Origin of the sequence: Tardiphaga sp. vice154 (assembly GCF_007018645.1) — a bacterium.
Classification (GTDB): Bacteria; Pseudomonadota; Alphaproteobacteria; order Rhizobiales; family Xanthobacteraceae; genus Tardiphaga.
In genome coordinates this window covers 1784373-1899715 of sequence record NZ_CP041399.1, presented here as the reverse complement: position 1 = coordinate 1899715, position 115343 = coordinate 1784373, and the positions used below count along the sequence as shown (strand labels likewise).

101 protein-coding genes and 2 tRNA genes (2 of these 103 cut by a window edge) are annotated in these 115343 nt (G+C 63.4%); 52 read left to right on the top strand and 51 right to left on the bottom strand.

Annotated features, from left to right (window positions below; all coding sequences use genetic code 11):
* The 3 genes in view from FIU28_RS08850 to FIU28_RS08840 are tightly spaced (each overlapping or abutting the next) and all read left to right on the top strand, a layout consistent with a single transcriptional unit that may run on beyond the window.
* Positions 1-333, top strand: partial view of a class I adenylate-forming enzyme family protein gene (locus FIU28_RS08850; protein ID WP_143572579.1) — the end only. The gene continues 1206 nt to the left of window position 1, outside the view; only the last 333 of its 1539 coding nucleotides appear in the window; the start codon falls outside the window, past its left edge; its stop codon occupies positions 331-333.
* Entirely contained in the window at positions 330-1424 is a 1095-nt protein-coding gene (locus FIU28_RS08845; RefSeq protein WP_143572578.1) for an NAD/NADP-dependent octopine/nopaline dehydrogenase family protein, read from the top strand. The genes FIU28_RS08850 and FIU28_RS08845 overlap by 4 nt, the downstream gene beginning before the upstream one ends.
* Positions 1421-2404: a 3-hydroxybutyryl-CoA dehydrogenase gene (locus FIU28_RS08840; protein ID WP_143572577.1), complete on the top strand. Its 984-nt coding sequence runs from the start codon at positions 1421-1423 to the stop codon at positions 2402-2404. The genes FIU28_RS08845 and FIU28_RS08840 overlap by 4 nt, the downstream gene beginning before the upstream one ends.
* 103 nt (positions 2405-2507) lie before the next feature.
* Here FIU28_RS08840 and FIU28_RS08835 read toward each other — a convergent pair whose 3' ends face one another.
* A complete protein-coding gene (locus FIU28_RS08835) occupies positions 2508-3554 on the bottom strand; it encodes a peptidase M29 (protein ID WP_143572576.1) in 1047 nt (348 codons plus the stop codon).
* A gap of 131 nt (positions 3555-3685) precedes the next feature.
* Here FIU28_RS08835 and FIU28_RS08830 point away from each other — a divergent pair, with 131 nt between their 5' ends.
* Complete coding sequence (locus tag FIU28_RS08830) at positions 3686-4657, top strand: flavin reductase (protein WP_143572575.1); 972 nt, start codon at positions 3686-3688, stop codon at positions 4655-4657.
* A gap of 212 nt (positions 4658-4869) precedes the next feature.
* Here FIU28_RS08830 and FIU28_RS08825 read toward each other — a convergent pair whose 3' ends face one another.
* Positions 4870-5859 (bottom strand): ABC transporter substrate-binding protein, encoded by a 990-nt coding sequence (locus FIU28_RS08825; protein ID WP_143572574.1) that lies wholly within the window; start codon positions 5857-5859, stop codon positions 4870-4872.
* 166 nt (positions 5860-6025) lie between these two features.
* On the opposite strand from FIU28_RS08825, the gene FIU28_RS08820 reads away from it, so the two are divergent.
* Together FIU28_RS08820 and FIU28_RS08815 are read left to right on the top strand one after the other, a co-directional pair.
* On the top strand, positions 6026-7381 hold the full coding sequence (locus tag FIU28_RS08820; RefSeq protein WP_143572573.1) for a malonyl-CoA decarboxylase: 1356 nt from the start codon (positions 6026-6028) through the stop codon (positions 7379-7381).
* A gap of 107 nt (positions 7382-7488) precedes the next feature.
* Positions 7489-8457: an amidohydrolase family protein gene (locus tag FIU28_RS08815; RefSeq protein WP_143572572.1), complete on the top strand. Its 969-nt coding sequence runs from the start codon at positions 7489-7491 to the stop codon at positions 8455-8457.
* A gap of 173 nt (positions 8458-8630) precedes the next feature.
* On the opposite strand, the gene FIU28_RS08810 is transcribed toward FIU28_RS08815, so the two are convergent.
* From FIU28_RS08810 to FIU28_RS08770, 9 genes are all read right to left on the bottom strand, one after another.
* Positions 8631-9392, bottom strand: a complete 762-nt coding sequence (locus tag FIU28_RS08810) for an ABC transporter permease (protein WP_143572571.1) — start codon at positions 9390-9392, stop codon at positions 8631-8633.
* Positions 9389-10174 carry an ABC transporter permease gene (locus FIU28_RS08805; RefSeq protein WP_143572570.1) on the bottom strand — a complete coding sequence of 262 codons (786 nt, stop codon included), beginning with the start codon at positions 10172-10174 and terminating at the stop codon, positions 9389-9391. Before FIU28_RS08805 ends, FIU28_RS08810 begins: the two co-directional genes overlap by 4 nt.
* Positions 10171-11022 (bottom strand): ABC transporter ATP-binding protein, encoded by an 852-nt coding sequence (locus tag FIU28_RS08800; RefSeq protein ID WP_143572569.1) that lies wholly within the window; start codon positions 11020-11022, stop codon positions 10171-10173. The genes FIU28_RS08805 and FIU28_RS08800 overlap by 4 nt, the downstream gene beginning before the upstream one ends.
* A gap of 278 nt (positions 11023-11300) precedes the next feature.
* Positions 11301-11561, bottom strand: a complete 261-nt coding sequence (locus FIU28_RS08795; RefSeq protein WP_143572568.1) for a DUF3297 family protein — start codon at positions 11559-11561, stop codon at positions 11301-11303.
* On the bottom strand, positions 11558-12034 hold the full coding sequence (locus tag FIU28_RS08790; protein ID WP_143572567.1) for a glutathione peroxidase: 477 nt from the start codon (positions 12032-12034) through the stop codon (positions 11558-11560). Before FIU28_RS08790 ends, FIU28_RS08795 begins: the two co-directional genes overlap by 4 nt.
* A gap of 11 nt (positions 12035-12045) precedes the next feature.
* Positions 12046-13449 carry an amidase family protein gene (locus tag FIU28_RS08785; RefSeq protein WP_143572566.1) on the bottom strand — a complete coding sequence of 468 codons (1404 nt, stop codon included), beginning with the start codon at positions 13447-13449 and terminating at the stop codon, positions 12046-12048.
* Positions 13450-13744: 295 nt separating this feature from the next.
* Positions 13745-14389, bottom strand: coding sequence for a c-type cytochrome (locus tag FIU28_RS08780; protein WP_246660923.1), 645 nt, complete (start codon positions 14387-14389; stop codon positions 13745-13747).
* A 132-nt stretch (positions 14390-14521) separates the two neighbouring features.
* On the bottom strand, positions 14522-15847 hold the full coding sequence (locus FIU28_RS08775) for a PQQ-dependent sugar dehydrogenase (RefSeq protein ID WP_143572565.1): 1326 nt from the start codon (positions 15845-15847) through the stop codon (positions 14522-14524).
* Positions 15848-15964: 117 nt separating this feature from the next.
* On the bottom strand, positions 15965-16222 hold the full coding sequence (locus FIU28_RS08770; RefSeq protein WP_143576111.1) for a DUF6894 family protein: 258 nt from the start codon (positions 16220-16222) through the stop codon (positions 15965-15967).
* 203 nt (positions 16223-16425) lie between these two features.
* On the opposite strand from FIU28_RS08770, the gene pqqA reads away from it, so the two are divergent.
* The 13 genes from pqqA to FIU28_RS08705 all read left to right on the top strand — a co-directional run bounded on the left by pqqA (position 16426) and on the right by FIU28_RS08705 (position 29176).
* The gene (pqqA, locus tag FIU28_RS08765) at positions 16426-16506 is read left to right on the top strand and encodes a pyrroloquinoline quinone precursor peptide PqqA (protein ID WP_012029362.1); all 81 of its coding nucleotides are present in this window, start codon (positions 16426-16428) and stop codon (positions 16504-16506) included.
* A 68-nt stretch (positions 16507-16574) separates the two neighbouring features.
* The gene (pqqB, locus tag FIU28_RS08760; protein WP_143572564.1) at positions 16575-17501 is read left to right on the top strand and encodes a pyrroloquinoline quinone biosynthesis protein PqqB; all 927 of its coding nucleotides are present in this window, start codon (positions 16575-16577) and stop codon (positions 17499-17501) included.
* A complete protein-coding gene (gene pqqC, locus FIU28_RS08755) occupies positions 17498-18262 on the top strand; it encodes a pyrroloquinoline-quinone synthase PqqC (protein ID WP_143572563.1) in 765 nt (254 codons plus the stop codon). The genes pqqB and pqqC overlap by 4 nt, the downstream gene beginning before the upstream one ends.
* A 7-nt stretch (positions 18263-18269) precedes the next feature.
* Positions 18270-18587: a pyrroloquinoline quinone biosynthesis peptide chaperone PqqD gene (pqqD, locus tag FIU28_RS08750; RefSeq protein WP_143572562.1), complete on the top strand. Its 318-nt coding sequence runs from the start codon at positions 18270-18272 to the stop codon at positions 18585-18587.
* Entirely contained in the window at positions 18584-19789 is a 1206-nt protein-coding gene (gene pqqE, locus FIU28_RS08745) for a pyrroloquinoline quinone biosynthesis protein PqqE (protein WP_143572561.1), read from the top strand. The genes pqqD and pqqE overlap by 4 nt, the downstream gene beginning before the upstream one ends.
* Positions 19782-20768 carry a prolyl aminopeptidase gene (gene pip, locus FIU28_RS08740; protein ID WP_143572560.1) on the top strand — a complete coding sequence of 329 codons (987 nt, stop codon included), beginning with the start codon at positions 19782-19784 and terminating at the stop codon, positions 20766-20768. The genes pqqE and pip overlap by 8 nt, the downstream gene beginning before the upstream one ends.
* Before the next feature lie 3 nt (positions 20769-20771).
* Positions 20772-21440 carry a DUF4286 family protein gene (locus FIU28_RS08735; protein WP_143572559.1) on the top strand — a complete coding sequence of 223 codons (669 nt, stop codon included), beginning with the start codon at positions 20772-20774 and terminating at the stop codon, positions 21438-21440.
* A gap of 260 nt (positions 21441-21700) precedes the next feature.
* Entirely contained in the window at positions 21701-24553 is a 2853-nt protein-coding gene (locus tag FIU28_RS08730; RefSeq protein WP_143572558.1) for a bifunctional transaldolase/phosoglucose isomerase, read from the top strand.
* Positions 24554-24567: 14 nt separating this feature from the next.
* The gene (gnd, locus tag FIU28_RS08725; RefSeq protein ID WP_143572557.1) at positions 24568-25599 is read left to right on the top strand and encodes a phosphogluconate dehydrogenase (NAD(+)-dependent, decarboxylating); all 1032 of its coding nucleotides are present in this window, start codon (positions 24568-24570) and stop codon (positions 25597-25599) included.
* Positions 25599-27107 carry a glucose-6-phosphate dehydrogenase gene (gene zwf, locus FIU28_RS08720; RefSeq protein WP_143572556.1) on the top strand — a complete coding sequence of 503 codons (1509 nt, stop codon included), beginning with the start codon at positions 25599-25601 and terminating at the stop codon, positions 27105-27107. Before gnd ends, zwf begins: the two co-directional genes overlap by 1 nt.
* A complete protein-coding gene (pgl, locus tag FIU28_RS08715) occupies positions 27107-27850 on the top strand; it encodes a 6-phosphogluconolactonase (protein WP_246660922.1) in 744 nt (247 codons plus the stop codon). Before zwf ends, pgl begins: the two co-directional genes overlap by 1 nt.
* Positions 27843-28367 (top strand): gluconokinase, encoded by a 525-nt coding sequence (locus FIU28_RS08710; protein WP_246660921.1) that lies wholly within the window; start codon positions 27843-27845, stop codon positions 28365-28367. The genes pgl and FIU28_RS08710 overlap by 8 nt, the downstream gene beginning before the upstream one ends.
* The gene (locus tag FIU28_RS08705) at positions 28364-29176 is read left to right on the top strand and encodes a Cof-type HAD-IIB family hydrolase (protein WP_143572555.1); all 813 of its coding nucleotides are present in this window, start codon (positions 28364-28366) and stop codon (positions 29174-29176) included. Before FIU28_RS08710 ends, FIU28_RS08705 begins: the two co-directional genes overlap by 4 nt.
* Before the next feature lie 178 nt (positions 29177-29354).
* On the opposite strand, the gene FIU28_RS08700 is transcribed toward FIU28_RS08705, so the two are convergent.
* Together FIU28_RS08700 and malQ are read right to left on the bottom strand one after the other, a co-directional pair.
* Positions 29355-31157 (bottom strand): glycoside hydrolase family 15 protein, encoded by a 1803-nt coding sequence (locus FIU28_RS08700; protein WP_143572554.1) that lies wholly within the window; start codon positions 31155-31157, stop codon positions 29355-29357.
* 2 nt (positions 31158-31159) lie between these two features.
* A complete protein-coding gene (gene malQ / locus FIU28_RS08695; RefSeq protein ID WP_143572553.1) occupies positions 31160-33109 on the bottom strand; it encodes a 4-alpha-glucanotransferase in 1950 nt (649 codons plus the stop codon).
* Between the two features lie 202 nt (positions 33110-33311).
* Here malQ and FIU28_RS08690 point away from each other — a divergent pair, with 202 nt between their 5' ends.
* The 6 genes from FIU28_RS08690 to treY are packed head-to-tail and all read left to right on the top strand — an operon-like array spanning position 33312 to position 47346.
* A complete protein-coding gene (locus FIU28_RS08690; RefSeq protein WP_143572552.1) occupies positions 33312-35261 on the top strand; it encodes an alpha-1,4-glucan--maltose-1-phosphate maltosyltransferase in 1950 nt (649 codons plus the stop codon).
* Positions 35262-35272: 11 nt separating this feature from the next.
* Entirely contained in the window at positions 35273-38569 is a 3297-nt protein-coding gene (gene treS / locus FIU28_RS08685; RefSeq protein ID WP_143572551.1) for a maltose alpha-D-glucosyltransferase, read from the top strand.
* Positions 38566-40713, top strand: coding sequence for a 1,4-alpha-glucan branching protein GlgB (gene glgB, locus FIU28_RS08680; RefSeq protein ID WP_143572550.1), 2148 nt, complete (start codon positions 38566-38568; stop codon positions 40711-40713). The genes treS and glgB overlap by 4 nt, the downstream gene beginning before the upstream one ends.
* Positions 40714-40715: 2 nt before the next feature.
* Positions 40716-42794, top strand: coding sequence for a glycogen debranching protein GlgX (gene glgX, locus FIU28_RS08675; protein ID WP_143572549.1), 2079 nt, complete (start codon positions 40716-40718; stop codon positions 42792-42794).
* Positions 42791-44551 (top strand): malto-oligosyltrehalose trehalohydrolase, encoded by a 1761-nt coding sequence (gene treZ, locus FIU28_RS08670; RefSeq protein WP_143572548.1) that lies wholly within the window; start codon positions 42791-42793, stop codon positions 44549-44551. Before glgX ends, treZ begins: the two co-directional genes overlap by 4 nt.
* A 2-nt stretch (positions 44552-44553) precedes the next feature.
* Positions 44554-47346, top strand: a complete 2793-nt coding sequence (gene treY, locus FIU28_RS08665; RefSeq protein ID WP_143572547.1) for a malto-oligosyltrehalose synthase — start codon at positions 44554-44556, stop codon at positions 47344-47346.
* Between the two features lie 180 nt (positions 47347-47526).
* Here the strand turns inward: treY and FIU28_RS08660 are convergent, their stop codons facing one another.
* A complete protein-coding gene (locus FIU28_RS08660) occupies positions 47527-47838 on the bottom strand; it encodes a polyhydroxyalkanoic acid system family protein (protein ID WP_143572546.1) in 312 nt (103 codons plus the stop codon).
* Positions 47839-48008: 170 nt separating this feature from the next.
* On the opposite strand from FIU28_RS08660, the gene FIU28_RS08655 reads away from it, so the two are divergent.
* Complete coding sequence (locus tag FIU28_RS08655) at positions 48009-48173, top strand: DUF3309 family protein (RefSeq protein ID WP_143572545.1); 165 nt, start codon at positions 48009-48011, stop codon at positions 48171-48173.
* Between the two features lie 127 nt (positions 48174-48300).
* On the opposite strand, the gene ligD is transcribed toward FIU28_RS08655, so the two are convergent.
* On the bottom strand, positions 48301-50991 hold the full coding sequence (ligD, locus tag FIU28_RS08650; protein WP_246660920.1) for a DNA ligase D: 2691 nt from the start codon (positions 50989-50991) through the stop codon (positions 48301-48303).
* A 140-nt stretch (positions 50992-51131) separates the two neighbouring features.
* Between ligD and ku the strand changes: the two genes are divergently transcribed.
* From ku to dapA, 5 genes are all read left to right on the top strand, one after another.
* On the top strand, positions 51132-52061 hold the full coding sequence (gene ku / locus FIU28_RS08645; protein ID WP_143572543.1) for a non-homologous end joining protein Ku: 930 nt from the start codon (positions 51132-51134) through the stop codon (positions 52059-52061).
* A complete protein-coding gene (locus tag FIU28_RS08640; protein ID WP_143572542.1) occupies positions 52061-52312 on the top strand; it encodes a hypothetical protein in 252 nt (83 codons plus the stop codon). Before ku ends, FIU28_RS08640 begins: the two co-directional genes overlap by 1 nt.
* Positions 52313-52607: 295 nt before the next feature.
* Positions 52608-53069 carry a hypothetical protein gene (locus tag FIU28_RS08635; protein WP_143572541.1) on the top strand — a complete coding sequence of 154 codons (462 nt, stop codon included), beginning with the start codon at positions 52608-52610 and terminating at the stop codon, positions 53067-53069.
* A gap of 47 nt (positions 53070-53116) precedes the next feature.
* Positions 53117-53392 (top strand): hypothetical protein, encoded by a 276-nt coding sequence (locus tag FIU28_RS08630; RefSeq protein WP_143572540.1) that lies wholly within the window; start codon positions 53117-53119, stop codon positions 53390-53392.
* 10 nt (positions 53393-53402) lie between these two features.
* Complete coding sequence (dapA, locus tag FIU28_RS08625; protein WP_143572539.1) at positions 53403-54296, top strand: 4-hydroxy-tetrahydrodipicolinate synthase; 894 nt, start codon at positions 53403-53405, stop codon at positions 54294-54296.
* Positions 54297-54390: 94 nt separating this feature from the next.
* Here dapA and FIU28_RS08620 read toward each other — a convergent pair whose 3' ends face one another.
* From FIU28_RS08620 to FIU28_RS08605, 4 genes are all read right to left on the bottom strand, one after another.
* Complete coding sequence (locus FIU28_RS08620; protein WP_143572538.1) at positions 54391-54579, bottom strand: hypothetical protein; 189 nt, start codon at positions 54577-54579, stop codon at positions 54391-54393.
* Positions 54576-54860, bottom strand: coding sequence for a hypothetical protein (locus FIU28_RS08615; protein ID WP_143572537.1), 285 nt, complete (start codon positions 54858-54860; stop codon positions 54576-54578). Before FIU28_RS08615 ends, FIU28_RS08620 begins: the two co-directional genes overlap by 4 nt.
* 169 nt (positions 54861-55029) lie before the next feature.
* Positions 55030-56682 (bottom strand): OFA family MFS transporter, encoded by a 1653-nt coding sequence (locus FIU28_RS08610; RefSeq protein WP_143572536.1) that lies wholly within the window; start codon positions 56680-56682, stop codon positions 55030-55032.
* 207 nt (positions 56683-56889) lie between these two features.
* Positions 56890-57138: a sulfurtransferase TusA family protein gene (locus FIU28_RS08605; protein ID WP_143572535.1), complete on the bottom strand. Its 249-nt coding sequence runs from the start codon at positions 57136-57138 to the stop codon at positions 56890-56892.
* Positions 57139-57208: 70 nt separating this feature from the next.
* Here FIU28_RS08605 and mobA point away from each other — a divergent pair, with 70 nt between their 5' ends.
* Positions 57209-57838, top strand: a complete 630-nt coding sequence (mobA, locus tag FIU28_RS08600) for a molybdenum cofactor guanylyltransferase MobA (RefSeq protein WP_143572534.1) — start codon at positions 57209-57211, stop codon at positions 57836-57838.
* 26 nt (positions 57839-57864) lie between these two features.
* Here the strand turns inward: mobA and FIU28_RS08595 are convergent, their stop codons facing one another.
* Entirely contained in the window at positions 57865-58191 is a 327-nt protein-coding gene (locus FIU28_RS08595) for a hypothetical protein (RefSeq protein WP_143572533.1), read from the bottom strand.
* A 730-nt stretch (positions 58192-58921) separates the two neighbouring features.
* On the opposite strand from FIU28_RS08595, the gene FIU28_RS08590 reads away from it, so the two are divergent.
* A complete protein-coding gene (locus FIU28_RS08590) occupies positions 58922-60130 on the top strand; it encodes an ABC transporter substrate-binding protein (RefSeq protein ID WP_143572532.1) in 1209 nt (402 codons plus the stop codon).
* A gap of 193 nt (positions 60131-60323) precedes the next feature.
* Here FIU28_RS08590 and FIU28_RS08585 read toward each other — a convergent pair whose 3' ends face one another.
* Positions 60324-61283 (bottom strand): TAXI family TRAP transporter solute-binding subunit, encoded by a 960-nt coding sequence (locus FIU28_RS08585; RefSeq protein ID WP_143572531.1) that lies wholly within the window; start codon positions 61281-61283, stop codon positions 60324-60326.
* Positions 61284-61416: 133 nt separating this feature from the next.
* Between FIU28_RS08585 and FIU28_RS08580 the strand changes: the two genes are divergently transcribed.
* Positions 61417-62379: a Bug family tripartite tricarboxylate transporter substrate binding protein gene (locus FIU28_RS08580; RefSeq protein ID WP_168202895.1), complete on the top strand. Its 963-nt coding sequence runs from the start codon at positions 61417-61419 to the stop codon at positions 62377-62379.
* 45 nt (positions 62380-62424) lie between these two features.
* Here FIU28_RS08580 and FIU28_RS26920 read toward each other — a convergent pair whose 3' ends face one another.
* Complete coding sequence (locus FIU28_RS26920; RefSeq protein WP_143572529.1) at positions 62425-62634, bottom strand: DUF1328 domain-containing protein; 210 nt, start codon at positions 62632-62634, stop codon at positions 62425-62427.
* 126 nt (positions 62635-62760) lie between these two features.
* Here FIU28_RS26920 and FIU28_RS08570 point away from each other — a divergent pair.
* Together FIU28_RS08570 and FIU28_RS08565 are read left to right on the top strand one after the other, a co-directional pair.
* Positions 62761-62836 (top strand) — tRNA-Ile (locus FIU28_RS08570).
* 412 nt (positions 62837-63248) lie between these two features.
* Positions 63249-64444, top strand: a protein-coding gene (locus FIU28_RS08565) for an IS3 family transposase (RefSeq protein ID WP_441351652.1) whose coding sequence is annotated in 2 segments (ribosomal slippage) — positions 63249-63510 and positions 63510-64444 — 1197 coding nt in all. Because the reading frame shifts where the segments join, the coding sequence is not laid out codon by codon here.
* A gap of 448 nt (positions 64445-64892) precedes the next feature.
* Here the strand turns inward: FIU28_RS08565 and FIU28_RS08560 are convergent.
* The 17 genes from FIU28_RS08560 to FIU28_RS08480 all read right to left on the bottom strand — a co-directional run bounded on the left by FIU28_RS08560 (position 64893) and on the right by FIU28_RS08480 (position 84089).
* On the bottom strand, positions 64893-65273 hold the full coding sequence (locus FIU28_RS08560) for a hypothetical protein (protein WP_143572527.1): 381 nt from the start codon (positions 65271-65273) through the stop codon (positions 64893-64895).
* Between the two features lie 126 nt (positions 65274-65399).
* Positions 65400-66935: a hypothetical protein gene (locus FIU28_RS08555; protein WP_143572526.1), complete on the bottom strand. Its 1536-nt coding sequence runs from the start codon at positions 66933-66935 to the stop codon at positions 65400-65402.
* Positions 66936-67270: 335 nt separating this feature from the next.
* The gene (locus FIU28_RS08550) at positions 67271-67786 is read right to left on the bottom strand and encodes a hypothetical protein (protein ID WP_143572525.1); all 516 of its coding nucleotides are present in this window, start codon (positions 67784-67786) and stop codon (positions 67271-67273) included.
* Positions 67779-69338, bottom strand: coding sequence for a Fic family protein (locus FIU28_RS08545; RefSeq protein ID WP_143572524.1), 1560 nt, complete (start codon positions 69336-69338; stop codon positions 67779-67781). The genes FIU28_RS08550 and FIU28_RS08545 overlap by 8 nt, the downstream gene beginning before the upstream one ends.
* Before the next feature lie 578 nt (positions 69339-69916).
* Positions 69917-72262 carry an amidase family protein gene (locus FIU28_RS08540; RefSeq protein WP_143572523.1) on the bottom strand — a complete coding sequence of 782 codons (2346 nt, stop codon included), beginning with the start codon at positions 72260-72262 and terminating at the stop codon, positions 69917-69919.
* Between the two features lie 186 nt (positions 72263-72448).
* Entirely contained in the window at positions 72449-73150 is a 702-nt protein-coding gene (locus FIU28_RS08535; protein WP_143572522.1) for an ABC transporter ATP-binding protein, read from the bottom strand.
* A gap of 3 nt (positions 73151-73153) precedes the next feature.
* Positions 73154-73915 carry an ABC transporter ATP-binding protein gene (locus FIU28_RS08530; RefSeq protein WP_143572521.1) on the bottom strand — a complete coding sequence of 254 codons (762 nt, stop codon included), beginning with the start codon at positions 73913-73915 and terminating at the stop codon, positions 73154-73156.
* Positions 73912-74898, bottom strand: a complete 987-nt coding sequence (locus tag FIU28_RS08525) for a branched-chain amino acid ABC transporter permease (protein WP_143572520.1) — start codon at positions 74896-74898, stop codon at positions 73912-73914. Before FIU28_RS08525 ends, FIU28_RS08530 begins: the two co-directional genes overlap by 4 nt.
* Before the next feature lie 13 nt (positions 74899-74911).
* Positions 74912-75796, bottom strand: coding sequence for a branched-chain amino acid ABC transporter permease (locus FIU28_RS08520; protein ID WP_143572519.1), 885 nt, complete (start codon positions 75794-75796; stop codon positions 74912-74914).
* Positions 75797-75854: 58 nt separating this feature from the next.
* Positions 75855-77102 carry an ABC transporter substrate-binding protein gene (locus tag FIU28_RS08515; protein ID WP_143572518.1) on the bottom strand — a complete coding sequence of 416 codons (1248 nt, stop codon included), beginning with the start codon at positions 77100-77102 and terminating at the stop codon, positions 75855-75857.
* Positions 77103-77173: 71 nt separating this feature from the next.
* Positions 77174-79567, bottom strand: a complete 2394-nt coding sequence (locus FIU28_RS08510; protein WP_143572517.1) for a xanthine dehydrogenase family protein molybdopterin-binding subunit — start codon at positions 79565-79567, stop codon at positions 77174-77176.
* Positions 79564-80049 carry a (2Fe-2S)-binding protein gene (locus FIU28_RS08505; RefSeq protein ID WP_143572516.1) on the bottom strand — a complete coding sequence of 162 codons (486 nt, stop codon included), beginning with the start codon at positions 80047-80049 and terminating at the stop codon, positions 79564-79566. The genes FIU28_RS08510 and FIU28_RS08505 overlap by 4 nt, the downstream gene beginning before the upstream one ends.
* Positions 80046-80927, bottom strand: a complete 882-nt coding sequence (locus FIU28_RS08500) for an FAD binding domain-containing protein (protein WP_143572515.1) — start codon at positions 80925-80927, stop codon at positions 80046-80048. The genes FIU28_RS08505 and FIU28_RS08500 overlap by 4 nt, the downstream gene beginning before the upstream one ends.
* 177 nt (positions 80928-81104) lie before the next feature.
* On the bottom strand, positions 81105-81776 hold the full coding sequence (locus tag FIU28_RS08495) for a TetR/AcrR family transcriptional regulator (RefSeq protein WP_143572514.1): 672 nt from the start codon (positions 81774-81776) through the stop codon (positions 81105-81107).
* Positions 81777-81790: 14 nt separating this feature from the next.
* Positions 81791-82327 carry a flavin reductase family protein gene (locus FIU28_RS08490; RefSeq protein ID WP_143572513.1) on the bottom strand — a complete coding sequence of 179 codons (537 nt, stop codon included), beginning with the start codon at positions 82325-82327 and terminating at the stop codon, positions 81791-81793.
* A gap of 10 nt (positions 82328-82337) precedes the next feature.
* Complete coding sequence (locus FIU28_RS08485) at positions 82338-83564, bottom strand: acyl-CoA dehydrogenase family protein (protein ID WP_143572512.1); 1227 nt, start codon at positions 83562-83564, stop codon at positions 82338-82340.
* Between the two features lie 18 nt (positions 83565-83582).
* Positions 83583-84089, bottom strand: coding sequence for a VOC family protein (locus tag FIU28_RS08480; RefSeq protein ID WP_143572511.1), 507 nt, complete (start codon positions 84087-84089; stop codon positions 83583-83585).
* A gap of 247 nt (positions 84090-84336) precedes the next feature.
* Here FIU28_RS08480 and FIU28_RS08475 point away from each other — a divergent pair, with 247 nt between their 5' ends.
* Complete coding sequence (locus FIU28_RS08475) at positions 84337-85167, top strand: alpha/beta hydrolase (RefSeq protein WP_168202893.1); 831 nt, start codon at positions 84337-84339, stop codon at positions 85165-85167.
* A gap of 6 nt (positions 85168-85173) precedes the next feature.
* Here the strand turns inward: FIU28_RS08475 and FIU28_RS08470 are convergent, their stop codons facing one another.
* The 3 genes from FIU28_RS08470 to FIU28_RS08460 form a co-directional block, all read right to left on the bottom strand.
* On the bottom strand, positions 85174-85947 hold the full coding sequence (locus tag FIU28_RS08470; RefSeq protein WP_143572509.1) for an SDR family NAD(P)-dependent oxidoreductase: 774 nt from the start codon (positions 85945-85947) through the stop codon (positions 85174-85176).
* Positions 85944-87251, bottom strand: coding sequence for a histidinol dehydrogenase (gene hisD / locus FIU28_RS08465; RefSeq protein ID WP_143572508.1), 1308 nt, complete (start codon positions 87249-87251; stop codon positions 85944-85946). Before hisD ends, FIU28_RS08470 begins: the two co-directional genes overlap by 4 nt.
* A gap of 109 nt (positions 87252-87360) precedes the next feature.
* Positions 87361-87780 (bottom strand): GlcG/HbpS family heme-binding protein, encoded by a 420-nt coding sequence (locus tag FIU28_RS08460; protein WP_143572507.1) that lies wholly within the window; start codon positions 87778-87780, stop codon positions 87361-87363.
* Between the two features lie 153 nt (positions 87781-87933).
* Here FIU28_RS08460 and FIU28_RS08455 point away from each other — a divergent pair, with 153 nt between their 5' ends.
* Complete coding sequence (locus FIU28_RS08455) at positions 87934-88809, top strand: NAD(P)-dependent oxidoreductase (RefSeq protein ID WP_143572506.1); 876 nt, start codon at positions 87934-87936, stop codon at positions 88807-88809.
* A gap of 3 nt (positions 88810-88812) precedes the next feature.
* Here FIU28_RS08455 and FIU28_RS08450 read toward each other — a convergent pair whose 3' ends face one another.
* On the bottom strand, positions 88813-89742 hold the full coding sequence (locus FIU28_RS08450) for a LysR family transcriptional regulator (RefSeq protein ID WP_143572505.1): 930 nt from the start codon (positions 89740-89742) through the stop codon (positions 88813-88815).
* 96 nt (positions 89743-89838) lie between these two features.
* On the opposite strand from FIU28_RS08450, the gene FIU28_RS08445 reads away from it, so the two are divergent.
* From FIU28_RS08445 to FIU28_RS08395, 11 genes are all read left to right on the top strand, one after another.
* Positions 89839-90945 carry an LLM class flavin-dependent oxidoreductase gene (locus tag FIU28_RS08445; protein ID WP_143572504.1) on the top strand — a complete coding sequence of 369 codons (1107 nt, stop codon included), beginning with the start codon at positions 89839-89841 and terminating at the stop codon, positions 90943-90945.
* A gap of 3 nt (positions 90946-90948) precedes the next feature.
* A complete protein-coding gene (locus tag FIU28_RS08440; RefSeq protein WP_143572503.1) occupies positions 90949-91824 on the top strand; it encodes a polysaccharide deacetylase family protein in 876 nt (291 codons plus the stop codon).
* 344 nt (positions 91825-92168) lie between these two features.
* Complete coding sequence (locus tag FIU28_RS08435) at positions 92169-93035, top strand: branched-chain amino acid ABC transporter permease (protein ID WP_143572502.1); 867 nt, start codon at positions 92169-92171, stop codon at positions 93033-93035.
* Positions 93032-93967, top strand: a complete 936-nt coding sequence (locus FIU28_RS08430) for a branched-chain amino acid ABC transporter permease (RefSeq protein WP_143572501.1) — start codon at positions 93032-93034, stop codon at positions 93965-93967. Before FIU28_RS08435 ends, FIU28_RS08430 begins: the two co-directional genes overlap by 4 nt.
* Entirely contained in the window at positions 93964-94710 is a 747-nt protein-coding gene (locus tag FIU28_RS08425) for an ABC transporter ATP-binding protein (RefSeq protein ID WP_143572500.1), read from the top strand. The genes FIU28_RS08430 and FIU28_RS08425 overlap by 4 nt, the downstream gene beginning before the upstream one ends.
* Positions 94700-95425: an ABC transporter ATP-binding protein gene (locus tag FIU28_RS08420; RefSeq protein ID WP_143572499.1), complete on the top strand. Its 726-nt coding sequence runs from the start codon at positions 94700-94702 to the stop codon at positions 95423-95425. Before FIU28_RS08425 ends, FIU28_RS08420 begins: the two co-directional genes overlap by 11 nt.
* A gap of 20 nt (positions 95426-95445) precedes the next feature.
* A complete protein-coding gene (locus FIU28_RS08415) occupies positions 95446-95940 on the top strand; it encodes a (2Fe-2S)-binding protein (RefSeq protein WP_246660919.1) in 495 nt (164 codons plus the stop codon).
* Positions 95937-98036, top strand: coding sequence for a xanthine dehydrogenase family protein molybdopterin-binding subunit (locus tag FIU28_RS08410; RefSeq protein WP_143572497.1), 2100 nt, complete (start codon positions 95937-95939; stop codon positions 98034-98036). Before FIU28_RS08415 ends, FIU28_RS08410 begins: the two co-directional genes overlap by 4 nt.
* 13 nt (positions 98037-98049) lie before the next feature.
* Complete coding sequence (locus FIU28_RS08405) at positions 98050-98934, top strand: NAD(P)-dependent oxidoreductase (protein ID WP_143572496.1); 885 nt, start codon at positions 98050-98052, stop codon at positions 98932-98934.
* Between the two features lie 24 nt (positions 98935-98958).
* The gene (locus FIU28_RS08400; protein WP_143572495.1) at positions 98959-99951 is read left to right on the top strand and encodes a Gfo/Idh/MocA family protein; all 993 of its coding nucleotides are present in this window, start codon (positions 98959-98961) and stop codon (positions 99949-99951) included.
* 30 nt (positions 99952-99981) lie between these two features.
* The gene (locus FIU28_RS08395; RefSeq protein WP_143572494.1) at positions 99982-101049 is read left to right on the top strand and encodes an amidohydrolase family protein; all 1068 of its coding nucleotides are present in this window, start codon (positions 99982-99984) and stop codon (positions 101047-101049) included.
* Positions 101050-101077: 28 nt separating this feature from the next.
* Here the strand turns inward: FIU28_RS08395 and FIU28_RS08390 are convergent, their stop codons facing one another.
* Positions 101078-101806, bottom strand: coding sequence for a TetR/AcrR family transcriptional regulator (locus tag FIU28_RS08390; RefSeq protein ID WP_143572493.1), 729 nt, complete (start codon positions 101804-101806; stop codon positions 101078-101080).
* A 366-nt stretch (positions 101807-102172) separates the two neighbouring features.
* Positions 102173-103129, bottom strand: coding sequence for a cyclase family protein (locus FIU28_RS08385; RefSeq protein WP_246660918.1), 957 nt, complete (start codon positions 103127-103129; stop codon positions 102173-102175).
* Positions 103130-103327: 198 nt separating this feature from the next.
* On the opposite strand from FIU28_RS08385, the gene FIU28_RS26375 reads away from it, so the two are divergent.
* Positions 103328-103486: a hypothetical protein gene (locus tag FIU28_RS26375; RefSeq protein ID WP_168202892.1), complete on the top strand. Its 159-nt coding sequence runs from the start codon at positions 103328-103330 to the stop codon at positions 103484-103486.
* Positions 103487-103540: 54 nt separating this feature from the next.
* Here FIU28_RS26375 and FIU28_RS08380 read toward each other — a convergent pair whose 3' ends face one another.
* Together FIU28_RS08380 and FIU28_RS08375 are read right to left on the bottom strand one after the other, a co-directional pair.
* Complete coding sequence (locus FIU28_RS08380; RefSeq protein ID WP_143572492.1) at positions 103541-104785, bottom strand: ABC transporter substrate-binding protein; 1245 nt, start codon at positions 104783-104785, stop codon at positions 103541-103543.
* 44 nt (positions 104786-104829) lie between these two features.
* Positions 104830-106569 (bottom strand): CocE/NonD family hydrolase, encoded by a 1740-nt coding sequence (locus FIU28_RS08375; RefSeq protein ID WP_210245491.1) that lies wholly within the window; start codon positions 106567-106569, stop codon positions 104830-104832.
* A gap of 135 nt (positions 106570-106704) precedes the next feature.
* On the opposite strand from FIU28_RS08375, the gene FIU28_RS08370 reads away from it, so the two are divergent.
* Positions 106705-106780, top strand: a tRNA-Ile gene (locus tag FIU28_RS08370).
* A 458-nt stretch (positions 106781-107238) separates the two neighbouring features.
* Here the strand turns inward: FIU28_RS08370 and FIU28_RS08365 are convergent.
* A complete protein-coding gene (locus tag FIU28_RS08365; protein ID WP_143572491.1) occupies positions 107239-109389 on the bottom strand; it encodes a methyl-accepting chemotaxis protein in 2151 nt (716 codons plus the stop codon).
* A 387-nt stretch (positions 109390-109776) separates the two neighbouring features.
* Between FIU28_RS08365 and FIU28_RS08360 the strand changes: the two genes are divergently transcribed.
* Positions 109777-110724 carry an AraC family transcriptional regulator gene (locus FIU28_RS08360; protein ID WP_143572490.1) on the top strand — a complete coding sequence of 316 codons (948 nt, stop codon included), beginning with the start codon at positions 109777-109779 and terminating at the stop codon, positions 110722-110724.
* Between the two features lie 698 nt (positions 110725-111422).
* On the opposite strand, the gene FIU28_RS26370 is transcribed toward FIU28_RS08360, so the two are convergent.
* The 3 genes from FIU28_RS26370 to FIU28_RS08350 all read right to left on the bottom strand — a co-directional run.
* A complete protein-coding gene (locus FIU28_RS26370) occupies positions 111423-111560 on the bottom strand; it encodes a hypothetical protein (RefSeq protein ID WP_168202891.1) in 138 nt (45 codons plus the stop codon).
* Positions 111561-111907: 347 nt separating this feature from the next.
* Entirely contained in the window at positions 111908-114133 is a 2226-nt protein-coding gene (locus tag FIU28_RS08355) for a CHASE2 domain-containing protein (protein ID WP_143572489.1), read from the bottom strand.
* 17 nt (positions 114134-114150) lie between these two features.
* Positions 114151-115343 carry the 3' portion of an HlyD family type I secretion periplasmic adaptor subunit gene (locus FIU28_RS08350; protein ID WP_143572488.1) on the bottom strand. Its footprint extends 112 nt past the window's final position, so the window shows 1193 of its 1305 coding nt (coding positions 113-1305); the start codon falls outside the window, past its right edge; it ends in the stop codon at positions 114151-114153.

Genomic DNA, 115343 nt, shown 5'->3' with positions numbered 1-115343 from the left:
AAGAACATGATCATCTCCGGCGGCGAGAACATCTATCCGGCGGAAGTCGAGCGCGTGCTGCTGGAGCATCCCGACGTTGCCGAGGTCGGCGTCGTCGGCCTGCCCGATCCGAAATGGACGGAGGTGCCGGTCGCCTATGTGATTCGGCGGCCGGATGGCAGCGTTACCGCCGAAGCGCTGCGCGCACATGTTCTGACGCAGCTCGCCCGCTTCAAGGTGCCGCGCGATATCGTCTTCGTCACCGAGCTGCCGCGCACTGCGCTCGGCAAGGTGCAGCATTTCAAGTTGAAGCAAGACCAGGCGGCGACGCCGATCGACGGAGAATCCCATTGAAAATCGCAGTTCTGGGCGGCGGCAACGGATCGTTTGCGGCGGCCGGTGATTTTACCCTGCAGGGCCACGAGGTCCGCCTCTGGCGCCGCGACGCCGACGCCGTCGCCGCGCATCGCGCCGCCGGCTCGCGGATTGTCGTGAAGAACGCGCAGGGCACCCACGACACCCGGCTCGCACTGGTCACCACCGACATCGCCGAAGCGATTCGCGACGCCGAGCTGATCCTGTGCCCGACACCGGCCTTCGCGCAGCCCGACATCGCCGCGCAGCTCTCGCCGCATTTGGCGGATGGCCAGGTGGTGTATCTTCCGCCGGCGACCTTCGGCTCGATGATCTTCGCCAAAGCTGCCCATGACGCCGGCAACCACGCCCGCGTCGCCTTTGCCGAGACCGGCACGCTGCCCTGGCTGGCGCGCAAGCACGGGCCCTTCGAGGTCTCGATCACCATCCGCGCCAAGCGGCTGCCGACCGGCGTGTTTCCGCTGTCGCTGTCGGACTACGCCTGCAAGGTGATTGACAAGGCCTTCCAGGGCGTGATCGAGCCGTGCGGCGATGCTTTGTCCGGCGCGCTGATGAATGCCGGCCCTATCATCCATCCGCCGCTGATCGTGATGAATGCCGGGCCATTGGAGCATTTCGAAACCTGGGACATTCACAAGGAAGGCACGCAACCCGCGATCCGCCGCGTCACCGACGCGCTCGATGCCGAGCGCATCGCCATTCGCGAAGCCTTCGGCTATGGCGGTTCGCATTTCCCCCTCGTGCAGCACTACGCCAAGGATGGCGAGGAGTGGATGTACGGCCGCGGCTCGCATGACCGTCTCACCGACTCCGGCGACTGGCGCGAACATATCGTGCTGACCGAGCACCGCTACATGCGCGAGGATCTGCGCACCGGCCTGTCGTTCTTCCTGTCCTGCGCGACGCTTTCCGGCACCGATACGCCCTTGATGAAAGCATTCCTGGCGATCGGCGGCGCCATCTGCGGCGAGAACTTCTTGCAGGGCGGCCGCACGCTGGCCTCATTGGGTTTCGGCGATCTCGACCGCGATGGTCTTCTGAAACTGCTGCGTGAAGGGTTCGCGTCATGACCGCGCGCGACGCCATCGCCTGCCTCGGTGCCGGCCGCATGGGCCGCGGCATTGCGGTGGCCTTCGCCTATGCCGGCCACGACGTCGCGATCGTCGATTTCAAAGCGCGCGATGCCAACAAGTTCGCAGTGCTGGAAGCCGAGGCGCTCGGCGAGATCCGCAAGACCTTTGCGTCGCTGTCGCGCTTCGGTCTGTTGAGCGCGGCCGATGTCGAGACATTGATGTCCCGAGTCAGCGTGGTACCGGAGGCCGGCGCTGCGGCAGCGCTATCCTCGGCCGCGATCATTTTCGAAGGCGTGCCGGAAGTACTCGACCTCAAGCGCGACGCGCTGGCGAAGGCGTCACGGCTTGCCGGCCCCGACGCGATCATCGCTTCCACCACCTCGACAATCCTGGTCGACGACATTTCGAGCGCGGTCGAGCATCCCGCGCGCTTCCTCAACGCGCACTGGCTCAATCCGGCCTATCTGGTGCCGCTGGTCGAACTGTCGCCGGGCAACGCGACCGATCCCGCGATCACCGCGCGCGTCCTTACGCTGCTGGAGGGCATCGGCAAGAAGCCCGTCGTTTGCGCGGCGACGCCCGGCTACATCGTGCCGCGGATTCAGGCGCTCGCCATGAACGAGGCCGCGCGCATGGTCGAGGAAGGCGTTGCGTCCGCTGCCGATATCGACAAGGCGATCAAATACGGTTTCGGTTTCCGCTTCGCGGTGCTCGGCCTGCTGGAATTCATCGACTGGGGCGGCGGCGATATCCTACACTATGCCAGCCAGTATCTCACCGGCGCGCTCGGCAATCAGCGCTATGCAGCACCCGATATCATCGGCCGCAACATGACCGAAGGAAAAGTCGGCCTGCGAACCGGCGAGGGGTTCCTCGACTATGCCGGCATGGACGTCGATGCCTACCGCGAGCAGCGGCTGGCGGCCTTTGTCGATTTGCTCAGGCATTTCGAACTGGCCAAACCGCCAGTGCTGTAGATGTAGCCCGGATGAAGCGCAGCGAAATCCGGGGCCGGCGCATCAGTTAGGCGCGGTTTCCCCGGATTGCGCGGCGCTCCATCCGGGCTACGAGCGCCGCAAACTATCCGAACACATCCTGCAGCACGCCGGCCTTGATCACTTCTACGCCGTCCAACGTGATCGTCGTGTTGAACACCGGCAGATCGAAATGCCCGGCAGTGTAGCGCCCGGCGAATTCATTGGCGCCGGTGGAGAACAGGAAGTTGCCGGCGACGGCGCGGATCTCGGTGCCGTTGGTGTCGCGCTGGTCGTACATCGCAAGCGATTCGTAGCGCGCGTTCGGGTTCATGCCCCAGCCGACATGCGACACCGCATAGGCTTCCTTGTCGCCCCAGGCCGCGAGGTAGCGCTTCATCATCTCGGCATCGGCGCCCTCGCCGGTGAGCTCCACCACATAGTCGTCTTTCAGCACCATACGCACCGGCGAGGTGAGATAGCGTTTGAAGGTCAGGTTGATGTCGCCGGCGTCCATCACCAGCGTGCCGTTGATGGTCTTGCTTTTCGGGAAGCTCACCACGATGCCACCCGGCCAGTGCGCCAGCGTGCCGGGCTTGTCGGTCCAGCCCCAGACGCCGACCGTCGCCGCGCCCTGCATATCGACATCGAGATCGGTGCCCGCCGCCGACGTCACCTTCATGTTCTTGGTTCCGCGCAGCATCTTCGCCGCCGCGCGGACGCGCTTCTCCAGCGCGCTGTCCGGCACCATGCGCTCGAGCGCTTCGGGGTGTTCGTTGGAGATCACCAGAATGCGCGCGCCGGCCTTCAGGATCTCCGGCGTCTCCTTGGCGTGCATCAGGCCTTCGATGGTGCAATCCACCACGAAGCCGGCCTGCTGCAGGGCCGACACCACCGGGCCCAACTGCCCGATCGCTTCCGACGCGCCGGTCGAGCGGATCGGCACCACCTGCCGGTTGCGCGGCGTCGGCAGGATCACATGGAACGGCCTGGCTCCCATCCGCAGCAGCGCCAGTTCTGCGAGGTGCACGTTGAGCGCACGCGATTGCGTCTCGGAAAGAATCGCTGCGGTATCACCGGGCTTGACCGCGCAGCGCTCAAAAATCTCGCAAAACGCGTCGATCCATTTCGCCTCGATGCGATCTGCCAGCATGCGTGTTCTCCAGTGTTTACGGCGATTATCGTTGGATGATAGGGGCGAGCGTGTTATATGAAAAGGCATATTTTTAACGTTAAAGCACAGCGCGTAATCGCGCGCTGTCCCCGCACACCAGGCGCAGTTCGATGACCGATGACAGCAACGCAAAGGCCACACAGGCGGTAAGCCCGGTGCCGTTTCGCCAGGCGCTCGGTCAGTTTCCGACCGGTGTGACGGTGGTCACCGCGATGGCGGGCGACCATCCCGTCGGCATGACCGCGAATTCGTTTTCCTCCGTATCGCTCGATCCGCCCTTGGTGTTGTGGAGCGTCGCCAAATCGTCGCCTAGCCACGATCCGTTCGTCGCGGCCGAGGCGTTCGCGATTCATTTTCTCGGGGCCAATCATGGCGAGCTGGCGATGCGGTTCGGCCGCCGTGGCTCCGACAAGTTCGCCGACATCGTGCACGCGCCCGGCGTCACCGGCGCGCCGCTGATCGAGGGTCTCGCGCCGATCTTCGAATGCAAGACTTGGGCGCGCTATCCCGGCGGCGACCACACCATCCTGGTCGGCGAGGTCGTGCGCTTCGTCGAGCGAAATCACGATCCGCTGGTGTTTCATTCCGGCGAGTTGCGTCGCATCGACAACGCGCTGCGCCGCGCGCCGAAACTCGCCAGCGGCAGCTTTGCGCGCAACTATCTGTCATATTTGCTGGCGCGCGCGAGCTTCAACGTGTCCCGCGAATTCCATGCGCGGCTGAAGGAATGGGATCTCACCGTGCCTGAATGGCGCGTGCTGGCCTGCCTGATGGATGTCGAGGGCCTGTCGGTCGGTGAACTGGCCGCGATGGCGCTGATGAAGCAGCCCGGCCTGACCAAGGTGCTCGACCGCATGGAGCGCGACGGGTTCCTGAAACGGCAGAACGCGTCGGAAGACCGCCGCCGCGTCACGCTGCATTTGACGGCAAAGGGCCGCGCCCGTGTCAAGCCGGTGCAGGCAGCGGCGCTAGCGCATGAAGCTGAGTTGCTGAAGCAGTTCAGCGACAGCGAGCGCGCGACGATCAAGCACGCGCTGGACTTGCTGATCGACAGCGGCATGGCGGAAAAGGACGGCGAGTAGGGGGACTGCGGCATCTCCGAAGTCGTCATCCTGAGGCGCTCACGCGAAGGGGGAGCCTCGAAGGATGCGGCGACGGGAGACGGCGCTCGCGGCGCATCCTTCGAGGCCGCCGCTTTCGCGACGGCACCTCAGGATGACGACGAAGTTTGAGGCCGCAAAACAAAACGGCGCCGCATCGATTCGATGCAGCGCCGTTTTTCCCGAACGTTCGCTTACTTCAGCGGCGCGACGATGGTCGGATGCTTCCAGCCGGCGACGTCGATCTTCTTCGACAGCATGCCGGTCTCGACATAGACGTCGAGCATCTGCTGGATCGCCGTGAAGTTCGGCGCCGCACCCGGGTCACGCGCGAAGTCGTTGTCCTTAAGCAGATAGGTTTCCAGCACCGGGATCGGCGCCTTCATGACTTCGTTGACGACCTTCAAGGTTTCGTCGCGGTTGGCCAGCGCCTTCTGCATGCCGAGCGTGAGATCCTGCACATAGAGCTTGGCAAGGTCCGGGCTCTTCTCGATGAAGTCGACGCGGCAGGCTTCCAGGATGTGCACGATATTGGGCTGCTGCTGCGACAGCGAGAACAGTTTTCGCGTGCCGCCCTTGGCTTCCATGCGCGCGGCGAACGGCTGGTTCATCACCGCGGAATCGACCCGGCCTGAACGCAGCGCCTCTTCGGACAGCGCGAAGCCGACCTCGACCAGTTTGACGTCCTTGGCGGCGTCAAGACCAGCCTGTTTCAGCAGGATCGCCATCGGCCCATAAATGCCGGAGCCGAGCGTGTTGATCGACATCGTCTTGCCCTTGAGATCGGCAATCGTCTTGATCGGCGAATCATCCTTGACCGCCCAATACACCGAATAGCTGCCCGGCTTTTCCGAGACGTGCTGCGCGACGATATAGGCCTTCAGCCCGCCATTGACAGCGCCCTGCGCCAGCGCCAGCGGTGACTGCGTCGCGCAATCCAGCGCGCCGGCGGCAAGCGCCTGGGTCATCGGCGCAGTGCCCTGAAACTGCACCCATTCGATGTTGTAGGCCTTGCCGATATTCGGAAATTCCTGCGGCCGCTTCATCATCCAGTATTTGGATTCCTCGGCCGGAATGGTCCAGCCGACCTTGATGGTCTGCTGGGCAAAGGCCGAACCGGCGCTGAGCGTGGCGCCCGCCACCAGTGCCGCAACAACGTGACGTGTAAGTGCAGTCCGCTTCATCTTGAAGTCCCCTGTGTCCGGATCGTCAGACCATCGCCATGCAATTGTCTTGCCGACATGCCGCCCGCTCACAATTGTTTCATGCTTCAAATGACCGCGCAATATCGACCGCAATGCGATATACGGGGTCGTCTGATTGGGCTGAGCAGCCGGGAATTGATGGACCATGAGTAACGACTTCTTCTCCGACCTTCTGGCCTCGATCTCGGAGCGCGGCCGCACCCTGCTGCGGCTGGGGCCGGCGTCCGTTGATGCACGACAGAACGCTTCCGACCTGGTCGAGCTCTGTACCGAACTGCTGTCGGGTCGCGGCGAGGCTTCGGGGACCGCGATCGCCCGCGGCGTATTCGACCGCTACCATCAGCTCGACGAAGCCGGCCGGCTGACCTTCTTCGAGACGATGGCGAGCCAGTTCGGCCCGGACGCGGACCGGCTGGAGCGCGCCATCGCCGCCTGGCATAACGATCCGAGCGGAGACACGGCCGGTAAATTGCATTTCGCCTCGGAGCCGAGGCGGCAGGAGCTGTTGCGCCGGCTCAACCGCGCGCCGGGCGCCACCGGCGAACTGGTCAACATGCGCGCCGACCTGCTCGACCTCAAGGGCGCACACAAGGAACTCGCCGTCGTCGATCGCGACTGCGTGCATCTTCTGGCATCGTGGTTCAACAGGGGGTTTCTCGTGCTGCGCCGGATCGACTGGTCGACACCCGCCATCATTCTGGAAAAGGTCATCAAATACGAGGCCGTCCACGAGATCCACGACTGGAACGATCTGCGCCGCCGCATCGATCCGGTCGATCGGCGCTGCTACGCATTTTTCCATCCCGCCTTGGTTGACGAGCCGTTGATCTTCGTCGAAGTGGCGCTGACCGAGACCATTCCGGGCGCCATCGCGCCGCTGCTGGCAGAAGACCGCCAACCGGTGGCGATCGAGCGCGCGCGCACCGCGGTGTTCTATTCGATCTCGAACTGCCAGCGCGGGCTGGGCGGCATTTCGTTCGGCAATTTCCTGATCAAGCAGGTAGTCGAGGAATTGCGCCGCGAACTGCCGAAGCTCGAAAGTTTCGTCACGCTGTCGCCGGTGCCGGGCTTCATGAAGTGGCTGCAGCGCGCGCCCGACGTGCCGATCACCGACGAGGAGCGCACGCTGCTGGCGCATCTCGACGATGCCGGATGGATCAACGACGCGCCGCTGGCCGCCCAGATCCGCACCGTGCTCGAACCGCTCGCAGCGCATTATTTCCTCAAGGCGAAATCGGCGCGCGGCGGCCCGGTGGATTCCGTCGCCCGCTTCCACCTCGGCAACGGCGCGCGCCTTGAGCGCATCGACTGGCTCGGCGACGTCTCAATGAAAGGACTGCGCGAATCTGCCGGGCTGATGGTGAACTATCTCTATCGCCTCGACGATATCGAGAAGAACCACGAAGCCTACGCCGACCACTACGAGATCGCGGCCTCCAGCGCCGTGAAGAAGCAGTTGAAGACCGAAGGCAGAAGGCTGCTGGACATGCGGCTGGGATAGTCGTCTCCCTGCACTGCAGCACGTCGCGCGCTTGCGGGCCGCGACGGAACGGCGCACCCTGAGGCAAACAATCACCGGACAACCGGTGATGCCACAGGGAGGACCACATGCTGACACGCCGTCATGTCTTGCGGGGTTCGGCTGCCGCCGCGCTCATACTCAGTGCCCGATCCGCTTTCGCGAAACCGTCGCAACCCGGCACGGCTGTCAATTTCGAAATGCCGGCCGGCGCCGTGGATTGCCATACGCACATCCACGGCGATCCCGAAAAATTCCCGATGTTCGCCGGCCGCGTCTATACGCCGGAGCCGGCCTCGCCCGAGGAGATGGCAGCGCTGCACAAGGCGCTCGGCATCCAGCGCGTCGTCATCGTCACGCCGAGCGTGTACGGCACCGACAATTCGGCGACCCTGTTCGGCATCAAGGTGCGCGGCGCCGACGCCCGCGGCGTCGCGGTGATCGACGACAAGACGACCGAAGCGCAACTCGACGAGATGCACGCGGCCGGCATCCGCGGCATTCGCGTCAATCTGGCGACCACCGGCACCAACGATCCGGCCATCGCCCGGCAGCGTGTGCAGACCGGCATCGATCGCATCAAGGCGCGCGGCTGGCATTTGCAGATCTATACCAACCTGCCCGTCATTCCGGGCATCAAGGACATCGCGTTGGCGTCGCCAGTGCCGCTGGTATTCGATCACTTCGGCGGCGCGCAGGCAGCACTCGGGCCGGAGCAGCCGGGGTTCTCGGATCTGCTCGAGCTCGTCAAAGCGGGCCGCGCCTATGTCAAGATTTCCGGCGCCTATCGCGCTTCCATGCAAGGCCCGGATTTCAACGACGTCGTGCCACTGGCCAAGGCGCTGATCTCGGCCAATCCCGACCGCATCGTCTGGGGCACCGACTGGCCGCATCCGGATTCGGTGACGCCCGCCGGCAAGAAACCGACCGATGTCACGCCGCTGCTGCAGATCGATGACGGGAGGCTGTTGAATCAGCTCGCGGTCTGGGCACCGGATGCAGCGTCGCGGAAGAAGATTTTGGTCGATAATGCGGTGAAGCTTTACGGGTTCGGGTAACCGATGCGGTCCTTCTTCCTTCTCCCCTTGTGGGAGAAGGTGGCGCCGACGAAGTCGGCGACGGATGAGGGGTTACTTGGCGACGGCACATGCGGCACCCCTCACCCTTCTCGAACCGCTTCGCGGTTCGATCCACCCTCTCCCACAAGGGGAGAGGGAAAGAAGATAGAGCACTACACTTCCGGAAACCCTCTCAGCAAATATGTCCGCAGCCCATGCAGCAGGCTGTTCAGGATCAGCCCGAGCAGCGAGATCGTGATCAGCGGCACGAACATGTCTACGGTCTGGAAGGTGCGCGCGGCCTGTACCAGCATGTGGCCGAGGCCATCGGTCGAGGTGATCATCTCGGCCAGGAACACCACGATGCAGGAGATCACCAGGCCGATGCGGCAACCGGTGAGGATCGAGGGCATCGCCGCCGGCAGCACCACCTTGAACAGGATCTGCCAACGCGGCGTGCCCGCCGCCATCGCCGACCAGATCAGCTTCTGCTCGACCATTGTGGCGCCGTAATAGGTCGACAGGAGAATCGGAAACAGCGCATCGGCTGCGACCAGCGTGATCTTCGAGGCGTGGTCGAAGCCGAGAATGAGGAGCAGCGCCGGATAGAGCGCGACCTTCGGCACCGGCGCCAGCACGCGGACCAGCGGCTTGACCACCGAATTGATCACCGGGCTGACCGCGGCGGCGAGGCCGATGGTTACGCCGAGCACGACGGCGATGGCAAAGCCCGCGAACAGGCGAATGAGGGTCGCAGCGATTTCGTCCAGGAAATCGCTGGTCAGCAATTGCTGTGCGAGGCGCAGGAATACGGCGCCCGGCGGCGGCAGCAAGGTGACCGGCGCGTAGCCGAACGAAACCAGGACTTGCCAGCCGGCAATCAGCAGCGCGATCGGGGTGATGCCGAGCAGGACCTTGGTGATGACCGGGTTCATGAGAAGCTCAATGGCATGTCGTGCAGCGGCTTCGACCAGCGTACCAGCGAACCGCGCAGCTTCTCGAACGCCGCGTCGAGCGCAATGCCCATCGCGCCGATGATCATAATCATCGCGAAAGTGGTGTCGTACTGCGCCATGTCGAGCGCGTTGAACAGGATGTTGCCCGCCCCCGATTGCCGCGCTATCATCTCCGAGGTCACCATCGTGATCAGCGCCAGCACCAGCCCGGTGCGGCAGCCCGTGAGAATTTCCGGTAGCGCCGACGGCAGCACGATGCGCCACATCCTGGATGGCGCCGACATGCCCATCGCCGCGGCCGACCACAGCATCTTCTCTTCGACGGCACGGCCGCCCTGGAACGAATGATAGATCACCGGCAGGCTGACGCCGAGGAAGATCACCAGCGTCTTGGACAGATCACCGACGCCGAGCCACAGCATGATGATCGGCATCAACGCGGCTTTCGGCACCGGATAGATCACCATCAGCAGCGGATTGAAGAACGACGCCACCGGCTTGACGCGGCCCATCATCAGCCCGAGCGGAATGGCGAACAGCAATGCGAGCGCGAAGCCGATTGCCATGCGGCGCAGCGAGGCGCCGATATTGACCAGCGATTCATTGTCGGTGAGAATTGCCGGCACCGCGCGCAGCGACTCCCAAGCGGTCGGAAAGCTCTCGGTGTTGAGCAGCAGCGAGGTCGCCTGCCACGCGCACAACAGCCCGATACAGGCCAACAGCGGCGCCGATTTCGAAAGCATCGCGGTCGGCGTGATCATACGTGGATCTCGTCTTCGCCGGTATCGTCGATCAGTTTTTCGATATCGACGACGTATTTCTGGTAGCGCGGATCGAGCAGTAGTTCGGCGCGCTTGCGCGGCCGCGGCAGGTCGATATCGACGACGACCTTGATGCTGCCCGGCGAGCGCGTCATCACCACGACTTTGTCGGACAAGAACACTGCCTCTTCCACCGAATGCGTGACGAACAGCACCGTCTTGCGGTCGCGTTCCCAGATGGTGAGCAGGTCGTTCTGCAGCCGCGTGCGGGTATGCGCATCGAGCGCGCCGAAAGGCTCGTCCATCAAGAGCACGGCGGGATTGTAGGCCAGCGTGCGGGCGATCGCGACGCGCTGCTTCATGCCGCCGGACAATTCTTTCGGATAGAAATGCCCGTAATCCTTGAGACCGACCATCTCCAGCAGCTTGCGGCTCTTTGCCTCCGCTTCGGCCTTGCCAACGCCCTGCTGGCGCAGACCGTACATCACGTTGCCGAGCACGTTCTTCCAGGGAAACAGCGCGAATTCCTGAAATACCGGGCCGCGGTCCGGGCCCGGCCGGGTGATCGTCTTGCCCTTGATACGCGCCACGCCCTCGGTTGGCGCGACGAAGCCGCCCACGATATAGAGCAGCGTGGATTTGCCGCAGCCGGAAGGTCCGAGGATCGAGACGAAGGCGCCGTCGTCGATCGTCAGGTTGATATCCGAGAGCGCCAGATGGCTTTGCCGCCCGGCGGTCTGGAAACGCTGCGAGACGTGATCGATATGGATCATCGCCGATGCAGGTGCCACGCCCGGCAACGGTTGGGAAACGGCTTGAACGTCCGAACGCAGTGTCGCCACTTTCATTCCCGGTCCTCGTTGGCCATGAACGCCTCGCGATCGCGACGGGCCTGATGAGTCCATCGTGACGGCTGCAGAAGCATAGCGCAAAACCGCAAATGCTTTAAGCTTCAAATTTATGCGGCGCGCGCCTTTTTGCTAGCCAGCCTTCCAGCCGTCATTCCGGGGCGCGAGCGCATCAGCGCGAGCGAACCCGGAATCTCGACATGGGACGATGAACAGCTCGGGATTCCGGGTTCGCGTTCGGCTCGCGCCGCCCGCGCCCCGGAATGACAGTTTGTTGCTTACGCCTGGTCGCGGAAATACGGCTCGACCGGGCCGGTCAGCTTGATGGTCAGCGGATTGCCGTAGCGATCCTTGGCGGCGCCGGCCGGCACCTTCACCCAGTTCTCGCTGACGCAATATTCCTCGACATTGGTCTTTTCGACGCCCTTGAAGCGAATGCCGACATCGCGCTGCAACACCTCGGCATTGTAGAACGGGCTGCGCGGATCGGTGGACAGACGATCGGGCAATTCCAGCGGGGCATCGTTGGTGTCGGTCATAGCAGCGCCTCGATTTTTTCTTTGAGCGATTCAGGAGTGGTCGTGGGCGCGAAGCGGCCGACGACCTGGCCGGCACGATCGACCAGGAATTTGGTGAAATTCCATTTGATCGCCGCGCCGAGCAGCCCTGACTTTTCAGATTTCAGGAAATTATACAATGGATGGGCGCGGGTTCCGTTGACGTCGACCTTGTCGAACATCAGGAAGCTGACACCGTAATCCTTCTCGCAGAACGCCGCGATCTGGCTGGCATCGCCCGGCTCCTGACCGCCGAACTGGTTGCAGGGAAAGCCCAGCACTGCAAAGCCGCGCGGTGCGTATTGCTCGTGAATCTTCTGCAGGCCCTTGTATTGCGGCGTGAATCCGCAGGCGCTGGCGGTATTGACGATCAGCAACACCTCGCCCTCGAACTGTTTCATCGAGACATCGTGGCCGGCCAATGTCCTGGCCGAAAAATCATACAGGCTTGCCATCGTTTTATCCTTCAGGCCGTGACGGGATCGATCGGAGATACCGGCGTGCCCCCCGCCTCGATCGCCTCGCCGGCGGCCAGACAAAGATCCTCGCGGTAACGGGAGGCGACGATCTGCACGCCGGTCGGCACCCGGCCGACCAGGCCGGTCGCCACCGACAGCGCCGGCAGGCCCATGAAGGGAATCCCGATCTGCGGCATCTGCGCCGCCCAGACCCGCGCGAAGGAGGCCTCGTCCTTGAGGTCGAGCTGGTCCGGGAATGGCAGTTCGCCGGACACCGGCATCAGCACCACCGCGTAGTGCTGCAGGAACATCTGCCAGTCCCGCACGAAGCTCGAGCGGCGCACCATTGCCCGCGACAGCCCGCCCTGCTCGAACCCTTCGAGCTTCGGCCTGATGCCGCGCAGGCAGGCCAGCGCGCCGGGATCGCCCTCGCGCTCGGCGGCGTCGAGCATGCCCTGATAGCCGTCGCCGAACCAGATTGTGGTCTGCAACTCGGCAGCCTCGCGCAGCGCCGGGGTGTTGTCGACTTCCTCGACCACCCAGCCGGCCGCTTGCACCCGCCGGCCGGCATCGCGCACCGCGGCTTCGACGTCGGCGGTGATTTCGAGGCCGTCGGGACGCAGCACCATCGCGGCGCGCTTCGGCATCACGGGGCCGTCCAGCGGCGCCGGCACCCACCAGGGGTCGCGCATATCGGGCTGCGACATCACTTCGAGGCCGAGCCGGACGTCAGCAATCGTGCGGGCCAGCGGGCCGGACATCGCGGTGATCTGGCCGGAAATGATGCGCTCCGGTAGCGCCGCGTTATAGGCCGCGATGCGGCCGAGCGTCGGGCGCAGACCGTGCACGCCGCAGGCATAGGCGGGATAGCGGATCGAGCCGGCGATGTCGGTGCCATGCGCGATGTGGCCGATTCCGGCGGCGACCGATGCTGCCGCGCCGCCCGACGAGCCGCCCGGCGTAATCGAAGGATCGCGTGGGTTCTTGGTGTCGCCATAAAGAAGATTGCTGGTGAACCAGCGATATGAAAACGCCGGGCAGTTCGTGCGACCAAGGATTACGGCGCCCGCCTTGCGCAGATTGTCGATCACCGGGCTGTTGCTGACGGGCAGCACGTTGCTCTGGATGCCGACGCCGTTGGTGGTGGCATAGCCGGCATAATCGATATTGACCTTGACGGTGACCGGCACGCCGGCCAGCGGCCCGACCGCGTCGCCGCGCGCGATGGCCGCGTCGATGGCCTCGGCCTGCGCCAGCACGTCCTCGGGGCGATGCTCGACCACCGCATTGATCGCCGGATTGACCGCGTCGAGCCGCGCCAGCCCGGCGAGGGCGGCCTGCTTCGCCGAAACCTTGCGGTCGCGGATCAGGGCTGCAAGGTCGGTAGCCGACAGACGCCAGAGATCGTTCATGCATCGCTCCATGTTTGCAGCTTGTTATCGCAGCAGGAAGCAGAAGGCCAATGGGGGCCGTCCGACATGCAACTGTACGAGCGGAGCGCGGATCTTCCCCTCCCCCTTGCGGGGAGGGGGGCCGGGCGAAGCCCGGTCGGGTGGGGGTAGCCACAAACGCCATCGCCTGTGGCACCCCCACCCCGGCCTCCACTCTCGATGATGCAATCGCATCATCGCTCGTTCGGCCGACCCTCCCCGCAAGGGGAGGGAGACCATCAGCGCCTTCGCATCACATCCAATGCAAAGAAGACGTTCACTTCACCCTTGCGAGGAAATACGCGAGCTCAACGATCTGCGCGTCGCTGACCGATTGCATCACGTCGGCCATGGTGGCGTCGTAGCCGTGGCGGGTATTGGTCTTGTAGTCGTGCAGGGTCTGGGCGAGGTAATCCTCACGCTGGCCGGCGATGCGCGGGATGTTGTCGCGGCCGGAATAGTCGGCGTTGTGGCAGGAATCGCAGCGAAATTTCGACGTTAGCAACTTGGCCTGTGCCATCCGCGCGGGATCGCCGGGATCGATCGCGGGCGCGGGTTTCGGCAGCGCGGCGATATAGTCCGAGAAACTGCGCAGGTCGTCGTCGGTCAGGTTCTTCGCCATGTCGTTCATCGGCGCGAACAGCCGCAGCCTTTCGCGGAACATATAGAGCTGGATCAGCACATAGGCCGGCTGCTGCGCGCCGAGCGAGGGCGTGTGCTCGGTTTTCGAGGTGCCATTGTCGCCGTGGCAGACAAGGCACGGTGCGGTGCGATCGGCGATGGTTTCGGCGTGAGATATGGTCGGCCCCACTGCAACGAGCGAAAGTAAAACGACGAACGTCGCACGGGGTCGTCCCCGCAAAAGCGGGGATCCATAGCCGCCGACGCCTGCGAAGGCGCGGCGGAGAAGTCGGAAGATCATCTTAAAAGCCGGAGGTTATGGGTCCCCGCTTTCGCGGAGACGACCGTGGAGAGTGCGCGCCCTGCCCCTGCTCTTCCCGCTTGCGGATCGAGGTGAACAGGACGCTCTGCAATGGATGATGAACGGCCTGCCTTACTGCGCCGCGACTTTCGGCTTGCCGTAGGTGATGCGATAGATCGCGCCGTTCCAGTCATCGGAGACCAGCAGCGAGCCATCCTTCAACGGCAGCACATCGACCGGGCGGCCGATATAATTATTGTTGTCGATGAAGCCGGTGAGGAACGGTTCGGTGGACTTCACCGTGCCGTCCTTGTTGAGCTTCACGACCACCACATCGCCGCCGAGCTTCTGCGACTTGTTCCAGGAGCCGTGCCGCGCCACGAAGATCGCGTTCTTGTACGCCGCCGGGAACGCCTTGCCGGTGTAGAACCGCATGCCGAGTGCTGCGGTATGCGCACCAAGCAGGCCGACCGGCGCGGTGTAGTCGGCGCACGACTTGCCCCAGCCGAATTCGGGATCGAGGATGTTGCCCTGCAGGCAATACGGCGCGCCGAAATTCTCGCCGACCTTGCTGACGCGGTTGAGCTCGTCCTCCGGGACGCTTTCCGAGACCCAGTCGCGGCCATTGTCGGTGAAGTACATCTCCTTGGTTTCGGGGTTCCAGTCGAAGCCGACCGTATTGCGCATGCCGCGCACCACCACTTCAGCGCCGCTGCCATCGAGGTTGATGCGGCGGATCTGGCCGTGCGCGTCGTCATGCAGCACACTGTTGCCGGGCTGGCCGACGGGAACGTAGAGCTTGTTGTCGGGGCCGATTCCGATGAACTTCCAGCCGTGCGCCTCGTCCTTCGGCAGGTTGTCGTAGATCATCGTCGGCTTCGGCGGGTTGTCGAGGTTGTCCTCGACCTTGTCGATCTTGGAGATTTTCGACAGTTCGGCGATGTACAAGGTACCGTCCTTGAAGGCGAGGCCGTTCGGGCGGTACAGGCCGGAGGCGAGCACCTTGACCGAGCGTTTGCCGTCCTTGTTGATGACCGCATAGACCTTGTCGACGAGGCGGGAGCCGACGAACACCGTGCCCTTGTCGCCTTCGCGCAGCGTGCGCGCATTGGCCATGCCGGCGGCATAGACCTCGATATTGAAGCCGGGCGGCAGCTTCAACCGCGCCGTCGGCAGCTTGTCGACCGAGGAGGCGATCGGCGGCGGCGCGACCGGCGCGAGCCTGGCGGCGGCCGGACTATCGGCCGGCCGGCCAATCAGCGGCGAACCGGGCGGCAAGGCCGGCGCGGCAGCGGCCGGCGCCGGCGCCGGCGCAGCCGGCATAGGAGAGGGAGCGGGCGTGGCTGCCGGGGTACTTTCGGTCGGCGCCGCGGGTTGCTGAGCGACAGCTTGGGACAGGAAGGCACTGATGAAAACGCCGGCGAGCAACGCCGAGCGAGCGGAGGCATAAACGGCCATGAAATTCTCCCTTTGCGGAAGCCTTCTATCGACGGCCGTGAATGCCGCCCCGAGACTTACCGCTACGCAGTTTCAATATTTCTCGCGACCGTGCAATCCCCACTGCGACATTGCGCGTCAATGCCGGGTAGTGCCCGCCTCCGGCGTCTCGATCAGGGCTTCGCTGAACGGAAATTCCAGCACGATCTCTCCTTCTGCGTCGGTCACTTCCAGAACGGCCGACAGCAGCCCGGATCGGGTGTCTTCGGTCTGCAGCAATTGCCGAATCATCGCGCGGGCGACCTCCCAGGCATGGTCCGGGTCACGCAACTGCTCGCCATTGGGGTCGGCGACGAGATCCGGACCCAGGCGGGTGTGGAAAAAATAAAGCGGCATGGGCGAAATCCGTTGACGTGAGCGCATGATGCGATTGATGGCCATATGTGGAACATTTGCGCAGGTGCAATGTTGCACCTGCGCAAATTGGTGCACCGCACTCTGAACCCATTATTGTGTTGACGAGACTGTTGGCGAACCTTTCGGCAGGTACTACATTCAACGAGTGCAGCGCTGTTGCTGCGCCAAGCGGGAGACCGAAGATGGCATGGAAAGCACCGAAGATCGTCGAAGTGCCGGTTGGCATGGAAATCAACATGTACGCCTGCGCCGCGCGCAAGTAAGACCTGACCTCCGGGGCGCCTTCATCCTATGAAGGCGCCCCTTCCGGTTGCGGCCCAGGGGCGATGTCATGTTGCGTGTTATCGTTCTCGGCGCCGCAGCGGGCGGCGGTATTCCGCAATGGAATTGCGGCTGCGAAATCTGTCGCGCTGCGCGCGAAATGCCGGCGCTGCAGGGCAGTCAGGCCTCGATCGCCATAACCGTCGATAATGAACACTGGTTCCTGATCAACGCCTCGCCCGATCTGCGGCAGCAACTGATTGCCAATCCGCCGCTGCATCCGAAAGCAGGCCAGCTTCGCCACTCGCCGATCGCCGGCGTCATCCTGACCAATGGTGAAGTCGATGCGGTCGCCGGGCTCTTGTCGATGCGCGAGGGCTCGCCATTTACCCTCTACGCGCACCCAAGAGTGCTGGCGATCCTGCAAGCCAACAGCATCTTCAATGTGCTCGCCGAGAAGAACGTGCACCGCCAATCGCTCGCCATCGATCAGGGTTTTGAACCGACGCTACCGAATGGCGCGCCTTCGGGGCTGGCCGTGTTGCCGTTTGCGGTGCCCGGCAAGGGGGCTTGGTATCTGGAGGGCCATGCCCACCCCGGCGGCACGGATGATGACGGCGACACGCTCGGGCTGCGGATCGAGGATCGGGCGACCGGACAGTATTTTTTCTTCGTCGCCGCCTGCGCCCGCGTCACGCCGGAACTGCAACAGCGCCTGCATGGCGCGCCGCTGGTGCTGTTCGACGGCACGGTATGGCACGACAATGAATTGATCGACGCCGGCCTCGGCGTGAAAACCGGGCAGCGCATGGGGCATCTCGCCATGTCAGGCCCCGACGGCGCCATCGCGATGCTGGCCGATTCCGACATCGCGCAGAAAGTCTTTCTGCACATCAACAATTCGAACCCGGCCTTGCTGCCGCATTCCCCGCAGCGGGCGAAGGTTCAACAGGCCGGCTGGCAGATCGGCCATGACGGCATGGAGATCACGCCATGAACGATCTCACCGCTTTCTCTCTGATGGCCAATACGCCGCTCGACAGCGCCGAACAGCTCGAAGCGACGCTGCGACACATCGGCGCAACCCGCTATCACAGCCTGCATCCGTTCCATCATTTGCTGCACGGCGGCAAACTCACCAAGGGTCAGGTGCAGGCCTGGGCGCTCAACCGCTACTACTATCAGAGCACGATCCCGATCAAGGACGCCGTTGTGATCTCTCGCTTCCGAGACCGCGCCACCCGCATCGAATGGCGACATCGCATCGAGGACCATGACGGCGACGCCGGCGCCGAGGGCGGCATCGAGCGCTGGCTGAAGCTGACCGAAGGCCTTGGCCTCGACAGTGCCTACGTCGAATCCGGTGAAGGGATTCTGCCGGCGACGCGCTTCGCAGTAGATGCCTATGTGCATTTCGTGCGCGACAAGAGCCCGCTGGAGGCGATCGCCTCGTCGCTGACCGAATTGTTCGCGCCGAACCTGCACGAGGAGCGCATCTCCGGAATGCTGAAGCATTACGAATTCGTCAATCCGGACATCATGAGCTATTTCAGCCGCCGCCTGACGCAGGCGCCGCGCGACGCCAATTTTGCGCTCGACTATGTGCGCCGCCACGCGACCACGCCGGCCTTGCGCGAACTGGTCTGCAATGCGCTGATCTTCAAGACCAATGTTTTGTGGGTGCAGCTCGACGCGCTGTACCACGCCTATGTCAACGGCTTTGTCCCGCCGGGCGCCTTCGTGCCCGACGCGAGCTAGAGAGACCATGACCGAACCGCGCAGCCGACGCCTGCAAGTCGACGAGGCCAGCCGGCCGGTGCTGCCGCGCCATGCCAGACTGAAATTCGACGAAAGCCGGCAGGTCTGGGTGATCCTGGCGCCGGAGCGCGTGCTGGCACCGGACGAGATCGCCGTGGAAGTGCTGCAGCTCTGCGACGGCGCGCGCAGCGTTGCCGACATGATCGACCTGCTGGCGGCGAAATATGCCGCGCCGCGCGAGGACATCGGTCGCGACGTGATCGCAATGCTACAGGATCTCGCCAACAAGGGCTTCCTGACCCAGGCAAAGGAGAAGGCGACATGAGCCCGACTCTGACCGATGCGGCCCCGGTGTTCGCCGCGGACCCCGCCGACGGTCTGGCGATCATGGAGAAGACCCGCTCGACGGCGGAGACGTTTGGCATTCCGCTCGCCGTGCTGGCGGAGCTGACGCACCGCTGCCCGCTGCAGTGTCCGTATTGCTCCAACCCGGTCGAGCTGGAGCGATCGAGCAACGAGCTAACCACCGCGGAGTGGAAGAAGATTCTAACCGAGCTCGCCGAGATCGGCGTGCTGCAAATTCATTTCTCGGGCGGTGAGCCCGCGGCACGCAAGGATATCGTCGAGCTGGTGCAGCACGCCACTGACGTCGGCCTCTACTCCAATCTCATCACATCCGCGGTGCTGCTGACACGCGACAAGCTCGCAGCGCTGGCCGATGCAGGCCTCTGCCACGTGCAGATCAGCTTCCAGGGCAACGAACCGGTGGTCGCCGACCGCGTCGGCGGCTACCGCAATGGCCACGCTAAAAAACTCGAAGTGGCGCGCTGGACGCGCGAGCTCGACATGCCGCTGACGGTGAACGCGGTGATGCACCGGCAGAATTTGCACCAGCTCGCCGACATCATCCAGATGGCCATCGATCTCGACGCCGACCGGCTCGAAGTCGCCAATGTGCAATATTACGGCTGGGCGCTGAAGAACCGCGCCGCCCTGATGCCGACGCTGGAGCAGATCGAGGATACGACGCGCATCGTCGAGGACGCGCGCACGCGCCTGAAGGGCATTCTCGACATCGATTACGTGGTGCCGGACTATTACGCGCTGCGGCCGAAGAAATGCATGGGCGGCTGGGGCCGGCAATTCTTCAACATCTCGCCGTCCGGCAAGATCCTGCCGTGCCATGCCGCCGAGACCATCACCGGGATGGAGTTCGAGTCGGTGCGCTCGAACCATTCGATCGCTTGGATCTGGCAGAATTCGGAAGCCTTCAACCGCTATCGCGGCACCGGCTGGATGCCCGAACCCTGCGCGAGCTGCGCCTTCAAGGAGATCGATTTCGGCGGCTGCCGCTGCCAGGCCTTTGCGCTGACCGGCGACGCGGGTAATACCGATCCCGCCTGCACGCTGTCGCCGCGGCACGAGGAAATCTTCAAGATGGCCGAAACCGAATCGACGGAAGGCGCCACGCGCTTTCTGTATCGCAACTTCGCCGGCGGCACGCTGGAAACCGATCCCCATGGCTGATGCCGATGCCGGCCGTGCCGCCGGCGCCGCCGATCCCTTCGCGCCGCTGACGTCCGAACATCTCGATGTCGGCGACGGCCATGCAATCTATGTCGAAAGCGTCGGCTGCGCCGCGGGCATTCCGGCGGTGTATCTGCACGGCGGCCCCGGCTCCGGTTGCCAGCCCGACCACCGCCGATTGTTCGATCCGCAGCGCTTTCACACCGTGCTGTTCGACCAGCGCGGCGCCGGCCGCAGCAAACCGAAGGGACTTCGCAAGGCCAACACCACCGCGCATCTGATCGCCGACATGGAGGCGATCCGCGAAAAATTCGGCTTTGCCCAATGGCTGGTGGTAGGCGGCTCGTGGGGCGCGACACTGGCGTTGGCCTATGCGCAGGCCCATCCCGACCGGGTCAGCGGCATCGTGCTGCGCGCGACCTTCCTCGGCACGCGGGAAGAACTCGACGGAGCCTTCCTCGACGTTCTGCCGCGGCATTATCCCGGGCTTTACGAAGACCTCCTCGCCGCCCTGCCCGCTGAAGAGCGCGCCGACCCACTGCCAAATTACTATCGCCGTATCCTCGATTCTGACGCCTCGATCCATACGCCCGCTGCGCGGGCCTGGGGCGGCACCGAGAGCATTCTGTCCGAGCACGCACCGAAGCGGACGCGGCTCGACATGGCGGAGCTTGGCAACTTGTCGAAGCCGCTCCCGGCGACGCCGTTCATGGAAGCGCATTATTTCCGGCACGACTGCTTCATGCGGCCCGGCCAGTTGATGGCGGAAGCCGGAACGCTGCGCGACATCCCCGGCATCATTGTGCAGGGTCGATTCGATTTCCTGTGCCCGCCATCGACCTCGCATGCGCTGGCGGCGACGTGGGGCAACGCCGAGATTCGCATCGTCGAAGGCGCCGGGCATTCGCTGTACGACCCCGGCGTGCGCGACGCGGTAATGAAGGCGATCGCTGACCTCGCCTCGAAACTGAAAGACTAGGGAATGCCGATCGCCGGGGCGGGCATGCTGATGACATCGATGGATATCGACGCCGAACATGAGCGCGACTTCAACCGTTGGTACGACGGCGAGCATCTGGCCGAGCGCGTGGCGATCCCCGGCTTCGTCGAGGCACGGCGCTATGTCGCGATTGACGCTGCACCGAAATATCTCGGACTGTATTCGACCGAGAACTTCGACGTGCTGGACAGCGACGCCTATCGCACGGCGCTGGCCAACCAGACGGAATGGTCCAAGACCAATATCGGCCGCTTCCGGAACATGCTGCGCTCGGTGGCGCGCATCACCGTGAGCCGTGGCCAGGGCCGCGGCGCCGCGCTCGGGCTGCTGCGGATCCGACCGCCGCAGGGCGGTGCCGAGCCATTGCGCGAGGCGATCCGGGCACTGCTGGATCCCGGCACGCTCGACGGCATCCTCTCGATGCATCTGATGGAAAGCGATCCCCGCCTGTCGAAGCCGCTGACCGACGATCCCGCCGCGCCCAATCCGGCCGCGCGCGACTGGTACGTTCTCATCGATGGCACCGATCCCGATGCGGTCGCTCGGCTGATGGACGGCCGATTTGACGCCGCCATCGCCGCTGCCGGCGCGACGCTGATTTCCATCGGCACTTACCGGCTGCTATGGGACCTTGCGAAAAGCGATTTGTGAGGCCAGCCGCTCCCGCCGCACCGGACAAGTGAGCGTCAGCGAACGCAGATCCGGGACACATACCCCGTCCGTTCCCGTCATCCGGAAAACACGAAAACGCGATACGTCGGGATGTCACCGCAATGGAACCCCTGGCCTTGCAAGGCGTAGGGCTTTGGGGCGATCATACTGCCGGGCCGCGGGCGTTTTCGCCCATGCGGACTGCGCGCCCTGCTTCCGATGGCATTGGCACGCCATCAAATCGAACAGAACAAGGCAACATGAACCCTGTCAAAGCACTTGAATCGCATGGTCAGGCCGTCTGGCTGGACTTTTTGGCCCGTGGCTTCATCGCCAGGGGCGACCTCAAGAAGCTGATCGAGAGCGACGCCGTGAAGGGGGTCACCTCGAACCCCTCGATCTTCGAAAAGGCGATCGGCAGCTCAGACGAATACGACGCCCCGATCACCAAGGCGCTGCAAAGCGGCGACCTGGCCGTGGCCGACCTGTTCGAGGCGCTGGCGATCGAGGACATCCAGCACGCCGCCGACGTGCTCATGCCGGTCTATGAAGCGCAGAACGGCACCGATGGTTTCGTGAGCCTCGAAGTCTCGCCCTATCTGGCGCTGAACACCGAGGGCACCATCAAGGAGGCGCAGCGGCTGTGGAACAGCGTCAAGCGACCGAACCTGATGGTGAAGGTGCCGGCGACCACCGAAGGCGTGCCGGCGATCGAGCGTCTGATCGGCGAAGGCATCAGCATCAACGTCACGCTGCTGTTTGCCCAGCAGTCCTATCTCGATGTCGCCGAAGCCTATCTGAAAGGCCTCGAAACCTACGTCGCCGGTGGCGGCGATCCGTCGCGTATTGCCAGTGTCGCCAGCTTCTTCATCAGCCGCATCGATGCGCAGGTCGACAAGCAGCTCGACGAGAAGATCGCAGCGGCCAATGACCCGGCCGAGAGGCAACGGCTTGCCGCGCTGAAGGGCAAGGTCGCGATCGCCAATGCCAGGCTGGCCTATCAGGAATACAAGAAACTGTTTTCCGGCGCGCGCTGGGAAAAGCTGAAGGCCAAGGGCGCGCAGCCGCAGCGGCTGCTGTGGGCTTCCACCGGCACCAAGAGCAAGGAATATCGCGACACGGTCTATATCGAGGAGCTGATCGGGCCGGATACGGTGAACACCGTGCCGCCGGCGACGCTCGACGCATTCCGCGATCACGGCCTGCTGCGCAACAGCCTCGAAGAAGATATCGAGGGCGCGAAGAAGGTACTCGCCGATCTCGATAAGACCGGCATCTCGCTCGACAAGATCACCGCCGACCTGGTGGCGAACGGCGTCAGGCTGTTCGCCGACGCCGCCGACAAGCTGTACGGCGCGGTGGCCCACAAGCGCGCGAAATCGCTCGAGGCCGGCAACGACAGCCAGCAGCTCGGCCTTGCCAAGGCGCTCGCGGAGACCGTCAAGACCAGCACCGAGGAATGGCGTGCGTCCGCCAAGATCCGCCGGCTGTGGCAGAAGGATGCTTCGGTCTGGACCGGCACTGACGAGGCCAAGTGGCTGGGCTGGCTGACCAGCGTGGCCGCCGAGAAGGCCAAGCTCTCTGACTACGCCGACTTCGCCAAATGGGTGAAGGCACAGGGCTTCACCGACGCCGTCGTGCTCGGCATGGGCGGCTCCAGCCTTGGGCCGGACGTGCTGGCGCAGACCTTTGCGCAGGCTGCGGGCTATCCGAAGCTGAGTGTACTGGACTCCACCGATCCGGCGCAGGTCCGCGCGACGGGTGCCGCGGTGAAGATGGCGACGACGCTGTTCATCGTCTCCAGCAAATCCGGCGGCACCACCGAACCCAACGTGATGAAGGACTACTTCTTTGCCGAAGTGACGAAGGCGGTCGGCGCCGACAAGGCCGGCGGCCATTTCGTTGCCGTCACCGATCCCGGCTCGTCGCTGGAAAAGGTCGCCACGGCGCAGAAATTCGCGCGCATCTTCCACGGCGATCCCACCATCGGCGGGCGCTACTCCGTGTTGTCACCATTCGGCATCGTGCCGGCGGTGGCTGCGGGCATCGATGTCGCGAAGTTGCTGGAGCTGACGCATTCGATGGTGCTGTCCTGCGGACCGGACGTGCCGCCGTCGGAAAACCCCGGCGTGCAGCTTGGTCTCGCCATGGGTGCCGCAGGTCTGGATGGCCGCGACAAGGTCACCATTCTTTCGTCGAGGAGGATCTCCGAATTCGGCGCCTGGGCCGAGCAGCTGATCGCGGAATCCACCGGCAAGGAAGGCCGCGGCCTCGTGCCGGTCGATGGCGAGACGTTGGGCGCGCCCGAGGTCTACGGCGCCGATCGGTTCTTCATCGACCTGCGCACGTCAGGCGAAGACGACGCGGCGCATGACGCCAAGCTCGACGCGCTGGAGAAGGCGGGGCATCCCGTCGTCCGCATCGTGCTGAAGTCGATTGACCATATCGGCCAGGAGTTCTTCCGCTTCGAGATCGCAACCGCAGTGGCGGGTGCCGTCCTCGGCATCAACCCTTACAACCAGCCCGACGTCGAGGACGCCAAGATCAAGACCCGCGACCTGACGGCAGCGTTCGAGAAGAGCGGATCGCTGCCGGCGGAAACGCCCGCTGCGACCATCGGCGATGTCGAGCTCTACACCGACGAGGCCAACGCGACTGCGCTGCGCCAAGCGGGTGCCGGTGACGACCTCGACTCGTGGATCAAGGCGCATCTTGGCCGTGCCGGCGCCGGCGACTATGTCGCGCTGCTGGCCTATATCGATCGCGATGCCGACCATATCGCCAGCCTGCAAAAAATGCGGATGGCGGTGCGCGACAGCAAGCATCTGGCGACCTGCGCCGAATTCGGCCCGCGCTTCCTGCACTCCACCGGACAGGCCTACAAGGGCGGGCCGGCGTCGGGCGTATTCCTGCAGATCACGGCAGACGATGCCGCCGACCTCGCGGTCCCCGGCCAGAAGGCGTCGTTTGGTATCATCAAGTCGGCGCAGGCGCGCGGCGATTTCGGTGTCCTGACCGAACGCGGCCGTCGTGCCTTGCGGGTTCATCTCAAGGGCGACCTGGCCGCGGGGCTGGCGGAGCTCGACAAGGCCATCCTCGCCGCAATCCAGTAAGCAGGGACAGTAAAATGCAGCTTGGCATGATCGGCCTTGGCCGAATGGGTGGCAATATTGTTCGTCGCCTGATGAAGAACGGCCACACCGCGGTGGTCTATGACAAGGACCCGAAGGCGGTGGCCGATCTGGTGGCCGAGACCGCCGTCGGCAGCACCTCGCTGCAGGAGTTCGTCAGCAAGCTCAGCAAGCCACGCGCGGTCTGGGTGATGCTGCCGGCCGGCCGGATCACCGAAACCACCATCGACGAACTGACGCATCTGCTGGAGCCCGACGACGTCATCATCGACGGCGGCAACTCGTTCTGGCAGGACGACGTCCGCCGCGGCCAGGCGCTGAAGGAAAAGGGCCTGCATTATATCGACGTCGGCACCTCCGGCGGCGTCTGGGGTTTCGAGCGCGGCTACTGCATGATGATCGGCGGCGACAAGAAGGTCGTCGACCGGCTCGACCCGATCTTCGCCACGCTGGCGCCGGGGACCGGCGACATTCCGCTCACGCCCGGCCGTGACGGCCGCGATCCGCGCATTGAGCAGGGCTATATCCATGCCGGCCCGGTCGGCGCCGGCCACTTCGTCAAGATGGTGCATAACGGCATCGAATACGGGCTGATGCAGGCCTATGCGGAGGGCTTCGACATTCTCAAGAATGCCGATCTCGAAGTGCTCCCCGAAGCGCATCGCTTTACGCTGAACCTGCCGGACATCGCCGAAGTCTGGCGCCGCGGCAGCGTGATCCCGTCATGGCTGCTCGACCTCACCTCTTCCGCGCTCGCCAAGAACGAAACGCTCGATACTTATTCCGGCTATGTCGAGGATTCCGGCGAGGGCCGCTGGACGGTCAACGCCGCGATTGATGAGTCGGTGCCGGCCGAAGTGTTGACCGCGGCCCTGTTCGCGCGGTTTAGGTCGCGCAAGACGCACACCTTTGCCGAGAAGATTCTGTCGGCGATGCGCGCCGGCTTCGGCGGCCACAAGGAGCCGGAACAGCATCCTCACCCCGTCAAGCAGGCTGCGCCCGAAATCGTCAAGCCGAAAGCCGATTGATGACCGAAGCCCCCACCACCAAGACGCCGGATCCCTGCTCCTTCATCATCTTCGGCGTGACCGGCGATCTCGCCCACCGCCTGGTACTGCCGGCGCTCTATAATCTTGCGGTATCGAACCTGCTGCCCGAGAAATTCTGCGTGGTCGGCGTTGCGCGCAAAAGCATGCCGAGCGATGAATTGCGCGAGGACATGCTCAAGGGCCTGAAGAAGTTCGCCACCCGCCCGGTCGATGACGAGATCGCGCGCGGGCTGTTGTCCTGCCTGACATCGATTGCCGCCGACCCGGAAGATCCCTCCTCGTTCGACCGCATGCGCGAGGAGCTCGACAAACTCGAGCAACGCCGGGAGACGACCGGCAACCGGTTGTTCTATCTGGCGACCCCGCCCAACGCCTTCGCGCCGATCGCCAACGAGCTGTCGCGAACCGGGATGCTGGAGGAGAATGGCGCGTGGCGCCGCCTGGTCGTCGAAAAACCGTTCGGAACCGATCTGGAGTCGGCAAAACAGCTCAACAAGCAATTGCTCGACCTTGTCGAAGAGCGGCAGATCTACCGGATCGATCATTATCTCGGCAAGGAGACGGTGCAGAACATCCTGGTGCTGCGCTTCGCCAACGGCATGTTCGAGCCGATCTGGAATCGCAACCATATCGACCACGTCCAGATCACGGTCGACGAGAAGCTCGGCGTCGGCCACCGCGGCAGCTTCTACGACGCCACCGGCGCGTTGCGCGACATGGTGCCGAACCATCTGTTCCAGTTGCTGTCGCTGGTAGCGATGGAGCCGCCGGTCAAGTTCGACGCGCATTCGGTTCGCTCGGAGAAGGCAGATGTGCTGGGCGCCATCCAGATCCAGTCGGAGGCCGAGGCGCTGAATAATTCGGTCCGCGGCCAGTACACCGGCGGCACGATCGGCGATACCGAGATCGAGGACTATCTGACGTCGAAAGACGTCAAGTCCGACAGCACCACCGAAACCTACGCCGCGATGAAACTGACCATCGACAACTGGCGCTGGGCCGGCGTGCCGTTCTATCTGCGCACCGGCAAGGCGCTCGGCACCAAGCGCACCGAGGTCGCGATCAAATTCAAACAGGCGCCGTTCGCGATGTTCCGCGGCACGTCGGTGGATGAACTGGTGCAGAACTATCTGGTCATCAGCATTGAGCCGACCGAGGGCATCGCGCTGCATTTCAACACCAAGATCCCCGGTCCCTCGATCCGGATCGACGGCGTCGAGATGACGTTTCGCTACAAGGATTACTTCAAGGCCACGCCGGCCACCGGCTACGAGACGCTGATCTACGACTGCATGATCGGCGACAACATCCTGTTCCAGCGCGCCGACGGCGTCGAGGCCGGCTGGCGTGCGGTGCAGCCGTTCCTCGATGCCTGGCAAAAGGCCGGTGCCGATGGGCTGAGGCCCTACAAGGCGGGCAGCGAAGGCCCTGAGGAGGCCGATGAACTGATGACACGTGAGGGTCGCAGCTGGCGGAAGCTTTGCTGATGGCCGCCCCAAGCCCAGCAATCGTCGTTGTCGATGACGCCGCCGCGCTCGCCGAGGCCGCCGCCGCGCGCGTGATGGCGCGGATTGCAGACAATCCCGGCCGGATCGCGATTTGCCTGACCGGCGGATCCAGCCCGAAGCAGCTTTATGAGCTGCTCGGCCAGCAGCCCTTTGCCGGCCGGATTCCATGGCCCCGCGTGCACTGGTTCATCGGCGACGACCGCTTCGTGCCGCCCGGCGATTCCTTGCATAATATGAGCAAGGCCCGCGCGATCTTCCTCGATCGCTGCGCACCGGCCGCCAACATTCACCCGATAAATACCAGCGCCGGCAGCCCCGCCGAGGCCGCCACGTCGTATGAACGCGAGCTACAATTATTCAATGGCGCGCAGGACCTCGATCCGGCGCATCCGCTGTTCGACGTGGTACTGATGGGCGTCGGCCCCGATGGCCACGTCGCCTCGTTGTTTCCGACCTATCCGGCGATCGAGGTGACCGACCATTGGGTGGTCGGCGTTCCCGAAGCCCATGTGGCGCCGTTCGTGCCCAGGGTATCGCTGACCCTGCCGGCGCTGGGATCGTGCCGCGAGATGCTGTTCCTGCTCGGCGGTCCTGACAAGCGCGCCATCCTGTCGCGCCTGATGTCCGGCGAAGACCTGCCGGCCAACCGTGCGCGCGCCCGCGCTGGCGAAACCGTCTTCCTGTGCGACCGCTCGGCAATGCCGGACCGCGATAATGGATGATGCAAAGTTCTGCGCGCTGGTCGTGATGGGCGTGGCCGGCTCCGGCAAGAGCACGATCGCCGAAAAGCTCGCCGAACGGCTCGGCTGGACCTTTGAGGACGGCGACGATTTTCACCCCAAAGCTAATGTCGCCAAGATGAGCGCAGGCCATCCGCTCACCGACGACGACCGCTGGCCGTGGCTGCAGGCGATCGCCGACGAGATCGAAAGAGTATCCTGCAGCGGCGGCCATGTCGTCGTCGCCTGCTCGGCGCTGAAGCGTGCCTATCGCGACGTGCTGGTGCACGGCCGCCGCGATATCGGCATCGTCTATCTCGACGGCAACCCGGCGCTGATCGCGGACCGATTGAAGAGCCGAAAGGGCCACTTCATGCCGCCGGGCCTGCTCGACAGCCAGTTCAAGACGCTGGAGCCGCCGGCTCCGGATGAAAGGCCCATTTCGGTTGCGATCGATGCCCCGGTCGAAGCGATCGTCGATGCGATCATCGGCCAGCTATCTAACAGGACTTCTACATGACTCGTATTGCGCTCGTTGTTTCCGATGTCGACGGCACCATGGTGACCAAGGAGAAGGTCCTCACCGACGCCGCCCGCGCGGCCGTGCAGAAGCTGCGCGATGCCGGCATCGGCTTCACCATCACTTCGAGCCGGCCGCCGGTCGGCATGCGGTTTCTGGTCGAGCCGCTCGGCATCACGCTGCCGATCGGCCCGTTCAACGGCAGCTCGATCGTCGATGGCCAGTTGAAAGTCATCGCCCAGCATCTGATCCCGCAGGCTGCCGCCGCGCGCGCCATCGAGGTGCTGGAGCAATATGGCGTCGATCCCTGGATCTTCACCAATGACGAATGGCTGATCAAGCGCAACGACGGAATCTACGTGCCGCGTGAGCAGAGCACGATCCAGCACGATCCGGTGATCGTCGATCATTTCACGCCGTATCTCGGCCGGGTCTGCAAGGTCGTCGGCGCCAGCGACGACTTCCCGTTGCTGGAGCGCTGCGAGGCGGCGATGCAGCAGGCGCTCGGCGAAAGCGCCGTCGCGGTCCGCTCGCAGAACTATTATCTCGACATTACCCCGCCCGGCCAGAACAAGGGCACCTTCGTCGCCGCGATGGCCAAACGGCTGAATATTCCGCTCGATGCTATTGCCACCATCGGCGATATGCAGAACGATCTGCCTATGTTCAAGTTTTCGGGGCTGTCGGTAGCGATGGGCAATGCAACGGATGATGTGAAGGCAAAAGCGACGGATGTCACGACGTCGAACGAAGAGGACGGTTTCGCCGGCGCGGTGGAATTGATCTTGCGGAGGAATGCCGGGGGCTAGCTGTCGTCCCGGCCCAGTGAGCGCCAGCGAACGCCGAGCCGGGACCCATACCCTCCGGGCTCGTCGCAGCTATCAGACATTGCCACGGCGTCTCATCGGGAGGACGGAGGCTATAGGTCCCGGCTTGCGCTCGCAAGCTCGCTTGCCGGGATGACAATGTTCATTAAGGCGCATGCGCCTAGCAATCCGAGCGCGACCGCTTCTTTTCCGCCGCGCGCTTTGCGCCGGATAGATTATGCGCGGTGTTGACCAGCGCGATATGGGTCAGCGCCTGCGGGAAATTTCCGGTCTGGCGCCGCGCGATCGAGTCGTATTCCTCGGCCAGCAAGCCGACGTCATTGGCAATGCCTGTGACACGATCGAACAGTGCCTGCGCCTTGGCGATCTCGCCGGCGAGCAGATACGCATCCGCCAGCCACAGGCTGCAGGCCAGGAAGGCGCCCTCCACTGGCTGCGTCTCGCCGGTCTGTTCGCGCGGATCGTGGCGCAGCACGAAACCGTCGCGCATCAGATGGCGTTCGGTGGCCGCGATGGTGCCCTGGATGCGCGGATCGGACGCCGGCAAGAAGCCAACCGGCGACAGCAGCAGATTGCTGGCGTCCAGCACATCGGCGCCGTAGAATTCCATGAAGGCGTTCTGATCCTTGTCGAAACCTTTCTCGCAAACGTCGCGGTGAATGGTGTCGCGCAACGCGCGCCACTCGTCGAGCGGTCCGTCGAGACCGAATTTCTCGGCGCTGCGGATACCGCGATCAAACGCCACCCAGCACATCACTTTCGAGAAAACGTAATGATGGCCGACGCCGCGGCGCTCCCAGATGCCGTGATCGGGCTGGTCCCAGACGCCGGCGAGGTGTTCGAGCACCCGGAGCGCCACCGCCCAGCTTTCGCCGTCGAGCTCCAGCTCCGCCAATCGAAACTGATGCAAGGTATCGATCAGTTCGCCATAGACGTCGAGCTGCATTTGCGCATGCGCGGCGTTGCCGACCCGGACCGGCTGCGCGCCTTCATAGCCGGGCAGCCAGTCGGCCTCCCACTCCAGCAACCGACGCTGGCCCATGATGCCATACATGATCTGCATATCGGCGGGCGAACCTGCCGCGGCGCGCAGCAGCCAATGGTGCCAGGCCAGCGCTTCTTCAGTATAGCCGGAGTTCATCAAGACCATGAGCGTGAAGGTGGCATCGCGCAGCCAGCAATAGCGATAGTCCCAATTGCGGCTGCCGCCGAGCTTCTCCGGCAACGAAGTGGTGGGCGCCGCGACGATTCCTCCGGTCGGCGCATAGGTCAGCGCCTTCAGCGTGATCAGCGAGCGCATCACCAGATCGCGGCTCTCGCCTTTATAGGTGCAGCGCCCGCTCCATTCGGTCCAGAAATCCTCGGTGTCCGTCAGGGCGCCTTCGGCATCGATCGGCGCCGGCACCGGCAGATGCGACGGAGCGTAAGTCAGCACGAACGGCACGCTGTCGCCGGCGCGGATTTCGAATTCGGCAACCGTGGTCAGGTCTTCGCCATGCGTCGCTACCGGGGTGCGCAGCACCGCCATGTCGGGCCCGCAGATGCCGAGCAGCGTGCCGTCGTCCTGTCGCTGCACCCAGGGAATGTTGACGCCGAAGCCGAACCGCACCACCAGCTCCATCCGCAGCTTCACGACGCCCCGCTCGCCGCGCACGATGCGGACCACGTCGGAGGCCGCGCCGCGCGGCGGCATGAAGTCGATCAGGGTGATCGCCCCCTCGGCCGTCTCAAAGGTCGTCTCCAGGATCAACGTGTCGCCGCGATATCGTCGCGTACACCTGGTCACCTCGGCTATGGGCGCGATGCCCCAATGGCCATGCTTTCTATCGCCGAGCAGCGCACTGAAGCAGGCATCGGAATCGAACGCCGGCCAGCACAGCCAGTCGATCGACCCGTCGCGGTTGACCAGAGCGGCGGTCTCGCAATCGCCGATCAGCGCATAGTCCTCGATAAGGCCCGACAACGTCAGGCGACCTCGCCCGAACGTTCGTGCAAGGCGCTTCGAAGCGCGCCCGCGTCGATCACCTCCGCGATTTCGTCCACGGCCACGGGCAGGCGCTGCCGCCAGTTCGGGTGCTCGTCGATGGTGCCGGGAATGTTGGGCTGATCGACCACGCCGAGCAGGTCCTCGAGTCCGATCGCCAGCATCCGCGTCGATGTCAGCGACAGGAAGCGGATCACGCCGTCCAGGTCGGCATGATCGATGCCGTGCTGGCGCAGGATGTCGCCGAGTTTCTCGATGGCATAGCGCCGGGCGTCGTCGCTCTCGCCAGGATCGATGCCGAGCGATCGTTTCAGCACCAGATCGGCATAGCTGCGCCAGCCCGCGAAGGTCGGAAGGTCGTGGGTGTTGAAGGTCACAAGCGCGTTGGTGGCGTAGTGGCCCAAATCACGGAACGCGGCGTGACTGTCGCGCTCGAACATCATGACAAGATATGACCAGACGCCCCAGTCGGCGAGTTCATCGCGGAAGCCGTCCGGCACGGTGCCGAGATCTTCGCCGATCACCACGCAGTGGTTGGCAACGCTCTCCTGTGCCGTCACGGCCAGCAACGCCTGCAGCGGCATCTTCACATAGGCGCCATTGGCGGCCGAATAGCCGTGCGGCACCACGTAAAGCCGGTTGAGGCCGAGCACATGATCGAGCCGGATCGCGCCGGCGTAGCGCATCGATGCCCGCAGCATGTCCTTGAACGGCACAAAGGAATTGGTCTCGAGCCCGGCGCCGTTGAAGCCGGCGAGACCCCAGTTCTGCCCGGCCGGCTGCAGCAGATCCGGCGGCGCGCCGATCGACAAATGGCGCGAAACGGCAACCTGTTCGTTCCAGGCATCGAACCCGCCGCTCTGGACGCCGACGGCGACGTCGAGATAGAGCCCGACCTTCATGCCGAGCCTGGCCGTGAGGTCATGGCAGGCCTTGAGCTGAAGGTCGGCGTTCCACTGCACGTATTCGATATAGGCCACTTCCTTGGCGTCATGGCCGGCGCGCAGACGGGCGCACTGGTCGTCGTCGGGGTGCTGGAATTCTTCCGGCCAGTCCCACCACGCGCTCTGATATTTGTGCCGCAGCATCTCGAAACAGGCAAAGCGCGTCAGCAGCGGCGCGCGTTCGGCGCGAAAGGCGGCGAAGGCGACCTGGCGGGGCGACGCCGGATCTGCGTTGAAGATCTCGAAGGCTGCACGCATCGCCTCGCTCTTCGCGGCGGCCACTGCGGCGTACTCGACTTGCGGGCTGGCGCGCAGACGAGCCAGCGTGTCGCCGCTGTCCGTGGCAGCGAATTCGTGTAATGCCTCGACGTCGATATAGAGCGGATTGAGAAACAGCCGGCTGTTCGGCGAATACGGGCTGCATTCGGCGGGGCGATCGTCGAACAGGGCATGGAGCGGATTGAGCCCGACGCCGCCGGCGCCGAGCGACGCCGCCATCTCGATCAGCCGCTGCAAGTCGGTAAAGTCGCCAATGCCCCAGTTGCGCTCCGAGCGCAGCCCGTAGAGTTGCACCGCGAGGATCCAGGACCGCTCGAACTCGCCGGGGAACGCCTTGGCCGGCGCCACGATGACCGGCGCCTCTTCGGAGAACAACGAGGCGTCGGTCAGCCGGACCCGCCACACCCCGACCGGCAGGTCGAGCGGCCACAGGATGCTGCGATCAGCGGTTTCGCCCTCGGCCAGGACTTTGACCCCGTCGATGATTTCCCACTTCAGCGGGAAACTGGCTGCGTCGGTCAGAAAGGTCCGCTCGGCCTGCTCGGCCCGCACCACCACCGGTCCGGTAAGAAAGCGGTGCTGGGTACGCACCGGCATGGCGTCGAGAATGATCTTGAGCGCGGCTTCGTCGGTGGTGTGCCAGTGCCCCTGCCCATCATGAAAACCGGTCTGGATTCCGAGTTCGGCGGCTTTGGTAAAAAGGTCCATGCGGGCACGTTCTTTGCAACGCAACAATGACAGATCGTTGCGAAATTTATGAATTCCACGAAGAGGATAGCAGCTTTCAACGCATATGCTTAAGCTCGGTTCCCGATGGAACTAACGCCCGTTGCCGCACTTTGTATATGATCGCAACGTCTCTTTTCCGCAACTCGAATTGGGACGACATCCTCTTGTCGATGGCCTCAACGTGAACAAAACCACTCAGACTGTCGAAAGCGCCACCAATGGTGCTTTCCATATCGAGAACATCTATCCGATCATCGACGGCGGGCGCTTCCCCATCAAGCGGATCGCCGGCGAGCCGATCGAGGTGTTTGCCGACCTGTACCGGGACGGTCACGAGATCGTCGCAGCTGCCATCGTGTGGCGCCGCGAGCAGGACAGCGTCTGGAACCGCACGCCGATGGCGCTTGAAGTCAATGACCGCTGGGGCGGCTCGTTCATGCCGGATGGCATCGGCCGTTATGTCTATGCCGTCGAGGCATGGACCGATGAATTTGCCACCTGGCGCCATGGCTTCGAGCTGAAGTTGAAGGCTGGCCAGGATGTCACGTTGGACGCGCTGGAAGGCGCGGGGCTGATGACCAAGGCACAGTCCGGCGGTCAGGAGGCTTCGGCGCTGATCGTGCGGCAGTGTGAAAACTATCTGCAGACCGGCGACACCGCGCCGCTGCTGGCGCCCGAATTGCGCGCCGCGATGTCGGAAGCCCAGGCGCGCCCCGACCTGACACGCTCGCCGTTGCTGCCGCTGATGATCGACCGCGAGCGCGCCCGCAACGGCGCCTGGTACGAGATGATGCCGCGCAGCCAGAGCAAGATCGAGGGCCAGCACGGCACCTTCCGCGATTGTATCGCGCGGCTGCCGGACGTCGCCGCGATGGGCTTCGACGTGGTCTATTTCACGCCGATCAATCCCATTGGCGTGACCAACCGCAAGGGCAAGAACAACGCGCTGAGAGGCGAGCCCGGCGACGTCGGCAGCCCCTACGCCATCGGCGGCAAGGAAGGCGGCCATGACGCCATCCATCCCGACCTCGGAACGATGGACGACTTCCAGGCGCTGCTCGCGGCGCTGAAGTCGCTCGACATGGAAGTGGCGCTCGACGTCGCCGTGCAGTGTTCGCCTGACCATCCCTGGATCACCGAGCACCCCGACTGGTTCAAGCGTCGGCCCGACGGCACGATGAAATATGCCGAGAATCCGCCGAAAAAATACGAAGACATCCACAACCCCGACTTCACTTGCGACGACGCCGGATCGCTGTGGAATGCGCTGCGCGACGTGATCCTGTTCTGGGCCGATCACGGCGTCAAAATCTTCCGGATCGACAATCCGCACACCAAGCCGCTGCGGTTCTGGGAGTGGATGATCCATGAAGTGCAGCTCAAGCACCCCGACGCGCTGTTTCTGGCCGAGGCCTTCACCAAGCCGAAGTTGATGAAGGGCCTGGCCAAGCTCGGCTTCTCGCAGTCATATACGTATTTCACATGGCGCACCGAGAAGTGGGAGATCGAGCAATATCTGAACGAATTGTGCGGTTATCCCGAGCGTGAATTCTACCGTCCGAACTTTTTCGTCAACACGCCGGACATCCTGCCTTTTCATCTGCAGTCAGGTGAAGCCTGGATGTTCAAGGCGCGCGTCGCGCTGGCGGCGACGCTGTCGTCGACCTACGGCATCTACAGCGGCTTCGAGCTGCTCGAAAACGAGGCCATTCCGGGCAAGGAAGAGTACCTGAATTCCGAGAAATACGAGATCCGGGTCCGCGACTGGGACAAGCCCGGCAATATCAAGCCCTATATCCGCGAACTCAACATGGCGCGCCGCGCGAACAAGGCACTCCAGCAGACCAGCAATCTGCGCTTCCTTGCTGTGGACGACGTCAATGTCATCGGTTTCGTGAAAGAATCCGTGGACCACAGCAACATGGTGGCCGGCGCGATTTCGCTTTCGCGCGACGTCCATGAGGTTTGGCTGCCGATCAACAGCCAGGTGATGATCGACGGCGAGCGCCGCGACGTGGCCGCGGTCGAGAATATCATTACCGGAGAGCGCCATCCGGTCGAATGGGGTGGTCTTCGCATCCGGATCGATCCGATGCGCGACCCCGCCATCTTCTTCCGTTGCCTCGCCTGAAAGCACTTCCCATGAACGTCATGTCTCCCATCGACTCGACTGTCGCGCCGGGCGCCAAGGATGATCATCTATGGTACAAGGATGCGATCATCTATCAGCTGCACGTCAAAGCCTTTTCGGACAGCAATAATGACGGCATCGGCGATTTTGCCGGCCTCACCGATAAGCTCGACTATCTGCAGGAACTCGGCGTCACCGCGCTGTGGCTGATGCCGTTCTACCCGTCGCCCGGCCGCGACGATGGCTATGACATCGCCGATTACGGATCGATCCATCCCGATTTCGGCACCATGAAGGACTTCCGCCGCTTCATCCACGAAGCCAAGCGGCGTGGCCTGCGGGTCATCACCGAGCTGGTCATCAATCACACCTCCGACCAGCACGACTGGTTCAAGCGCGCCCGGCGCAGCCCGGCGGGCTCGAGCGCGCGCGACTGGTATGTCTGGAGCGACAGCGACACGAAATATGACGGCACCAGGATCATCTTCACCGACACCGAGAAGTCGAACTGGACCTGGGACCCGGAAGCCAAGGCTTATTACTGGCACCGATTTTTTTCGCATCAGCCCGATCTGAATTTTGACAACCCACGCGTCGTCTCGGCGGTGGTACAGGTGATGAAACGCTGGCTCGATGCCGGCGTCGATGGCTTCCGACTGGATGCGATCCCCTATCTGGTCGAGCGCGACGGCACCAACAACGAAAACCTGCCCGAGACTCACAAGGTCATCAAGCACCTGCGCGCCGAGCTCGACGCCTATGCGCCGGGCAAGCTGCTGCTCGCCGAGGCCAACCAGTGGCCCGAGGACGTGCAGGAATATTTCGGCGACAGCGACGAATGCCACATGGCGTACCACTTCCCGCTGATGCCGCGCATTTACATGGCGATCGCCCAGGAAGACCGTTTTCCGATCACCGACATTCTGCGCCAGACCCCGGACATCCCGGCGGATTGCCAGTGGGCGATGTTCCTGCGCAACCATGACGAGTTGACGCTGGAAATGGTCACCGACGTCGAGCGCGATTATCTATGGTCCACTTACGCCAATGATCCGCGAGCCCGCATCAATGTCGGCATCCGGCGCCGTCTCGCGCCGCTGATGGACAATGACCGCCGCAAGATCGAGCTGATGAACTCGCTCTTGATGTCGTTCCCCGGCACGCCGGTGATCTACTACGGCGACGAGATCGGCATGGGCGACAACATCTACCTCGGCGACCGCAACGGCGTTCGTACCCCGATGCAGTGGAGCCCGGACCGCAATGGCGGTTTCTCGCGCGCCGATCCCGCACGGCTCTATGCGCCGACCATCATGGATCCGGTCTACGGTTATGAATCCGTCAATGTCGAGGCGCAGTCGCGCTCGTTGTCGTCGCAGCTCTCGGCCACCAAGCGGCTGATGGCGGTTCGCAAATCGACGCTGGCCTTCGGCCGCGGCACCATGACCTTCATCCGACCGACCAATCGCTCGGTTCTGGCCTATGTCCGCCAGTTCGGCGACGAGGTCATTCTTTGCGTCGCCAACCTGTCGCGTACCGCGCAGGCGACGGAGCTCGATTTGTCGCCGTGGAAAGAGCGGGTGCCCTGCGAAATGCTCGGCCGCAACAAATTTCCAGCGATCGGCGAGCTGCCCTACATGCTGACGATGGCGCCGTACGGCTTCTATTGGTTCCTGCTGGAAGAGCGCGACGAGTCCGAACATACCCAGCCCGCCGTGGTGCCGGAATTCGAGACGCTGGTGGTGCCGCTCGGTTCGTCGTGGATGACACTTGGCCGAACGCGCGGCGTATTCGAACGCGACGTGCTGCCGGCTCATCTGGCGCGCACGCGCTGGTATCCGGAACGAAACCCCAAGGCGATCCAAACCCGGCTGACTTCGGCGATCCCGTTCGCCAACGAAGGCGACAACCGGCCATGGCTGGCATTCTTCGAGAGCACGCAGCGCGGCGTCGCGACACGCTACCTGCTGCCGATGCAGATCGACTGGGTGCGCTTCGATCGCGAGCGCTACAACGCGCGGGCTTTCGCCGCCGTGCGCCAGGGCGCCCGCGAGGGCACGCTGCTCGATGTCGCCACGGATGCCGAGTTCATCTCGCTGCTGCTGGAAAACCTGCGCCATTCCGTCACCACGGAAGAAGGCGGCGCCCGGCTGGAATTCCGCCCGACGGCCAAGCTCGCCACGCTGCCGGTCAAGCCGCTGGAGCATATCCGCGCGGTCGAAACCGAGCAGTCGAACTCGACCGCGCTGGTCGACAGCGACTATGTCGTCAAGCTGTATCGCAAGCTGCAGACCGGCATCAATCCGGAGGCAGAGGTCGGCCGCTTTCTAACCGACGTCGCCGGCTATGCCAATACCCCGGCGCTGCTCGGCAGCATCGAGCTGATCGAGGGCGACCAGCATAGCGCGATCGCCATCATCCACGCCTTCGTGCAGAATCAGGGCGACGCCTGGACCGTTACTTCAGCCTATCTCGACCGCTTCGTCGATGAGCAGAAAATGCTCGTCAATGGTGCCGAGCTCGCCCAGAGCGACGAGCAGGTGCCGTATCTGCGCTACATGGTGCAGACCGGCCGCCGCGTCGCCGAGATGCACATGGCGCTGGGCAGCCACGACAACGTCGAGGGCTTTGCGCCCGAGCCGAATACGGCGGACGACGTCCGGCTGTGGATCGAAGAAATTGTATCCCGCGCTGAGGTCGCCTTCGACGGCATGCAGCAGCGCCGCGCCGGAGCCAAGGAAACCGATCGCGCGTTGATCGATCAGGTGCTAGCGCTGCGTGACGGTCTGCGCGAGCGACTGGCAGCCTTGTTGCCGCAAGACATCGACGGGCTGAAGATCCGCCACCATGGCGACTTCCACCTCGGCCAGATGCTGATCGTCAAGGATGACATCTTCATCATCGACTTCGAGGGCGAGCCGCGCCGTCCGATCGCCGAGCGCCGCCGCAAGGCGCCGGCGGCCCGCGACGTCGCCGGCCTGATCCGCTCGATCGACTATTCGGTCACAGCGGCGCTGGAACGTGCGATCAAGGTCACCCCCGACGAAAACGGCAAACTGGCCGCGGCGCTCGACGGCTGGCGGGAACGCGCAACGGCGGCATTCGTTGGTGCCTATCGCGCTACCGTGACCGATGCGAGACTGTGGCCCGCCGATCCGGCCAGGGCGGAGGCCATGTTGGACTTCTTCCTGCTTGAGAAGGCGTTCTACGAGATCGAATACGAACTTGCGCATCGCCCGGACTGGCTGCGTGTTCCGTTGGCCGGCACGCTGCGTATTTTGAATCAGCACTCTGAGGATGTTTCATGATCAAGTTACCCGAAGAGGCTTATGCAATCGTCGAAGGGCGACACGCCGATCCGTTTCACTATCTCGGACCCCACCAGGAGGACGACCGGACGATCGTGCGCGCCTTCCTGCCGGGCGCGAGCAATGTCGATGCGATCGATGCCCATGGCGCGACGACGGCGCTGGAGCGTCTCCATGAGGCCGGCCTGTTCGTGGGCCCGCTCGCCAATGGCTCGACCACCTATCAATTGCGCGCCCGTTATGGCGACAACACCGTCGATCTCGACGACCCCTATCGCTTTCCGCCGATCCTGACCGATTTCGACCTCTATCTGCTCGGCGAAGGCACCCACCAGCGCCTGTACGACAAGCTCGGCGCGCATCCGATGACGCTGGAAGGCGTCAAAGGCGTCGGCTTCGTCGTTTTCGCGCCGAACGCGCAGCGCGTCAGCCTGGTCGGAGACTTCAATTTCTGGGACCCGCGGCGTCACCCGATGCGGGTGCGCGGTGCCGGCTATTGGGAGCTGTTCGTCCCGGCGGCGACCGCCGGCGATCACTACAAATTCGCCATCACCGGACCGCAGGGCCAGAAGCTGGCGCTGAAGTCAGATCCGATGGCGTTCGCGGCGGAGCTGCGTCCCTCGACCGCTTCGATCGTGGTCGATGAAGAACACATCCCCCTGCCGCGTCCCGCGCCCGCCGATATCAACGCGCTGAACAAGCCGATGTCGGTCTATGAGGTGCATCTTGGCTCATGGCGCCGCAAGGGCGACGAAAACGCCTGGCTGACCTATCGCGAACTGGCCGAAACGCTGCCGCGCTACGCCCGCGATCTCGGCTTCACCCACATCGAATTTCTGCCGGTCAACGAGCATCCGTTCGACGGCTCGTGGGGCTACCAGCCGACCGGCATGTTCGCGCCGACCAGCCGCTTCGGCACCCCGGTCGACTTTGCCGCGCTGGTCGATGCCTGCCACGCCGAAGGCCTCGCCGTGGTGCTCGACTGGGTGCCGGGCCATTTCCCCGACGATCCGCACGGCCTCGGCGTGTTCGACGGCACCGCGCTCTATGAGCATGCCAACCCCCTGCAGGGCCGGCACATGGACTGGGGCACGCTGATCTACAATTACGGCCGCACCGAAGTGGTCAACTTCCTGGTGTCGAACGCGCTGTTCTGGCTGGAGCGCTACAATATCGACGGCCTGCGCGTCGATGCGGTCGCCTCGATGCTGTACCTCGATTACAGCCGCAACGCCGGCGCCTGGATACCCAACAAGTATGGCGGCCGGGAAAACCTCGAAGCCGTCGACTTCCTGCGCCGCTTCAACAGCGAGGTCTACGCCAAATTCCCCAACGCCATGACAGCGGCGGAAGAATCTACCGCGTGGCCGTCGGTGTCGCGCCCGGTCGAATATGGCGGGCTCGGGTTCGGCTACAAGTGGAACATGGGCTGGATGCACGACACGCTGAACTACATCAGCCAGGATCCGATCTACCGTAAATACCATCACGGCTCGATCCTGTTCGGTCTGCAATATGCGTTCTCGGAAAATTTCGTGCTGCCGCTGTCGCATGATGAAGTCGTGCACGGCAAGAAATCGCTGATCGGGCGGATGCCCGGCGACGACTGGCAGCGCTTTGCCAATCTGCGGGCATACTACGCCTTCATGTTCGGCCACCCCGGCAAGAAGCTGATGTTCATGGGCTGCGAATTCGCCCAGGAGCGGGAGTGGAATCACGACCGTTCGCTGGACTGGCACCTTCTGGAACAGCCCAAGCATGTCGGTATCCAGTCGCTGGTCCGCGACCTCAACGAGTTGTATCGCAACCAGCCTGCGCTGCACGAACTGGACTGCGATCCGGCCGGTTTCGAATGGGTGATCACCGAGGACGCCGCCTCCAACGTCTTTGCCTGGCTGCGCAAGGGCGCCAATCCACGCGCCCAGTGCCTCGTAGTGGTGAACTTCTCGCCGAACGTCTATCGCGACTACAAGGTCCGGGTGCCGTTCCCCGGCAAGTGGCGCGAGGTCCTGAATTCCGATGCCGGGATTTACGGCGGTAGCAATGTGGGCAATGCTGGTGAGGTGCAGACCACCGGGCTGGTGCCGGAGCTGAACCTCACTCTGCCGCCGCTGGCCGCCATTTTTCTCATACCGGAATTCTAAACATGCGCGTTACCACCGGAACTCACTCTCGCCTCGGTGCAAGCTGGGACGGCAGGGGGACCAACTTTGCGTTGTTTTCGGCGAACGCCCAGAAGGTCGAACTCTGCCTGTTCGACAGCCAGGGCCGTCGCGAGTTGGAGCGGGTGGAATTGCCGGAGCGCAACGAAGACGTCTGGCATGGCTATCTGGCCGACGTCTCGCCGGGCCAGCTCTATGGCTACCGCGTGCACGGGCCCTACGAGCCCGAGCATGGCCACCGCTTCAACGCGCACAAGCTGCTGCTCGACCCCTATGCCAAGAGGATGGCCGGCCGGCTGGTGTGGAGCGACGCGCATTTCGGCTACCGCACCGGCAGCGCGCGCGAGGACCTTTCCTTCGATCGCCGGGACAACGCCCGCGGCATGCCGAAGGCGGTGGTCGTCGATGAGACCTTCAACTGGGGCCGCAAGGAATCCCGGCCGAGCGTGGCGTGGGAAGACACCATCATCTACGAGGCCCACGTCAAGGGATTGACGATGGGCCGCAAGGACATACCACCCGGCATCCGCGGCACCTACCGCGGGCTGTCATCCCCGGCGATGATCGACCACCTGAAACGGCTCGGCGTCACCGCGATCGAACTGCTGCCGGTGCAGAGCTTCGTCGATGACCGCCGGCTGGTCGAGCTGAAGCTCGCCAATTACTGGGGCTACAATTCGCTGTCGTTCTTCGCGCCCGAAGCACGCTACGGCGCCGACAATCCGCTGGACTCGTTTCGCACCACCGTGGCGCGGCTGCACGATGCCGGCATCGAGGTCATCCTCGACGTCGTCTACAATCACACCGCCGAAGGCAATCACTTAGGCCCGACGCTGTGCTACCGCGGCATCGACAACGCCTCCTATTACTGGCTGATGCCGGACAACAAGCGCTATTACGACGACTTCACCGGCTGCGGCAGCTCCGTCAACCTGACGCATCCGCGCGTGCTGCAGATGGTGATGGACAGTTTGCGCTACTGGGTCGAGGTGTGCCACGTCGACGGCTTCCGCTTCGATCTCGCCACCGAATTGGCTCGTAATCCCAATGGTTACGATCGCAACAGCGCCTTCCTCACCGCGGTGCGCCAGGACCCGTTGCTGGCCACGGTCAAGCTGATTGCCGAGCCCTGGGATCTCGGCATGGGCGGCTATCAGGTCGGCGCGTTTCCCTCGCAATGGTCCGAATGGAACGACAAGTACCGAAGCGCGTTACGCCGATACTGGAGTGGCGAAGGAAGCCTGATCGGGGAAGTATCAAGCCGCATGACGGGGTCGTCCGACGTGTTCAACCATGACGGCCGCAAGCAGCGGGCCGGCATCAATCATGTCACAGTGCATGATGGCTTCACGCTGGCTGATTTGTTTTCCTATAACGAGAAGCACAATCTTGCCAATGGCGAGGACAACCGCGATGGCTCCAGCGACAATCTGAGCAACAATTTCGGCGTAGAAGGCCCGACCAGCGATCCGGCGCTGCAGGCGTTGCGCCGGCAGTTGCGCAAGAACCAGCTTGCCTGCCTGATGCTGGCGCAGGGCGTTCCCTTGATTCTGGCCGGCGACGAGGTCGGCAACACGCAGGACGGCAACAACAATGCCTACTGCCAGGACAACGAGATTGGCTGGGTCGGCTGGGAAAATCTCGGCCTCAAGGAAGACGACCTCACCGAATTCGTCGGCTACATGTCGCAACTCCGCGCGCGTTTCCCGCAGATCCGTGCGCAGAGGTGGCTAGACGGTCGCCGTGCCGACGGCACCTATGGTGTGCTGTGGCTGACGCCCGCGGCCGAGGAAATGACCGAGCAGGACTGGGCGTTTCCCGATGGCCGATTTCTGGCCTATGTGCTCAGCCCCTGCGAGGACAACCAGAACCCGATCTTCATCGTGCTGAATTCGGCGCCCGAGGGCATCCCCTTCAAGCTGCCGAAGCTGCCAGAATACAAGCATTGGCGCCAGGTGCTCAACACCGCCGACGACGCGCTGTCGATCGCCATCCTTCCTTCCGGCAGCGACATCGATGCGCCGCCGCGATCCGTTCTCGCATTTGCAGGTTCTTTTTCATGAGTAAGCGAAGTTTTGGACCGCGCCTGACATCGACAGGCGCGGAGTTCCGGCTATGGGCGCCCGCCGCCCAGCGTGTCGATGTGATGCTCGACAAGCTCTATCCGTTGGACCGCGACACCGACGGCTGGTTCACCGCCGAAGTGCCGGGCGTCAAGGCCGGCGCGACCTATCGCTTCCATATCGATGGCGCCGACAACGTGCCGGACCCCGGCTCCTCGTTCCAGCCCGGCAATATCGCCGGCCCCAGCGAAGTGATCGACCACGACGCCTACCCATGGAAAGCCGCCGACTGGCGCGGCCGGCCATGGGAAGAGACCGTGCTGATCGAGACCCATGTCGGCACATTCACGCCCGAGGGCACCTATCTCGCGATGATCGATAGGCTCGATCATCTGAGGGCAACCGGTATCACCGCGCTCGAACTGATGCCGCTGGCGGATTTCGTCGGCCGGCATAATTGGGGCTATGACGGCGTGCTGTGGTACGCGCCGGACTGCATGTTCGGTCGCCCCGAGGATCTCAAGACCTTGATCGACGAGGCGCATCTGCGCGGCATGATGGTGTTTCTCGACGTCGTCTATAATCACTTCGGCCCGGAGGGGAATTACCTCGGCTCCTACGCGCCCGATTTCTTCGGCGACGCGCATACGCCGTGGGGCTCGGCAATCAACTACAACCTGCCGCAGGTCCGCGCCTATGCGATCGAGAACGCGGTGGCCTGGGTGCGCGACTATCGCTTCGACGGGCTGCGGCTGGATGCCGTGCACGCCATCCCCGAGCAGGGCGAGATCCCGATGCTGCACGAACTCAGCCGCGAGGTTGGCAAACTCGCCGCCGAGACCGGCCGCTTCATCCACCTCGTGCTGGAGAACGATGACAACAAGGCCGCTTTGCTCGATCCCGTTACCGACCCGGCGCGCGGCAAGTACCGCGCGCAGTGGAATGACGACTATCATCACGCCTGGCACGTACTGCTGACCGGCGAAGACAAGGGCTATTACAGCGACTACTCGCCGCGCCCGATCGACCATGTGGTACGCACGCTGTCCTCCGGCTTCGCGTATCAGGGCGAACCTTCCGCGCATCGCGATGGCGAAGCGCGCGGCGAGCCGAGCGGCCAGCTCGAGCCCTCGGCCTTCGTCAACTTCCTGCAGAACCACGACCAGATCGGCAACCGTGCGCTCGGCGACCGGCTGGAAGCCATCGCGAAGCCGAAGGCGATCGAGGCCGCTCTGACCATCACGCTGCTGGCGCCGATGGTGCCGATGCTGTTCCAGGGCGACGAATGGGGCTCCAAGGCACCCTTCCCGTTCTTCTGCGACTTCAAGGGCGACCTCGCCGAAGCGGTCCGCCAGGGTCGCAAGAAGGAATTCGCCTCGGCTTACGAAAAATACGGCGACGAAATTCCCGATCCCCTCGACGAGTCGACGTTTCAGTCCGCCGTGCTCGACTGGAAGAATCTTGACGAAGCCGCCGGCCAGCAGCGGCTGAAGCTGGTACGCGACCTGCTCGCGCTCCGCCAGCAGCACATCATTCCGCGGCTCCGTGGCGCACGCTTCGGCGCTGCGGAGGCTGCCGATAACGGCCTTCTCACCGCCCACTGGACGATGGGTGACGGCGCCACGCTACGCCTGCTGGCCAATCTCTCCGGTAACACGATCGCCGAACGACCGACCCTGGCTGGCACGAACCTGTGGGGCCGCGATGCCCTCAACGAGGTGGCGCCGTGGTCGGTGTCCTGGCGAATGGAAAACTAAACATGACGTCTGCCATCCCCGTTGCCACCTACCGCCTCCAGCTCACCGGCGATTTCACCTTCGATCACGCCGCTGCCGTCGTGCCCTATCTCAAATCGCTGGGCATCACGCACCTGTATGCCTCGCCGTTCCTGAAGGCGCGTGCCGGCAGCACGCACGGCTACGACATCGTCGACCACACCCAGTTCAATCCCGTGCTGGGCGGTGAAGAAGGTTTCGAGCGCCTCTCGGCCGAACTGAAGAAGAACGATATCGGCCTGATCCTGGACTTCGTGCCGAACCATGTCGGCGTGCATTTCGCCGACAATCCGTGGTGGCTGAGCGTGCTGGAATGGGGCCAGGCGTCGCCGCACGCCGTTTCGTTCGACATCGATTGGGATACCCTGCCCTACCGCGCCCGCGGCGGCGTTCTACTGCCGATCATCGGCACTTCTTACGGCCAGGCACTGGAGTCCGGCGAGATCGAGCTGAAGTTCGATGCGGAAGAAGGCAGCTTTTCGGCATGGTATTTCGAGCACCGCCTGCCGATCGCCCCGGAGCGCTACAGCGAGATTTTGCGCACCGTGGTGAAGGAGGCCGATGCCGCCGAAACGCCCGCCGGCAAGGCGATCCTCGCATTCGCCTCGCGTTACAAGGGCCTGCGCCATCCCAACCTCTCGGAAGCCCCCGGCTTCAAGAAAGAGTTGGCAGCCGTTGCCGGTGGCGCCGCGCTGATCGAGAAAGGCCTTGATGCCTACCGCGCCGGGGCAGACCGCCCGACGCAAATCCAGACCCTGCACAATCTCCTCGAGCGTCAGCACTACAAGCTTGGCCAGTGGCGTCTGGCGTCCAGTGAGATCAACTATCGGCGGTTTTTCGACGTCAATACGCTGGCTGGCCTGCGCGTCGAAGACGCCGGCACGTTCGATGCCATCCATACGCTGGTCAAGCGCCTGATCGCCGAGGACAAGCTGCAGGGCCTGCGGCTCGACCACATCGACGGGCTGCGCGACCCCGCGCAGTATTTCCAGCGGCTGCGACGCTTGGTGCGCGACGCACAGGTCGACAAGTCGAAGCCGTTCTACGTGCTGATCGAGAAGATTCTCGGCGAGGACGAAAGACTGGTCGATCTCGCCGGCGTTCATGGCACCACGGGCTATGAATGGCTCAACGCCATCACCCAGGTGCTGGTCGAGCCCCGGGGCCTCGACCCGCTCGACGAGATCTGGCGCCAGGTCAGCAACTCCTCGCCGAAATTTGCACCGGTGCTGCGCGAGGCCAAGCAGCGCGTGTTGGAGACGCTGCTGCTCAGCGAGTTCACCGTACTGACGCGCCTGTTGGCGCGGATCGCCGGCGGCCATTACACGACGCGAGATTTCTCGGCCGATACGCTGCGGCAGGCCTTCGAGCTCTACGTGCTGCATTTCCCGGTCTACCGCACCTACATCACGGCGACCGGCCCCTCCACACTCGACCGCGAACTGATCTCCACCACGATCGAGAAGGCCCGCACCGACTGGTTCGGCGCCGATGAGGGCTTGTTCGACTTCCTCAAGGACGCGCTGACCCTCGACCTCTTGAAGCCCGGCCGCGTCGCCCATAGCAAGCCGCGGGTGCGCCGTTTCGCCATGAAGGTGCAGCAATTCACCGGCCCGACGATGGCAAAGTCGCTCGAGGACACGGCGTTCTACCGCTACCATCGCCTTTTGGCGCTCAACGAGGTCGGCGGCGATCCCTGCGCCAATGCGATGCCGCTCGGCACTTTCCACGACATGATGAAGGAACGCGCCCGCGACTGGCCGCACGGCATGACGGCGACCGCAACGCACGACACCAAGCGCGGCGAGGACGCCCGCGCGCGCCAACTGGCCCTGGCCGAACTGCCCGGCGAATGGGCCAATGCGGTCAGCCGCTGGAAGGTGCTGAACGCACCGCATCTGGTAATCGACGGCGACATGCGCGCGCCTTCGGCCGCCTTCGAATACATGCTGTACCAGGCGTTGCTCGGCGCCTTGCCGCTGGAAAAGCGCGACGGCACGTTCGTGGAGCGGATGCAGGCCTATGCGCTGAAGGCGGCGCGCGAGGGCAAGCAGGAAACCTCCTGGCTCAATCCCAACGATGCCTATGAGAAGGGATTGAATCTTTTTCTGGAGCGCATCCTCGATCCTGCCCTGTCGGGCGAATTCCTGGACGCGCTGGAGACGTTCTCGAAGCGGACCTCGTTGCTGGGGGCGCTGAACTCGCTGAGCCAGATCACGCTGAAGGCGACGATGCCCGGCGTGCCCGACTTCTATCAGGGCACCGAATTGTGGGACTTCTCGCTGGTCGACCCGGACAATCGCCGCCCGGTCAATTTCAAGCAGCGCGCCGCGATCCTCGCCAAGGTGCAGACCCCGGACTGGGACGCGCTAGCTCAGGACTGGGACAGCGGCCACATCAAACTAGCCTGGACGCGCGAGCTGATCCGCCTGCGCAGCGAGATGGCCGAGGTGTTCACGCAGGGCGACTACGAGCCGCTGGAAGTCACAGGGCCACATGCCGAGCACGTCATTGCCTTCGCAAGGCGTCACGGCCGCGACGCCGCAATCGTGGTAATCGGCCGTTCTTTCGGAGAGCTGACGCAGGGTGGGCGCGCCTGGCCCGCCGCGAACGCCATCGAAGCGCAGGTGTTGGCGCCGGGCTATGCGGTTGAAGGCGCAGCCGATGCGGAAGGCGGTCTTCATGTGGCCCGCCTGCTGAAAGGCATGCCGGTCGCGGTTATCAAGGCGCAGGTGCCTGTAGGCACCCCGCGGGTTCGTTCGACGCGCTTGCGATAGCAACGAAAAGGCCGCCCGGGATCGACGGCCGGGCGGCCAAGCGGATTTCGTGCCGACTCGCGAAGTTCGGTTCCCTTCCTCCGCACGTCCGATTTTTGCATCAATTTATTTGCAACTGGTTGACGTTGCCGGCGCCGGATTCTCATCCCGCAGTGCTGGTTCTGATGTTGCAAAGCAGCATCAGCCCTTCTTGGTCAGCAGCAGATTGCCGCGCGACTTGATCGCCGCCTGCGCCACTTCCGCAAATCGTTGCAGCAGCCAGGGCAACGTCACCTCGACCCGGACGCTATCCTCGGAAACATCCACATGGCCGGAGGCCGCCTGCCCCATCGCGCGAACGCGGAAGATCATACGGTCGCCCTCCCAGCGTTCTTCATCGACCTTGAGGACCGGCACCGACGTCGCAGCCTTGGTCAGCCCGGTCTTGAGACGGCGACAGGCTTCCTCGCGTCCAAGGCGATGCGGGATCGAGACGACGAGCGGTGCAGACATCGGTATTTCCTCCAAGGCGACGAACTCATCCAACGCATGTAAGCGCGGACCGTGCCAATAAAACCCTCGACGCATTCGGGTTTCGTCAGTGGAACCTTAGCGATGATCGGGCGTTTTTGTCGCATGAAGGCAGAGGAGTCCATGCCGCCTGCCAGGCTGAGGAGAGTTTCATGTCTATCGGTACAATCATTCTTATCATTCTCGTCATCGCTCTGCTCGGCGGCTTTTCCGGCATCGGCGGCGGCTCGTTCTACGGCACCGGCGTCTATGGCGGCGGCGGTCTCGGCCTGGTCATCGTGATCCTGCTGATCCTCCTGCTGCTCGGCAAGCTGTAAGCTCAGGATTTGAGAAAGCGCGCGGTCCGGAAACGGGCCGCGCGTTTTTTTGTTTGTAGCCCGGATGGCAATCCGGGGCCGACGATTCCAAAAAGACCGCCTTCCCCGGATTGTCATCCGGGCTACATCAGCCCAGCTTCCTGATCGCCGGCTTCAGCGGCTTGGCGGCATCATCGTAACCCTCCCAGGCCGTGGTCTTTTTCAGCAGCGCCGGCACGGTCCGGATGGTGAACTTCTTCGGATCGAGATCGCTGCGTAGCTGCGCCCAGGTCAGCGGCATCGAGACCGTGGCGCCGTCGCGCGCGCGCGGCGACAGCACGGCAACGGCGGTCGACATCCGGTCGTTGCGCAGATAGTCGAGGAAGATCTTTCCGCCGCGCAACTTCTTCGACATGTTGATCAAATAGCGATCGGGATGATCTCTGACCATCGCCTGGCAGACGCCCTGCGCGAACGCCTTGGCGACCTTCCAGTCGACCTTGTCCCTGGCGCCATGGGCCAATGGCGTCACGACGTGCAGGCCCTTGCCGCCGGTGCTCTTGCAGAAGCTTTCGAGCCCGAACGCCGTCAGCCGCTCGCGCATCTCGCGCGCGGCATCCATCACCGCGGAGAATTCTACGTCCGGTGCGGGATCGAGATCGAACACCAGCCGGCCCGGAATTTCCGGCGCGTCCGGCGCGCAATTCCACGGGTGCAATTCCAGCCCGCCGATCTGCGCCACCGCGGCCAGTCCCTCGACGCGGTCGATCTGCAGATAGGGTTTGCGGTCGCCGGAGACTTTTACCAGCTCCAGCAGGTTCGACGTGCCCGGCATCGCGTGGCGCTGGAAGAACATCTGGTCGCCCTTGATGCCATCTGGCGCACGGACGATCGAACACGGCCGACCCTTGAGGTAACCGATCATCCAGCCGCCCACCGCCTCGAAATACTCAGCGAGGTCACGCTTGGTCACCGGCTCGCCGTCGAAGGCGTCCGGCCACAACTCCTTGTCCGGCTTGGAGATCGCCACGCCCATCACGGTCGCGCTGCCGCTCGACGTCTTTTTGGCAGGCGCCGCCTTCTTCGCAGGGCGCCGCTTCGGCTCGGCGAGTTCGGTTTTCTTCGGCGTCTCGGCCTCGACCTCCTCGGCCGGCTTGTCCTGACGCAGGCCCTTGAACGAGGCCTGGCGCACCATGCCGGCGCCGGTGAAGCCGGCGAACTCAATCTCCGCGACCAGCTCGGGCTTCAGCCAGTGCACCTCGCGGCCGCCGGGCGGCGTCTCCTTGCCGCCGAACGGGCTCTGCCTGGCCGCGGCCTTTTTCAGGGCCGGCATGATGGCCTTCACCTTGTCGGCGCCGAAGCCGGTGCCGACCACGCCGACATAGGCCAGATGATCGCCGCGGTGCACGCCGACCATCAGCGAGCGGAATTGGCCGTTGTTGCTCTTCCAGGCGCCGATCACCACTTCATGCCCGGCGCGGCACTTGGCCTTGGTCCAGTTCTCGGAGCGGCCGGATTGATACGGCGCCGCCAATTTCTTGGAGACGATGCCTTCCAGCGACAGCTTGCAGGCCGACTGCAGGATGGCGTCGCCGCCGGTCTCGAAGTGATCGACGTAACGGATCAGGCCTTCCTTGCGCTTGCCGCGCGCGGTCTCCAGCAGCACCTTGAGACGCTCTTTGCGTTCCTCCAGCCGCAGCTTTCGCAGGTCTTCGCCGTCGGCGAACAACAGGTCGAAGACGAAGAAGATCAGCGTGTCGGTCTTGCCGTCCGACAGGGCCGCCTGCAATGCCGCGAAGTCCGGTGCGCCGTTGGAATCCAGCCCGACGATCTCGCCATCGATGATGGCATCCGGCAGGCCGGCGGCCTCTTTCGCAATGGCCTGGAATTTGTCGGTCCAGTCGAGGCCCTTGCGGGTCTTCAGCGTGGCGCGGCCGCCCTCGACGCGGAGCTGCACGCGGTAGCCGTCGAACTTGATCTCGTGCGCCCAGCCCGAGGCCGAAGTCGGCCGATCCACGATCGCGCAGAGCTGCGGCGCGACGAAGCCGGGCATTTCGGCGACATTCTTCGTTGCGGATTTTGCGGCGGTCTTCTTTGCGACTTTCTTCGCCGGCGCCTTCTTCGCCGCGGCGACATCGGCCTTGGTATTCACCGTCTGGCTGGCGCGCTCGTCGGCGGCCATCCCGTGATTGGAATCCCAGACGGCATCAGCCTTGGGCTTGGCGGCCTTGCCGGTCATGAACGGTTTGGGCGCCTTGCCGCGGCCGGCGGCGATCTCGGCCATCGAGCGCCCCGAGGCCACCGAGGCGTCGCCGTCCAGGAGCTTATTGGCCTTGCCCTCTTTGACGAACTCGTCGCGGTGCTTGATCAGCAGCCAGTTGGTGCGCTTGCCGCCGCTACGATCGTGCTTCATGCGGACCAGCACGAAGCCGCCATGCAGCTTTTCGCCGTCCAGCGTGAATTTCAGGTCGCCGTTCTTGAAACCCTTCTCCGGGTCTTCCGATTCCCAATAGCCACGGTCCCACAGCTGCACCGTGCCGCCGCCATATTGGCCCTTCGGGATGGTGCCTTCGAAGTCGCCATAGTCCAGCGGGTGGTCCTCGACCTCGACCGCGAGGCGCTTGTCGGCGGGATCGAGCGACGGGCCGCGCGTCACCGCCCAGGACTTGAACACGCCGTCGAATTCCAGCCGCAAATCGTAGTGCAGCCTCGTTGCATCGTGCTTCTGGATCACGAAGCGGCGGCGCTTCGAGGGTGCCACCGCCGTCTCGCCGGAAGGCTCCCGGGTCTGCTCGAAGTCGCGCTTCTTGCGGTAAAGGGAGAGTTGCTTGTCGACCACGGAAGACCCCACTGCTACCACCCGGCGCGTTCCGCGCCAGGAACCAAAACCGGCAATTGCCGTTGAAGTTCCAAGTTTAACCCGCCTGCGCCGCATGGCGATGGGTGACCTGTTTCAGTACCCGAGTTGGAGGACGTTCGATGGCCCCGCCCCGCGCCTACTGGAAAGGCTCCCTGAAGCTCTCTCTCGTGACCTGCCCCGTGGTTCTGTACCCGGCCTCGACGACCGTTGAGAAAACCCGTTTCCACATGATTAACAAGGAAACCGGCAACCGGCTGAAGCAGCAGATGATCGACGCCGAGACCGGCGACATCGTCGAGAAGGAGCAGAAGGCGCGCGGCTACGAGGTATCCAAGGGCGAATACATCGAGATCGCCAAGGAAGAACTCGACGAGGTCCAGATCGAGAGCAACCACACGATCAATATCGACAGCTTCGTGCCGCGCGACGAGATCGACAAGCGCTATCTCAACAATCCGTACTACATCGCGCCCGACGGCAAGGCCGGCATGGATGCTTTCGCGGTGATCCGCGACGCCATGAAGGACAAGGACCGCGTGGCGCTGGCCCGGATCGTGCTGACCAACCGCGAGCATATCATCGCCATCGAACCGCTCGGCCAGGGCCTGATCGGCACGACGCTGCGCTACCCTTACGAGGTGCGCGACGAGGAAGACTATTTCGAGGACATCAAGAGCCCGAAGATTTCCAAGGACATGATCGACCTCGCGGCGCATATCCTCGACAGCAAGGCCTCGCATTTCGATCCCTCGAAATTCGAGGACCACTACGAGAATGCGCTGAAGAAGCTGGTCGAGAGCAAGGTCTCCGGCAAGCCGGCGAAGGCGGCCGACAAGGAACAGCGGCCCGACAATGTCATCAGCCTGATGGACGCGCTGCAGCAAAGTCTGAAGGGCGGCAAGGGATCGGCGAAGGCGTCTGCAAAGGAGGCGTCTGCAAAGGAGGCGCCAGCCAAGCCTGCACCGGCGAAAAAGGCCGCGGCTTCACGCGCCCGGCCCGCCAAGAAGGCCGCGCACCGCTCCTCCGCACGCCAGCGCAAGGCGAGCTGATGCTGAAGTCGGTAATCCTGGCGGCAGGCTTGCTGTCATTGTCCGCGCCGACCTGTTCACAAACGTTGGAGAAACCGGAGTGCAGCAAAACCAGTATCGAAAGTCTTGAGGAGAAGGTCGTCAAGATGAAGGACGGCCGCAACAAGCAGACCGCAGCGAGCGAGATCGCGACGGCGAAAGACATGCTGGCCAAGGGTCAGATCGACGATTGTCAGACGGCACTGCTGAAGGCGACGGTGCAGACGAAGTAGACCAGTCAGCCTGCAGTATTCTCCGCAGTTATCGGATACCTGCTGTCGTCCTGCGAAAGCGGGGACCCGTAGACCCGGCAGCGCGCGGAATGCAGCAACTGGCTATACGTCTTCGACCGGTGGCCAAAATTAAGCTTGGCAAAAGGCGATGGTCCCGTCGCATGACATGTCCCGCGGACAGCGCACTTATGGCGCGCCTATATCTGAGCACTCTGGCCTGTCTCGTTTTCAAATGGCGAGGGGCTCATCTTGCAGGTGCGGTCGTGATCGAGACCGCACCAAGCGAGATCCAGCCATGCAAGCCCTTCGAACCCTTCACGACCTCACCGCCGACCAGGCGTTTGCCGACACACCGACGCCCACGGCGGCGCTGTTCAACGAGTTGATCGCGACCGCCTGCCAAGGCGGCGATCCGATGCGACAGGCCGTGCCGGTCGCCTGCCTCAAGCGCCTGATTGCGGCCCGCGCCTGGAACGACGCGGCGCTGGCCCTGCTGGCGCTGCAACTGCCGGACTGGCAGCTGCGCCGCCTCGCTTTCGACGACGGCGAATGGCACTGTGCGCTGTCGCGTGCCAGCGCGATGCCGGAATGGCTCGACACGGCGAGCGAGTCGCACCACCCGAACATGGCGCTGGCCATCCTCCGTGCCCTTGTCGCGGCTGCTGCCGACACCGCGCCGTCGCGGCTTGCCGCCGTCCCGGCCTCCAATCCCAGCGACGCCGCCTTCGAGCCGATGCTGTGCGAAAATTTCGCCTGACCGGCCACCGCGTCGCCTCTCCCTTCATCCCTTCCAGGAGACTTCTCGTGGACTTCGTCGAACCTCCCTCATGTTGCACCTCCCTCGTTCTGATCGGCCGCAACAGCCGCGGCCAATGGGTCGCTCAGGAGCAGAATGGCCTGTTTGGCGGCCTGTTCGCGCATCGCGCCGATGCCGTGCGTTACGCGCTGTTTGAAAACGGCCGTCACCCGGAAGCCATTATCGCCATCGGCTGCGTGCTCGAGCTCGATATGGCGGCGAAGCCGCACGTCGCCGTCATGGCCGAGGCCGCGGCGCCTGAAGCCAGGTCGCGCGCGGCCTGAGCCATTTTCAATGACCTCATCAATCGACCATTCGTGGCTGGGCGGCGCCATCGCCGACCTGCCGACGCCGTTCGACGCCAATGGCAGTCTCGACCTCCCCGCTCTGGCGCGGTTGTCCGAACGGCAGATTGCCGCCGGCGCCACCGCCCTGCTGGTCGGCGAGACCATGGGCGAGATGCCCACGCTGACCGCCGCCGAGCATGACACGCTGGTCCGCACGGCGGTGGCGACAGCACGCGGTCGCATCCGGGTGATCGCCGGCGCCGGATCCAACGCCACCGCACAGGCCATCGCGCTGGCGCAACAGGCCGAGCACGCCGGCGCCGACGCGATCCTCTGCGTCGTGCCGTACTACAACAAGCCGACCCAGGCCGGCATTGCCGCGCATTTCCGGGCCATCGCGGCGGCGACGTCGCTGCCGATCATCGTGCACGATGCGCCCGGCCGCACGATGCGACCGCTGGCCGACGACACGCTGGTGCAGTTGGCGGAGTCGGCGCAATTCATCGGCCTGTGCGACGGCAGCGGCGACATCAGTCGCCCGCTGCGGCTGCGCGGCAGACTGCCGCGCAGCTTTGTTTTGCTGTCCGGGCACGCGGACACCGCGATCCCGTTCCTGTTCTACGCCGGCGACGGTTGCATTTCCGCGATCACCGGAATTGCGCCAGCGTTGATGCGCGAGATGCACCTGGCGTGCCGGCAGTGCGAAGTGATCGGGGCCACCGAACTGATGGACCGGCTTGCGCCGCTGGGCGACGTGCTGGCGCAAGATCCAACTCCGGCATCGCTCAAATACGCGCTCAGCCTGCTGCAATTGTCGCGCTTGCGGCTGCCGATGGTGGAGCCGAGCAGCACGGAAAAAAAAGCCATCGCGGAGGCAATGGCGATCGCATTGGGGCCGTAGATCGTAGCCCGGATGAGCGAAGCGACATGCGGGGATGGCGTTCATAGCGAAAAGCCGGTCCCGGATATCGCTTCGCTCATCCGGGCTACGGCTATCACTTCTGTTCGTGCTTGCCGGCCTGCTTCTCGCGACACTTCGGACCGGGGCCGCGCATGTAATGCGCCTCGCGCCGGTAGCCAACCGGCGCATCCCACAGCGAGCGCAGAAGCTTCAGCAATGCCCCGGCGTACTTGCTGTAGGAACCGATCCGCGAAAAAATCGCGGCCGAACGATCCCGGCTCATGTCGCGCTCCGATCGTTGCGGCAGGGCGTTGGGATGCGAATGCCATGCTGCGCCAGGTCGCGGTGCGCGCGGCGCATCTTGTCGGCCACCAGCGCCACGCGCAGCGCAGCACAGAAACCCCTGACGTGATTGACCGCGTGGCGCGCCGCCACCAGCAGCCGCTTCCAGTGCATGTCGCCGGAATGGTGGACGATCGGCGCCTGGTTGCGGTTGATCAGCCAGGAACGGTAGGCGTCGTCGCCCGAAAAATCGTGAAGCTGGTGGTCGCGTGAATAGAACATCGTCGTGGTCCGTCTTCCATATCCGCCGCGCGCGAGAGGCGCGACGTTGCAGGGAAGATGCGGAGAACGGCATATGAAATCGAGACGGGCCGCAGCGCAGGCTCATAGCCGCGGCATAAAAACGCCGCGGCAGGCATTGGCCCGCCGCGGCGCGTTGCACGATTCACGATCAGAAAATCCGGACCGCGTTCTGCAGCGTGATCCAGATGCCCCAGGCCAGCGGGATGCCGACGAAGGCCCAGAACGCGGCGGCAGTGGCGTCGAGGCCGCCCTTGCCGATGCCGTAGGCGCCGCCGCTGACGGTCGCGGCTGCGGCCCCCTTGGCCTGCAGCTTGGCGACCTCCTCCGGCTTCATGAAGCGCTCCACGGGCAGCGGGCGGATCAGGAAGTTGCAGATCAGGCCGAGCACCAGCATGCCGGCGAGGATGTACATCGTGAAATCGTAGACCCGCGCCTGCGGAACGCCGGCGCTGATCTGGAATTCACGGATGTAGTTCACGACCACCGGGCCGATGATGCCCGCGGTCGCCCACGCCGTCAGCAGCCGGCCGTGGATGGCGCCGACGAACTGGGTACCGAAGATGTCCGCCAGATACGCCGGGATGGTCGCGAAGCCGCCGCCATACATCGACAGGATGATGCACAGCGCCGCCACGAACAGCACCTTGCTGCCCATCGCCGCGAAGGTCGGCACCAGCGCGTAGAGCACGATGCCGATGATGAAGAACGCGTAGTAGGTGTTCTTGCGGCCGATCTTGTCCGACAGCGACGCCCAGAAGAAGCGGCCGCCGATGTTGAACAGCGAGATCAGGCCGGTGAAGCCGGCGGCGATCGCGGCGATCGCCGTCTTCTGCTCCGGCGTGAGCGATGCGAACGGCACGTTCGGCAGGCCGATCAAAGCGCCTGCAAAGATTTCCTGCAGCATCGGCGAGGCCATGCCGATGACGCCGATGCCGGCGGAGACGTTGAGGCAGAGCACGCCCCAGATCAGCCAGAACTGCCGGGTCTGGTGCGCGTGGCGCAGATGGACGTGGCCGTTGGTGATCATCGCATCGGCCTTGACCGGCGGCGTCCAGCCTGCGGGCGCCCAGTTCGGCGGCGTGATGCGATAGGAGAACGCGCCGATCGTCATGAACACGAAGTAGATCAAGCCCATGACCAAAAAGGTTTCCCAGACGCCGGGATTGGTCGGGGTCTTGAAATAGGTCAGCAGCAGATTGGCCAGCGGCGCGCCGATCATCGCGCCGCCGCCGAAGCCCATGATCGCCATGCCGGTCGCCATGCCCCGGCGATCCGGGAACCACTTGACCAGCGTCGATACCGGCGAGATGTAGCCGAGCCCGAGGCCGATGCCGCCGATCACGCCGCAGCCGATCCACAACAACCAGAGTTGATGCGTGTAGACGCCGAGCGCGCCGAGCACGAGGCCGCCGCACCAGCACAGCGCCGAGACGAATCCGGCCTTGCGCGGGCCGACGCGCTCGAGCCAGCCGCCCCAGATCGCGGCGGAGACGCCGAGCAGCACGAAGAACAAGGTGTACATCCAGCCGAGGCTCGCCACGCGCCAGTCGCAAGTGGTGGTGAACAGCTCGGTGAAGATCGTCATATCGGCGCAGACTTTCGGCGCGTTGCCGCCGATCATGCGCGACAGCGGCAGCCAGAACACGCTGAAGCCATAGGCCATGCCGATGCACAGATGGATGCAGAGCGCCGCCGGCGGCACCAGCCAGCGGTTGAAACCGGCGGTCGCGATGATGCGCTCGCGTTCGAAAATACCGGGTCTGTTGCCGGACACAGTTCCGGCACTACCAATCGTCGTCATGCAGCCTCCCATGCGGCCATCTCCGTGAGATGGCCGGCGTTGTCGCCAGTGATGGATGTGGGTTGGCATTCCCCGCGGCTCGTCGACGTGAATCGCCGACGCCGCTCATCTGACCATCAAATGGCCAGAACACTGCGCGTGAGTCGATAATAAGAAAGTCTGACTCGATGGATTTTCTTCAACGATTTCCGCCGCATCGCAGCAATTTTAATCGCGATCGCCTATCATGCGATTGGATTTTTCGATGATAAAGATCATGGTCTCGTCGCGACGTTCCGAACGATCGATGCGATCGCCGGCCTGCTGCACCATCGCGGGAATATCGATCACTGCCATCGGATCGGTGCAGTGCACTTCGAGCCGTTCGCCGGGCGAAAGCCGCAGCAAGGCCTTGCGCGTCCGCAGCGCCGGCAGCGGGCATTTCAGGCCGGTGAGATCGAGTAGGGTCGTCGTCATGATACAAGTGTCTTTTGGTCCGTCTGGCGGCGTTATAGCCGCGCCCTTGCAAATGTCCTATGCAGCGCGAATGAGTGCGCATGACATTCCCACGCCGGCCGTGATCCTCGCCGGCGGCCTCGCCCGCCGGATGGGCGGCGGCGACAAGCCGATGCGCGCCATCGCCGGGCGCCCGCTGCTGCAGCGCGTGATCGACCGGCTGGCGCCGCAATGCGACGGCGTGATCCTCAACGCCAATGGCGATGCCGGGCGCTTTGGAGCCTTCGGCCTGCCGGTGATCGCCGACAGCGTCGCCGACTTCCCCGGCCCGCTCGCCGGCGTTCTGGCGGCGCTGGACTGGGCCGCGCTGAACCGGCCGGAGGTGCGCTGGATGCTGAGCGCGCCGGGCGACTGCCCGTTCCTGCCGCGCGATCTCACAGCACGGCTGCACGCGGCGCGGATGGCGGAGAATGCGCAACTCGCCGTCGCGGCCTCCGCCGGGCACTCGCATCCGGTGATCGGGCTGTGGGACGTGGCGTTGCGCGACGAGCTGCGGCACGCGCTGGTCGAAGAGGACGTCCGCAAGGTCGGTCGCTTCACGGCGCGCTACGCTCTGGCAACGGTGGAATGGCCGGCGGTGCCGCTCGATCCGTTCTTCAATGCCAACACGATCGACGACCTCGCGGAAGCCGAGCGGTTGGCCGCGCTCGACGGCGGCTGAGGCTGCGCGACGACGCCGGCCGGCCGTCATGACGCCCCTCCTCTGCCCGTGACCGCCGCGCGCCGCGTGAGCTGCATCTGCGTGTAGACCTGCTCGGTGAGTTCGCGGTCGCGCGCCGGCGACACCTGGAACAGCAGCAGCGGCGCGCAGATCGGCGCGCGCCACAGGCAGCGCCGGGCGCGGCGGCATTTGCGGCTCGGGCAATAGAGCGCGCCACGATTGGCATCGCAGATCTGGCGATCGACCTCGCACTGCGCCGCCGCCCAGTCGGCTTCGCGCTGCTGCTGCAGCATCCGTTCCTGGCGCTCGCGCGCGGCGTCTTGCAGATGTCCGACGTCCCATAATGTCGTCATGTCGCTGGCTCCCTGCTGAAAGCGTGCCGTCGTCCGGGCACGCCATCGCGTTGCCCGCAAAAATGTTTGCGTGAAGGTCTGATCCGCGAGCCTCCCGAACGAGGGGAGGCGGAGCGCCGAAAGGCGCGCCTTGGTCGAGTGGCCGCAACCGATCCCCGACGAATCGGAGATAGCTGCGGAAACGCCTTTCGACGCTCCACCGTGGCGATTTATGTCCCCGGGACCGTGCTTCCGGGACAGCTTCCGGCAGGATTTCCCTGCCTTTCCCTGTCCACGTCCAGCCGACAACGTGCGGCAGACCCCCGTAGTGGGGCCGGACGGCGACCCGGAGCCTCCCGAGTGCGCGAGGTGACGTCCACCCCGCGCCCGCAGGCGCCACCGCCCCACCCCCACTTCCTGGCGTCCCGGGAAACGCCCCTCAACGGGATGAGGTAAATAGGCTTATAATCTTTGATAGGAATTCGGTCAATACGAAAAGTTCATCGTCTTTCTGTCGTCCCGGCGAACGCCGGGACCCATACACGCCGAGCTTCCGGTGAGGCGCCGTCGGCGACCGTCCTTCCGCAACATTTCTGCACGGCGTATGGGTCCCGGCTTGCGCTCGCAGGCTCGCTTGCCGGGACGACAGCGGTTATGTGGCGAGCGCGTCGTTGCATTGCTCGAACCACCGCCGCGTTCTACACTGCGCTATCAAGCGGCCGCAGTGCCGCGGTTCCGGGAGGCCACCTTCATGCACGTCACACGACTGTCCATTCTCAGCGCCGTCGCGCTCGCTTTGCTCAGTTCCGCCGCCTCCGCGCAACTGTCCGACGAAATCGTCAAGATCGGCGTGCTGACCGACATGAACGGCCCGGCCTCGACGCCGTCCGGCCAGGGCTCGGTGACCGCGGCGCAGATGGCGGTGGAGGATTTTGGCGGCAGCGTGCTGGGCAAACCCATCTCGGTCATCGTCGGCGACCACCAGTTGAAGCCGGACATCGGCGCCGCGCTCGCGCGGCGCTGGTACGATATCGATCAGGTCGATCTGATCGTCGACGTGCCGGTCTCGGCGGTCGGGCTTGCGGTGCAGAACGTCGCCAACGACAGAAAGCGGCTGTTCATCACCCACTCCACCGGCGCTGCGGATTTCCACGGCAAGTTCTGCTCGCCCTACACGATGCAATGGGTGTTCGACACCCGCGCACTCGCGGTCGGCACCGCGCAGGAAGTGGTGAAGCGCGGCGGCGACTCCTGGTACTTCATCACAGACGATATTGCGTTTGGCCACGCGCTGGAGCGCGACGCCTCCGCCGTGATCAACAAGGCCGGCGCGAAAATTCTCGGCGCGGCACGGCCGCCGTTCGGCACCTCGGACATGTCGTCCTTCGTGCTGCAGGCGCAGGCCTCGAAAGCGAAGATCATCGGCATCGCCGGCGGGCCGCCGAACAACATCAACGAGATCAAGACCGCCGGCGAATTCGGCATCTTCAAGGGCGGCCAGCAGATGGCCGCCCTGCTGGCGCTGATCACCGACATCGACTCGCTGGGGCTGCAAACCGCGCAGGGCCTGCTGCTGACCACCGCGTTCTACTGGGACATGGACGACCAGACGCGCGCCTGGTCGAAGCGCTTTTTCGACAAGATGAAGCGGATGCCGACGATGTGGCAGGCCGGGGTATATTCCTCGGTGATGGTGTATCTCAACGCCATCAAGGAAGCCGGCACCGACGAGCCGCTGAAAGTGGCCGCCAAAATGCGCGAGAAGCCGATCGAGGACTTTTTCGCCCGCAACGGAAGACTGCGCGAGGACGGGCTGATGGTGCACGATTTGATGCTGGTGCAGGTGAAGTCGCCGGAGGAATCGAAATATCCGTGGGACTACTACAAGATCCTGGCAAAAATCTCCGGAGACGAGGCGTTCGGCCCGCCCGATCCGGCGTGCGGGCTGGGGAAGAAGTAGCGCGCATAGCATCAGCGACGCGCTTCTTCCTTCTCCCCCGCGCGAAGCGAAGCTTCGCTAGGTGGGAGAAGGTGGCGCGGACGAAGTCCGCGACGGATGAGGGGTTTCTTGGCGACAGAGCTTGTGGCTACCCCTCACCCGTCCGCGCTATCGCGCGGCCACCCTCTCCCACAAGGGGAGAGGGAAGGAAGAGCTACTTCACCAGTCCGATCTCGCGAAAATAACGTAGCACGCCGGGATGAATCAACTCCTCGCGCGGCGCCGCGGCCACGGTGTTCGACGCGGTCGTCTCGGCGGCCTGCGGCAGTTTCGCGGCAAAGGTCGCTTCCGCGCCGTGCAGCGTCTTCGCCAGCCGGTAGGCTGTGTCGTCGGGCAGGTCTTCCCGCGTCAGGATGTAGCTCCACGAGCCGAGTGAGGCGATCGGCACCGGCTGGTGCGGATAGGAATGGGCACCGACCAGCAGCGGCTTGAGGAAGACATGTTTGGCGCGGATCTGCGCGATCTCGGCGGCGTCCGGCGCGATGAAGCGCGCGCCGCCCGCGCTCTCCGCCATCGTGCGAAAACCCGGCCAGCCGATCCCCGCGCCCCACAGCGCCGCCACGCGGCCATCCTGCACCATGGCCGGGCCGTCGCCGGCGCGGTCGAGATAGACCGCCGCAAAATCCTCGTCCTGCTTCAACCCGAGACCGTCCAGCACATAGCGCGACAGGATCACGAGGCCGGACCCCTTGGCGCCGAACGCGACCTTCCGGCCGACCAGATCGCGGATGGTCCGGTACGGGCTGTCGGCGCGGACCACGAACATGCCGGGGTTGGAATAGATCGCGGTGAGGATCTTCAGCCGGGTTGGCGCGCGGCCGATGCCGGCGAACGCCTCATAAGCGGGCTCGCCGGCGACCAATGCGATATCGAGCGCGCCCTGCTCGAGCAGCGGGATGTTCTCGGCGCTGCCCTCCGTGTTGCGCGTGGCGATGGCGAGGGTCGGGTCGGCCCCGTTCATCGCCTCGGCGAAGGCGTCGCCATAGAGCGGAAAGCCGCCGCCCGGCGTCGCCGTGCCCATCCGGATCGGGGTCGTCATCGGCTTTGCTCCATCCTGTGCCGCCGCGGTGCCCGCGATCAGCGCAACCAGGCAAGCCAGTGCAACAATTTTCATATCGGTTTCCAGACCATCGGCGACAGCCTACGCTTGTAGGCAAATCCGTCGATCTATGAAAGCATGGCGGTATCAGGCAAGCCCTGAGCCTTGCCACCCGGCCACGCTGATGGCGGAATATCCTGGAGGATCAATGACTGTTTTCTGGCGCGCAGCAATGCTGTGCCTGCTCTGCCTCGCCACCGCGCCCGCTTCCGCGGCGGACTACCCCACCAAGCCGGTACGCCTGCTTGTCGGCTTCGCCGCCGGCGGCCCCTCCGACATTGTCGCGCGAATCATGACGCAATGGCTGTCGGAGCATTTCGGCCAGCAGTTCATCGTGGAAAATCGCGGCGGCTCCGGCGGCAACCTCGCCGCCGCAGCAACGGTGACCGCACCGGCGGATGGCTACACCCTGCTTTACGTGGCGCCGAACAACGCCATTTCCGCCTCGCTGTACAAAAAACTGTCCTATGACTTCCTCCGCGACACCGTGCCGGTGGCCAGCCTGATGCAGTTTCCCAACATGCTGGTGGTCGCCAACGCGATGCCGGTGAAGACCGTTCAGGAGTTCATCGACTACTGCAAGGCCAATCCCGGCAAGATCTCCTATGCCTCGTCGGGCAACGGCACGTCGGTGCACATGTCGGCGGAATTGTTCAAGGCGATGACCAAATGCGACATGGTGCACGTGCCCTATCGCGGTTCGGCGATCGCCTTTCCCGACATCATTTCCAACAAGGTGCAGTTGATCTTTGAGAACCTGCCCACCGCGCTGGAGCAGGCGCGCGGCGGCAACGTGCGCGCCATCGGCGTGACCACGCCGCAGCGCTGGCCGGGCCTGCCGGACATCCCGGCGATCGCCGAGACCGTGCCCGGCTTCGAATCGGTGGGCTTCTACGGCGTCGCCGCGCCCAAAGGCACGCCGCCCGAGATCGTCGAGACGCTCAACAAGGCGATCAATCTGGCGCTGAAGGATCCGAAGCTGGCGGCCCGGCTCGCCGAGGTCGGTGGACTGCCGAAACCGATGTCGCCGGCCGAGTTCGGCCAGCTGGTCGCCAGCGAGACGGAGAAATGGCGCAAGGTGGTCGAGTTCGCCAAAGTATCGGTGGACTGAGGCACCCCGGGCGGCGCGGCAGGGCTGCCGCGCCGCCCAAAGGCGTCAGACGCTGATCGCGACCAGCGCCGGCACCAGCGACGACGTCGCGGCGCCCACGACCAGATAGGTCGCCGCCAGAAACAGCAGGAAGCCCAGGAAAAACAGGCCGAAGAAGATCATCGACAGCCGCTTGGCGAAGCCGGAAATGCCGGTCAGGCCAAGGCCGCCGGCCAGCAACGAGATCACGAGACAGATGATGGCCCAGCGCAGCATGGTGCATTCCCCAGTTGGTTCGGCAGTGCAACGTGAGGCCCGGCGCAAAGTTCCCGCCGGGGAACGATTGCCGGATCGCAGCCGGACCTGTATGGGGATCAGGCACCGCAGCGCACGCGCCCGGCGGGGCCTGTAGCTCAATGGTTAGAGCCGACCGCTCATAACGGTCTGGTTGCAGGTTCGAGTCCTGCCGGGCCCACCAATGATTTCAATGACTTAGAATCACTTTGATACTTCTCCTGAAATCCCGTGACTAGTTTACGGGCGACGTGCGGAGATACGCCCACCTGCGTCCGCTGGCAGGTGTTTAGCCATGTCGGGAGGCAAATCTGCTGCCGCGGGCCACTGCCCGATATTCTCGATCCGTAAGCCTCGCGCCACGGCGTCCAAGTCAGCGCTGGTAATTAAAAGATAGCGAAGATTGGAATCGATCAATCTATCGCGTGCAGGCTTGCGTCTCTTTCCATGGGCAAGGAGAGTGTTGCGTGCCTCTCATTTCCAAGGTCCCGTGCTTCGAAGTTTGCACTGGGCGACCAGACGATAGTTGTCGATGACCTGAGCCCCTGAACTTCCGCCAAAAATGGGTAGAATCCGTCACCTGAAGGGAGACGGAGATGAAGCAGTCGAGGTTCACGGAAGAGCGGATCATCGCGATCCTGCGGGAGCACGAGGCAGGCTCAAAGACCGGGGACGTTTGTCGCAAGCACGGGATCAGCAGCGCGACGTTCTACAAATGGAAGGCGAAGTATGGTGGGCTCGATGTGTCGGAGGCCCGCCGCCTGAAGGTTCTGACCGACGAGAATGCCAAGCTAAAAAAGCTGCTGGCCGAAGCGATGCTCGACAACGCCATGTTGAAGGATCTCAATTCAAAAAAATGGTGACGCCCGTCGCGAAGCGACAAGCTGTGGCTCACCTTTGTTCAAGTTTTGAGGTCAGCCAGCGGCGGGCGTGTGCGGTCATCGGAGCGGATCGAACCTCGGTACGCTATCGCAGCGTGCGGCCCGACGATGTTGTCATTCGCGCGAGGTTGCGCGAACTGGCCAATATCAGACGGCGGTTTGGCTACCGTCGCCTGCTCCTACTGTTGCGCATCGATGGCGTTTCGATCAATCACAAGAAGCTGCGGCGTCTGTACGCCGAGGAGCGGCTTCAGGTTCGACGGCGTGGTGGTCGCAAGAAAGCGCTGGGAACAAGGGCTCCGATGACGTTGCCCCAAGGTCCCAACCATCGCTGGTCGCTCGACTTTGTCAGCGACACGCTGACCGACAGCCGGCGCTTCCGCATGCTGGCCGTGGTGGACGACTTCACCCGCGAGTGCATCGCATTGGTTGCCGATACGTCGCTCTCGGGCACAAGGGTCGGCCGAGAGCTCGATGCGGTGATCGCCCGGCGTGGTCCCCCGCTAACGATCGTCAGCGATAACGGTACCGAATTTACCAGCATGGCCATCTTGCGATGGTCACAGCAGACCAGGATCGAATGGCACTACATCGCACCAGGCAAGCCGCAGCAGAACGCATTCGTAGAAAGCTTCAATGGGCGCCTGCGCGACGAACTCCTGAACGAGACGTTGTTCTCGTCCCTCAACCATGCCCGCGAAGTCCTTGCTGAATGGCAGGACGACTACAACACCGTCCGCCCTCACAGCGCGATCGGCAATCTTCCACCGGCTACCTATGCCAAGCTCCACGCGTCCGACATGCAACGGGACGGACCGCATGAGCTGATTTGGAGCTCCGCGCCCCGTCCCGTTGCATCACCGAGCCACACAGGCTCAAATGATCAAAGGATTCTTCCCATCGCTGGATGAAGCTTGGGGCTCAGGTCACCGCTCAGGAAGAAATCACAAAGCAAATGACCGATTTTAACGCCGCGTGCGAACTCGCACCACATGCTGTACCTTCCGAGTAATTTGAAGCGACTATGGCCGCTCCGGACGCTGTGTGATCTCGATACGGCTTCGCCGCACTTCTTCGGACATGTCCTAATGGCATCCGAATTGAAGCGGCAATCGTCTCTGCAGCCGTGGCAGAGATGGAGCACAACGCTCGAACACTGGCGGGGGCTCTTGGACGGCCTCTGGGGTCCCGTGCCGCGATCCGCTTGCCCAGTCAGCCCGCTCGCTGGTCCTGCTAGGGCCGCGCAAATCCTCAAAGCGATCCCATCTTCAGCGGCGATCAGATGAACGGCACGACCCGCACGACGACACCTAGGTCATTTTAGCCGATGTCTTCAAAAAGCAAAAGATCGCAAAAGCGCTATTGCTTTTTGCGCTCCTCAAGGGCTTCTCCCGTTTCCGGCATTGACCGAGAGGTGCCATCAACTTTCTGACCGCAAAACACGGTGTCTGACTTACGAATGCCGTCGCTCCAATCACCTAGCGGTGGAATGCCTCCGTCTCGAAAGGCTGCCGAAATCAGATATGTGCAAGATCTGTATTGACGGTATTCAACGTCGAATCGTGTTTGCCCTATACATGCAACGCGGGACCATCCAGAGGACAGCGCTTCGTGCTGATCATGAAGTGCCTCGATCGTAACAAAGCGGTCGTTGGGGCCAATCGCTACCTTTGCCTCCTCGCCTATTGTTTTTTTAACAAAGGCGATAATCTTGGCGTGTAGTTCAGCTTGCGATGCCAACTTGGGGTCGGGGCCGAAGACGCAAAGTGGATAGTATCGTATTTGCGAGCAGCCCGACAGGCATGCTGCGGCTATAAGTAAAGGGCCAAACATCCTTGACGTTTTATCAAATACTCGCATTTGACCCTAGCTACCGCCACGTCGCCGCTTACGCAAGGTGCTGATTATAGCCTCCTTGCCGACGTCCGAGTTCTGGCCAAGTGCTGCCAGAGCCTCTGCTTGCAGATCCGGAATATCCCAAATAGGTCGGGAATTGTAGCCGACGTCTTCAAACGAAATTTCTGGGTTAACAGGCGTCACTCTAAGCCCTATAAGTCGGCATACCGTCCCATCGTCTTTAAAGGTAACGGTCTGGTCGACCGTATTTATCGTATGATTGTTGTAGCTGGACGAACCCCCGCCACGACCACCGAGCTGATACCCGTAAACATTAACGCCACCACTGCCCGAAGTCGACGATGATCCCCACTGTTGCACGTCATTTATATCGCTGAACTGCAGTGTGAGCGTTAGGCCTCGCCCAACGATTACGCCGGTTGTGAGAAGACTAAGGCGCTCTGCTAAAGCAGGGTGCTTCTTCAAAAAATCTTTAACCCTTTCATTATCGGTGAAGACTGTCGACGAGAACCAACGATCTCTCATCACCTGGAGTTCGCCCAGATGTTCAAACCCAACGCTAATTTTTCGAATTCGGCTAATCGACTGCCTGAAATGCGACTCATTGCTTGAGTTTATCTCGCCTCGGAAGAACACCATGTACGATCCGCTCGCCGATGCATTCCAGGCAGTATCGTGCGCATTCGTTATAGTAGTTTTCGTCGAGACTGAGAAATCTCTAGCACCACTGCCCCGCAAGATAGTCCGCGGATCTACAATCGATTGAAGGCCTGGAGCAATATCGAAGACTGCGGGCAATCCAAAATGTCTTGGATCTTGGATAGTGTATTCGTCCCAACCGTGAGCTATTTCAAGATCGGGGCGCCTCGGCCGTATGACCATTTCGTCAACTATCGCTGTATATATATTATACAGTTCGGCATAATCATCATCAGGAAAACCGCGCCGCCTAATTGCCCCAATCAAAACCTCCCTGTCTCGAATATTAGAATTGAATCCACCCGACCCCCACAGTCGCTGTGCATAGCGTCGTTCAGTCAAAAACATAACGCGCTCGTCATAATAGCGCCGACGCGTATTTTCGTCAGTGTCAATCAGCCGTGGGTCGATGCCCAGTTGCTGCATTTTTCGCGCCCAATCATCGTCAACCTGTTGAAGCCAGTGATCTCTGTCGTTGCTGATTGCAACGATCGCGATTTGGTGTCTATCTATCTGAGCCTGATCATTCGGCGATAGCTCAGAATCCAGCGATTGAATGATTAGTCGCACCATGTCTGTGTAGCGGGTCGAATACCGGTCAGCGAAATCACCGGCCGCCTGGCCGGGGACCGGAGACACGCGCACACTGCGATCTGCAAATGCTCGAACGACAAAGTCGTTATATAACCGCGACTTTTCTGTAATATCGAATTCGAGGCAAGTACCAAATATAGCCAAGCGATCTCTCGGACCGGGCGGAAAGAGATCGACAAGGAACTGATAGTAAGCGTCGACTGCAGCCGGAACAGGGGATTGATCAATGGGAACGTCCAGCCTCAGTGTCATTATTGCCTCCATTAAATTCGGTACAATAAAATCAGCACATTACAATTCTTAGTTATTTTTTCAGCAATAGCAACATTAGGTTGCTTATTCAATGCGAGGCTGGAGTCAGATTGCCGCCCAGCGCTAGACGCGCAGCGCCCATATAGGCAGTCGAGATGAACGACATTCGTTGACTTGAACGTACACTTTTGCGATCACGTAAAGACCGGAACACTGCTGAGAATCAGATATTCTTTAATGTTTTCAATGATGGTACGATTAGTCCTGCCGGGCCCACCAATGATTTCAATGACTTACAATCACTTTGATACTTCTCCTGAAATCCCGTGACTAGTTTACGGGCGACGTGCGGAGATACGCCCACCTGCGTCCGCTGGCAGGTATTTAGCCATGTCGGGAGGCAAATCTGCTGCCGCGGGCCACTGCCCGATATTCTCGATCCGTAAGCCTCGCGCCACGGCGTCCAAGTCAGCGCTGGTAACTAAAAGATAGCGAAGATGGGAATCGATCAATCTATCGCGTGCAGGCTTGCGTCTCTTTCCATGGGCAAGGAGAGAGTTGAGTGCCTCATATTTCCAAGGTCCCGTGCTTCGAAGTTTGCACTGGGCGACCAGACGATAGTTGTCGATAGCGAGTATTTCTGACAATGCTCCCGGCTCGTCTTCAAGGTCTGCCTCCAAATCCTCATCGGTCGTCGGCTCTAGAATAATCTCCTGAGCGACTTTCTTGGCCAGCACGAGATCAAGAGCCGTGAGAATAGAAACATCTAGTTGGTAAAAGTAGCCTTCAAGTGACGCGCCTCCGCTGGAGGGCGTGAATGTACCGGCATCTTGAGCGGTATGATCACTCACGAGTGTCTTCATCCAAGCTGAATGATTTACGGTACAGCGCTTCAATTGAAGCGATCTCTTCCGCTGTCAGCGCAGAAAATCCATTCTCAGTCGCACGCTTGGAAAGACGCCCACCGTTTTGACGTAAGAACCCGAGCAGATTATTGAGGGTGCGTTCGGGCATATCGACCAGACTTTCAACGCCTGTCCTGAACTTATCAAAATTCTGCAGATACCGCGTCTCATTCGGCAGATCGTGCTCAATGGTCTGTCGGACGCAAGAGTACAAGAATTCTGCATGCGGCGTTGCGTCGAAGAAGCGGTAGAAATCCCCAGTGTCGTTTAGAACCTTGACGTTCCCATTTTGCGTAGCTTCCCACTTGACGAGCGGAAGCAAACGGCTTGAGTAGCTCTCAAGTACGTTCTGATATTCATCGATCTTATCGAGGATTGCTGCCGAGACCGGGAAATGCACGCCAGGGGGATTGAACCCGCGCCGTGCCAGCATGTGGTGCATCAGATAGCGGTGAATACGTCCATTTCCGTCTTCGAAAGGATGAATATAGACAAAGCCAAACGCTAGGATGGAAGCTGCAATGACAGGATCGATATCATTTTCAGCTATATGGTCGAATGCGATCAGTCCCTCGATGAGAAGATCCAGGTCCTCATGCCGAGCGCTGATATGATCCGGGATAGGCCGCTGCGTATCGCGGTCATATTCCCCGACGAATCCCCCCTGGTCGCGGTAGCCCAGTTTCACAAAACGTTCGTCGCCGATGACGATGCGCTGCAAGCGCAGCAGTTCCTGATCGTCAAGCGGGGTTCGTCCGGCTTCGCCAATTGCCCTGCCCCAACGCTGGATGCGGTCCTGCGGGGGCTTTTCGCCTTCAATGACGTAGCTCGATTTTGAGTCCTTCAGAAGCAGGAATGCGGCAGTTCGAGCAAGTAAGTCTTTTGGCACTTCACTGACGACAATGCGGGCGCGTTCTTTCAGGTCGAGCGCTATAAATTCGTCGAGTGCCGCCGTCTTAAAGACCATTGGGCAGAAATCGCGAGTCCCTGGCATGTTGTTGCGGACACGGTGACGAGCAGAATTCTGACCCGGTCCTGCAAATTGCATGCTGGTATCGATTGCATCGACGTATGTGACCTTGTCTTGGATTGAAACTTTGAGTTCGCTTCCGAGCAACCATTCATAAAGGAACCAGACGCGCCGCGTGTAGACTCCAGTCGGCTTTTGCCGAACCAGTTCTGCGATGTCGCCCGGCTTTACGGTGAGGAAGAGCCGCTTCAGGACTGCGAGGTCGAGCCCTTCGTTCTTAAGGGCAAAGGTCAGGTGACCTTCAAGACTGGCTTCCGGCGCGTGGCGCGGCGTGTAAATACGCCAGCCTGCATCCTCGATAATGCGATGTTTCGCACCGATTGCGCTGAGTGTGCGGGGGACTGGGGCCTCAAGTGCGTAAGCATCGATCAGGGCGGCATATCCCGCAGGGGTCGCCGTCTCCGGCAACCTTCTGTCGTGAAAAACACTCACTGGCCCTGAAAAATCCTTGCTCACACCAAAATCCATGAAAAATCTTCACGCCCCTTGAAAAACTTTCACTTTAAAGCCTGTTCGTTCGAGATTTAGTATAATGCATGAAAAACGTTCACATAATTAGAATTTCATGAAAAATGGCCACCATGACCGATGAGGGTTCATCATGAAGCTGCCCGGCCTGACCGCCGGGCACTTTCATATGTACGCGGCACTATCCGCAGCCGTCACTCCCAGCTCCGCCGGTTGACGTTGGCCACCATCGTTGTCACGAATCTACACGTTCGCGATCACGTAAAAAGCGAAGCGCGGCCGGACATCAGAGATTTCCTAACGATTTCAATGATGGTGCGATTAGTCCTGTCGGGCCCACCACTTAGATCAGTAGTTAGCGGCCTATCTGGCGCCCTGCAAACTCGACACCCCCGGCTCCCCCGGAAACTGTCGCTTTTTGTTCTAATTTTGAATGCTGCGCCGACTTCACGTTGACGCATCAATGGACGCCTTTCCTGCCCGCAACACTGCGCGAACAGGCCGAAAAAATTTCTCGCTGTTAATGCCGCCTGGTTCGACGAGATTCGGAAGGAATTATCTGCGGAGGTGGGTTGGGATTACTTTCCAAAGGACGCTGCTGCTTTGGAGCCCGGCAGCGGACCGAACGCCGGCGGCGGAACGCGACGCTTCGAGGCGGCCTCATAGGCGGAGGCGATCTTGAGGATGATGTCTTCCTTGCCGGGCTCGCAGCGAAACACCAGTGAGAACGGCAGGCCGGGCTCGGCCAGTTGCGTCGGCGTGTCGGACGGCGCCGAGACGTAGCGCATGCCATCGTCGCTGAGCTTGAACACCGGATCATAAGTTGTTGTCACAAAGCCCGCCGGAATCAGTACCTCGGTCAAGCCGGCGTTTGGCCCCATCAGCGATTCTGGCCGCAGGTTGCTCGGAATGTCGTACTGGTGCGGATGTCCGATCAGGCCGGGCGCCCACGGCGTATGCAGCCGCACCAAGGCGTCCAATTTGTTCTCCAGGATCACCATCATGTCGGCGCGGCGCAGCAATTCGCGCAACATCACGCGCTCGTTGACACCCTGCCGGCCGCTCAACTGGTTGCGGGGGTCTCGGACCTCCTCCCAGTTCCTGAAGGCCGCGCGCTGATCGTCCCCCCAGAATTTCGAGCGCGCATTAAGCGTCGCCCAGTCCTTCAGGGACTCCTCGTAACCCGCGGCCTTCCAGTCGTCGGCGCGGCGCATCAGATATTGCGAGATATGATAGCGGAAGGTCGGCGCCAGCTCCTGCTGCTGGATGGTCGCGATATCGAGATTGACCGGGCCCTCGATCTTGCCTTCGGCCAACGCCACGAAATAGTCGATCGGCTGCATTGAGCCGGAGCCGAACGTCCTGCCGGGCAGAAACTCGGTCGGCGCAATCGCCGCCTCGAACTCCTTGTAGAGCGGCGTGCCGTTCGCGCCGAGGCGGAACAGCAGGTCCGGCATGAACAGCGGAATCAGCTGGTGCAGCGCGCGGCGATAATCCAGCGTCATCACTTCGATATCGGGGTCCCGCGTCCACAGCGGATCGGTCGATTCCACAAGTGTAGCGCCGAGCTTGCCGCCCAGCATCTCCTTGATCTCGCGCGACGCCGCCGTGACGATCGGCTCTTCGGTCTTCGATCCCTTGGGGTACACCATCGACTCGCGGATCACGCCGATCCGCATGCCGGCCAGGGCGCCCGGCGTCCCCGGCATGGTGACGTGGCTGGCATAAAGCGTTCCCAGCACCGACGAACGCGGCACCGCGGTGAACGGATCGCGTCTGTCGTAATAGCCCTCGACCGGGTCCTTCAGCGCATCGAGTATTTTGGCGCAATCGACGACCGAGCGCGCGTGGATGCCGCTGCGGTCGCAATAGACGTCGGCGCCGATCGCGCCGCCGTCGAAGCCGAGCATTGCCTTGTGCGGCAGGATCAGCGCGACCGCATTGTGGTTGGACGGGCCGCGGCACGAGGCGCGTGTCTCCTCGCCGAGGCTCGCCATCACCAGATTGGTACTGACCGACAGCGCCGAGCCGGAACTCGATCCCAGCGAGGCCGAACGCGAGGTATCATAGGGGTTCGACGGATTGCCGGCCCAGGTCGAGCGCTGGTGGCCGTTGGTCGACGCCAGCACCTTGTCCGGCTCGTGGCGACCGCCGGGATCGCCGGCGCGGCCGTTATATTCCGTGCAGACCGCCTTGGCGAAAATGATCGCGCCCTTGTTGCGGAGCTGATCCACCAGCACATGATCGCGCGCCGGGGCATCCATGTCATAGGCGGCGTCGCCGCCGCCGGTCGATCGCATGTCGCTGGTGTCGAACGAATCCTTGAACGAGAACACGACGCCGTACATCGGCATCTTCTCGAGATCGGGATTTCTGCCGAACTGCGCATCGAGCTCGGCGGCGCGCTCCAGCGCGTCCGGCTGCTGGCGAAAGAATTCGCAGGCAGCAGGCGCGCCCTTCGGCAGCGCGCCGAGCGAGGGGTGGCGATCGAAGTCGCCCTTGCAGGTAACGGAGCGCTCGCCACGGATATTGAAAGTGCCGATGGCATTGACCTGCCCGGCGTTCGGCTTGCCGACGATCATGCCGAACTGCTGCTGCACGCCGGGGTCCGAGGCCGTGGACTCCATGGTGCCGAATTGCAACGGAACGCCCCTGTACCTGTCGAGATCGGGCAGGATTTTCGACGCCTTGACGGTCTCGGTCGGGAACTGCAGCGGCGCGGTGGCGCGGACCGTGCCGACCGCTTCCGGGACCGGCGCGCCGTCTTCCGTCAGCAGCAGGCTGGCGACACCGTTATAGGCGCGGGCGCGGTCGATATAGTGCTGCACGACCTTCACCAGCGTCGTCTTGCCGGCGCGGATCGCGTCATGCAATTCGGCGATCGTTGCTTCCTCGAGCTGGAATGCGGTGTCGGTACCGGTCATGTCGTCGTCCTCTACGTTTCAATCAAGGCCGCCTTAGCTGAGCGTTTTGGCGTCGGGATGGGCGGTCATGCAGGATGCCATTCTGAAGAGCGACGTGCCCGCCGCCGGCGGAACGCCGCGAGCAAGCGGACGGTCGCCGTTGCTAGCCCTGCCTCAGACAAACGGCCCGATCCGTAAACGCATAGGTCATACCGAGCAGTAGCGTTCCTTGACCTCGTCGTCAGCGAGCAGCGCGGTCGCGGTGGCGTGATGCACGACCTCGCCCTGGTCCAGCACGTAGGCGCGATCGGCGATCGCCAGTGCGAGTTCCACGTTCTGCTCGACCAGCAAGATGGTGGTGCCTTCGGACTTCATCTTGCGGAACAGTTCGAACATTTCGTCGACCAGCACCGGCATGATGCCTTCCGACGGCTCGTCGAGCATGATCAGGTCCGGCTTGGCGATCATCGCGCGCGCGATCGCCAGCATCTGCTGTTCGCCACCGGACATCGTCACGGCATCCTGATCGAGCCGCTCCGCCAGCCGCGGGAAGATCTCGGCGATCTCGGCAATCAGATTGACCTCGTTGGACTTCGACGCCGAGGCGACGAGACCTAACCGCAGGTTTTCGCGGACGGTCAGGCCTTGCACGATGCGGCGCTCCTCCGGCACGTAGGCGAGGCCCAAAGCAAAACGCATATGAGCGGGTTCGGCTAATATCTCCTTGCCCTTGAACATCGTCGAACCGCCGGTCTTGACCAGCCCCATGATCGATTTCAGCGTCGTCGTCTTGCCGGCGCCGTTGCGGCCGATCAGGCAGACGATCTCGCCCTTGTTCACCTCGAGCGCGATGTCCTGCAATACATGGCTGGCGCCGTACCAGGCGTTGAGCTTGGAAACCTGCAACATCGTTCAGTGCTCCCGCTGGCCAAGATAGACGCGCTTGACCTGCTCGTTCTGCCGGACCTCGGTCGGCGTGCCCTGCGCCAACAACTCGCCATGGTGCAGGACGAGGATGCGGTCGCTGATCCCCATCACCAGTTTCATCTTGTGCTCGACCAGGATCACCGTTCGCTCGCGCGCCAGCTTGACGATCAGGTCCATCATCACCCGGGTTTCTTCGGGGCTCATGCCGGCGGTCGGCTCGTCGAGCAGCAGCAGCCGCGGATTGCTGGCCAGCGCCATGCCGATCTCCAGCGCGCGCTGTTCGCCATGCGCCAGTTCGCGCGCGAGACGGTCGCGGCGATTGCCGAGCCCGACCAGCACGAGCAATTCATCGGCGCGCTCGACCAGCCCCGGCAGCTTCGCGCGCGGGCTCCACATGTTGTAGCGCGACACGAAGGCCTGCAGGCCGACGCGGACGTTCTCGCGCGTTGTCAGTTGCGGGAACACGTTGGTGATCTGGAACGACTTCGCAATGCCCATATGGGCGAACTTGTGCTGCGGCACTTTCGTGACGTCGCGCCCTTCGAACTCGACCTTGCCGCTGGAGGGCTGCAGCGCGCCGGACAGCAGGTTGAAATAGGTGCTCTTGCCGGCGCCGTTGGGGCCGATGATCGAGGTGATCGCCCCGCTGGAGAACTCCGCCGTGATGTTGTTCAGCGCCTTGAAGCCGCCGAACGTTTTGCTGGCGCCCTCGGTGCGCATGATGACCTGCGACGTTGCCGCGCTCATGGCTTGATCCACTTCAAAATGGTTCCCCAGATGCCGGCGGGAAAGAACAGCACGCAGACCACGAACACGGCGCCAACGATCAACTGCCAGTGCACGGTCCACAGCGACACCAGGTTTTCCAGCATCAGGAAAACCGCGGCGCCGACGAACGGGCCGAAGAAGGTGCCCATGCCGCCGAGCAGCGACATCATTACCACCATGCCGGAGGTCTCGATGTGCAGGATTTCGATCGGCACGATCGATAGATGCAGCGCCATCAGGGCCCCGGCAAGCCCGCAGAACGCGCCGGACAGGATGAAGGCGATCAGCCGCGTCAGCGTGACGTTGTAGCCGGAGGCCCGCGCGCGAGCCTCATTCTCGCGCACCGCCTCGATCGCCGCGCCGAACGGCGACGCCAGGATCCGCGACAGCACATAAAGGGCGGCGATCACGAAGGCGGCGACGACATAATAGCGCGTCAGCGGATGGATGAAGTCGAATTTCAGACCGAAGATATCTATGATGCGGACGTTGATGCCGCGCAACCCGTTCTCGCCGCCGGTCCAGCGCTCCGCCTGGTAAAACAGGTAGAACACGCATTGCGACAGCGCCATCGTCACCATGGCGAAATAGATCCCGCGGGTTCGGATCGCCAGCGCGCCGATGGTGGCGGCCATCACCACACCGCCCAGAATGCCCATCAGGATCGCGGCGTACCACGGCAGTCCCATATGCACGATGGCAATGCCGCACAGATAGGCGCCGGTGCCGAACAGGGCCGCGTGGCCAAACGACAGCAGGCCGAGATAGCCGAACAGCAGGTTGAAGCCGAGCGCGTAGAGGCCGTAGATCAGGATGTTCACCGCCAGCGCGGTGAACGGCATGATCAGCGGGAACACCAGCACGAACAGGCTGCCGAGCAGCGCGCGATGGCGCCGGGCGGTCTCGAACCAGTTGCGCGGCTCGGCGCTGGTCTGGACCAGCGTCTGGGATATTTCATTCATGGACATGTCGACCTTAGCTCATGAGACCGGCGCGGCCGAAAAAGCCCTGCGGACGGATCAGCAATACGACGGCCATCAGCGCAAAGATCGAGACCTTCGCCATTTCCGGCGCGAACAATGACGTCATGCTGACGACGACGCCGACCAGGAGGCCCGCGATCACCGCCCCGCCGATCGACCCCATGCCGCCGACCACCGTGACGACAAAAGCCTCGGCCAGAATGTTCGCGCCCATTTCGGGGATGACGCCCTGCAGCGGCGCCGCAAGCAAACCGGCAAGGCCGGCGATCGACGTGCCGATCCCGAACACGTAGAGCCAGACCCTGGAGACATCGACGCCGAGCACCCTCACGATCTGCGGGTCGCGCGCGCCGGCACGAATGATCAGACCGAAGCTGGTCTTTTCAAGGAACAGCCACAGCGCCAGCAGCACGGCGACGGCGGCGCCGATCACGAACAGCCGATACAGCGGAAAATAGCCGACGCCGATATTGACCGCGCCCTGCAGCAGTTCGGGCGTGTCGAACGGATAGCCACTCTTGCCGAAGGCGATGCGGATCAGTTCGACCATGATATAACTGAGGCCGAACGTCAGCAGCAGCGGATAGTCGATGCCGCGGCCATACAGCGGGCGGATCAGGAAGCGCTCGACGATCATGCCGCTGACCCCGACGATCAAGGGCACCGCGACCAGGCAGAGCCAGAAATTGCCGCCCAGCGACAGCAAGAACAGCCCGACATAAGCACCGATCATGTAGAACGCACCATGGGCGAAATTGACGACCGTCAGCATGCCGAAGATCAGCGACAGGCCAATCGCAAACAAGACGTAGATCGCGCCGAGCGCCAGCCCGGTGAACAGTTGCAGCGCGATCAGATCGAAACTCAGCCCGGCCATTGCATTCCTCCAAAAGCGATGCGCGCCCGGAGCGGGCGCGCATCCGTATCCGTCAGGGTCAGGCCTTGTGGCCGAGGGCCGCGCAGGTGCGCAGGTTGGCCTCGTTCGGCGCCTCGGTCTCGACCACGTTGAACACGTCGGCGTCGCCCTTCGCAGGATTAGCCTTGGATTCGATGATCAGCACCGACTGCACCGACTGGTGATCGCAGCCGCGGTAGTACTGCGGGCCCTTGTAGTAGTCATATTTAAGCGCCTCGATCGCGGCGATCACCTTGTCGGCATCGAGACTGCCGGCGGCCTTGGCGGCCATCAGCAGCGTCTTCACGCCGCCGTAGCCGAGCGCGCCGTAATCCGACGGCACCTTGCCGCCGTGCATCTTGCGGAAGCGGTCGTTGAACGCCTTGGCCGAGGCGATCTTGTCCTCGATGCCCCAGTAGTAGGACGTACCACCGATGACGCCGTCGAAGGCCTGCGGGCCGGCGGCGATGCGGCCGGTGTAGAGCATGATCGGAACGATGATCTTCATCGACTTTTTCATGCCGAAGTCGGTAGCCTGCTTCAGCGCGATCTGCTGATCGCGACCGAAATTGCTGATGCACAAGATGTCCGGCTTCAACGCCTGGATGCGCGGCAGCAGCGCCGAGAAATCGGTGGTGCCGAGCGGATGGCGGATGTCCACCAGCGTCTCCACGCCAAAGGCCTTGCCGGCCTCCTGGAATCCTCGCACCATTTCATGGCCATAGGCATAGTCGGCGGTGAGGAAGGCGACCTTCTTGCCGAATTTCGGGAACGCGTAACGACCGACCGCGCCGGCCGTCATGTGCGGGTTCAGGGCCTCGTGGAAGGTGTATTTGCTGAAGTCGGAGACTTCGTTGATGGTGTCGGACTGGCTGATCGAATTGAAGATGATCTGCCGTTCCTTGGTGACGTTGTTGACCGCGAGCTGCACCGCCGCCGACAGACTGCCGACGATGAAATTGACCTTTTCCTTTTCGATCAGTTCCAGCGTGCGCGTTGCTGCTTCGCCCGGATTGAGCTTGTCGTCGCGCACCAGCAGCTCGGCCTTGCGGCCGTTGAGGCCACCGGCCTCGTTGAACTCGGCGATCGCCACTTCGGCGGCGCGAACCTGGTCCTGCGCCTCGGTGCCGTAGGGACCGGTCAGCGGCACAGGGAAACCGACCTTGATGGTCGCTTCCTGCGCTTGCAGCAGGTTGATGCGGAACGGCGAGGCCGCCAGCACCGCGCCGGCGCCGACGGTGGTCAGCAGGCGGCGGCGGGTTATCAGTCCGGACGTCTTCTTGGTCATGTGTATCTCCCTTGGCGTTTTTTGGCGTTCTTAAATGCTGTCGTTGTCGATCAGCTTGGTCATCGTCTTGGTCAGGCCACTCCCAGCGCGGTGAGAATGAGCCGCGGCGTCAGTGGAATTTCGGTGATCGTCACGTCGAATGGCGACAGCGCGTCATTGACGGCATTGGCGACACAGGCGGCCGCACCAGCCGTGCCCGCCTCGCCTGCCCCCTTGGCGCCCAGCTCGCTTTCCATGGTCGGCGACACCACATGCCCGACGTCGATATCCGGCATCTCGCCGGCCATCGGCACCAGATAATCCGCCATGTTGGCGTTGGTGAGCTGGCCGCGCTCGTCATAGATGCAATGCTCGTACATGGCCGCACCCAGTCCCTGCACCACGCCACCGCGGATTTGCTCGTCGACGAGCTGCGGATTGATCAGCGTGCCGCAATCCTCGACCACCCAGTGCTTCAGTAGCTTGATGAAGCCGGTATTGGGATCGACCTCGAGCCACGAGGCCTGCACGCCGTTGGTGAAGGCGAAGGGATAATCGCGCGGCACGTAGTGGCGCGTCGCCATCAATTCGGCCTGGAAGCCCGGCGGTAGGGTGTCCGGACGGAAATACACGATCCGCGCCAGCTCGTGCAGCTCGATGCGCTGCGCGCCGCCGGCCGCGTCGACCACGGCGTTGTCGACGATGTCCAGATCGCCGGGCTGGGCCTGCAGGATCGCCGCGGCGACGTCGAGGATGTTGCTACGGAGCGCCTTGGCGGATTGCAGCGCCGCCTCGCCGCCGATGCCGGCGCCGCGCGACGCCCAGGTGCCGCCGCCATAGGGCGTATTGTCGGTGTCGCCGAGGATCACGCGGACATTGTTCATGGACACGCCGAGCACGCTGCCGACGATCTGCGCCGTCAGCGACTCCGAGCCCTGGCCCTGTTCGGTGAGGCTGGTCTGGCAGATCACCGCGCCGGTGGCGTCGAGCCGCACCGTGACGCCGTCCTGCGACGAGATCCGCGCCCCGCCGACGCCGTAGAACGCCGCGGCCGGATTGGTGACCTCGATGAAGCTGGCGATTCCGATGCCGCGATAGATGCCCTGCTTGCGCAGCTCGGCCTGCTCGGCGCGCAGCGCGTTGTAATCCATCATCGCGAACAGTCTGTCCAAGGAGGCCTGATGCGACAGCGCCTCGAACTTCATGCCGGATGGCGACGCGCAGGGGTAAGCGTCGTCGGCGATCAGGTTCTTGCGACGGATCTCGACCGGGTCCATGCCGATCTTTTTCGCGGCAAGATCGACCAGCCCCTCGGTGACCGAGCAGGCGATGGGATGGCCGACGGCGCGATACTGGCAGGTGACGTTCTTGTTCTGGAACACGACGCGGGCGCGCGCCCGATAGTTCGGCGCGGTGTAGGGGCCGCCGACCAGGTTGACGACCTGGTTGGCCTCGATGGCGCTGGTGCGCGGATACATCGAATACGGCCCGATGCCGGTGAGATCGTCGATCTCGAACCCGGTGATGGTACCGTCCTTGTTGACGCCGATGCGGCCCTTGCAGATGTGGTCGCGGGCGTGGATGTCGGTGTTGAAACTCTCGACCCGGTCGGCGACGAACTTGATCGGGCGACGCAGCAGCTTGGCCAGCGCATAGGTCGCCATCTCGTCGGCATAGATGTGCACCTTGATGCCGAACGATCCGCCGACGTCCTTGCACACCACCCGCACCTGCGCCTCTTCGAGGCCGAGATGCTTGGCAGAGATATTCTGCACCATATGCGGCGCCTGGGTGCCCTGATAGATCGTCAGGCGCTGATCGCCCGGGTTCCAGTCGGCCAGTACCGCGCGCGGCTCCAGCGTCACGCCAGTGTGGCGGCCGAACACGAACTCGGCCTCAACCACTTCGTCGGAACCGGCAAAGGCCTTGTCGATCTCGCCGGCATCGAGATTGCGCTCGAAGGCGAGATTGTCGCCGAGGTCGGGATGAATGACAGGCGTCTCGGTAGCCAGCGCCGTGCGCATGTCTGTGACCGGCGTCAGCTCCTCGTAGTCGACCATCACCTGCTCGGCAGCGTCTTCGGCGAGCGCGCGGCTGGTCGCGACGATCGCGGCGACGGCCTCGCCCTGCCAGCAGACGCGGTCGATGGCGATGGCGTGCTGCGGCGCCGACTTCAGGCCCTTCAGATGAGTGAGCACGCCGACCCACGGCGTGATGACTTCGGCCAGTTCGCGCCCGGTGACGACGGCGATCACGCCGGGCATCGCCTTGGCGGCGGCGGCATCGATGCTGACGATCCTGGCATGGGCATAGGGCGAGCGCAGGAACACGACATGCGCCATCCGCGGCAGGCTCATGTCGCTGACATATTGCCCGCGGCCCTGCATCAGGCGGTCGAGATTGGGCCGCGGCACGGTCTTGCCGATGTAGGAGTTCGGCCGGTCGAGCACTGAAAGGCCGCGGTTTAAATCAACGCCGTCGTTCATGACGCCTCTCCCCGGCGCGCCAGCGCCGTCGCTTCGACGGCATCGATAATGGCGTGATAGCCGGTGCATCGGCAGTAATTGCCCGACAGATGCTCGCGGATCTGCTCGCGGTCCGGCGCGGGCTCATGGCGCAGCAGGTCCTGCGCGGTCATCAGCATGGCCGGCGTGCAGTAGCCGCATTGCAGCGCGTTGCGCATGCGGAACGCGGCCTGCAGGTCGGCAACCTCGCCGCTGTCGGAAATGCCTTCGATGGTCTCCACCGCCATGCCGTGCGTCTGCACCGCCAGCAGCAGGCAGGCGCGCACGATCTCGCCGTCCACGCGCACCGTGCAGGCGCCGCAGACGCCGTGCTCGCAACCAACATGGGTGCCGGTGAGGCCTAGCTGGTCGCGCAGGAAGTCGGCGAGGTTGAGCCGCGGCAATACCTGCGCCTCGACGCGCTCGCCATTGACCGTCAATTGAATCGGCACCGGAGCGGTCATGCCGACCTCCTGATTTCGAGGTCGGGCCGGCGCAGCAGCGTGGCGACGCATAGCGCCAACAGTTGCCGCGCCATGTGCCGGCGCATCAAAGCGGAGGCCTGCTGGTCCTCTTGCGGATCGAGTTCGGCCTCCAGCGCCGCCTGCGCTGCGGCGAGCGCTGCGGCGTCGACGGACCTGCCGATCAACTCGCGCGCCGCGTTGGCCAGCAGAGGCCGATCGCCGACCGCGAAGAAGCCTAGCCGCAGATCGGCGAAGCGATCGCCCTCGACGACGGCGGAAGCGGCCAGCCCGACGATGGCGTAATCGCCGCTGCGACGGCAGTATTCGTGAAAGTAATGCACCTGACCGACCTCGGCGACCGGCACTTCCACAGCCACCAGCATCTCGTCGGGCGCCAGCACCGTCTCGTAAACGCCGGTGAAGAATTCAGTGGCCGGGATGCGCCGCTCCCGCTTTGCATTGCGGGCCACGAGCACCGCGTCGAGCGCGACCATGCAGGCCGGCATTTCGGACGCGGGATCAGCGTGCGCGAGGTTGCCGCCGAGCGTGCCCTTGTTGCGAATGGCGGGATGCGCGACATGCGCCATTGCCTGCGCCAGCAGCGGTGCGTTGTCCGCGACTTCTGATGAACGCAGGAGTTCGACATGACGGGTGATGGCGCCGATGCGCAGCACGCCGTCGGAAACAGAAATTCCCCTGAGATCGTCGAGCCCGCCGATATCGATCAGCCATTCCGGCGCCGACAGCCGCAAGTTCAGGGCCGGCATCAGGCTCTGGCCGCCAGACAACAGCTTTGCCTCCTCACCATGTGCGGCGAGCAGCGCGAGCGTTTCCTGGACGGTCGATGGTTTGATATAGCTGAAAGCCGAAGCTTTCATTCGTCGTCCTCCCGTGGTCCACTTGTCGGGACCTTGCCGGATTAAAGAGCGGACAACCCTAAACGTCAAGTTTATTTATCGGTCGATTAATTCATCGGGCGCGGGAGCCTGCGTAAAACCAGCAACTTGTCGCGCTGCACCATGTCGTTGCAGCCACGCGGCATATTGGCACGCACATCAGGCATTGTCGGCCTGATGCTTCGCCGTCGCGAACACCTTGGCGACGCCGGCCAGATAGACGTCGAGGGCCGCGGCGATCATGTCCTCTTTACTCTCCAGCACCGGCGACTCGTAGATGTACTTTCGGACGCCGTAATAGAAAATGCCGCTGTGGAAAACCCAGGCCATCTCGATTTCGGACGGCGTCGGCTTGCCGCGGGTCGGCAACCCGGCCTCGAACCGGCATTCCTTGATGATGCGGGTCAGGATCTTTTCGCCGACCACGCTGACATAGGCCCGGTTGATGTCGAGCCCCTTGAGACCCGAAAACAGGTAGATGCGCAGCCAGGTCCGGGTGAAGATCACGTCGGTATAGGCATTGTAGAACTGCTGCAGCCGTTCGCGAATCGGCCGCGACCGATCAGTCAGTCGCTTCTCCCAGCCGCTTTCCAGCGGTTCGAGATAGACGGTGCGGTAGACTTCCTCGATCAGGTCGTCCTTGCTCGGGAAATAGCGGTACAGCAGCGGCTGGGTGACGCCGAGTCTGCGCGCCAGCTCGCGGGTGCCGCCGTTGAAGCCTTCATCGGCGAAGAACTCGGTCGCTTTGCGGATGAAGTCCTTGCGACGGTCGTCGGGCGACAGTCGCTTGCGCTTTTCCACCGCGGGTAGCGGGGCGGTTTTCCTGGCCATGCAGTACGCTCGATCTAGCTCTCGGCGACGAATTGTCCAAAACAACCCTGCGCAAACAGAAGCGGCTCGCCCCCGTTGTAATGATAGGCTTCCACCGCACCAAGAAAAATCACGTGGTCGCCGCCATAATAGCGGTCTGCGCTGCGGCACTGGAAGGTGGCGACGCTGTCCGCCAGAACCGGCGCGTTGCCGAGGCCCGGCGTCCATGACACGCCGGCAAACTTGTCCGTGGCCGGCGTCGCAAACTGCTTGGCTAGATTGCGTTGCGATGCGTGCAGCACGTTGACCGCGAAGTGGCTGGCGTTCTGGAAGTTGGCCATGTTCGGCGAATACGACACCAGGCTCCAAAGGATCAGCGGCGGATTGAGCGATACCGACGCAAACGAGTTGCACGTCAGCCCGACGTTTTCGCCGTTCTCGCCGGCCGCCGTGATTACCGTCACGCCGGTGGCATATTGACCGAGCGCCTTGCGGAAATCGCGCGGGTCGATCGCCGAATTGTCGTGAGCGTATTCGTTCTCGGGATCGTTCGGATGTGAGGCTGTTGTCATGCCGCGTGCCCTACAGGGTCAGATTTTCGGAAGGCAGGTCCAGTGCGACGCGGCCGTAATTGGTGCCGGCGGCGTCGAAGCTGAAGGCGATATGCGCGTTGACCGCATGCGCGTCCCGAAACTGGCGCTGCAAAGCGCCGGTCGTATAGAGACCGCGGGCGCCGCTGGCGGCGAACAGCAGCGAGACGGCCTCGGTGCACAGACCGACCGAATAAGCGCCGTCGCGACGGTACCGCGTCTTCTCCGCCATGTCGGGTATGTAACCGCGACGCGCATCCTCCATTGCGTCGATGCAGGTGCGCCGCATGACCAGCCGCGCGGCGTCGATCTTCGCCGAGGCCTCGGCGACCTTGATCTGCGTGGTCTGCAGATCGCTGAGCTTGGCGCGATTGTAGGTCGAGGCGCGGTGCCGGGCGATGCCGACGTAATCGTCGAGGCAGGCCTGCGCGTTGCCGAGTGCCACGCCCGACAGCACGAAGGCAAACAACGCAAACACTGGCAGCGCGAACAGCGCGCCCGGGTTGTCGACGCTCCCCGGCGACGGCCCGCCGGCGACATCGCGCACCGCCAGCGTCATATGCTCCGGCACGAACACGTCCGTGACCTCGACGTCGTTGGAGCCGGTGCCCTTGAGGCCGGACGACTTCCAGGTGTCGATGATGGTGTAGTCAGCCTGGGGCAGGAGGAACACGCGGTACTCGACGCCGTCCGCCTCGTCTTCCGACGACACGATGCCGGCCAGCATGTTCCACGTGCTGGAATCCACGCCGGACGAAAACGGCCAGCGGCCGGACAGTTGATAGCCGCCCGGCACTTTCTTGGCGCGGCCGGCTGGAAACACGAAGGAGGACGCAATCAGCGCGTCCGGCTCCTTGATCCAGATCGCATCCTGGGCTCGGCGATCGAACATGCCGAGCATCCAGTGATGGCTGGCCAGATTGACCAGGTTCCAGGCCACCGACGCGTCGGCCTGCGCCACGACGTCGGCGAAGTCGATCAGCGCCACGTAGTCCAGTTCAGCGCCGCCGACGCGCTTCGGCTGCAGGATACGGAACAGGCCGGCTTCGTGCAGGTCCTGCTCGGTTTCCGGCGGCAGGCGGCGCATCTCCTCGGTGGTCCCCACCCGTTCGCGCAGCTTCGCCTGCAGGTCGCGGGCGCGCTGCAACAGGGCGGCGTAGGCATCGTCGTGGCTGGCCGAACGGGTCTGAGGGTCCAGCCTGTGAACGCGGCTCGTCATGGTGACCTCCTGCGCGGGTTAAGACGCGATCTTGCTGGCGATATCCGGCTTCATGTGCGGACGGTCGAGATACAGCGACGCCTTCAGACCCTCGGCATCCTGCGTGGCAAATTCCGACAGCAGCTTCATTTCCGGAATTTTCGAGCGGTCGAGCGTGGTGACATCCGGCCAGTCGATCTCGATCAGATTGCCGGATGGATCGCGCAGATACATCTGCACGCAGCCGTCGGGCAGCTCGTTGACCGGATTGCGGAACGCCGTCGAATCAAGCGCGCCGATCTTCTTGGCGGCCTCGTAGGCGGCGTGGAAGTCGTCGACGTCGAGCGCGAAGTGCTGATAGGTCGGGATGCTGTCCTCGAGCTGGAACAGATGAAGCTGCAGATCGCCGCAGCGCAGGTAGCGCGTCTTGAAGCCGAAATTGTAGGTCGGGATGGTCTCCATGCCGAGCACCTCGGTGTAGAACCGCGTCGACTCGTCTAGATCGCGCGAGCCGATCGACAGGTGATTGAAACCAGTGACTTTCATTTTTGACGTCTCCCTGAATTTATCGTCCGATAAATAGATGAAGTCATGTCGTCGCGCAAGTTGTTTTCCAGGAATGTTCGCACCGGCCGCTAGTGCAGCGCACATCGGCGCGCCGTGCACTGCACTGTGGCAACGAAGACAAAGCGCAGCCTATCCGCTTGATCCCGCGCGATCCCAGCCTGCCGTGCGTTGCCACGCGGCATCTGCCGTGCCATCAGCCCATGCAGCAGACTTCAGGGAAACGGCCATGCATCTCGAACTCGTCTCCATCGTTACCGAAGCCGAACCGCTCGACGGGCTGTTTTACCGGCCGGCCGGTGAGATCAAAGCGACGGCGCTGCTGTTCCACGGCAACTGCCATAACTTCTACACCGGCCCATCGCGATTCCTGCCGGCACATCTGGCAGAGCACGGCATCGCGTCGCTCGCCTTCAATCGCCGGGGTCACGACATGGTGACCTCACTGCACGGCCGCACCGTCGGCGGCGGCTCGTTCCAGCTTGCGCGCGAGGCGATCGCCGACAACCGCGCGGCCTCCGACTGGCTGGCAGCGCGCGGCCATCGCAAGCCGATCGTCATCGGGCACAGCAATGGCGGCATGCTCGCCGCGCAGCATTGCGCCGACGACTACGGCCAACCGCGCGCGCTGGTGCTGATGTCGGCGCATGTCGGCGGCACCGAGAACGTGCCGCAGATGAGCCGCGCCGGCATGTTCGCGCAGGACCGCCTGGAAGAGCTGACCGCGCAGGCCGAAGCGATGGTGGCGCGCGGCGCCGGACGCGAATTAATGCTGCTGCCCGACTGGTGGTGGGTGATTTCGGCCGAGAGCTTTCTCGACCGCGCCCGCAACACACCGAGCACGGTTGGGAACGCACCAAAGGTGCGCTGCCCCTCGCTATATCTGCGCGGCGACAAGGAGCTGCCTGAATCCTATCCGGTCGAGGCCTTCGCCGCCGCCGCCGGCGCGCCGTGCGAGGCGCGCATCATCCCAGACTGCGATCACTTCTACACCGGTCGCGAGGACAACGTCGGCCGGCAGGTGGTCGACTGGGTCGTGAAGACCTGCAAGATTGGCTGACCGCGACTAGTCCGCGGTCCAGCCGCCATCGATGACCAGCGACGATCCCGTCATCAGCGACGATGCATCAGAGGCCAGGAACACCAGCGCGCCCATCAGGTCTTCGACCTGCCCGACCCGGCCGAGCTTGATCTTCGCGACGACGCTGTCGCGGAACGCGGCGTTCTCGAGGAACGGTTTGGTCATCGGCGTTTCGATGAAGGTGGGGCACAACGTATTGCTGCGAATGCCGGAGGCCGCGAGGTCGAGGGCCAACGACTTCGAAAAACCCTCCATCGCCCATTTCGACGCGCAATACAGCGAGCGGTTGACGCCGCCGACCTGCCCCATCTGCGACGACATATGGATGATCGAGCCCTTCACACCCGCATCCCGCATCCGCCGCGCCACCGCCTGCGCCGCGAAGAAGGCGGCGCGGACGTTGAGATTCATCACAACGTCAAAATCCACGACGGACACGTCGAGGAACGGGTTCGGCCGGTTGGTGCCGGCGTTGTTGACAAAAATGTCGAACGGCGGTGCGGCTGCAACTGCGGCAGCAAACGCCGCGAGATCGGTGACGTCGAGCGCGAGGCTGTCGGCGTGATGGCCGCGATCGCGCAAGGCGGCTGCGGCCTCATCGATCTCCGCCGGCGTGCGCGCGCACAGCGTGACGTGCGCGCCATGCTCGGCCAAAGCGGCAGCGGCGGCGAGCCCGATGCCGCGCCCTGCCCCGGTGACCAGCGCGCGGCGGCCGTCGAGCCGGAACGACGGCGTGGTCGGCAGCGTGACCGCGCTCATTCGGCCGGACCGCCGTAGGGAATATTGCGGCCGCCGTAACGGCGGACGCGCACATTGGCCTGCTCGGCGTGGCCGACAAAGCCTTCCAGCAGGCAAAGGCGCGAACAATAGGCTCCGATCATCGCCGAGGCCTCATCGGTCAGCACCCTCTGGTAGGTCACGGTCTTCATGAACTTGCCGACCCACAGGCCGCCGGTATAGCGCGCCGCCTTTGCGGTCGGTAGCGTGTGGTTGGTGCCAATGACCTTGTCGCCGTAAGCGACATTGGTGCGCGGCCCGAGGAACAGCGCACCGTAGTTGGTCATGTGCTTGAGGAAGTAATCGGGGTCGCGCGTCATCACCTGGACATGCTCGGAGGCGATGCCGTCGGCGACCTCGACCATCTCCTCTTCGGACGAGCAGACAATCACCTCGCCGTAATCCTCCCACGCCTTGCGGGCGACCGCGGCGGTCGGCAGGATCTGCAGGAGCCGCTCGATCTCGGCCATCGTGTCGCGCGCGAGCTTCTCCGAATTGGTCAGCAAAATGGCCGGCGAGTTCGGGCCGTGCTCGGCCTGCCCTAGCAGATCGGTTGCGCATATTTCGCCGTCGACGGTGTCGTCGGCGATCACCAGCGTCTCGGTCGGGCCGGCGAACAGGTCGATGCCGACGCGGCCGAACAGCTGTCTCTTGGCTTCGGCGACATAGGCATTGCCGGGGCCGACCAGCATGTCGACGGAAGCGATCGACTGGGTGCCGATCGCCATTGCGCCGACGGCCTGGATGCCACCGAGACAATAGATCTCGTCCGCACCGGCGAGATGCTGCGCGGCCACGATCGCCGGCGCCGGCTTGCCCTGATAGGGCGGCGCGCAGGTGACGATACGGTCGACGCCAGCGACCTTGGCAGTGATCACCGACATGTGCGCGGAGGCCAGCAGCGGGTATTTTCCGCCGGGGACGTAGCAGCCGACCGAATTGACAGGGATATGCTTGTGGCCGAGCACGATGCCGGGCAGCGTCTCGACCTCGACATCCTTCATCGAATTGCGCTGGTGTTCGGCAAAATTGCGAACCTGGGTCTGCGCGAACTTGATGTCGTCGAGATTACGCTGCGAGAGCTGCGCCAGGCAGTCCTTGATCTCGGCATCGGTGAGCCGGTAATCTGCGCGGTCCCATTTGTCGAACTTGACCGACAAGTCGCGAACCGCCTCGTCGCCGCGATTCTCGATGTCCGCCAGCATGGCCTCGACGGCAACGCGGACATCGTGATCGTCTTCGGCGCGCAACGTCGCATCGCGACCGCGCTTGAGGTACTTCGCCATGCTGGCTCTCCCTGGATATTTTTAATTATCGACTGATAATTATCACGACGATCATGCTTCGACAAGGGCTGGCGCGCCTTGGCGTCCGTAGTCCATCGCTGCAGGTGGATCAGCCGGCCTGCGCGGCCTCGATGCCGGCGATCGCACACACCTCGTCGTTGTCCGACGTATCGCCGGAAATGCCGACCGCGCCGATCACATGATTGTCGGCATTGCGGATCAGCACGCCGCCGGCGACCGGCACCATGCGGCCGCCGCTGGCTACGGCCAGCGCGCCGAAGAACACCGGCATCTTCTGCGAACGCTCGCCGAGTTCGCGCGAGTCGAAACCCATGCCGAGCGCGCCATAGGCCTTGCCACTGGCGATCTCGACGCGAAAAATTCCGGAATGGTCCTCGCGCTTCAGGGCGACGAGGTGGCCGCCGGCATCGAGCACGGCAACCGTCAGCGGCGCCAATTTCAGCTCGCGGCCCTTTTTCAACGCGGCGTCGATCAACGTGTCGGCAAAGTGAAGCGTCAGGGAGGTCATGAGATTATCCTTGCTCGACGGGTTTCAGACGAAGGCATACGCGTGCAGCGCAGCAGAAGAGATCATTGCGGCCACCGGCGAAATCTGTTTATCGAATGATTAATAAGTTTTCAAGCACAGACGATAGTGCACCAGACAGCCGGAGTGATCGAGATGAGCAAGACCGTTGGAATGATCGGCCTCGGCATTATGGGCGGCGCGATTGCGCCCAACCTGATCGAACGCGACTGGACCGTGATCGGCTACGACGTCGATTCGAAGCGCGGCAGCGAGCTGGCTGCCAAAGGCGTCACCCTTGCGGCCAACATCGCCGAAGTCGTCGAAAAGGCGGAGCTGGTGATGACCAGCCTCCCCTCCCCCGCCGCCGCGTTTTCAGTTGCTGAAGAGATCAGCCGCTCGGGCGCGAGCCCGCGGATCGTCGTGGAACTGAGCACACTGACGATCAGTGACAAGCTTCGCTTCCGCGACATCCTTGCCGCCGCCGGACACATCGCGCTCGACTGCCCGTTGAGCGGCACCGGCGCTCAAGCCGCGGTGCGCGACCTCATCGTCTATGCATCTGGCGACAGCGCAGCGATCGCGAAATGCACTGCGCTTTTCGCAGACTTCAGCAAGCAGAATGCCGACCTCGGCGTCTACGGCAACGGCAGCCGGATGAAGTTTGTCGCCAACCATCTAGTCGCCATTCACAATGTCGCAACCGCAGAGGCGATGGTGCTGGCGCAGCGCGCCGGCCTCGACCTGCAGCAGGTCGTCGAACTGGTCGGCCCCGGCGCTGGCGGCTCGCGCATGTTCCAGATGCGCGCGCCGATGATGGTGTCAGGCGTCTACGAGCCGGCAACCATGCGAATCTCGACCTGGAAAAAGGACATGGCGATCATCGGCGCCTTTGCCGAGGAACTGCACTGCCCGACGCCGATGTTCGACCTGACTCAGCCGGTCTACACCGAGGCGATGCAGCAAGGCCTCGGCGACAAGGACACCGCCGCGGTGTTCGAGGTGCTCGACAAGCGCGCGCCGGCTAAATAGCGCTCAGTCGTTGAGTTGCGGCGCCACGCGAGCACGGAACAGTTCCGTCGATCGCTCGGACTCCGCCTTCAGAACGCTGGCGAACAGGGCTGCCGCCGGCGTCATCAGCTTGCGCGACGGCTCGATCAGGATGAAGTCGGAATACATCGGCGGATCGGCCAGCGGCCGGATGTCGAAGCGGTCACGGTCGATGTCGGACGACATCATCACGAACGGCAGGACAACGACCCAGTCGGTCGCCGCGACGAATTCGAGCGTCCCCATCATCGCGTCCATCTCCAGCCGGCGCGCGACGTTGACGCCGTTGGCGGCGAAGTAGGTCTCGATGTTGCGGCGCCGCGTGTTCTGCTTGCCGGGCAACACGATCTTCAACGGCCCGAGGCTGGCGAGGCTGACCGGCGTGAGATGCTGGCCGTCGTGGCGCTTGGCCGTCACCAGCATTTCGCGGTCGTGCAGAAGCAGGTGGCTCGACAGCCCGACCGCGCCCTCGAACGCCGGCACCACCGCGAGGTCGAGTTCGCCTTTCAGCAACAGATCGGTGAGCACCCCGGAATAGGCCTCGATGATGCTGATCTCCGCGCCCGGCGACGTTTGCAGGAACTTGTCCAGCGTTGGCGCGAGAATGGAGCGCGAGATCGTCGGCATCACCCCGATCCGCGCCACGCCCCCGTTCTGACGGACGGCGACTTCATGGTGCGCTGCATCAAGACGCTTCAGAATATCGACGCAGTCGAGATAATACTGCTTCCCCGCCAGCGTCGCCTCGATCGCACGGCCGTTGCGGCCGAACAGCGGCGTGCCAAGTTCCTCCTCGAGCGTCTTGACGTGTTGCGAGATACCCGACTGCGTCGCGCCCTCCCGCTCGCCCGCGGCGGTGAAGGAACCCTCCTCGACCACTGCGACGAAAGACTTCAACTGTCGGAGAGAGACCATTCCATCAACTTCCTTGATGCGAGACAGTAGAAATAATCATTTTTTATACTGCATGACAATCTCTAGGTTTCTCCCAACAGAATTGGGAGGCACTTCATGCAGCTTGGCTTCTTCACGATGCCGATCCATCCGCTCGACAAGGACTGGCGCCAGACGCTGGCGGAGGACCGCGAGGCGTTCCTGCTCGCCGATGAACTCGGCTTCAGCGAAGCCTATGTCGGCGAACACGTCACCGACCGCGCCGAGAACATTACCTCATGCGTCGCCTTCATTGCCTGGATCGCCGCCGCGACCAAACAGATCAGGCTCGGCACCGGCACCGTCAACATGCCGAACAGCCATCCCGCCGCGGTCGCCTCGACGCTGGCGATGATCGACCACATGCTCGACGGCCGCTTCATCTTCGGTATCAGCCCCGGCGGCTTGCTGTCCGACGCCGAGGTGTTCGGCAATCTCGACGCCAACCGCCACGAGATGTTCCTCGAAGCCATCAACCAGATCCTCGAGATCTGGACCTCGGAGCCGCCGTACAACCTGAAGGGCAAGTACTGGACGGTCTCGACCGAGAAGACGCTCGTCAAGGAAATCGGCCAGGGCTACATCCCGAAACCCTTGCAGCGCCCGCATCCACCGATCGTCGTCACCGCGGTCGCGCCGTTTTCCAAGGGCGTCACCGAAGCCGCGATCCGCGGCTGGGATCCGATCTCGGCGAACTTCCTGATGCCGGCCTGGGTCAAGAGCCACTGGCCGAAATATGTCGAGGGCTGCGAGCGCAGCGGCCGCGCTGCCGATCCCGCCAACTGGCGCGTCGCCAAGAGCGTGTTCGTTGCCGATGATGCCGCGAAGGCAAGAGCCTACGCGACCGATCCTGACGGTCCCTACGCCTATTACTATCGCTCGTTGTTCACCAAGCTGAAAAAGAACGGTCGTATCGAATTGTTCAAGACCCACCGCGACCAGCCCGACCACGAAGTGACGCTGGAGATGGTTATCGACAAGCTGGTCATCTTCGGCACGCCGGACAGCGTTGCCGACCAAATCCTCGCCTTTCAAGAGGAGGTCGGTGAGTTCGGCACGCTGCTCTATGCCGGCAAGGACTGGAAGGATCGTGAGCTCGGCCGCCGCTCGATGATCCTGATGGCCGAGAAGGTGATGCCGCTCATCAATGCGTCCGCTCCGGCGCGCGCAAAGGCGGTCGGATAGACCATGGCCATTACCGATCGCATTCCCTACCAGGCGCTGTTCGACCGTCCCAAGCTCACCCTGCCCGGCGGCAAGAAGCTCGCCTTCTGGGTCATCCTCAATGTCGAGGACTGGCGCATCGAGAATTCGATGCCGCGCACCGTGCTGTCGCCGCCGATGGGACAGCCGATGCTGCCCGACGTGCCGAACTGGTCGTGGCATGAATACGGCATGCGCGCCGGCTTCTGGAGGCAGATGAAGGCGCTGACCGATCGCAACATCCCGACCACGCTCGCCATCAATGGCAACGTCTGCAACTCCTATCCGCGGGTGGCGGAAGCGGCGCGCGACGCCGGCTTCGAATTTATGGGTCACGGCTTCGTACAGGGGCCGATGCACAAGGTTGAGAACCAGAATGATGCGATCAAGCGCACCGTCGACACGATTGGCGCCTTCACCGGTAAGGCGCCGCGGTCGTGGGAGAGCCCCGGACTCACCGAGAATAACGAAACACTGGACCTGCTTCGCGCCAACGGCATCGAATACGTCGCGGACTGGGTCATCGACGACCTGCCGCAGGAGATCCAGACACCGCACGGCATCATCACCTCGGTGCCCTATACTGTCGAAACCAACGACATCGTGATCCACGCGCTGCAGCATCTTCCGTCCGACGTCTTCGTGCAGCGCTGCAAGGACCAGTTCGACCGGTTGTACCTGGAAGGTGCCGACAACGCCCGCGTGATGGCGCTGTCTATCCATCCCTACATCACCGGCGTGCCGCACCGCATCCGCTATCTTGAGGAAGTGCTTGACTACGTCATCGGCCACGATGGCGTGGCGCTGATGACCGCGAGCGAGATCGGCGACTGGTATCGAAACGAGATGCACGCGAAGTAGTCGGTTGCAATGCGGCATCAACCGGTCGCTCAACGCTAATTTTTCACTTGATAAATTAGCGAGAGTGGAGAACACTGTGGTCGTAATTGCAGACGACCAATTTACGCTCGGTGCAAACACAGGCCGCCACCAGAAGCGGTTAGGAACGTACAAACCATTCGTAAGTTGCTTGCAACTGCGCCTTACTCTTTGCGTGCCGCGCCAAACGGCCAATGGCAAAGGGATGGTGCCGCTGATCCCAGGGAGGGAGACTGGCCATGTCGGTTCGAAAAATCATCAGCGTTGTCGAACATAGGCGGTCACTGCTGCTTGCCGCCATGCTGCGTCGACGCGCGGACTGATCCATGCAGTTCTGGATCATTCAATCTCTGAACAGCCTGTCGCTTGGCGCCCTGCTGTTCCTGCTCGCCTCCGGCTTTTCGCTGATCTTCGGCCTGATGCGGCTCGCCAACCTGACGCATGGCGCGTTTTTCATGCTCGGCGCCTATTTCGGCGCAATAGCGCTGCGCACCTTCGAAGGCCTCAATTTCTGGGTTGTGGCGATCGGAAGCGGCCTCTTGGTCGCGGCGTTGGGCGGCCTGTTCGAGCGACTGGTGCTGCGCCGTCTCAGTACCAACCCGCTCGGCCAGGTGCTGGTCACGCTCGGGATGTCGCTGATCATTGCCGACGCCTGTTTGATCCTGTGGGGCGGCGATCCGATCCCGGTGCCGACGCCGGCTAATTTCCAGGCGCCGACTCGGCTGTTCGGCTTCGTGTTCCCGACCTACCGGCTGGTCATCGTCGCCTGCGCGCTGGCGGTCTCCTTTGCGCTCTATCTCTTGCTTGAGCGCACGCGGATCGGCGCGATGATCCGCGCCGGCGTCGATGACCGGCAGATGGCGCGTGCGGTTGGCATTCCCGTCTCGAAACTGTTTACCGCCGTATTCTGCCTCGGTGCCGGCATCGCGGGCGCCGGCGGCGTGCTCGGCGGCCCTGTGCTGTCGGCCTATCCCGGGCTCGATGCCGACATGCTGCCGCTCGCGCTGATCGTCGTCATCCTCGGCGGCGTCGGCAGCCTGCTCGGCGCCTTCGTCGGCAGCTTCATCATCGGCTTCATCTACACCTTTGGGGCCGCACTGGTCCCCGATCTCGCCTACATCATCCTGTTCCTGCCGATGATCGCTGTCATCGCGTTTCGCCCGCGTGGCCTGTTCGGGCGACTCCAGACATGAAGAAACTCGCTCTCGTCCTCCTCGCCATCGGGCTTATCGCGCTACCGCTATTTTCCGGCGATTTCTACGTCAACCTGAGCACGCAGGTGCTGATCGCCGTGATCTTCGCGATGAGCCTCAACATGCTCGTCGGCTATGGCGGCATGACCTCGCTCGGGCATGCCACCTATATGGGGCTGGCGTCCTACATCGTCGCGATCCTGACCACGCAGTACGGCATGGGCAATGGCGCCGCGGCGCTGATCTCCATCGTCGGCACCACGATCTGCGCCGCGCTGTTCGGCCTGCTCGCCCTGCGCGCAACCGGATTGGGCTTCCTTATGATCACGCTGGCAATGTCCCAGGTATTGTGGGGCCTCGCCTATCGCATGACAGGGTTCACCAATGGCGACAACGGCATTTCCGGCATCACCCGGCCGCTGCCGTTCGGCATCTCGCTGGAAGGCCCGGCGGAGTTCTACTGGTTCACGCTGATCGTCAGCGCCTTCGCCTTCGGTGCCATGGCGATCTTTGTGATGTCCGCGTTCGGCTCCTCGCTGAAGGGCGTCCGCGACCAGCCGCGCCGGATGGCGGCGCTCGGCTTCAATCCCTGGATGATCCGCTGGATCACCTTCATCTATGCGGGCTTCTGGGCCGGTATTGCGGGCCTGCTCTACGTCTACTATCACAAGTATATTCACCCGACCTCGCTCTCGATCACCAACTCCGCCGAGGGCCTGCTCGGGGTGATCGCCGGCGGCTCGGGCACGCTCGGCGGCCCGGTGGTCGGCGCAGCCCTGGTCAGCCTACTGAAGAATTACGCCTCGGCCTATATCGAGCGCTGGAACATGCTGCTCGGCATCATCTTCCTTCTGATCGTACTGTTCATGCCGACCGGCATCGTGCCCGGCGCACGCAAGCTGCTCGGCCGGTTCGGGAGGACGCAGCCATGACTCACGAATACGCACTGGAGATTACCGACCTCTGCAAGGCATTCGGCGGCCTCAAGGTCACCAAGAACGTCTCGCTGAGAGTGCGTCCCGGCGAGCGCCGCCTGATGATCGGTCCCAACGGCGCCGGCAAGACGACCCTGTTCAACCAGATCACCGGCGACATGCTGCCGAATTCCGGCCAGGTCAAACTGTTCGGCCAGGATATCACGCGGCTGCGGCCCGACCAGCGCGCGCATTGCGGGCTGTCGCGGACCTATCAGATCATCACGTTGTTCACTGACGACACGCTGGAGCACAATGTCACGCTGGGCCTGATGGGACTGCGGCGGGAGCGCTGGCAGCCGTTCCGCTCGTTGTCATCCTACGAGGACCTTGCCCGCGAGTCGCGCCGCATCCTGGCGATGGTCGGCCTCGAAGATCGCGCCTCGCATCCGGTCTCCGACATCGCCTATGGCGAGAAGCGTCGCGTCGAACTGGCGATGGCGCTGGCGCAGAAACCGCGCGTGCTTTTGCTCGACGAGCCGCTCGCCGGCCTGTCGGCCTCCGAGCGCACGACGGTGAAGGCGCTGATCGCGGAGATCCCGCGCGAGACCGCCGTAGTCATGATCGAACACGACATGGATACCGCGCTCGATCTCGCCGAGACCGTGACGCTGCTGAACTATGGCAGCGTGATCGTGGACGGCGAGCGCGACGCGGTCATCGCCGACGAGAAAACGCGTGAGGTGTACCTTGGCAACTGATGCGCTCAACCTCACCGGCATCGATACGTTCTACGGCGACAGCCATGTGCTGCATGGTGTCAGCTTTTCCCTGCAGGCCGGCCAGGTGCTGGCGCTGCTGGGACGCAACGGCGCCGGCAAAACGACTTGCATCTCCACCATCGTCGGATTTCTTACGCCGCCGCAGGGCGAAATCCGGCTGTTCGGAACCCCGATCACCGGACTGAGCCCGGAACGCATCTCGCGGCTCGGAATCGGCCTGGTGCCGCAGGGCCGCCGGATCTTTCCGTCGCTGTCCGTTCGCGAAAACCTCGTCGTCGCGCGACAGCGGCTCAACGAGACCGACCGGCCGTGGACGCTGGAACGCATCTTCGAAATGTTCCCTCGGCTGCAGGAACGCCACGCGCAATATGCCGGCACGCTGTCCGGCGGCGAGCAGCAGATGCTGGCGATCGGGCGCGCGTTGATGGGCAATCCCTCGGTGCTGCTGCTCGACGAGCCCTCGGAAGGGCTGGCGCCGCTGATCGTCGCCGAGGTCGGCCAGACCATCAAGAGACTGAAGTCCGAGGGACAGTCGATCATCCTGGTCGAGCAGAACCGCAAGCTGGCACTCGAGGTTGCCGACCAGGCGGTGATCCTCAACACCGGCCGCTGCGCTTTTGTAGGAACTGCCGAGCAGGTCCGCACGGACGAAGACCTTGTCGCCAAGCATCTCGGCGTCTACCACGCCCATTGATCAATTCGGAGACAATGGTTTTGGCAAATTCTGCTGAGAGAACGTGGGTATTCAACGTCAACGGCGCCGCCGTGACCGTGACGGCCGCCGAAGATCTGTCGCTACTGCTGGCATTGCGGCAGGATCTCGACCTCAAGGGAACCCGCGTCGGCTGCGCGCAGGGCAATTGCGGCGCTTGCACGGTGCTGCTGGACGGCCAGCCGATCCAGTCCTGCACCACTCCGCTGTACACAGTTGCTAACCGCAACGTCGTGACCATCGAAGGCCTGACCCGAAACGGGGCGCCAGGCGCCCTGCAGCGAAACTTCCTCGACGAGCAGGCCGCGCAATGCGGCTACTGCATCAACGGCATCATCATGACCGTGACCGGGCTGCTCGGCCGCACCCCGCCGGCGAACCGCCGCGAGATCGTGGAGACGCTGGACGAGCGCCACCTGTGCCGCTGCGGCGCGCAGGGCCGCATCTTGCGCGCGATCGATCGTGCTATCGCCGGCACGCCGGGAACTGCTTCATGACGAAGCTCCCCGCCAATCTGGCACTCAATCCGCGGCTCGGCAGGTGGGTCTCGATCGACGGATCGGATTTTATCACCATTCGCACCGGCAAGGTGGAACTGGGACAGGGCGCCGTCACCGCGATCGCCGCGATCGCGGCCAAGGAACTCGGCGTCGACTTGGCGCGTATCCGCATGCAGCCGGCCGACACCGACACTTCGCCGGACGAAGGTTACACGGCTGGCAGCTTTTCGGTGGAACATGGCGGCGCGGCGATGCGCTGGGTCTGCGCGATGGTTCGCGAACTGTTCGCGCAGCGCGCGCAGACCGTGCTCGGCGAAGGCGACATCGTGGTGCAGGCCGGCGTCTTCACCCGCGCCCAAAGCAACGAAGGCGTCAGCTATTGGGCCCTCGCCGCCGACGTCGATCTCGATCAGTCGACCGCCGACCTGCCGGAGCCACGCATGCTCGGCGGCACCATCGATGCGGGCCACCTGCAACGGCTCGACCTGGACCGCAAATTGACCGGCGCGGCCTTCATCCAGGACATGGCGTTGCCCGGCATGCATTACGGCCGCGTGATGCGTGGCGCGCATCCCCGCGACCGCCTCGTCTCGTTCGATATTGACAAAGTGGCCACCCTGCCCGGCGTCGTCGCCGTCGTGGTCGACGGCTCGTTCATGGGCGTGGTCGCGCGCCGTGATGAGCAGGCGTTGCGCGCGATCGACGTCGCCGGCCGTACCGCGCAGTGGCAGCGCGACGCCGAACTGCCCGAAACTGCTGATACGCACGCCTGGATCGCGGCGCTGACGCCGCGCAGCACGACCTTTCTTGCGGACGAAGGTCCGGAGCCGGTGGCGCAGCATCGCCACCACGCCGCCTATTCCCGAGGGTTCATCGCGCATGCCTCGATCGGTCCCTCCTGCGCTATCGCTGCATGGGACGCCGATCAAGTGACGGTGTGGTCGCATTCGCAGGGCATCCACCCGCTGCGCGGCGCGCTGGCGCGCGCGCTGCATCTGAAGAACGACAGCGTGCGCGTGATCCACGCCCAGGGCGCCGGGTGCTATGGCCATAACGGCGCCGATGACGTGGCACTCGACGCTGCGCTGCTAGCGCGTACTGCAAAAGTGCCGGTAATGTGCCAGTGGACCCGCGCCGACGAGCTGAGCTGGTCGCCATTCGGCGCTGCGATGCGTGTCGAGCTCGATGGCGCGGTTGATGCTAACGGCCAGATCGTGGAGTGGCGCCACGCCGTCTGGAGCCCGCCGCATCTGGCGCGGCCCGGTTTCGGCGACGGCGTCAACCTGCTCGCCGCACAGCAGATCGATCCGCCGCATCCGCCGGGTCCGCCCAGCGAGGCGCCGCGTCCCTATGGCGGCGGTGACCGCAACGCCGTGCCGCTGTATAATCTCGGCAAGCGTAGCATCACGCATCATCTGCTGCCACAGGGACCCTTGCGATCCTCGGCACTGCGGTCGCTTGGCGCGCATTGCAACGTGTTCGCGATCGAAAGCTTCATGGACGAGCTCGCGGCGCTGGCCGGCATCGATCCCGTCGAATTCCGGCTGCGCCATCTCGACGAGCCGCGCGCCGAAGCGGTGATCCGCGCCGCCGCTGAGCTTGCGCAATGGGACCCGGCGGACAAGGGCGGCGAAGGCATCGGCCGCGGGATCGGCTTCAGCCGCTACAAGAACCACGGCGCCTATTACGCCGCGGTCGCGACCGTCGAGATCACCGACGTCATCACCATCAAGGACGTCTATGGCGCGCTCGATGCCGGCGAGATCATCCATCGCGACGGCACGCTCAACCAGATCGAGGGCGGCGTGATTCAGGCCGCAAGCTGGACGCTGAAGGAGCAGGTGTCGTGGACATCCGACGGCTTCGCGGTACGCGCGTGGGACGACTACCCGATCCTTAAATTCTCCGAGATCCCGCGGATCCAGACCACCATCATCGAGCGCCCCGGCGAATTCGCCCTCGGCGCCGGCGAATGCGCGGCGGGCCCCGTGGCTGCCGCGATCGGCAACGCGATCGCGCATGCGCTCGGCGTCCGCGGCCGCGACATGCCACTGACCTTCGACCGGCTCGAAGCCGCCATCAACGCGCAATGAATAAGGAACCAGCATGAAGATCGGGATCTGCGGAACGGGACGGATGGGCGCGGCGATCGGCCAGCGGGTCATGTCACAAGGCCATGACCTTACGGTGTGGAATCGCGACGCCGGAAAGACCAAGCCGCTGGTCGATGCCGGCGCCAGCCGCGCCGACACGCCGGCGGCGCTGGTCGCGGCCTGCGACATCACCATTGTCATGCTGCTGAACGATGCTGCGATGCAGGCGGTCTACAACGCCGACAATGGCCTGTTGAAAGCGGACCTCGCCGGCAAGCTCATCATCGACATGAGCACCGTGCTGCCGGAGACGATGATCGAACTCGGCACGGCCGTCACCAAGGCCGGCGGCGGCTTCGTCGAATGCCCGGTCGGCGGCACCGTTGGGCCGGCGCGTGACGGCAAATTGTTCGGCCTCGCGGGCGGCACGGAGGCCGATTTCGCGCGCGCGCTGCCGTTGCTTGAACAGCTCTGTCGCCGCGTCGAGCACGTCGGCGCGCTCGGCGCCGGTGCGGCGGTCAAGCTCGCGGTCAACCTGCCGCTAATGGTCTATCTGCAGGCACTCGCGGAATCGCTGACTCTGTGCAGGCCGCTCGGCCTGCCGCCGGAGCGCCTGATCGACATTCTCGCCGACACGCCCGGCGCGCCGCCCGCGCTTAAGATGCGCGCCGCCGACATCGTCAAACTGCTCGCCACCGGCGAACGCGCTGCGACGCAGTTCTCGGTGAGCGGCGGCAAGAAGGACCTGCTCACCGCGGTAAACTACGCGAAGAAGCTCGGCACCACGCTGCCGGTTGCCGAAAGCGCGGCTGCCGTGTTCGCGGAAGCCGAAGCCGAAGGCCTCGGCGACAACGACGTCATCAGCAGCATCCCGGCCTACTGGTCGTCGCGCAAGTAACCTCCATCGACATCGGAATATCGCATGATCAACGCGGCTATTATCGGACTGGGCTGGTGGGGGCAGACGATCGCCCGCGCTTTGGCTTCGAGCGACGTCGTCAAGCCGCTCCTTGGCGTCGACCCGCTGGAGGCCGTTCGCAACAAGGTTGCTACTGAGCTCGGCATGGCGACGTGCGGCAGCTTCGAGGAAGCCCTGTCGCGACCCGACATCCAGGCGGTGATCCTGTGCTCGCCGCAAACCGAACACGCCGCGCAGATCGAGGCGGCGGCGCGCGCCGGCAAGCACGTATTCTGCGAGAAGCCGCTATGCACCACCGGTGCTGAAGCCGAGCGCGCGATCGAAGCCGTGCAGAAAGCCGGGATGACGCTCGGCATCGGCCACGAGCGGCGCTTCGAGCCGGCCGTGATCGAAATGAAGCAGCGCTTCACCGACGGCGAGTTCGGCGAGGCGCTGGTGTTCGAGGCCAACTTCAGCCAGGACAAATTCCTCGGCCTGCCGGCCGACAACTGGCGGCTGTCACCGACGGAGAATCCCGTCGGACCACTGTCGGCGACCGGGATCCATCTGGTTGACCTGGCCATTTCATTTCTAGGCCAGCCGAAGCAGGTCTGGGCGCATCTCGCCACCCGCGGCAGCCACTTCGCCAATGGCGACATGCTATCGATCATGCTGACCTTCGAATCCGGCGCCAGCGCGACGCTGACGGCCGTGCTGGCGACGCCCTTCATGGGCCGGCTGGCGCTGCTCGGCTCGAAAGGCTGGATGGAAATCCGCGACCGCACCCATCCGGAACACCCGACCGGCTGGGACGTCACCCGCACGCTGCGCGATGCTGCGCCGATCGTCTCGGACTATCCGGCGCATCCGGCGGTGCGCGACAACATCGAGGCGTTCGGTCGTGCCGCGCTCGGCGGCACGCCCTATCCGGTGCCGCATCACGAAATGCTGGCGAACGTGCGCACGTTCGAAGCCATCAAACGTTCCGCCGCTAGCGGCCGTATCGTAACCATCTGAAGCCCCGTCTCCGCAACATGAGTGTACACCATGATTGACAAGAAAAACCGTTACGGCCGAACCGCCGCCCGTATCCATGACGCCGACGGCCGCGCGCGGCGACCGCAATCGCTCACCGTGGACATCCACGCCCACATCGTGGTGCCGCAGGCCTCCGCGCATGCGCAGCCGCATGTCGACATGAGCCGCATTCCTCTAGCGCACTTCTCGGACGAAGCGACCCGCGAGATCAACGCGCTGCAGGACAAGGACATCGCCAATGTCATGACGACGATCGACCAGCGCCTGTTCGATCTCGACCGGATGGGCATCGACATCCAGGTCGTCGCCCCCGCGCCCGGCCAGTGCTACTACTCGGTCGATGCCAAGATCGCGGAAGCCGCGCACCGCATGGCCAATGACGGCGTCGCCGAATATTGCGCGCGGCGCCCGGACCGTTTCGTCGGCCTCGGCGTGGTGACACTTCAGGAGCCCGAGATCGCGGTGCGCGAACTCGACTACATCATGAACCATCTCAAGCTGAAGGGTGTCGAGATCCTGACCAACGTCGACGGCCAGGAATTGTCGGATCCCAAGTTCCGTCCGTTCTTCGCCAAGGCGGAAGAGCTCGGCGCCTTCATCATGATGCATCCCAACGGCTTCACGCATGGCGACCGGCTGACGCACTTCTACTTCAACAACGTGCTCGGCAACCCCCTGGAAACCACGCTGGCGCTGCATAACCTGATCTTCTCCGGCACGCTGGCGCGCTTCCCGGAACTGAAGCTGATGGCCGTGCACGGCGGCGGCTATCTGCCGGGCTATTCCGGCCGCATCGATCACGCCTGGGGCGCGCGCCAGGATTCGCACGGCAACCTGCCGCTGCCGCCGACCACCTACCTGCGGCAGGTCTATCTCGACACCGTCGTGTTCAGCTATCACCAGCTCGCCTACATGCTCGACCTGTTCGGACCCGACCGCATCGTAATGGGCACCGACTATCCGTTCGACATGGCCGAGTACAACCCGATCGGCCACATCGCTGGCGTCAACGGGATGGACGAGACCACGCTGGCGCAGCTTGCCGGCGGCAATGCCAAGCGCATTCTGGGACTGTAGGACTGTTCGGGCCTGATGGCGGAAGCCGTCAGGCCCGTGCGGCGCTCTTGCGCTGTACTGACGCGGCGCGTAGCAACGGCTTGCGCGACGGCACCTCTCCGATGTCGGTGCCGAACAGCCGGCCGATCCCCAGCAGGAACACGTTCAAGGTGACTGAGATCACCTCGTTCTTGTCTTCGAGAACCGGCGCTTCGTAGATCAGCTTGCGCACGCCGTAATAGAAGATGCCGCTGTGCAGCGCCCAAGCCAGCTCGAGTTCGATCGGGGAAGGCTTTTTCTGCGGCGCAAGCCCAACCTCATGGCGATATTCCTGGATGATGCGGGTCAGGATCTTCTTCTGCACCACGTCGAGATACCAGCGGTTGATATCGAGGCCCTTCAAGCCGGAAAACAGATAGATCCGCATCCACTCGCGGGTGAAGATCACGTCCGTGTACGATCGATAAAATTCGGCAAAACGCTCCCGGATCGGCAATGTGCGGTTGGTCAGCAAACGGTCCCAGCGCGGATCCCAGCGCTCGAGATAGACGGTGCGATAGACTTCCTTGATCAGGTGGTCCTTGCTCGGAAAGTAGCGATACAGCAGCGGCTGCGTCACGCCGAGCTTCAGCGCCAGCTCCCGCGTGCCGCCGTTGAAACCTTCTTCGGAAAAAAACGTCGTCGCCGCCTGCAGGATTTCCCTGCGCCGGTCTTCCGGAGAAAGCCGCCGGCGCCTCGGCGCTGCCGCGGCTTTTGCGATCAGGGCTTTCTTGCTCATCATGATCCGTCGGTCGAAGGCCTCATCCCCGCCGCGGCGATCGGATATCGGCAGGAGATGTCACATGGGCGCGTGCCGCGCAACCACAGGCAGAGAATTCCCGACGGGCCCGCCAAATGCAACCGATATATCGCGTGTTGCAGAGCGCCCGCTCAAGCGGAGAGAAGTCGGGGATTTGTAGGGTGGGCAAAGGCGCCCTTGCGCCGTGCCCACGCTTGGTTCGCAAAGTATGGACGCGTGGGCACGCTTCGCCGCGCCGGGCGCGTCGAGGCTTTGCCCACCCTACCCATCATCGATGGTCAAAGAGAAACGGCTCCCGGGAAACCCGGGAGCCGTGCGCCAAGCGATTCGGTTGGACCTGCGCGACTACTTGATCGCCAGCGGGTTGATCGGCGATCCCGTGCCGCCGGTGATCACCAGCGGCGGGCCGGCGAACATGAACTCGTAGACGCCGTCGGCGGCGCAGTCGTCGGCGAGGTCTTTGAGATGGAAGATCTCGCCCATCGTCAGGCCCATCGCGGGAATCACCACCCAGTGCCAGGGCTGCGCGACTTCAGGCGTCTCGTTGGGACGTACCTCGACACCCCAGGTGTCCGAGCAGATCGCGGCAATCTTCTTCTCGAAGCTCCAATAGCAGTTCTCGAACTTCACGCCGGGCGCGTCGCCGCCGGCATAGTTGCCCCACGCCTTGTTCTTGATGCAGCGCTCCATGTGGCCGGTGCGGATGATGACGAAATCTGCTTCCCTGATCTCGACGCCCTGCTTTTTGGCGACGGCGTCGAGTTCGTCGTTGGAAATGCCGTAGCCGTCGTCGAGCGATTCGACGCCCTTGAAGCGCGCGACGTCGAGCAGCACGCCGCGGCCGACCATGCGGTCGCGGGTGTGCTCGATGCCGAGCTTGTGCACGCCGCGGCTGTCGACGTTACGCGCGTCGTGGCCGTTGTACATCTTGTCCTGGTAAAAGATGTGCCCCAGCGAATCCCAGTGCGTCGCCGACTGCACCGGCATGTTGATAGCGTCGTCCGAGTAACGCATCTTGTTGGTGATGTCCTGGTTGCCGGCAATCGCGTCGGTGCCGGTCGCCAGCATGGTGTGGATCGGATTCCAGCGGCCGCCGAACAGGCCGCTCTGCGGGCCCTGCTGGTTCAGCGGAATGCCCATGCCGAACACCTTGCCCTGCTTGACCAGCTTGGCGGCCTCGGTGACGTGCTTCGGCGTCACGTAGTTCAGCGTGCCGATCTCGTCTTCCTTGCCCCAGCGGCCCCAGTTTGAGAGCTTCTTGCTGGCCTCGGCGATGGCGTCCTTGCCGACCTTGATATCCATGTTGGTTTCCTCTTTGCTTTTATTGATCAACTGATCATTTGCAGTTGAGCTTGTCAATATCGAGGCCGGCGACCACGCGACCGCAACGCACAACAAGATGTGGAAGGGTTCACCGACTCTTGGCTTGCACCGCTGACGCGCGTCTCCACAGTCAGGCACCACGATCGGCGACACGACCGATGCTGCAAGGGAACGGAAATGCACAGGATCGAACGGATCTTTGCCGTGCTGATGAAGGGCATCCTGCAGCTCAGCCAGACGCATTGCGTCTACATGATTGAGCCAAAGGATTTCGACGCATTCACGCCGCAGCGTCGGACCGCTCGACAGGCGCCGGATCGCACGCGATCCAACTAGCTCCGCGGTGAAATAAGCCGCGCCCGTATCGGGCGCGGCATTCACGAGGTCAGTTCACTTCTCGAGATTCTTGGCCGGCGGATAATCACGCGAATAGACCGGGTTGGCGAGAAATGCCTGTTCGCCATAAGTCCAGAACTGGCTGACGTCGGGATAGGTCTTGAACACCGAGTTGACCAGGCGGCCGTCCTTGCGCGTCACCTTGCGCAGATAGACGTTGCCGACCACGTTGCCCTTGTCGTCGAATTTGACCGGACCGCGCGCGGTATCGACGTTGACGGCGCGCAGCGCCGCCATGAACGCCGCCTTGTTCTCCACCTTGCCGTTGACTGCCTTGACCGCCGCTTCCAGCACGGCGCCGTTGACATAGGTGCCGGCGGCGTAGAAGCCCGGATCGTACTTGAACTCCTTGCGGAACGCCGGCGCGAAGGTCAGGTTCGGTTTGGCGTCGAGCTCGGCGGAGTACCAGCAGGTGGTGACGATGTTCAGCGCCTCGTCGCCCATGTTGCGCAACACGGCCTCGTCGAGCGCGGTCATGCCGCCGATCACCGCCATCTTGTCTTTCATGCCGTAGTCGACGAACTGGCGCAGGAAGCGGAAGCCGTTCGAGCCGGCGAAGCCCAGAAAGATCGCGTCGGCTTCCTTGAGCTGGCCGACATAGGTACCGTAGTCGGGCACCGCGAGCGGCGAGAACAGCTTCTGGATCACCTTGCCGCCATTGTCCTCGAACACGCGCTGGAAGCCCGCGCACATTTCGTGGCCATAGGCGATGTCGTCGCCGATCGTGATCATCTTCTTGTATTTTAATTCCTTCGCCGCGTATTCGCCGAGCGGATGCGCGCATTGCGAGGACGTCGAGGTGGCGCGGACGAACCACGGATTGGCGTTGCGCTGGGTCATGTCCTCGGCGGCGGCGACCGACAGCGTCGGGATCTGCGCCTGGCGGATGTAGTCGTCGATCGCCAGCGCCTCGAAGGCCGCGAGCGGCCCGATGAGGCAGTGCACCTTGTTCTTCTCGACCAGTTCCTGGGTCTTGGTGCGCGCCGTCGCCGGCACGCCGGCAGTGTCGGCGGAGATCAGTTCGACCGGGCGGCCGGACATCTTGTTGTCGCGCTCCTTGAGATACATGATCATGGCGCGTTCCATGTCGATGCCGCCGGACGCCAGTGGCCCGGTCTTGATGGTCAGCAGGCCGATGCGGATCGGCTCGTCCGCCGCGCGGGCCGGACGCGACACCAGCGCCGTGCTCAGGCCGAGGCCGGCCGCGCCGGCAACGAAATTGCGACGTGAAATACCCATCGTTTCTCTCCCTTGGTTGATGTTTGGTTCGGCGTTTTCGCCGTTTATTTTTGGGTCGGCACGATCGGCACCAGCACGTGGCTGGAGCCGTCTTCGTCGATATGCAGCGTGGTGGTCCCGCCGAATACTTTAGCTGGCCTGTCGCGCGGATCGTTGTGCAGGAACGGTCCGCATCCGGTCAGCTCGTTCTTGAAATTCGACAGCTTGGCGCCGGTCTTCTCCTGCCAGATGTAATCCTTGCCGCGCACGCTGAGCGCGATGCGGTGGCCCTTCGGCACGACGATCGACGTCGGCCAGATCTCGACCGCGAGATCGACGGCGACGCCGGGCTGCAGCGGCTGCACCTCGTCATGGGTGTGATACGGCCGGTACGGAGTCGAGATCTTGTCGTCGAGCTTGCGGTGCGACGCGCGCAGCCAGCCCTGCGCCACCGGCGTATGCGGATCGATCGCGCCGACGAAGGTCTGCTCGCGCAGGTCCCCGCTGAAGACGCGGAACACCAGGAAGATGTCGGCGTCCTCGGTGCTCGACGACACCCGCAGGCCCGCGGCCAGCGGGCCGGTGATCTCGGTGTCGACGGTCATCGGCTTCGACATGAAGGTGAGACCATCGCCCAGCGCGTCGAACGAGATCCGTGCGGCGTCTGTCGGCTTCTCGAGAGACAGCGTATGGTCGCGGGGATCGAGATAGAACTTGGTCCACTGTGTCGACGGGAGCGGCCAGTCGGCCTCGTGACGTTCAACAAAACGATCGGTGTGACGCACCTGCAGCTGCACCTTGGGCTGCTTGTCCCATCCGTTGGCTTCGCCCTTCAGAAAGAAGTCGAAGAACCGCTTCTGCAACTCGCGGCCGTAATCGGTGTAGAAATGCGTCCAGTGCTCGAGACCATGGCATTCCAACCATTTATCCTTCGATGCCGCCCGAACATAGCCCTCATAATTGCCGCGCGGGTGCAGGCCCTGGCCGCCCCAGTTTGCCGCGGACAGGAACGGCACCGTGACGTTGTCCCAGATCGGCGAACGCGCCTTATGATAGTCGTCGTCGAGCGGATGCGCGAGAATGTCGTCGCCGAAGCTGCAGCGGTTGGCGGCGAGTTCATTGTCCGACAGCGTCTCGTCGCCGCACACCAGCGCGCCGTTGACCTTGCTGCGCGGCCCGCGCTCGCCGAGACCGTATTGTACGGTCTTGACCTGCATGTCGTACCAGTTCGCCCAGAACGTCGAGACGATTCCGCCGTGATGCGTCATGTCGCGATACCAGTCCGCGGAACCTTCCCAGATGCACATCGCAGCGAGATGCGGCGGCTGCAATGACGCCACCTGCCACTGGTTGATGCCGTAATACGAAATTCCGTTCAGCCCGACCTTGCCGTTCGACCAGGTCTGCACGCCGGCCCACTCGATGCATTCGTAGAAATCGCGGCTTTCGCGCGGCGAGAAATGATCGACGAAGCCCGGCGAGCGTCCGGTGCCGCGGGAATCCACGCGCACGCAGACGTAACCGTGGGGAACCCACTTCTCGGGATCGACGACTTCCCAGTTCTGATATTTGTTAGTCGAGCCATAGGCTACGTCAGGATGGCCGGCGACCATGGTCTGCCAGGCGCTGGGATAACCCTCCTGGAACGACAGGCCTTTCGCATAGGGACCGTAGGTCAACAGCACCGGATACTGACCACCATCGATCGGGCGGAAAACGTCGGCGCGCAGCATGACGCCGTCATCCATGCGGATCTCGACATCCCAGTCAATCAGCATGCCGTCTTGTTCGGTCGATTGAGCCATTTGTTTCCTCGCCTGCTTTTCTTGTTGGCGAGATTGTCGACGAGACGACCTTATTTATCAAGTGAAAAATACGGGACGTCGCGCTGCACCGCAGCGAGAATATGAATTGATCTGGCCGCACGCTCGCGCCTGGCGGGGCCTATAGCTCAATGTTTAGAGCCGACCGCTCATAACGGTCTGGTTGCAGGTTCGAGTCCTGCCGGGCCCACCAATGCTGTCAAAGCCTTGCAGACCTGTCATCCCCCCGGAGAACCTACCGCCCCAGAGACCACCGCTTTTTGTTCTTCAATCAACCTACGGAGAGCCGCAGTCGAATGTCACGTAGGTTGTCCAGCACAATCGTTAGCGCATGCCGGGCCAGAGCAAGGACTTCCTTGTTGGTCCGTGCCACTCTCTGATGAATCGCCGAAAGACCGCTTTCGCGCATCATGCCGACGGCATGATGGACAGTGGCCAGATGCTGGCTGAGCTTCTATGCCTTGGTTATCAGCCGGTCCGTCGATGCGACAACGTCCGCGACGACCGTCGGGTTCGGACAAGGTTCACCGATTGAACGACCGGTGGACTCTAGTACGGGCTGAGATCGAAACATTTGAACGGTGTTGCTCATGGTACGCACCGGTGCTCCAAGTTAGGTGAAAACCCGGCGTGAACCGGGCTCTCGTTAGGTCAAGAAGCGCGGACAGTGCCAAGGAACTTGCTGACTTCTGCTTTCAACCGGTTGCTGTCCGACGACAGCGACTGCGCCGCCGACAGAACCTGTGAAGAAGCCGACCCGGTCTCCGTCGCACCACGCTGAACATCGGCGATGTTCGAACTGACCAGTATCGTGCCTTGCGCCGCCTGCTGGACGTTGCGAGAAATTTCCTGCGTGGCTGCACCCTGTTCTTCAATCGCCGACGCGATGGTCGCGGCGATCTCCGCCATATGATCGATAGTGGCGCTGATCTCCTTGATGGCCAGGACCGACTCGCCGGTCGCCGACTGTATCCCGGCGATCTGCGCGCTGATCTCGCCAGTCGCTTTGGCGGTCTGTGCGGCAAGCGCCTTCACCTCGGAAGCCACGACGGCGAAACCGCGGCCGGCCTCTCCGGCGCGTGCTGCCTCGATCGTCGCGTTCAAGGCCAGCAGGTTGGTCTGCCCGGCGATATTGTTGATCAGATCAACCACCTCGCCGATACGACCTGCCGCGGTCGCCAGCAGCCCGACGCGCTCGTTGGTTTTTTCGGCCTGCGCCACGGCTTCACCGGCGATCCGCGCGGAGTCCTGCACCTGGCGGCTGATCTCATTGACCGAAGACGCCATTTCCTCGGTCGCCGACGCGACCGACTGGACGTTGGTCGAGGCTTCTTCTGAAGCGGCCGCCACCATTGTCGTCAATTCCTGCGAGCGTTCTGCCGTCGCAGTCAACGTGCTGGCCGATGCCTCAAGCTCGGTGGAGGCCGACGTCACGGTGTCGATGATCTCGCCGACGGCATCTTCGAAATCGTTGGCCAGCCTGTGCAGGTCTAATTTGCGCTGTACGGCAATCCGCTTCTCGGCGTCCATCGCCTCCTCGCGATCGAAGCCGAGTTTGGACTGCATGGCCTGCACATTGCGCATCGCGATGCCGATTTCGTCGTCGCGATCGATGACGATCCGGGTGGTGAACAGACCCTGGGCTATCTTGTCCATCGCGCCATTCAGCCGCGTCAGCGGCTGGCCGATGGCCCGGATGGTCTGCAGGCCGAGCCAGGCGCACAGCAGAATGCCGGCGGTCAGCATGGCGACGGCAAAACCGAGCACCAAAGTATATCGGCTCTCCGCGGTCTCGAATTCGTTCTTGGCTTCCTTGACCTGAATCGCGACCAGCTTATCGAGGTCCGACTTTGCCAAGGCGTACAGTTCATTAGCCCTGCCAGCCAGCAAGTTTGCAGCCTCCTCGAACTTGCGATCTGCGAGCAAGGTCAGCGCCGGCTTGACCGCGCCTTCAACGTAGCTCTTGCGCTTGACGATGAAAGCTTCGGCAACATCCTTCTCTTCCGGGGTCAGGTAGGTCGCCATGTATTCGGCCCAGACTTTGGAAATCGCCTCGGTATTGCCGGTTACGCGGCCCGCGATATCGCCGATCGGATTGCCGGCGCGGCCACGGGTGACGGCGTCGTATTGAGCGATTGTGTTGTCCTTCATGCGGTCGTTGATCTGGAACAGTTGCGCGAGCGGGATCGCACGATCTTCATAAATCGACTTCAGACGCGTGTTGCTGTCGCGCGTCGCCAGAACGCCGGTAAGGCCGATAATCAACATGACCAAAGCCTGCACTGCGATCAACGTCGTCAGCCGCGCCTTCAAGGTCCGGGTGAACACGGCGATATGGTCGAACGCCGAGCGGCGACGGATCACACCGGCATCGATACGATACTTCTGCGCCTTCTTATCGCGCATCAGCGCGTATACCTGCTCGGCTTCCACGCGCTGGTCAGCGGGCAGCTTCGAGCGAATTGACATGTAGCCGCTGACCTGACCGCTCTCCCAGATCGGGGTCGCACTCGCCAGTACCCAGTAAAATCCGCCGTCCTTGCGCCGGTTCTTCACGGCACCAACCCATGGCTGGCCCAGCTTCAGCGTCATCCACATATTCTCGAACGCCTCCGGCGGCATGTGCGGGTGCCGGATGAAGTTGTGCGGCTGCCCCATCAGCTCCGCCTCGGTGAAGCCGGATGCCGCAACGAACTGATCGTTAAAATAGGTCAGGTTTCCCCTGGTGTCGGTCTTCGAAACAATAAGGGTCTCGTCGGTAATTGGATACTCAGCAGCGGTGATGGGCAAGTTCGTGCGCATGATAATCCTCTGCTGGCAGTCCCCGGCACCGGGCCGTGACCGCACGCAAATTAAGTTTTCAGAAATGATCGCAGGGAGTGATGCCGACTTTCACCGAGTTTAAAAGCCGCCTTGGTTGTGGTGGCCGCCTTTGCGTCTAAGCGAGCAAGCTGTCGGTGAACTCGATGACATGCTTAGTTCATCAAGAAGAACGTTGCGTTAGTCCGAGCTCTGCTGTCGTCGCTCAGATCCGGACAATGTCGGGTTTCGTACGCTCATGTAGTAACTAAAGAAAAAAATGATTAGCGGTGCTGATGTGGAAGGTGCAAGGATTGTGGTCGTCATCTCATCTCAGCAGGGTCGTCCGTGATTATATCGCCCTCGGCGCCGTTACGCCGGCACTCGTTCGTGCATACGAGCGACCCGGAAGAAATGCGTCATGCGATGCTGACGCGCTTCGGTGCCAGTCATTTCACAGGGCCGCCGGCCGGCGCGTTCGAAGGCTACGGCGATTTTATCATCACGGACCGAGTATCGCTTGGCATCTGCGCTTATGGCGGCGAGGCGGTGGCGCATTTTGACGAGACCGACGCCGTGCGTTTTCAGATCGGGACCAAAGGCCATTCGACAACGACGGTCGGTTGCGAGGTGGTGCAAGTCGATCCGCAGCACGGCTGCGTGACATCGCCTGGCCGCGCGTCCAAGCTGAAATTTCACGCCGGCTACGAGCAGATGGTGCTGCGTCTCGGCCACGACGGGCTCAAGAGCAGGCTCACCGCAATGCTGGGCTTCGCGCCGAAGGGTGACCTTGTATTTGATAATTGCGTTCGCACGGATACGGCTGAAGTGCAGCGCTTGGTTCAACTCGCCCATTTCTGCCGGAGCCAGCTCAACCCGGCGCATGACGCATTACCCGTCCCGATCGTACACCAGTTTGAACAGGCGATCGAAGTCTCGTTTCTCTGCACGGTCCGTCACAGTTTCACGCACCTGCTTGAAAGCGATGTCAGCGCCGGAACGCCGGCCCATGTTCGTCGCGCCGAGCAGTATATTGAAGCTAATTGGCAGCGCGCAGTCGAGATTGAGGAACTGACTGAGATCACCGGCGTCAGCGCACGAACGCTGGCACGCGCCTTTGTCGCGCATCGCGGCTATTCACCACGACTGTTCGCCAAGCAGGTGCGGCTGCAGCGTGCTAAAGAAATGCTGCAAGCTGGCGACGCGGCAGCAACAGTCACTGGCATTGCACTGGCCTGCAACTTCGCCAATCTCGGCCATTTTGCCAGAGACTATTGCAAGGCCTTCGGCGAATTGCCTTCCATCACGCTGGCACGGGCCCGTCTTTTCAGCACATAGCCGCCGATCACCGCTGGTGCGTATGACGCCGATGTTTTCGCATGATGGCGACGGACTTAATTACCAGCCGTGCATCCGGGAGGCAGAGACACCCGGCGAGCCCGCTCACGACCGGCTTGCCACCGTGCGCCGGATTACCGCAAATTTGAGCGGCCTAGCGCCTGCGCCGCAACTACGATAGCCCGCCAAGTGAGCCAACTATTAACTATACGTCTCAGATCCGTAACTCACCGGAATTGATCATCACTGTCAGCACGAGCAATGTCGAACCCGATAGTGCAGTCAGGACGAGAAATGATCGGGGCCATCACCGAACTGAGAGCTAAGGCTGACGAGTTCGAGCAGCGGGCAAGGCTGTCTGGCCGCTCCAGGTCGGAAAAAGCAGAGATGATGGATTTGGCCTTCAAATGCCATTGACTGGCGCGGGAAGCCACGATCATGTGCCGGCAGAGCAAGGATCTGGACGGCGGGAAAGACGCCGATTGCGATCAGTGCCTGCATAGGTGCGTTGACTAGAACCACGAGGATATTGAACCCAGCCCGGCGTGGAGCCCGCCTGACACACCGGCCACCGGACGCGCAGGCGCCTCGCGCGATACACGTCCCGCCCGGCACTACGGGTGCCACCCGGATCAACCGCGGGCGACGTTCCGGCGAAGCGCATACCGCCCCTGCCGCCGCCCGCGTGCGCCTTGCCCCTACCTCTTCGGCAGAGCGGCTTTGGCCAATTCCTCGGCCTGCAGTTCCAGAACGATTTTGCGCTCGGCAGGGCTCAGAACTTCGGCCAGACGCTTCTTGAAAATCGCCAGATTACCGGCGTGGATGAAATGATCCATGGCATCCTCCTGCGGGCGGGTCGGGCTGGAGGCGAGGTGTCATGCGCTCGGTCGGCGACTGGCGCGAGATGAACACGAGGCGATGTCAGGTCGTGTACGCCGAACCCACCGGGCTGTTTGCCCGGCATCCGACATAGCGGACGCTATATTCTCCACCGATACGTCTTCGCGTCTGACGGGATCCGCACGTTGTCGTCATACGATATCGGGCGCCCGCCCGCAGCGTTTGGCGCAACATTGCTGGGGCCGGGCGCCGCACGCCGGGACGACGTTTACCGTGGTTTCGCCAAAACGACATCGAGGCGACCGCAAGACGCCAAGCCGCCCGCGCATGGCGCGGGCGCCCGTCACTTCGCCACCAGCACCACCGCGCCGTTCCAGTCCGGCTCCGGCGGCTGCTGCCGGAAGGCGACGATGCGGGCTTCGTAGAGATCGTATAATCGCGCCAGAGTGTCGGCGGCCTCGGAGTGACGGCCGCGCCGGATGACGTCCAGCGCGCCACCCCAGTCGCGGCTGCGGTAGCAGGCCAGCATCTCGATGGTCAGGTTGCGCAGCCGCTGGAAGCATGCGGAATTCACCATCTCGGCGGGGCCGGCGATGGCGTAGATCACTTCCGGCTCGGACTTGCCTTTCACGGTGATGAAATCGAGTTCGAGGATCGCGAAATGCTCTTTCGCCGCCAGCGCGGTGGCGGAGCCGGCGATGATCGGAAAGCCGTAGTGCCGGGACTGGCCTTCCAGCCGTGAGGCGAGATTGACGCTGTCGCCGAGTACCGAATAGTCGAAGCGCAGGTCGGAGCCCATATTGCCGACCACGCAGGTGCCGGTGTTGAGCCCGATGCCGACCTGGATCGGCTGGTAGGCATGGCCGCCATTGGCCGCCTCGGCCTCGCGCACCAGGTTCAGCGCCTCGATCCGATCCAGCATGTCGAGCGCAGCGTGGCAGGCATTGATCTGGTGGGCGGCATCGTCCAGTGGCGCGTTCCAGAACGCCATGATCGCGTCGCCCATATATTTGTCGATGGTGCCGTTGCGCGCGAGGATCGCGTTGGTCAGCGGCGTCAGGAAGCGGTTCATCAGCGTGGTCAGGCCGTGCGGATCGTGCTTGTAGGACTCCGCGATCGCGGTGAAGCCGCGCACGTCGGAGAACATGATCGTCATCTCGCGCTCCTCGCCGCCCAGCACCAGTCGCTCCGGCGCCTCGGCGAGCTGCTCGACCAGCGCCGGCGACAAATAGCGGCTGAAGGCGGAGCGGATGCGGCGGCGCTGGCGCTGCTCGCGGACGAAATTGCTGAAGATCAGCGCGAGGTAGATCAGCGTGGTCGACAGCAACGGATAGGTGAAGTCGAGCAGCAGCCGGTGATGGCTGTAGAAAAACCACGACGCGCCGGCCAGAGCGGCGGCGAACGCCGCGCCCATCGCGGCCAGCGTCACCGGGCCGAACATCGGCGCCAGCCAGATCACGATGGCGCCGAGCAGCAGCGCGACGCATAATTCGGCGCCGATCGCGTAGTTCGGCTGCGACAGCACCGTCCTGGTCAGCGCGCTTTCCAGCACCTGGGCGTGGATCTCAACGCCTGGCATCACGGCATCGAGCGGCGTCGTCTTGGTATCGAGCAGGCCGATCGCGGAGGTGCCGATCAGCACCAGCCGGCCGGCGACGCGGTCGGCCGGCACGCGGCCGTCCAGCACGTCGGCAGCGGAGACGTAGATGCCGGGATCATGCCTGGCGAAATGCACCCAGAGCTGGCCGTTGCGGTCGGTCGGGATTTCAAAGCCCTGCACCGCGATGCTGCGGATACCGGCGCGGTCGGACTTGACGAAGATGGTATCGGTGCGGGTCGCGACCCGCAGCATCTCGAAGGTCAGCGCCGGCATCGTTGCGCCCTGCGCCTGCATCAGCATCGGCACCCGGCGCACGATGCCGTCGCGCTCGTTGCGGATGGTGAACAGGCCGCGGCCGGCGGCGGCGCCCTCCAGCTCCGGCAGGTTGCGCAACAGGCCGGGGAAGCTGACGAGATATGGCTGCGGGTCGCCGCCCAGCATCGCCAGCCCGGTCATCGGCAGCGACGGGTCGAGCGGCGCGGCCGCGCTCGACATGCCGGATTCGCCCAGCACCACGCGGGAGCGGCGCACCGCCTCGGCCAGCACCTGGTCGTTGCTCGGCAGCGCGCGAAGCCTGTCGCGAGTGGCATCGTCGAGCCCGGCAATGGCATCTGCGGCGGCGGCGGGATTGGTGCGGTCAGGCTCCGGGAAGGCGATGTCGAAGGCGATCACCACGGCCTTGAGCCCGCTGAGCCGATCGACGAGGTCAGCAATCCTGGTCCGCGGCCAGGGAAACTGGCCAAAGCGCGCCAGGCTGGCCTCGTCGATATCGACGATCACCACCGGCCGCGCCGTTTTCACGCGCGGCTGGATCACCTGGAACATGTCGAACGCGCGCAGCCTCACTTCTTCCAGCGCCGGCGGATCGCCGATCCGCAACGTCGCCAGCACCATGAGCAACACGACACAGGCCGCACGCGCGCGTCCGAACCTTCGCGCCAGCCTGCGCACCCTCCGCATCCGCTTCATCGCGACATCCGGCCTGCTCACTTCTCGCGAAACGCGCGCATCAACTGATCGTTGAACGGCTTGGCGAGATAGGCCAGCATGGTGCGGTCGCCGGTCTGCACGAAGGCCTCCACCGGCATGCCGGGGATCAGGCGGACGTCGCCGAGCCGGGCGATTTCGGACGCCGGCATCGAAATGCGGATGGTGTAATAGCTCTGCCCGGTGCGCTGGTCGGTGGTGGTGTCCGGCGAAACCCGGCTGACGACGCCGTTCAGTTCGGGCGTGGTGCGCTGGTTGAAGGCCGACAGCCGCAGCAGCGTCTTCTGGCCGATCACCAGCTTGTCGATGTCCTGCGGATTGACGCGCGCCTCGACCGAGAGACTGTCGGTCTGCGGCACGATCAGCATGATGGCGTCGCCGGCGGTGATGACGCCGCCGACGGTATGCACGGTGGATTGCAGCACCATGCCGTCCTGCGGCGCGCGGATATCGACGCGGCGCAACTGGTCTTCGGCGGTGACCTTGCGCTCGACGAATTCGCCGATCCGGTCATTGGTCTCGCGCAGATCCTTGCTGACTTCCGACACCAGATCCTTGTCGATCTGGATGATCTGCAGTTCGGTCTCGGTGATCTTGCCCTTGGTCTGGGCACGGGCGGCCATGAACTGCGCGCGTTCGCCGGCAAGCCGCGCCGCGTCGCGCTCCAGCACGGTCAGCCGCGAAAGTTGCACGAGTTGCTGGTTGTACAGTCCGCGCACGCCGATCAGTTCCTTTTCGATCAGTTCGATCTCGCGCGACTTGGCGGCCTGCTGCGCGGCCAGGCCATTGATCTCCTCGTTGAGCTGCAGCACGCGCTCGCGGAGCTGCGCCTTCTGACCGGTGCGGCTGGCGAGACGGACATTGAACAATTTGGTCTCGCTGGCGACGACGTTCTTGACCTCGTCGTCGGCGATCTGCTCGAGCAGCACGGCTGGGAAATGGATCCGCTCGGCGCCGCGCTGCTCGGCCTCCAGCCGTCCCGCGCGCGCCCACAGCCCGTTGAGGTTCTTGGTGACGATGGCAAGGCCGGCCTTGGTGACGGTGTCGTCGAGCCGCACCACGACGTCGCCGGCGCGAACCACGTCGCCATCGCGCGCGCGCAATTCGCCGACCACGCCGCCGGTCGGATGCTGTACTTTCTTGACGTTGGAATCCACCACCACAGAGCCCGGCGCGATCAGCGCGCCGGAAA

Bases quoted from the DNA above. Each gene is read 5' to 3' on its own strand.
- FIU28_RS08840 (WP_143572577.1), top strand. From the start codon at position 1,421: ATGACCGCGCGCGACGCCATCGCCTGCCTCGGTGCCGGCCGCATGGGC.
- FIU28_RS08835 (WP_143572576.1), bottom strand. From the start codon at position 3,554: ATGCTGGCAGATCGCATCGAGGCGAAATGGATCGACGCGTTTTGCGAG.
- FIU28_RS08830 (WP_143572575.1), top strand. From the start codon at position 3,686: ATGACCGATGACAGCAACGCAAAGGCCACACAGGCGGTAAGCCCGGTG.
- FIU28_RS08825 (WP_143572574.1), bottom strand. From the start codon at position 5,859: ATGAAGCGGACTGCACTTACACGTCACGTTGTTGCGGCACTGGTGGCG.
- FIU28_RS08820 (WP_143572573.1), top strand. From the start codon at position 6,026: ATGAGTAACGACTTCTTCTCCGACCTTCTGGCCTCGATCTCGGAGCGC.
- FIU28_RS08815 (WP_143572572.1), top strand. From the start codon at position 7,489: ATGCTGACACGCCGTCATGTCTTGCGGGGTTCGGCTGCCGCCGCGCTC.
- FIU28_RS08810 (WP_143572571.1), bottom strand. From the start codon at position 9,392: ATGAACCCGGTCATCACCAAGGTCCTGCTCGGCATCACCCCGATCGCG.
- FIU28_RS08805 (WP_143572570.1), bottom strand. From the start codon at position 10,174: ATGATCACGCCGACCGCGATGCTTTCGAAATCGGCGCCGCTGTTGGCC.
- FIU28_RS08800 (WP_143572569.1), bottom strand. From the start codon at position 11,022: ATGAAAGTGGCGACACTGCGTTCGGACGTTCAAGCCGTTTCCCAACCG.
- FIU28_RS08795 (WP_143572568.1), bottom strand. From the start codon at position 11,561: ATGACCGACACCAACGATGCCCCGCTGGAATTGCCCGATCGTCTGTCC.
- FIU28_RS08790 (WP_143572567.1), bottom strand. From the start codon at position 12,034: ATGGCAAGCCTGTATGATTTTTCGGCCAGGACATTGGCCGGCCACGAT.
- FIU28_RS08785 (WP_143572566.1), bottom strand. From the start codon at position 13,449: ATGAACGATCTCTGGCGTCTGTCGGCTACCGACCTTGCAGCCCTGATC.
- FIU28_RS08780 (WP_246660923.1), bottom strand. From the start codon at position 14,389: ATGATCTTCCGACTTCTCCGCCGCGCCTTCGCAGGCGTCGGCGGCTAT.
- FIU28_RS08775 (WP_143572565.1), bottom strand. From the start codon at position 15,847: ATGGCCGTTTATGCCTCCGCTCGCTCGGCGTTGCTCGCCGGCGTTTTC.
- FIU28_RS08770 (WP_143576111.1), bottom strand. From the start codon at position 16,222: ATGCCGCTTTATTTTTTCCACACCCGCCTGGGTCCGGATCTCGTCGCC.
- pqqA (WP_012029362.1), top strand. From the start codon at position 16,426: ATGGCATGGAAAGCACCGAAGATCGTCGAAGTGCCGGTTGGCATGGAA.
- pqqB (WP_143572564.1), top strand. From the start codon at position 16,575: ATGTTGCGTGTTATCGTTCTCGGCGCCGCAGCGGGCGGCGGTATTCCG.
- pqqC (WP_143572563.1), top strand. From the start codon at position 17,498: ATGAACGATCTCACCGCTTTCTCTCTGATGGCCAATACGCCGCTCGAC.
- pqqD (WP_143572562.1), top strand. From the start codon at position 18,270: ATGACCGAACCGCGCAGCCGACGCCTGCAAGTCGACGAGGCCAGCCGG.
- pqqE (WP_143572561.1), top strand. From the start codon at position 18,584: ATGAGCCCGACTCTGACCGATGCGGCCCCGGTGTTCGCCGCGGACCCC.
- pip (WP_143572560.1), top strand. From the start codon at position 19,782: ATGGCTGATGCCGATGCCGGCCGTGCCGCCGGCGCCGCCGATCCCTTC.
- FIU28_RS08735 (WP_143572559.1), top strand. From the start codon at position 20,772: ATGCCGATCGCCGGGGCGGGCATGCTGATGACATCGATGGATATCGAC.
- FIU28_RS08730 (WP_143572558.1), top strand. From the start codon at position 21,701: ATGAACCCTGTCAAAGCACTTGAATCGCATGGTCAGGCCGTCTGGCTG.
- gnd (WP_143572557.1), top strand. From the start codon at position 24,568: ATGCAGCTTGGCATGATCGGCCTTGGCCGAATGGGTGGCAATATTGTT.
- zwf (WP_143572556.1), top strand. From the start codon at position 25,599: ATGACCGAAGCCCCCACCACCAAGACGCCGGATCCCTGCTCCTTCATC.
- pgl (WP_246660922.1), top strand. From the start codon at position 27,107: ATGGCCGCCCCAAGCCCAGCAATCGTCGTTGTCGATGACGCCGCCGCG.
- FIU28_RS08710 (WP_246660921.1), top strand. From the start codon at position 27,843: ATGGATGATGCAAAGTTCTGCGCGCTGGTCGTGATGGGCGTGGCCGGC.
- FIU28_RS08705 (WP_143572555.1), top strand. From the start codon at position 28,364: ATGACTCGTATTGCGCTCGTTGTTTCCGATGTCGACGGCACCATGGTG.
- malQ (WP_143572553.1), bottom strand. From the start codon at position 33,109: ATGGACCTTTTTACCAAAGCCGCCGAACTCGGAATCCAGACCGGTTTT.
- treS (WP_143572551.1), top strand. From the start codon at position 35,273: ATGAACGTCATGTCTCCCATCGACTCGACTGTCGCGCCGGGCGCCAAG.
- glgB (WP_143572550.1), top strand. From the start codon at position 38,566: ATGATCAAGTTACCCGAAGAGGCTTATGCAATCGTCGAAGGGCGACAC.
- glgX (WP_143572549.1), top strand. From the start codon at position 40,716: ATGCGCGTTACCACCGGAACTCACTCTCGCCTCGGTGCAAGCTGGGAC.
- treZ (WP_143572548.1), top strand. From the start codon at position 42,791: ATGAGTAAGCGAAGTTTTGGACCGCGCCTGACATCGACAGGCGCGGAG.
- treY (WP_143572547.1), top strand. From the start codon at position 44,554: ATGACGTCTGCCATCCCCGTTGCCACCTACCGCCTCCAGCTCACCGGC.
- FIU28_RS08660 (WP_143572546.1), bottom strand. From the start codon at position 47,838: ATGTCTGCACCGCTCGTCGTCTCGATCCCGCATCGCCTTGGACGCGAG.
- FIU28_RS08655 (WP_143572545.1), top strand. From the start codon at position 48,009: ATGTCTATCGGTACAATCATTCTTATCATTCTCGTCATCGCTCTGCTC.
- ku (WP_143572543.1), top strand. From the start codon at position 51,132: ATGGCCCCGCCCCGCGCCTACTGGAAAGGCTCCCTGAAGCTCTCTCTC.
- FIU28_RS08640 (WP_143572542.1), top strand. From the start codon at position 52,061: ATGCTGAAGTCGGTAATCCTGGCGGCAGGCTTGCTGTCATTGTCCGCG.
- FIU28_RS08635 (WP_143572541.1), top strand. From the start codon at position 52,608: ATGCAAGCCCTTCGAACCCTTCACGACCTCACCGCCGACCAGGCGTTT.
- dapA (WP_143572539.1), top strand. From the start codon at position 53,403: ATGACCTCATCAATCGACCATTCGTGGCTGGGCGGCGCCATCGCCGAC.
- FIU28_RS08620 (WP_143572538.1), bottom strand. From the start codon at position 54,579: ATGAGCCGGGATCGTTCGGCCGCGATTTTTTCGCGGATCGGTTCCTAC.
- FIU28_RS08615 (WP_143572537.1), bottom strand. From the start codon at position 54,860: ATGTTCTATTCACGCGACCACCAGCTTCACGATTTTTCGGGCGACGAC.
- FIU28_RS08610 (WP_143572536.1), bottom strand. From the start codon at position 56,682: ATGACGACGATTGGTAGTGCCGGAACTGTGTCCGGCAACAGACCCGGT.
- FIU28_RS08605 (WP_143572535.1), bottom strand. From the start codon at position 57,138: ATGACGACGACCCTACTCGATCTCACCGGCCTGAAATGCCCGCTGCCG.
- mobA (WP_143572534.1), top strand. From the start codon at position 57,209: ATGAGTGCGCATGACATTCCCACGCCGGCCGTGATCCTCGCCGGCGGC.
- FIU28_RS08595 (WP_143572533.1), bottom strand. From the start codon at position 58,191: ATGACGACATTATGGGACGTCGGACATCTGCAAGACGCCGCGCGCGAG.
- FIU28_RS08590 (WP_143572532.1), top strand. From the start codon at position 58,922: ATGCACGTCACACGACTGTCCATTCTCAGCGCCGTCGCGCTCGCTTTG.
- FIU28_RS08585 (WP_143572531.1), bottom strand. From the start codon at position 61,283: ATGAAAATTGTTGCACTGGCTTGCCTGGTTGCGCTGATCGCGGGCACC.
- FIU28_RS08580 (WP_168202895.1), top strand. From the start codon at position 61,417: ATGACTGTTTTCTGGCGCGCAGCAATGCTGTGCCTGCTCTGCCTCGCC.
- FIU28_RS26920 (WP_143572529.1), bottom strand. From the start codon at position 62,634: ATGCTGCGCTGGGCCATCATCTGTCTCGTGATCTCGTTGCTGGCCGGC.
- FIU28_RS08555 (WP_143572526.1), bottom strand. From the start codon at position 66,935: ATGACACTGAGGCTGGACGTTCCCATTGATCAATCCCCTGTTCCGGCT.
- FIU28_RS08545 (WP_143572524.1), bottom strand. From the start codon at position 69,338: ATGGATTTTGGTGTGAGCAAGGATTTTTCAGGGCCAGTGAGTGTTTTT.
- FIU28_RS08540 (WP_143572523.1), bottom strand. From the start codon at position 72,262: ATGACCGGTACCGACACCGCATTCCAGCTCGAGGAAGCAACGATCGCC.
- FIU28_RS08535 (WP_143572522.1), bottom strand. From the start codon at position 73,150: ATGTTGCAGGTTTCCAAGCTCAACGCCTGGTACGGCGCCAGCCATGTA.
- FIU28_RS08530 (WP_143572521.1), bottom strand. From the start codon at position 73,915: ATGAGCGCGGCAACGTCGCAGGTCATCATGCGCACCGAGGGCGCCAGC.
- FIU28_RS08525 (WP_143572520.1), bottom strand. From the start codon at position 74,898: ATGAATGAAATATCCCAGACGCTGGTCCAGACCAGCGCCGAGCCGCGC.
- FIU28_RS08520 (WP_143572519.1), bottom strand. From the start codon at position 75,796: ATGGCCGGGCTGAGTTTCGATCTGATCGCGCTGCAACTGTTCACCGGG.
- FIU28_RS08515 (WP_143572518.1), bottom strand. From the start codon at position 77,102: ATGACCAAGAAGACGTCCGGACTGATAACCCGCCGCCGCCTGCTGACC.
- FIU28_RS08510 (WP_143572517.1), bottom strand. From the start codon at position 79,567: ATGAACGACGGCGTTGATTTAAACCGCGGCCTTTCAGTGCTCGACCGG.
- FIU28_RS08505 (WP_143572516.1), bottom strand. From the start codon at position 80,049: ATGACCGCTCCGGTGCCGATTCAATTGACGGTCAATGGCGAGCGCGTC.
- FIU28_RS08500 (WP_143572515.1), bottom strand. From the start codon at position 80,927: ATGAAAGCTTCGGCTTTCAGCTATATCAAACCATCGACCGTCCAGGAA.
- FIU28_RS08495 (WP_143572514.1), bottom strand. From the start codon at position 81,776: ATGGCCAGGAAAACCGCCCCGCTACCCGCGGTGGAAAAGCGCAAGCGA.
- FIU28_RS08490 (WP_143572513.1), bottom strand. From the start codon at position 82,327: ATGACAACAGCCTCACATCCGAACGATCCCGAGAACGAATACGCTCAC.
- FIU28_RS08485 (WP_143572512.1), bottom strand. From the start codon at position 83,564: ATGACGAGCCGCGTTCACAGGCTGGACCCTCAGACCCGTTCGGCCAGC.
- FIU28_RS08480 (WP_143572511.1), bottom strand. From the start codon at position 84,089: ATGAAAGTCACTGGTTTCAATCACCTGTCGATCGGCTCGCGCGATCTA.
- FIU28_RS08475 (WP_168202893.1), top strand. From the start codon at position 84,337: ATGCATCTCGAACTCGTCTCCATCGTTACCGAAGCCGAACCGCTCGAC.
- FIU28_RS08470 (WP_143572509.1), bottom strand. From the start codon at position 85,947: ATGAGCGCGGTCACGCTGCCGACCACGCCGTCGTTCCGGCTCGACGGC.
- hisD (WP_143572508.1), bottom strand. From the start codon at position 87,251: ATGGCGAAGTACCTCAAGCGCGGTCGCGATGCGACGTTGCGCGCCGAA.
- FIU28_RS08460 (WP_143572507.1), bottom strand. From the start codon at position 87,780: ATGACCTCCCTGACGCTTCACTTTGCCGACACGTTGATCGACGCCGCG.
- FIU28_RS08455 (WP_143572506.1), top strand. From the start codon at position 87,934: ATGAGCAAGACCGTTGGAATGATCGGCCTCGGCATTATGGGCGGCGCG.
- FIU28_RS08450 (WP_143572505.1), bottom strand. From the start codon at position 89,742: ATGGTCTCTCTCCGACAGTTGAAGTCTTTCGTCGCAGTGGTCGAGGAG.
- FIU28_RS08445 (WP_143572504.1), top strand. From the start codon at position 89,839: ATGCAGCTTGGCTTCTTCACGATGCCGATCCATCCGCTCGACAAGGAC.
- FIU28_RS08440 (WP_143572503.1), top strand. From the start codon at position 90,949: ATGGCCATTACCGATCGCATTCCCTACCAGGCGCTGTTCGACCGTCCC.
- FIU28_RS08435 (WP_143572502.1), top strand. From the start codon at position 92,169: ATGCAGTTCTGGATCATTCAATCTCTGAACAGCCTGTCGCTTGGCGCC.
- FIU28_RS08430 (WP_143572501.1), top strand. From the start codon at position 93,032: ATGAAGAAACTCGCTCTCGTCCTCCTCGCCATCGGGCTTATCGCGCTA.
- FIU28_RS08425 (WP_143572500.1), top strand. From the start codon at position 93,964: ATGACTCACGAATACGCACTGGAGATTACCGACCTCTGCAAGGCATTC.
- FIU28_RS08410 (WP_143572497.1), top strand. From the start codon at position 95,937: ATGACGAAGCTCCCCGCCAATCTGGCACTCAATCCGCGGCTCGGCAGG.
- FIU28_RS08405 (WP_143572496.1), top strand. From the start codon at position 98,050: ATGAAGATCGGGATCTGCGGAACGGGACGGATGGGCGCGGCGATCGGC.
- FIU28_RS08400 (WP_143572495.1), top strand. From the start codon at position 98,959: ATGATCAACGCGGCTATTATCGGACTGGGCTGGTGGGGGCAGACGATC.
- FIU28_RS08395 (WP_143572494.1), top strand. From the start codon at position 99,982: ATGATTGACAAGAAAAACCGTTACGGCCGAACCGCCGCCCGTATCCAT.
- FIU28_RS08390 (WP_143572493.1), bottom strand. From the start codon at position 101,806: ATGAGCAAGAAAGCCCTGATCGCAAAAGCCGCGGCAGCGCCGAGGCGC.
- FIU28_RS08385 (WP_246660918.1), bottom strand. From the start codon at position 103,129: ATGGATATCAAGGTCGGCAAGGACGCCATCGCCGAGGCCAGCAAGAAG.
- FIU28_RS26375 (WP_168202892.1), top strand. From the start codon at position 103,328: ATGCACAGGATCGAACGGATCTTTGCCGTGCTGATGAAGGGCATCCTG.
- FIU28_RS08380 (WP_143572492.1), bottom strand. From the start codon at position 104,785: ATGGGTATTTCACGTCGCAATTTCGTTGCCGGCGCGGCCGGCCTCGGC.
- FIU28_RS08375 (WP_210245491.1), bottom strand. From the start codon at position 106,569: ATGGCTCAATCGACCGAACAAGACGGCATGCTGATTGACTGGGATGTC.
- FIU28_RS08365 (WP_143572491.1), bottom strand. From the start codon at position 109,389: ATGCGCACGAACTTGCCCATCACCGCTGCTGAGTATCCAATTACCGAC.
- FIU28_RS26370 (WP_168202891.1), bottom strand. From the start codon at position 111,560: ATGGATCATTTCATCCACGCCGGTAATCTGGCGATTTTCAAGAAGCGT.
- FIU28_RS08355 (WP_143572489.1), bottom strand. From the start codon at position 114,133: ATGAAGCGGATGCGGAGGGTGCGCAGGCTGGCGCGAAGGTTCGGACGC.